Source organism: Rhizobium sp. R693 (assembly GCF_002211315.1).
In the GTDB taxonomy this organism is placed as follows: domain Bacteria; phylum Pseudomonadota; class Alphaproteobacteria; order Rhizobiales; family Rhizobiaceae; genus Rhizobium.
Genome location: NZ_LOKY01000034.1, coordinates 1 through 113,833, shown reverse-complemented (window position 1 = coordinate 113,833; position 113,833 = coordinate 1). Strand labels below are relative to the sequence as shown.

107 protein-coding genes, 1 pseudogene and 2 riboswitches are annotated in these 113,833 nt (G+C 59.9%); of the genes and pseudogenes, 57 read left to right on the top strand and 51 right to left on the bottom strand.

Annotation, left to right across the window (positions count from 1 at the left end; all coding sequences use genetic code 11):
• Positions 1 to 71 precede the first annotated feature (71 nt).
• The gene (locus ATY79_RS21250) at positions 72 to 2,384 is read right to left on the bottom strand and encodes an NADP-dependent malic enzyme (RefSeq protein WP_088694289.1); all 2,313 of its coding nucleotides are present in this window, start codon (positions 2,382 to 2,384) and stop codon (positions 72 to 74) included.
• 227 nt (positions 2,385 to 2,611) lie between these two features.
• Between ATY79_RS21250 and ATY79_RS21245 the strand changes: the two genes are divergently transcribed.
• The gene (locus tag ATY79_RS21245; RefSeq protein WP_088694288.1) at positions 2,612 to 3,436 is read left to right on the top strand and encodes a UDP-2,3-diacylglucosamine diphosphatase; all 825 of its coding nucleotides are present in this window, start codon (positions 2,612 to 2,614) and stop codon (positions 3,434 to 3,436) included.
• 161 nt (positions 3,437 to 3,597) lie between these two features.
• Positions 3,598 to 4,818, top strand: a complete 1,221-nt coding sequence (locus ATY79_RS21240) for an MFS transporter (protein WP_088704808.1) — start codon at positions 3,598 to 3,600, stop codon at positions 4,816 to 4,818.
• Here the strand turns inward: ATY79_RS21240 and dgcA are convergent.
• Complete coding sequence (dgcA, locus tag ATY79_RS21235) at positions 4,770 to 5,753, bottom strand: N-acetyl-D-Glu racemase DgcA (RefSeq protein ID WP_088694286.1); 984 nt, start codon at positions 5,751 to 5,753, stop codon at positions 4,770 to 4,772. The genes ATY79_RS21240 and dgcA overlap by 49 nt on opposite strands.
• Positions 5,754 to 5,852: 99 nt before the next feature.
• Between dgcA and ATY79_RS21230 the strand changes: the two genes are divergently transcribed.
• From ATY79_RS21230 to ATY79_RS21215, 4 genes are read left to right on the top strand one after another with little or no spacing between them, the layout of a single operon-like run.
• Positions 5,853 to 7,022, top strand: a complete 1,170-nt coding sequence (locus tag ATY79_RS21230; RefSeq protein WP_189637229.1) for an MlaE family lipid ABC transporter permease subunit — start codon at positions 5,853 to 5,855, stop codon at positions 7,020 to 7,022.
• Between the two features lie 9 nt (positions 7,023 to 7,031).
• Complete coding sequence (locus tag ATY79_RS21225) at positions 7,032 to 7,877, top strand: ABC transporter ATP-binding protein (RefSeq protein WP_088694284.1); 846 nt, start codon at positions 7,032 to 7,034, stop codon at positions 7,875 to 7,877.
• 9 nt (positions 7,878 to 7,886) lie between these two features.
• Complete coding sequence (locus tag ATY79_RS21220; RefSeq protein WP_088704807.1) at positions 7,887 to 9,257, top strand: MlaD family protein; 1,371 nt, start codon at positions 7,887 to 7,889, stop codon at positions 9,255 to 9,257.
• A 22-nt stretch (positions 9,258 to 9,279) separates the two neighbouring features.
• The gene (locus ATY79_RS21215; RefSeq protein WP_088704806.1) at positions 9,280 to 9,888 is read left to right on the top strand and encodes an ABC-type transport auxiliary lipoprotein family protein; all 609 of its coding nucleotides are present in this window, start codon (positions 9,280 to 9,282) and stop codon (positions 9,886 to 9,888) included.
• A 192-nt stretch (positions 9,889 to 10,080) separates the two neighbouring features.
• Here the strand turns inward: ATY79_RS21215 and ATY79_RS21210 are convergent, their stop codons facing one another.
• Positions 10,081 to 16,536, bottom strand: a complete 6,456-nt coding sequence (locus tag ATY79_RS21210; protein ID WP_088704805.1) for a hypothetical protein — start codon at positions 16,534 to 16,536, stop codon at positions 10,081 to 10,083.
• A 468-nt stretch (positions 16,537 to 17,004) separates the two neighbouring features.
• On the opposite strand from ATY79_RS21210, the gene ATY79_RS21205 reads away from it, so the two are divergent.
• Together ATY79_RS21205 and ATY79_RS21200 are read left to right on the top strand one after the other, a co-directional pair.
• Positions 17,005 to 17,373, top strand: a complete 369-nt coding sequence (locus ATY79_RS21205; RefSeq protein WP_088704804.1) for an Hpt domain-containing protein — start codon at positions 17,005 to 17,007, stop codon at positions 17,371 to 17,373.
• 205 nt (positions 17,374 to 17,578) lie between these two features.
• Complete coding sequence (locus tag ATY79_RS21200; RefSeq protein WP_024312780.1) at positions 17,579 to 17,899, top strand: 2Fe-2S iron-sulfur cluster-binding protein; 321 nt, start codon at positions 17,579 to 17,581, stop codon at positions 17,897 to 17,899.
• 292 nt (positions 17,900 to 18,191) lie between these two features.
• On the opposite strand, the gene ATY79_RS21195 is transcribed toward ATY79_RS21200, so the two are convergent.
• Complete coding sequence (locus ATY79_RS21195) at positions 18,192 to 18,818, bottom strand: DUF922 domain-containing protein (RefSeq protein WP_088694279.1); 627 nt, start codon at positions 18,816 to 18,818, stop codon at positions 18,192 to 18,194.
• A 99-nt stretch (positions 18,819 to 18,917) separates the two neighbouring features.
• Between ATY79_RS21195 and folP the strand changes: the two genes are divergently transcribed.
• Genes folP through folK form a run of 3 tightly spaced genes read left to right on the top strand, consistent with a single transcriptional unit; the run spans position 18,918 to position 20,660 of the window.
• Positions 18,918 to 19,784, top strand: a complete 867-nt coding sequence (folP, locus tag ATY79_RS21190; RefSeq protein ID WP_088694278.1) for a dihydropteroate synthase — start codon at positions 18,918 to 18,920, stop codon at positions 19,782 to 19,784.
• The gene (folB, locus tag ATY79_RS21185; protein WP_088694277.1) at positions 19,781 to 20,149 is read left to right on the top strand and encodes a dihydroneopterin aldolase; all 369 of its coding nucleotides are present in this window, start codon (positions 19,781 to 19,783) and stop codon (positions 20,147 to 20,149) included. The genes folP and folB overlap by 4 nt, the downstream gene beginning before the upstream one ends.
• On the top strand, positions 20,142 to 20,660 hold the full coding sequence (gene folK, locus ATY79_RS21180; RefSeq protein ID WP_088704803.1) for a 2-amino-4-hydroxy-6-hydroxymethyldihydropteridine diphosphokinase: 519 nt from the start codon (positions 20,142 to 20,144) through the stop codon (positions 20,658 to 20,660). The genes folB and folK overlap by 8 nt, the downstream gene beginning before the upstream one ends.
• Positions 20,661 to 20,707: 47 nt before the next feature.
• Here folK and ATY79_RS21175 read toward each other — a convergent pair whose 3' ends face one another.
• From ATY79_RS21175 to ATY79_RS21160, 4 genes are all read right to left on the bottom strand, one after another.
• A complete protein-coding gene (locus ATY79_RS21175; protein WP_088694275.1) occupies positions 20,708 to 21,259 on the bottom strand; it encodes a hypothetical protein in 552 nt (183 codons plus the stop codon).
• A gap of 211 nt (positions 21,260 to 21,470) precedes the next feature.
• Positions 21,471 to 22,550 (bottom strand): TIGR01620 family protein, encoded by a 1,080-nt coding sequence (locus ATY79_RS21170; RefSeq protein WP_088704802.1) that lies wholly within the window; start codon positions 22,548 to 22,550, stop codon positions 21,471 to 21,473.
• A complete protein-coding gene (locus ATY79_RS21165; RefSeq protein WP_088694467.1) occupies positions 22,547 to 24,022 on the bottom strand; it encodes a YcjX family protein in 1,476 nt (491 codons plus the stop codon). The genes ATY79_RS21170 and ATY79_RS21165 overlap by 4 nt, the downstream gene beginning before the upstream one ends.
• Positions 24,023 to 24,099: 77 nt before the next feature.
• Positions 24,100 to 24,597 (bottom strand): histidine phosphatase family protein, encoded by a 498-nt coding sequence (locus ATY79_RS21160; protein ID WP_088694273.1) that lies wholly within the window; start codon positions 24,595 to 24,597, stop codon positions 24,100 to 24,102.
• A gap of 273 nt (positions 24,598 to 24,870) precedes the next feature.
• On the opposite strand from ATY79_RS21160, the gene dksA reads away from it, so the two are divergent.
• Positions 24,871 to 25,290, top strand: a complete 420-nt coding sequence (gene dksA / locus ATY79_RS21155; RefSeq protein WP_007532954.1) for an RNA polymerase-binding protein DksA — start codon at positions 24,871 to 24,873, stop codon at positions 25,288 to 25,290.
• Between the two features lie 67 nt (positions 25,291 to 25,357).
• Here dksA and ATY79_RS21150 read toward each other — a convergent pair whose 3' ends face one another.
• On the bottom strand, positions 25,358 to 26,368 hold the full coding sequence (locus ATY79_RS21150) for a flagellar biosynthetic protein FliO (protein ID WP_088704801.1): 1,011 nt from the start codon (positions 26,366 to 26,368) through the stop codon (positions 25,358 to 25,360).
• Positions 26,369 to 26,653: 285 nt separating this feature from the next.
• On the opposite strand from ATY79_RS21150, the gene ATY79_RS21145 reads away from it, so the two are divergent.
• The gene (locus tag ATY79_RS21145) at positions 26,654 to 29,254 is read left to right on the top strand and encodes a PAS domain-containing sensor histidine kinase (protein ID WP_088704800.1); all 2,601 of its coding nucleotides are present in this window, start codon (positions 26,654 to 26,656) and stop codon (positions 29,252 to 29,254) included.
• A 29-nt stretch (positions 29,255 to 29,283) separates the two neighbouring features.
• Here ATY79_RS21145 and ATY79_RS21140 read toward each other — a convergent pair whose 3' ends face one another.
• Together ATY79_RS21140 and ATY79_RS21135 are read right to left on the bottom strand one after the other, a co-directional pair.
• A complete protein-coding gene (locus ATY79_RS21140; RefSeq protein WP_088694270.1) occupies positions 29,284 to 30,210 on the bottom strand; it encodes a pseudouridine-5'-phosphate glycosidase in 927 nt (308 codons plus the stop codon).
• A gap of 28 nt (positions 30,211 to 30,238) precedes the next feature.
• A complete protein-coding gene (locus ATY79_RS21135; protein WP_088694269.1) occupies positions 30,239 to 31,183 on the bottom strand; it encodes a carbohydrate kinase family protein in 945 nt (314 codons plus the stop codon).
• Positions 31,184 to 31,423: 240 nt separating this feature from the next.
• Between ATY79_RS21135 and recA the strand changes: the two genes are divergently transcribed.
• Both recA and alaS read left to right on the top strand, forming a co-directional pair.
• Positions 31,424 to 32,512, top strand: a complete 1,089-nt coding sequence (gene recA / locus ATY79_RS21130) for a recombinase RecA (RefSeq protein WP_088694268.1) — start codon at positions 31,424 to 31,426, stop codon at positions 32,510 to 32,512.
• Positions 32,513 to 32,664: 152 nt separating this feature from the next.
• Complete coding sequence (gene alaS / locus ATY79_RS21125) at positions 32,665 to 35,325, top strand: alanine--tRNA ligase (protein WP_088704799.1); 2,661 nt, start codon at positions 32,665 to 32,667, stop codon at positions 35,323 to 35,325.
• Positions 35,326 to 35,420: 95 nt separating this feature from the next.
• Here alaS and ATY79_RS21120 read toward each other — a convergent pair whose 3' ends face one another.
• Entirely contained in the window at positions 35,421 to 36,053 is a 633-nt protein-coding gene (locus tag ATY79_RS21120) for a LysE family translocator (RefSeq protein WP_088704798.1), read from the bottom strand.
• A gap of 126 nt (positions 36,054 to 36,179) precedes the next feature.
• On the opposite strand from ATY79_RS21120, the gene ATY79_RS21115 reads away from it, so the two are divergent.
• A complete protein-coding gene (locus ATY79_RS21115) occupies positions 36,180 to 37,031 on the top strand; it encodes an AraC family transcriptional regulator (protein ID WP_088704797.1) in 852 nt (283 codons plus the stop codon).
• A 10-nt stretch (positions 37,032 to 37,041) separates the two neighbouring features.
• Here the strand turns inward: ATY79_RS21115 and ATY79_RS21110 are convergent, their stop codons facing one another.
• The 3 genes from ATY79_RS21110 to ATY79_RS21100 all read right to left on the bottom strand — a co-directional run bounded on the left by ATY79_RS21110 (position 37,042) and on the right by ATY79_RS21100 (position 39,505).
• Entirely contained in the window at positions 37,042 to 37,662 is a 621-nt protein-coding gene (locus ATY79_RS21110; protein WP_088704796.1) for a glutathione S-transferase family protein, read from the bottom strand.
• A 106-nt stretch (positions 37,663 to 37,768) separates the two neighbouring features.
• Positions 37,769 to 38,215 (bottom strand): GNAT family N-acetyltransferase, encoded by a 447-nt coding sequence (locus ATY79_RS21105; RefSeq protein ID WP_088694263.1) that lies wholly within the window; start codon positions 38,213 to 38,215, stop codon positions 37,769 to 37,771.
• A gap of 78 nt (positions 38,216 to 38,293) precedes the next feature.
• Entirely contained in the window at positions 38,294 to 39,505 is a 1,212-nt protein-coding gene (locus ATY79_RS21100; protein WP_018854858.1) for an NADP-dependent isocitrate dehydrogenase, read from the bottom strand.
• A 187-nt stretch (positions 39,506 to 39,692) separates the two neighbouring features.
• On the opposite strand from ATY79_RS21100, the gene ATY79_RS21095 reads away from it, so the two are divergent.
• From ATY79_RS21095 to ATY79_RS21040, 11 genes are all read left to right on the top strand, one after another.
• Complete coding sequence (locus ATY79_RS21095; protein ID WP_088694466.1) at positions 39,693 to 40,223, top strand: hypothetical protein; 531 nt, start codon at positions 39,693 to 39,695, stop codon at positions 40,221 to 40,223.
• Between the two features lie 444 nt (positions 40,224 to 40,667).
• Positions 40,668 to 41,498: an RNA methyltransferase gene (locus tag ATY79_RS21085; protein WP_088694261.1), complete on the top strand. Its 831-nt coding sequence runs from the start codon at positions 40,668 to 40,670 to the stop codon at positions 41,496 to 41,498.
• The gene (murI, locus tag ATY79_RS21080; protein ID WP_088704794.1) at positions 41,479 to 42,279 is read left to right on the top strand and encodes a glutamate racemase; all 801 of its coding nucleotides are present in this window, start codon (positions 41,479 to 41,481) and stop codon (positions 42,277 to 42,279) included. Before ATY79_RS21085 ends, murI begins: the two co-directional genes overlap by 20 nt.
• 128 nt (positions 42,280 to 42,407) lie before the next feature.
• Positions 42,408 to 43,514 carry an MFS transporter gene (locus ATY79_RS21075; protein ID WP_245312421.1) on the top strand — a complete coding sequence of 369 codons (1,107 nt, stop codon included), beginning with the start codon at positions 42,408 to 42,410 and terminating at the stop codon, positions 43,512 to 43,514.
• 91 nt (positions 43,515 to 43,605) lie between these two features.
• The gene (locus tag ATY79_RS21070) at positions 43,606 to 45,120 is read left to right on the top strand and encodes an ATP-binding protein (RefSeq protein WP_088704792.1); all 1,515 of its coding nucleotides are present in this window, start codon (positions 43,606 to 43,608) and stop codon (positions 45,118 to 45,120) included.
• A gap of 165 nt (positions 45,121 to 45,285) precedes the next feature.
• Positions 45,286 to 46,743, top strand: coding sequence for an alkaline phosphatase (gene phoA / locus ATY79_RS21065; protein ID WP_088704941.1), 1,458 nt, complete (start codon positions 45,286 to 45,288; stop codon positions 46,741 to 46,743).
• Between the two features lie 256 nt (positions 46,744 to 46,999).
• Positions 47,000 to 47,617, top strand: a complete 618-nt coding sequence (gene rpsD, locus ATY79_RS21060) for a 30S ribosomal protein S4 (protein WP_088694258.1) — start codon at positions 47,000 to 47,002, stop codon at positions 47,615 to 47,617.
• 171 nt (positions 47,618 to 47,788) lie between these two features.
• On the top strand, positions 47,789 to 48,718 hold the full coding sequence (locus ATY79_RS21055) for a glutaminase (protein ID WP_088694257.1): 930 nt from the start codon (positions 47,789 to 47,791) through the stop codon (positions 48,716 to 48,718).
• A gap of 59 nt (positions 48,719 to 48,777) precedes the next feature.
• Entirely contained in the window at positions 48,778 to 49,662 is an 885-nt protein-coding gene (gene ttcA, locus ATY79_RS21050; protein WP_088704791.1) for a tRNA 2-thiocytidine(32) synthetase TtcA, read from the top strand.
• 29 nt (positions 49,663 to 49,691) lie between these two features.
• Entirely contained in the window at positions 49,692 to 50,516 is an 825-nt protein-coding gene (locus ATY79_RS21045; protein WP_088694255.1) for an inositol monophosphatase family protein, read from the top strand.
• A 164-nt stretch (positions 50,517 to 50,680) separates the two neighbouring features.
• Complete coding sequence (locus ATY79_RS21040; protein ID WP_088704790.1) at positions 50,681 to 51,277, top strand: LysE family translocator; 597 nt, start codon at positions 50,681 to 50,683, stop codon at positions 51,275 to 51,277.
• 74 nt (positions 51,278 to 51,351) lie between these two features.
• Here ATY79_RS21040 and ATY79_RS21035 read toward each other — a convergent pair whose 3' ends face one another.
• From ATY79_RS21035 to grxD, 3 genes are all read right to left on the bottom strand, one after another.
• Entirely contained in the window at positions 51,352 to 52,632 is a 1,281-nt protein-coding gene (locus ATY79_RS21035; protein WP_088704789.1) for a multidrug effflux MFS transporter, read from the bottom strand.
• Positions 52,633 to 52,667: 35 nt separating this feature from the next.
• Positions 52,668 to 53,873: a multidrug effflux MFS transporter gene (locus ATY79_RS21030; protein WP_088694252.1), complete on the bottom strand. Its 1,206-nt coding sequence runs from the start codon at positions 53,871 to 53,873 to the stop codon at positions 52,668 to 52,670.
• A 144-nt stretch (positions 53,874 to 54,017) separates the two neighbouring features.
• Positions 54,018 to 54,353: a Grx4 family monothiol glutaredoxin gene (gene grxD, locus ATY79_RS21025; RefSeq protein WP_007532908.1), complete on the bottom strand. Its 336-nt coding sequence runs from the start codon at positions 54,351 to 54,353 to the stop codon at positions 54,018 to 54,020.
• A 284-nt stretch (positions 54,354 to 54,637) separates the two neighbouring features.
• Between grxD and ATY79_RS21020 the strand changes: the two genes are divergently transcribed.
• A complete protein-coding gene (locus ATY79_RS21020; RefSeq protein WP_088694251.1) occupies positions 54,638 to 55,789 on the top strand; it encodes a hypothetical protein in 1,152 nt (383 codons plus the stop codon).
• A 20-nt stretch (positions 55,790 to 55,809) separates the two neighbouring features.
• Here ATY79_RS21020 and ATY79_RS21015 read toward each other — a convergent pair whose 3' ends face one another.
• The 4 genes from ATY79_RS21015 to ATY79_RS21000 all read right to left on the bottom strand — a co-directional run bounded on the left by ATY79_RS21015 (position 55,810) and on the right by ATY79_RS21000 (position 60,536).
• Complete coding sequence (locus ATY79_RS21015) at positions 55,810 to 56,043, bottom strand: BolA family transcriptional regulator (RefSeq protein ID WP_088694250.1); 234 nt, start codon at positions 56,041 to 56,043, stop codon at positions 55,810 to 55,812.
• Between the two features lie 19 nt (positions 56,044 to 56,062).
• Positions 56,063 to 58,297 carry a phosphoribosylformylglycinamidine synthase subunit PurL gene (gene purL, locus ATY79_RS21010; protein WP_088694249.1) on the bottom strand — a complete coding sequence of 745 codons (2,235 nt, stop codon included), beginning with the start codon at positions 58,295 to 58,297 and terminating at the stop codon, positions 56,063 to 56,065.
• Between the two features lie 124 nt (positions 58,298 to 58,421).
• On the bottom strand, positions 58,422 to 58,997 hold the full coding sequence (locus ATY79_RS21005; protein ID WP_088694248.1) for an acyloxyacyl hydrolase: 576 nt from the start codon (positions 58,995 to 58,997) through the stop codon (positions 58,422 to 58,424).
• Positions 58,998 to 59,114: 117 nt separating this feature from the next.
• Complete coding sequence (locus ATY79_RS21000; RefSeq protein ID WP_088694247.1) at positions 59,115 to 60,536, bottom strand: PLP-dependent aminotransferase family protein; 1,422 nt, start codon at positions 60,534 to 60,536, stop codon at positions 59,115 to 59,117.
• A 79-nt stretch (positions 60,537 to 60,615) separates the two neighbouring features.
• Between ATY79_RS21000 and ATY79_RS20995 the strand changes: the two genes are divergently transcribed.
• Complete coding sequence (locus ATY79_RS20995; RefSeq protein ID WP_088694246.1) at positions 60,616 to 60,882, top strand: DUF1127 domain-containing protein; 267 nt, start codon at positions 60,616 to 60,618, stop codon at positions 60,880 to 60,882.
• Here ATY79_RS20995 and ATY79_RS20990 read toward each other — a convergent pair whose 3' ends face one another.
• The 7 genes from ATY79_RS20990 to ATY79_RS20960 all read right to left on the bottom strand — a co-directional run bounded on the left by ATY79_RS20990 (position 60,883) and on the right by ATY79_RS20960 (position 66,825).
• Complete coding sequence (locus ATY79_RS20990) at positions 60,883 to 61,281, bottom strand: hypothetical protein (RefSeq protein ID WP_088694245.1); 399 nt, start codon at positions 61,279 to 61,281, stop codon at positions 60,883 to 60,885.
• Positions 61,282 to 61,328: 47 nt separating this feature from the next.
• On the bottom strand, positions 61,329 to 62,000 hold the full coding sequence (purQ, locus tag ATY79_RS20985; RefSeq protein ID WP_088694244.1) for a phosphoribosylformylglycinamidine synthase subunit PurQ: 672 nt from the start codon (positions 61,998 to 62,000) through the stop codon (positions 61,329 to 61,331).
• Between the two features lie 8 nt (positions 62,001 to 62,008).
• Positions 62,009 to 62,254, bottom strand: a complete 246-nt coding sequence (locus ATY79_RS20980) for a hypothetical protein (RefSeq protein WP_028744592.1) — start codon at positions 62,252 to 62,254, stop codon at positions 62,009 to 62,011.
• A gap of 21 nt (positions 62,255 to 62,275) precedes the next feature.
• Positions 62,276 to 62,518: a phosphoribosylformylglycinamidine synthase subunit PurS gene (gene purS, locus ATY79_RS20975; protein WP_007789552.1), complete on the bottom strand. Its 243-nt coding sequence runs from the start codon at positions 62,516 to 62,518 to the stop codon at positions 62,276 to 62,278.
• Positions 62,519 to 62,551: 33 nt separating this feature from the next.
• Entirely contained in the window at positions 62,552 to 63,316 is a 765-nt protein-coding gene (gene purC, locus ATY79_RS20970; protein WP_007532892.1) for a phosphoribosylaminoimidazolesuccinocarboxamide synthase, read from the bottom strand.
• Between the two features lie 231 nt (positions 63,317 to 63,547).
• Entirely contained in the window at positions 63,548 to 65,842 is a 2,295-nt protein-coding gene (locus ATY79_RS20965) for an EAL domain-containing protein (protein WP_088694243.1), read from the bottom strand.
• 425 nt (positions 65,843 to 66,267) lie between these two features.
• Positions 66,268 to 66,825 (bottom strand): alpha/beta hydrolase, encoded by a 558-nt coding sequence (locus ATY79_RS20960; RefSeq protein WP_088694463.1) that lies wholly within the window; start codon positions 66,823 to 66,825, stop codon positions 66,268 to 66,270.
• Positions 66,826 to 66,978: 153 nt separating this feature from the next.
• Here ATY79_RS20960 and ATY79_RS20955 point away from each other — a divergent pair, with 153 nt between their 5' ends.
• Positions 66,979 to 67,782, top strand: coding sequence for a DUF2189 domain-containing protein (locus tag ATY79_RS20955; RefSeq protein ID WP_088694242.1), 804 nt, complete (start codon positions 66,979 to 66,981; stop codon positions 67,780 to 67,782).
• 70 nt (positions 67,783 to 67,852) lie between these two features.
• Positions 67,853 to 68,350 carry a low affinity iron permease family protein gene (locus tag ATY79_RS20950; RefSeq protein ID WP_088694241.1) on the top strand — a complete coding sequence of 166 codons (498 nt, stop codon included), beginning with the start codon at positions 67,853 to 67,855 and terminating at the stop codon, positions 68,348 to 68,350.
• On the opposite strand, the gene purB is transcribed toward ATY79_RS20950, so the two are convergent.
• The 4 genes from purB to ATY79_RS20930 all read right to left on the bottom strand — a co-directional run bounded on the left by purB (position 68,347) and on the right by ATY79_RS20930 (position 72,027).
• A complete protein-coding gene (gene purB / locus ATY79_RS20945) occupies positions 68,347 to 69,654 on the bottom strand; it encodes an adenylosuccinate lyase (protein WP_088704788.1) in 1,308 nt (435 codons plus the stop codon). The genes ATY79_RS20950 and purB overlap by 4 nt on opposite strands.
• 63 nt (positions 69,655 to 69,717) lie before the next feature.
• Positions 69,718 to 70,209: a hypothetical protein gene (locus tag ATY79_RS20940; protein ID WP_088704787.1), complete on the bottom strand. Its 492-nt coding sequence runs from the start codon at positions 70,207 to 70,209 to the stop codon at positions 69,718 to 69,720.
• A gap of 16 nt (positions 70,210 to 70,225) precedes the next feature.
• Positions 70,226 to 70,906: a ribulose-phosphate 3-epimerase gene (gene rpe, locus ATY79_RS20935; RefSeq protein WP_088704786.1), complete on the bottom strand. Its 681-nt coding sequence runs from the start codon at positions 70,904 to 70,906 to the stop codon at positions 70,226 to 70,228.
• Between the two features lie 38 nt (positions 70,907 to 70,944).
• On the bottom strand, positions 70,945 to 72,027 hold the full coding sequence (locus ATY79_RS20930) for a branched-chain amino acid ABC transporter substrate-binding protein (protein WP_088704785.1): 1,083 nt from the start codon (positions 72,025 to 72,027) through the stop codon (positions 70,945 to 70,947).
• Positions 72,028 to 72,199: 172 nt separating this feature from the next.
• Here ATY79_RS20930 and ATY79_RS20925 point away from each other — a divergent pair, with 172 nt between their 5' ends.
• The 7 genes from ATY79_RS20925 to ATY79_RS20895 are packed head-to-tail and all read left to right on the top strand — an operon-like array spanning position 72,200 to position 77,895.
• The gene (locus tag ATY79_RS20925) at positions 72,200 to 72,694 is read left to right on the top strand and encodes a flavin reductase (RefSeq protein ID WP_088694462.1); all 495 of its coding nucleotides are present in this window, start codon (positions 72,200 to 72,202) and stop codon (positions 72,692 to 72,694) included.
• Positions 72,695 to 72,717: 23 nt separating this feature from the next.
• The gene (locus tag ATY79_RS20920; RefSeq protein ID WP_088704784.1) at positions 72,718 to 73,647 is read left to right on the top strand and encodes a MoxR family ATPase; all 930 of its coding nucleotides are present in this window, start codon (positions 72,718 to 72,720) and stop codon (positions 73,645 to 73,647) included.
• Between the two features lie 3 nt (positions 73,648 to 73,650).
• Complete coding sequence (locus ATY79_RS20915) at positions 73,651 to 74,913, top strand: VWA domain-containing protein (protein ID WP_088694235.1); 1,263 nt, start codon at positions 73,651 to 73,653, stop codon at positions 74,911 to 74,913.
• Positions 74,910 to 75,239: an XdhC family protein gene (locus ATY79_RS20910; RefSeq protein WP_088694234.1), complete on the top strand. Its 330-nt coding sequence runs from the start codon at positions 74,910 to 74,912 to the stop codon at positions 75,237 to 75,239. The genes ATY79_RS20915 and ATY79_RS20910 overlap by 4 nt, the downstream gene beginning before the upstream one ends.
• Entirely contained in the window at positions 75,239 to 75,943 is a 705-nt protein-coding gene (locus ATY79_RS20905) for an XdhC family protein (RefSeq protein WP_088694233.1), read from the top strand. Before ATY79_RS20910 ends, ATY79_RS20905 begins: the two co-directional genes overlap by 1 nt.
• A complete protein-coding gene (locus ATY79_RS20900; protein ID WP_088694232.1) occupies positions 75,940 to 77,574 on the top strand; it encodes a molybdopterin-binding/glycosyltransferase family 2 protein in 1,635 nt (544 codons plus the stop codon). Before ATY79_RS20905 ends, ATY79_RS20900 begins: the two co-directional genes overlap by 4 nt.
• Before the next feature lie 3 nt (positions 77,575 to 77,577).
• Positions 77,578 to 77,895: a TfoX/Sxy family protein gene (locus ATY79_RS20895; RefSeq protein ID WP_088704783.1), complete on the top strand. Its 318-nt coding sequence runs from the start codon at positions 77,578 to 77,580 to the stop codon at positions 77,893 to 77,895.
• 3 nt (positions 77,896 to 77,898) lie between these two features.
• Here ATY79_RS20895 and ATY79_RS20890 read toward each other — a convergent pair whose 3' ends face one another.
• From ATY79_RS20890 to ATY79_RS20870, 5 genes are all read right to left on the bottom strand, one after another.
• Positions 77,899 to 78,321 (bottom strand): NUDIX domain-containing protein, encoded by a 423-nt coding sequence (locus ATY79_RS20890; RefSeq protein WP_088704782.1) that lies wholly within the window; start codon positions 78,319 to 78,321, stop codon positions 77,899 to 77,901.
• A 6-nt stretch (positions 78,322 to 78,327) separates the two neighbouring features.
• Positions 78,328 to 79,815, bottom strand: a complete 1,488-nt coding sequence (locus ATY79_RS20885) for a DEAD/DEAH box helicase (protein WP_088694229.1) — start codon at positions 79,813 to 79,815, stop codon at positions 78,328 to 78,330.
• 157 nt (positions 79,816 to 79,972) lie between these two features.
• Complete coding sequence (locus ATY79_RS20880) at positions 79,973 to 81,238, bottom strand: M23 family metallopeptidase (RefSeq protein WP_088704781.1); 1,266 nt, start codon at positions 81,236 to 81,238, stop codon at positions 79,973 to 79,975.
• 97 nt (positions 81,239 to 81,335) lie between these two features.
• Positions 81,336 to 82,163 carry a ferritin-like domain-containing protein gene (locus ATY79_RS20875; RefSeq protein WP_088694227.1) on the bottom strand — a complete coding sequence of 276 codons (828 nt, stop codon included), beginning with the start codon at positions 82,161 to 82,163 and terminating at the stop codon, positions 81,336 to 81,338.
• A complete protein-coding gene (locus tag ATY79_RS20870) occupies positions 82,160 to 82,633 on the bottom strand; it encodes a peroxiredoxin (RefSeq protein ID WP_088694226.1) in 474 nt (157 codons plus the stop codon). The genes ATY79_RS20875 and ATY79_RS20870 overlap by 4 nt, the downstream gene beginning before the upstream one ends.
• 119 nt (positions 82,634 to 82,752) lie before the next feature.
• Here ATY79_RS20870 and ATY79_RS20865 point away from each other — a divergent pair, with 119 nt between their 5' ends.
• Complete coding sequence (locus ATY79_RS20865; RefSeq protein ID WP_088704780.1) at positions 82,753 to 86,142, top strand: DUF3971 domain-containing protein; 3,390 nt, start codon at positions 82,753 to 82,755, stop codon at positions 86,140 to 86,142.
• Between the two features lie 52 nt (positions 86,143 to 86,194).
• Here ATY79_RS20865 and tyrS read toward each other — a convergent pair whose 3' ends face one another.
• Positions 86,195 to 87,451 carry a tyrosine--tRNA ligase gene (gene tyrS / locus ATY79_RS20860; RefSeq protein ID WP_088694224.1) on the bottom strand — a complete coding sequence of 419 codons (1,257 nt, stop codon included), beginning with the start codon at positions 87,449 to 87,451 and terminating at the stop codon, positions 86,195 to 86,197.
• 116 nt (positions 87,452 to 87,567) lie between these two features.
• On the opposite strand from tyrS, the gene ATY79_RS20855 reads away from it, so the two are divergent.
• Complete coding sequence (locus ATY79_RS20855; RefSeq protein WP_088704779.1) at positions 87,568 to 88,686, top strand: anhydro-N-acetylmuramic acid kinase; 1,119 nt, start codon at positions 87,568 to 87,570, stop codon at positions 88,684 to 88,686.
• Positions 88,686 to 89,210 (top strand): GNAT family N-acetyltransferase, encoded by a 525-nt coding sequence (locus ATY79_RS20850; protein WP_088704778.1) that lies wholly within the window; start codon positions 88,686 to 88,688, stop codon positions 89,208 to 89,210. Before ATY79_RS20855 ends, ATY79_RS20850 begins: the two co-directional genes overlap by 1 nt.
• Here ATY79_RS20850 and ATY79_RS20845 read toward each other — a convergent pair.
• The gene (locus ATY79_RS20845) at positions 89,207 to 89,884 is read right to left on the bottom strand and encodes an alpha/beta hydrolase (RefSeq protein WP_007789602.1); all 678 of its coding nucleotides are present in this window, start codon (positions 89,882 to 89,884) and stop codon (positions 89,207 to 89,209) included. The two genes, ATY79_RS20850 and ATY79_RS20845, sit on opposite strands and share 4 nt — an antisense overlap.
• Before the next feature lie 204 nt (positions 89,885 to 90,088).
• Between ATY79_RS20845 and ATY79_RS20840 the strand changes: the two genes are divergently transcribed.
• The 9 genes from ATY79_RS20840 to ATY79_RS20800 all read left to right on the top strand — a co-directional run bounded on the left by ATY79_RS20840 (position 90,089) and on the right by ATY79_RS20800 (position 98,965).
• The gene (locus tag ATY79_RS20840) at positions 90,089 to 91,255 is read left to right on the top strand and encodes a cysteine desulfurase family protein (protein ID WP_088694221.1); all 1,167 of its coding nucleotides are present in this window, start codon (positions 90,089 to 90,091) and stop codon (positions 91,253 to 91,255) included.
• Positions 91,256 to 91,398: 143 nt separating this feature from the next.
• Positions 91,399 to 92,868 (top strand): Fe-S cluster assembly protein SufB, encoded by a 1,470-nt coding sequence (sufB, locus tag ATY79_RS20835; RefSeq protein WP_088694220.1) that lies wholly within the window; start codon positions 91,399 to 91,401, stop codon positions 92,866 to 92,868.
• A gap of 72 nt (positions 92,869 to 92,940) precedes the next feature.
• On the top strand, positions 92,941 to 93,696 hold the full coding sequence (sufC, locus tag ATY79_RS20830; protein WP_088694461.1) for a Fe-S cluster assembly ATPase SufC: 756 nt from the start codon (positions 92,941 to 92,943) through the stop codon (positions 93,694 to 93,696).
• A gap of 23 nt (positions 93,697 to 93,719) precedes the next feature.
• A complete protein-coding gene (gene sufD / locus ATY79_RS20825) occupies positions 93,720 to 94,994 on the top strand; it encodes a Fe-S cluster assembly protein SufD (RefSeq protein WP_088704777.1) in 1,275 nt (424 codons plus the stop codon).
• Between the two features lie 12 nt (positions 94,995 to 95,006).
• Entirely contained in the window at positions 95,007 to 96,248 is a 1,242-nt protein-coding gene (locus ATY79_RS20820; RefSeq protein ID WP_088694218.1) for a cysteine desulfurase, read from the top strand.
• Between the two features lie 11 nt (positions 96,249 to 96,259).
• A complete protein-coding gene (locus ATY79_RS20815) occupies positions 96,260 to 96,640 on the top strand; it encodes an SUF system Fe-S cluster assembly protein (protein ID WP_018854912.1) in 381 nt (126 codons plus the stop codon).
• 136 nt (positions 96,641 to 96,776) lie between these two features.
• Entirely contained in the window at positions 96,777 to 97,169 is a 393-nt protein-coding gene (gene sufA / locus ATY79_RS20810; RefSeq protein WP_088694217.1) for a Fe-S cluster assembly scaffold SufA, read from the top strand.
• Between the two features lie 139 nt (positions 97,170 to 97,308).
• Positions 97,309 to 97,926: a LysE family transporter gene (locus tag ATY79_RS20805; protein ID WP_088704776.1), complete on the top strand. Its 618-nt coding sequence runs from the start codon at positions 97,309 to 97,311 to the stop codon at positions 97,924 to 97,926.
• 79 nt (positions 97,927 to 98,005) lie between these two features.
• Positions 98,006 to 98,965, top strand: a complete 960-nt coding sequence (locus tag ATY79_RS20800; protein WP_088704775.1) for a UDP-glucuronic acid decarboxylase family protein — start codon at positions 98,006 to 98,008, stop codon at positions 98,963 to 98,965.
• Here the strand turns inward: ATY79_RS20800 and ATY79_RS20795 are convergent.
• The 6 genes from ATY79_RS20795 to ATY79_RS20770 all read right to left on the bottom strand — a co-directional run bounded on the left by ATY79_RS20795 (position 98,925) and on the right by ATY79_RS20770 (position 105,504).
• Positions 98,925 to 99,983, bottom strand: a complete 1,059-nt coding sequence (locus ATY79_RS20795; protein ID WP_245312420.1) for a glycosyl transferase family 90 — start codon at positions 99,981 to 99,983, stop codon at positions 98,925 to 98,927. The two genes, ATY79_RS20800 and ATY79_RS20795, sit on opposite strands and share 41 nt — an antisense overlap.
• 165 nt (positions 99,984 to 100,148) lie before the next feature.
• Positions 100,149 to 100,394 (bottom strand): DUF982 domain-containing protein, encoded by a 246-nt coding sequence (locus ATY79_RS20790; protein WP_189637235.1) that lies wholly within the window; start codon positions 100,392 to 100,394, stop codon positions 100,149 to 100,151.
• A gap of 95 nt (positions 100,395 to 100,489) precedes the next feature.
• Positions 100,490 to 103,354 carry an aminomethyl-transferring glycine dehydrogenase gene (gene gcvP / locus ATY79_RS20785; protein ID WP_088694213.1) on the bottom strand — a complete coding sequence of 955 codons (2,865 nt, stop codon included), beginning with the start codon at positions 103,352 to 103,354 and terminating at the stop codon, positions 100,490 to 100,492.
• Entirely contained in the window at positions 103,354 to 103,716 is a 363-nt protein-coding gene (gene gcvH / locus ATY79_RS20780) for a glycine cleavage system protein GcvH (protein ID WP_088694212.1), read from the bottom strand. Before gcvH ends, gcvP begins: the two co-directional genes overlap by 1 nt.
• Before the next feature lie 24 nt (positions 103,717 to 103,740).
• Positions 103,741 to 104,877 (bottom strand): glycine cleavage system aminomethyltransferase GcvT, encoded by a 1,137-nt coding sequence (gcvT, locus tag ATY79_RS20775; protein ID WP_088704940.1) that lies wholly within the window; start codon positions 104,875 to 104,877, stop codon positions 103,741 to 103,743.
• A gap of 74 nt (positions 104,878 to 104,951) precedes the next feature.
• Positions 104,952 to 105,032: riboswitch (glycine riboswitch) on the bottom strand.
• A 3-nt stretch (positions 105,033 to 105,035) separates the two neighbouring features.
• Positions 105,036 to 105,123: riboswitch (glycine riboswitch) on the bottom strand.
• Positions 105,124 to 105,234: 111 nt separating this feature from the next.
• Entirely contained in the window at positions 105,235 to 105,504 is a 270-nt protein-coding gene (locus ATY79_RS20770) for a hypothetical protein (protein WP_088694211.1), read from the bottom strand.
• Between the two features lie 119 nt (positions 105,505 to 105,623).
• Between ATY79_RS20770 and crcB the strand changes: the two genes are divergently transcribed.
• The 7 genes from crcB (at position 105,624) to ATY79_RS20735 (ending at position 111,136) form a co-directional block, all read left to right on the top strand.
• Complete coding sequence (gene crcB / locus ATY79_RS20765; RefSeq protein WP_088694210.1) at positions 105,624 to 106,001, top strand: fluoride efflux transporter CrcB; 378 nt, start codon at positions 105,624 to 105,626, stop codon at positions 105,999 to 106,001.
• Positions 106,002 to 106,091: 90 nt separating this feature from the next.
• Positions 106,092 to 107,087 carry an RluA family pseudouridine synthase gene (locus ATY79_RS20760; protein ID WP_088694209.1) on the top strand — a complete coding sequence of 332 codons (996 nt, stop codon included), beginning with the start codon at positions 106,092 to 106,094 and terminating at the stop codon, positions 107,085 to 107,087.
• A complete protein-coding gene (locus ATY79_RS20755; protein ID WP_088704773.1) occupies positions 107,084 to 107,737 on the top strand; it encodes an HAD-IA family hydrolase in 654 nt (217 codons plus the stop codon). Before ATY79_RS20760 ends, ATY79_RS20755 begins: the two co-directional genes overlap by 4 nt.
• Before the next feature lie 8 nt (positions 107,738 to 107,745).
• Complete coding sequence (locus ATY79_RS20750; RefSeq protein ID WP_088704772.1) at positions 107,746 to 108,531, top strand: ATP12 family chaperone protein; 786 nt, start codon at positions 107,746 to 107,748, stop codon at positions 108,529 to 108,531.
• Positions 108,532 to 108,602: 71 nt separating this feature from the next.
• The gene (locus tag ATY79_RS20745; protein WP_088694206.1) at positions 108,603 to 109,058 is read left to right on the top strand and encodes a hypothetical protein; all 456 of its coding nucleotides are present in this window, start codon (positions 108,603 to 108,605) and stop codon (positions 109,056 to 109,058) included.
• Between the two features lie 32 nt (positions 109,059 to 109,090).
• Positions 109,091 to 110,623 carry an acyl-CoA carboxylase subunit beta gene (locus ATY79_RS20740; protein WP_088704771.1) on the top strand — a complete coding sequence of 511 codons (1,533 nt, stop codon included), beginning with the start codon at positions 109,091 to 109,093 and terminating at the stop codon, positions 110,621 to 110,623.
• A gap of 126 nt (positions 110,624 to 110,749) precedes the next feature.
• Entirely contained in the window at positions 110,750 to 111,136 is a 387-nt protein-coding gene (locus ATY79_RS20735; protein WP_088694204.1) for a DoxX family protein, read from the top strand.
• Positions 111,137 to 111,179: 43 nt separating this feature from the next.
• On the opposite strand, the gene ATY79_RS20730 is transcribed toward ATY79_RS20735, so the two are convergent.
• The 5 genes and pseudogenes from ATY79_RS20730 to ATY79_RS30630 form a co-directional block, all read right to left on the bottom strand.
• Positions 111,180 to 111,494 carry a multidrug efflux SMR transporter gene (locus ATY79_RS20730; protein WP_088704939.1) on the bottom strand — a complete coding sequence of 105 codons (315 nt, stop codon included), beginning with the start codon at positions 111,492 to 111,494 and terminating at the stop codon, positions 111,180 to 111,182.
• Between the two features lie 127 nt (positions 111,495 to 111,621).
• Positions 111,622 to 112,455 carry an S-formylglutathione hydrolase gene (fghA, locus tag ATY79_RS20725; protein ID WP_088704770.1) on the bottom strand — a complete coding sequence of 278 codons (834 nt, stop codon included), beginning with the start codon at positions 112,453 to 112,455 and terminating at the stop codon, positions 111,622 to 111,624.
• Positions 112,452 to 112,919, bottom strand: coding sequence for a YaiI/YqxD family protein (locus ATY79_RS20720; protein ID WP_088694202.1), 468 nt, complete (start codon positions 112,917 to 112,919; stop codon positions 112,452 to 112,454). The genes fghA and ATY79_RS20720 overlap by 4 nt, the downstream gene beginning before the upstream one ends.
• 102 nt (positions 112,920 to 113,021) lie before the next feature.
• Complete coding sequence (gfa, locus tag ATY79_RS20715; protein WP_088704938.1) at positions 113,022 to 113,600, bottom strand: S-(hydroxymethyl)glutathione synthase; 579 nt, start codon at positions 113,598 to 113,600, stop codon at positions 113,022 to 113,024.
• Positions 113,601 to 113,704: 104 nt separating this feature from the next.
• Positions 113,705 to 113,833 (bottom strand): annotated as a pseudogene (locus ATY79_RS30630) (S-(hydroxymethyl)glutathione dehydrogenase); the annotation flags it as partial.

Genomic DNA, 113,833 nt, shown 5'->3' with positions numbered 1-113,833 from the left:
TTCATTGCTAGCCCGTTTGTCTTAACAAGCTGCGGTCGGAATCTTACCGCATTTTCTCGATCTGCCGCAAATCACGCTGGCTGTGAAGCCTCGACGACGGCGAGAGCTGCCATGTTGACGACGCCGCGCGAGGTCACCGAGGGCGCGAGGATGTGCGCCGGCAGCGCAGCGCCAAGCAGGATCGGCCCGACATGCAAGCCGTCAATCATCGACTTTACGACGCCCAGAGTGATGTTGGCCGCGTCGAGGTTCGGGAAGACCAGCAGGTTTGCTTCGTCGTGCAGGGTCGTGTCGGGCATGACGCGCTTGCGCAGGGCATCGGAGATCGCGCTTTCGCCATGCATTTCGCCGTCCACTTCGAGATCCGGCGCGGCTTCGCGCACGAGCTTCAGAGCGGCACGCATCTTCGTCGCGCTTTCGGACTCACGGGAACCGAAGTTCGAGTGGGACACAAGAGCAGCGCGCGGCGTAATGCCGAAGCGTCTGATTTCCTCGGCAGCGAGAACCGCGGACTCGGCAATCTCTTCCGCGCTCGGATTGAAGGTGACGTAGGTGTCCGTGAAGAAGGTGGCGCCGCGTTGTGAAATCAGCAGGCTGAGTGCCGAGAAGTCGCACACGTCCTGCCTCTTGCCGATGATCTGGCGGACGTCGCGCAGATGCTTCTCGTAACGGCCTTCCAGGCCACAGATAAGCGCATCGGCTTCGCCCCGCTTCAGCGCCAACGCGCCGATAACAGTCGTGTTGGTACGAACGATCGTGCGCGCGGCTTCCGGAATGACGCCCCGACGTCCAACCAGCGAGAAATAGAGATCGACATATTCGCGGAAGCGCGGATCGTCTTCCGGGTTGATGACGTCAAAATCGGCTAGCGGCCGGATGCGCAGACCGTAGCGCTTCAGACGTGTTTCGATGACTGATGGGCGGCCAATCAGGATTGGCTTGGCAATGCCTTCTTCGAGCAGCACCTGTGCGGCGCGCAAGACGCGTTCGTCTTCACCTTCGGAGAAGATCACCCGCTTGCGCTCGGCATTCTTCGCCGCAGCAAAGATCGGCTTCATGATGAAGCCCGAGCGGAAGACGAAACGGTTGAGCTGGTCGAGATAAGCGTCGAAATCGGTAATCGGACGCAGGGCGACGCCGCTTTCGGCCGCGGCTTTCGCTACGGCCGGGGCGATCCGCAGGATCAGGCGCGGGTCAAAGGGCGAGGGGATCAGGTAGTTCGGGCCGAAGACGGGCGTTTCGCCCGAATAGGCGCGGGCGGCGACGTCGGATGGTTCTTCGCGCGCCAGTGCCGCGATGGCGCGGACGGCAGCCATCTTCATTTCTTCGTTGATAGTGACCGCGCCGCAATCCAACGCGCCCCGGAAAATATAGGGGAAGCAGAGAACGTTGTTCACCTGGTTCGGGAAGTCGGAGCGACCGGTGCAGATCATCGCATCGGGACGGGCAGCGCGGGCGAGATCGGGCATGATTTCGGGCGTTGGGTTGGCGAGCGCCATGATCAGCGGGTTTTCGGCCATCTGCGCCAGCAGCTCCGGCTTCAGCACGCCCGCTGCGGAAAGGCCAAGGAAGACGTCGGCGCCGCCGATGTTTTCGGCAAGCGTGCGCGTGTCGCTCTTCTGGGCGTAGACGCTCTTCCACTCGTCCATCAGTTCGGTGCGGCCTTCGTAGACCAGACCTTCGATGTCATGAACCCAGATGTTTTCGCGTTTGGCGCCCAGCGTGACGAGGAGATTGAGGCAGGCGAGGGCGGCAGCACCTGCGCCGGAGGCAACGATCTTGACCTCGTCGATCTTCTTGCTCGCCAGTTCCAGGCCATTGAGGATCGCGGCAGCGACAATGATGGCGGTGCCGTGCTGGTCATCATGGAAGACCGGGATCTTCATGGTCTCGCGCAGGCGACGCTCGATTTCGAAACATTCCGGCGCCTTGATGTCCTCGAGATTGATGCCGCCGAAGGTCGGCTCGAGCGAAGCGACGGTCGAGACCATCTGCTCGACGCTCGATGCATCGACCTCGATATCGAAGACGTCGATGTTGGCGAACTTCTTGAACAGGACGGCTTTTCCCTCCATGACCGGCTTTGATGCCAGCGGGCCGATATTGCCGAGGCCGAGAACGGCCGTACCGTTAGAAATGACCGCTACGAGATTTGCACGCGAGGTATAATCGGCGGCCGTCTCGGGATGATCGCGGATCGCTAGACAGGGTGCTGCGACGCCGGGGGAATAGGCAAGAGCCAGGTCGCGCTGGTTGCCGAGCGGCTTGATCGCCTGGATCTCGAGCTTGCCCGGACGCGGATAGCGATGGAAGTAGAGCGCCTGCTCGTCCAGGCTTCCACCTGCCAGATTCTTTTCCGTCTTGGACTTTTCCTGATGATCCATCATCGCCTCCGGGCTGCCGCATGCTGTCTTTGAAATGCCTTCAATACATCAAACGGGATGGCGGAACAGTCGGAATTTCCGTTCGAAATACGAAAACAGCGCAAATCTGTCGCCGTTGCATCGAGGCGCGGTGGCAACCGGGAAAATCAGGCAGGGCACCAGCATGTCATCTTCCTGAAACACGACTCTGGTTTTGAGAGGCAGGTGAACGATGGGACACGAGCAGGATGCTTGTGAGGGACAACATGGATACGCGGCACTTCCGTACGCTTTTCATTTCCGATGTACATCTCGGCTCCAAGGCCGCGAAGGTGGACTTCCTGTTGGATTTTCTCAAGCATCACGAGGCGGACACCATTGTCCTCGTTGGCGACATCGTTGACGGCTGGCGGCTGAAGCGTAGCTGGTACTGGCCGCAGGATTGCAATGACGTCGTTCAGAAGCTGCTGCGCAAGGCGCGCAAGGGCACGCGGGTCATTTATATCCCCGGCAATCACGACGAATTCCTTCGCGACTTTCCAGGCACCCATTTCGGTGGCATCGAGGTTGCCGAGCGCATCATGCATGAAGCTGCCGACGGCAAGAAGTACCTCGTGCTGCACGGCGACGAGTTCGACGTCGTGGTGCGCAATGCCCGCCTGCTCGCCTATCTCGGTGACTGGGCATACGACATGGCGATCATGGTCAATATTGGGCTCGCGGCGATCCGCCGCCGGATGGGAATGCCTTACTGGTCATTTTCCGCATGGGCCAAGCTTCAGGTCAAGCATGCGGTCAACTTCATCGGCGAGTTCCAGCGCGTCGTCGCTGACGAAGCTCGGAAACATGGTGCGGACGGCGTGATTTGTGGCCACATTCACCATGCGGTGATGGAAGACATGGATGGGATCCGCTACATCAATACCGGGGACTGGGTCGAAAGCTGCACAGCGATCGCCGAGCATGAAGACGGCACCTTTGAATTGATCGAGTGGCGCACCATGAGCGATCTACAGTCGATTCCGATGGCGATCGGTCATCGCGAAAAGGACGTCGCGCAGCAGGCCGCCTAAAGCGGTCTTGCGAGCCCGTAATTCAATGAATCTATTTAGCCCGTTGTGTCTTTGCGATAGGCCCTATTTATTTTCTAAAACGTTTCAGTTGGGCAATTTCTTGCCATAGTCGCCCTTAGGTTGACGTGTTAGGCAACGTTCAGTTCCTACAGGTCTACCCCATGATTCCCGCGCAAAATCCTCCGGCGAGTGAGGGGGCACCACCGCGCTTCCGTGTGCTCAGTGCCTTGTCCTATTGTGCGCCTTTGCTCGTCAACGGCGTTGCCCTGCCGTTTTTCCCGATGTGGCTTGCGCTGCACGAGTTCAACGACCATGAGATCGGTGTCATTCTCGCCGTGCCGATGGTGGTGCGCGTGCTCGTCGCTCCCATCGTCGCGATGTATGCCGACCGGATGAAAGAGCGCGCCGATGTGCTGCTGTTTTCAGGCTGTCTATCGCTGCTGACGGCGATCGCGCTCTACTGGACGAATACATTCTGGCCAGTGCTGATCGTCTACACGATCCAGGGAGCGACCTTTGCCTGTTATGTCCCGGTCGTCGAGTCGATCGTGATTTCCGGTGTCAGGCGCTGGGGGCTGGATTACGGCTCGATGCGGGTGTGGGGTTCGGTCGCGTTTATCGTCTCCACCCTGATCGGCGGGCAGTTGATCGGGCACTGGGGCGGCGAGATGGTGCTGCCGGTCATGACCTTTGGTTTCGTGACAACCGTTGTGATGGCGATCTACTGTCCACGGATCGGCCCGACACGCAGGCGCGGAACGCCCGTCGATATTTCCGCGGCGACCGGCAGTTCGCTGCGTCAACCGCATCTGCTTGCATTGCTGATCGGCGTCGCAATCCAACAGTCGAGTCATGCTGTCTTGCAGGCGTTTGCGTCCCTCTACTGGCGGGATCTCGGCTTCTCAGGGACGCAGATCGCGATCCTTTGGAGTGCCGGCGTTGCAGCCGAGGTAACGGTGTTCTTTCTGTCCCGGCGGCTTAGCCGTCGTTTCAGTGCCTGGACGCTGATTCGGTTTGGTGCGGCGGTCAGCGTCTGTCGCTGGATCCTGTTCCCGATGCACTGGGGTTTCTGGGGCTTCTTTTTGCTCCAGTGCATGCATTCCTGCACCTACGCCTTCGTGCATACCGGCGTACAGAGAAGGATCGTCGCCTCCGTGCAGGAGACTCAGGAATCGTCTGCACAGGGCGCCTATTTCTTCTACAACGGCATGTTCATGGGGCTGATGACGATCGCCTCCGGCTACATCTATGCGTGGCTAGGGCTCGCAAGCTACTACGTCATGGCGCTGGTCGCCCTGACCGGACTGAGCCTGCTCATCGTGGCTTACTATCTTCAGCCCCAGAGCGTCGTTTCTGGCGGCCAGACGAGAGAGGCGGCGTAGCGCAGCCCTGGTTCGCGGTCGCGAGCCAGAAGCAGCGGTCCGTCCAGGTCGACGAATTCGGCATCCTGCGCCAACAACACGGCCGGCGCCATTGCCAGCGATGTGCCGACCATGCAGCCAACCATGATCTTGAAATCAAGGCGTTGCGCCTCTTTTTTCATGGCGAGCGCCTCGGTGAGACCGCCTGTCTTGTCGAGCTTGATGTTGATCGCATCGTAGCGGTCGCGAAGGCTTGCCAGGTCGCCGGTGTGGTGGACACTCTCATCCGCACAAACGAGCACGGGACGGTGGATCTCAGCCAGAAGCTCATCCTTGCCCGCCGGCAGCGGCTGCTCAACGACGGCGACACCCATCTCGGCAGCGATGCGCAGATGATGCTCCAGCGTCTCTTCAGGCCAACCCTCATTGGCATCGAGAATGATCGCGACATCAGGCGCTGCCTCGCGCACCGCGCGGATGCGGCTTTCATCGTCGCCCGTACCGACCTTGACCTTCAAAAGCGCCCGATCGGCGTTCGCGCGCGCCTGCGCTGCCATGACATCAGGCTCACCGAGAGAGATCGTGAAGGCCGTCGTCAAAGGTTTCGGCTTCATGAGACCCAGGTTTTTGATGACCGAATTGCCAGAGCTCTTGGCTTCGAGGTCCCAGAGGGCGCAGTCAACCGCATTGCGCGCCGCACCGGGTGGCATCGCTCGCTGTAGTTCCTTGCGCGTCAGGCCCGCCTCGATCAGCGGCCTTGCAGCTTCGACCTGGGCGGTGACGCTTTCCATGGTCTCGCCATAACGGCGATAGGGAACACCCTCGCCCCGGCCGACAATCCCGTGCTCGCGGATTGTGCAGAGGATCACGTCTGCTGACGTTTTGGCGCCGCGCGAGATCGTAAATGTGCCTGAGATGGGGAAGGATTCCGTCTGAATTTCAAGCGACCGTGGCATATTTGCAATCCTGCGCGCATGGAAATTTGGTGTGGCTTGGGTATATTGATCCGAAGCGGCGAACCGCTAGTTCGCGAGTCGGCAATGTCGCCGTAAGCCTTGAAAGACACAAGCGTTTTGAAGTCCGAAACCCGTAACGCCGCCTCACTGCATGTGGACGACCAGACCCATGGCGCGGGCCAGCTCGTTCATATCGAGGGGAACTGGCGAAGCGCGAACCTGCATCTCGTTTTGCGCGACTTCGAGAAGCTCACTGCGGGTCGAAGCGGCGAGGTGACCCTCGACCTGTCAGGCGTGACGGACATCGACACGGCGGGTGTCTGGCTGCTGTGCCGGCTGAAAAAGCAGGTGGAAGGCGCAGGTGGCACCGTGCGCTTCGAAGGCAGCAACGCGCATATCGACGAAATGATCGCGGAGTTTTCCGAGGAGCCGCCGCTGTCCGAGCAGGAACCGCAGCAAGGCGCAAGCTGGCTGGAGTGGATCTTCGCGCCGATCGGCAAGATCACGTTCGAGATATGGAACAACCTTGCAGCCGCGATGTATATTCTCGGCTCCGCCGTCCGCGGCGCACAGATGAAGTTCGGGCGCGGCAGTGGGGTCTCGCCGGCGTCGATCGTCAATCAGATCGACCATATGGGCGTACGCGCGGTGCCGATCATATTGCTGATGTCGTTCCTGATCGGCGCGATCATCGCGCAGCAGGGCGCCTTCCAGCTCCGCTATTTCGGCGCGGAAGTCTTCGTCGTCGACCTCGTCGGTATCCTGCAGCTTCGCGAAATCGGCGTGCTCCTGACGGCAATCATGATCGCTGGCCGTTCCGGTAGCGCCATCACCGCCGAAATCGGCTCCATGAAGATGCGCGAGGAGGTCGATGCGCTGAAGGTGATGGGGCTCAATCCCGTCGGCGTGCTGATCTTCCCGCGCCTGGTTGCCCTTACGGTGGCGCTGCCGCTGTTGACCGTCATTGCGAACTTTGCGTCGCTCGCCGGCGCAGCCGTGGTTGCCTGGGCCTACTCCGGCATTACCTTCGCCAACTTCATCGCCCGCCTGCATGAGGCGATCACCCTGTCGACGGTCCTGTCCGGGATGATCAAGGCGCCGTTCATGGCGCTGGTTATCGGTATCGTTGCGGCGGTCGAGGGCTTAAAGGTAGGCGGCAGCGCCGAGTCGCTTGGCCAGCATGTGACCGCGTCGGTGGTGAAGGCGATCTTCGTCGTTATCCTCATGGACGGGCTTTTTGCCATGTTCTATGCGGCCATCAATTTCTAAGGATCGTACGTGGACGGACAACAGACAGAGACCAGAAACAACGAGGGGCGGAAAGTCGTGCTGTCTGCGCGTGGCGTCACCGTCGGTTTCGGGTCGAAGGTCGTCCTCGACAATCTGAACCTCGATATCTATCGCGGTGAAATTCTCGGTTTTGTCGGCGCGTCGGGAACGGGCAAGTCTGTCTTGATGCGGACCGTGCTTCGGCTGCTGCCGCGGCGCTCGGGCACCATCAAGATTCTCGGTCAGGACTTCGATCAACTAGACGAACCGCAGCGCAATGCGCTCGACATGCGGCTCGGTGTGCTGTTTCAGCAGGGGGCACTTTTCTCCTCGCTGACCGTCAAGGAAAACATCCAGGTGCCGATGCGCGAGTATCTGGATCTGCCGCAGTCGTTGATGGACGAACTGGCTCAGCTCAAGATCCGGCTGGTTGGACTCGCGGCTGATGCTGCCGACAAATACCCTTCCGAGCTTTCGGGCGGTATGATCAAGCGTGCGGCGCTGGCACGCGCCCTGGCACTCGATCCCGAGCTGGTGTTCCTCGACGAACCGACGTCAGGCCTTGATCCAATCGGGGCAGCGGAGTTCGATGAGCTTATTGCAAGGCTCAGGGACACGCTTGGACTGACCGTCTACATGGTCACCCACGACCTCGACAGCCTCTTCTCCGTCTGCGACCGCATTGCCGTGCTTGGCAAGAAACGGGTATTGGTCGAGGGAACAATAGACGACATGCTGGCCTGCGATGATCCGTGGGTTCAGGCTTATTTCAAGGGCAAGAGGGCGCGCTCGATCGTGCCGCAAAACAGCCACGCCGGCGACGACAGCCTGGCGCAAGATAGCCGCGGGAAGTGAGCGGATACGATGGAAACAAAAGCGAACTACACGATTGTCGGCTTTTTCACGGTGCTTGTTATCGCGGCGGCGTTCGGCTTCGTCTACTGGATGGCTGAATACGGGCGCGGCGGGCCGATGGCTGAACTGATCGTCCGCATCCCGGGCTCCGCGAACGGTCTGAGCGTCGGTTCGCCGGTGCGCTTCAACGGCATTCAGGTCGGCTCGGTGAAGTCGCTGTCGATCGATGCAGACGATCCGAGCTTCTCGCTGGCGTTTACTGAGGTGCGCGTTGATGCGCCGATCTATCCCTCGACGAAAGCCATCCTTGAAATCCAGGGTCTGACGGGTGCCGCCTACATCGAGCTCTCCGGCGGTAAGATCGGCGAGAAGAACATCCTTCAGCAGTCGATTGACACAGGGAAGCGAGCGGTGATCGTCGCTGACCAGTCGAGCGTGACCAACCTTCTGGCGACGGCGGACAAGATTCTCGACCGCGCAAACGATGCCATCGGGCAGGTTCAGGGGTTTGTGAAGGACGCACGCGGACCACTGACGAAGACGTTGCAGAATGCAGAGACGTTCTCCGACGCGTTGGCCAAGAATTCCGGCAATATTGATTCATTCCTGCAAAGCGTCGGGCAACTGTCCGATACGGTTCGGAAAGTCTCGGGTCGTGTCGACTCGACGCTGGAGGCGGTCGAAGCGCTCGTGAAGGCCGTCGATGCGAAGAAGATCGATACTATTCTCAGCAATGCCGAGAAGGTCAGCCGCGACGTTGCCGATGCGTCGGGCGACTTCAAGGGTGCGATCCAGAAATTCCAGGAGACGGCAACGACCTACAACGATCTCGGCAAGAAGGCGCAGGCGACACTCGATCGGGTGGATACTCTGGTAGCGCAGATCGATCCGGCGAAAGTCAAGGGATCCGTGGACGACATCTCCCAGGCGACCAAGGATGCGCGCAGTGCAGTCGCGTCCATCAAGGATGTCGCAAACACCGTTTCGGCTCGGCAGAAGGATATCGATCAGACGATTCAGGACGTGTCGCAGATGGCGAACAAGCTGAATTCGGCGTCCACACGCGTCGACGGTATTCTGATCAAGCTCGATGCGCTGCTCGGAACGGACAATACGCAGTCGCTTTTTGCGCAGGCGCGTGACACGCTCACCTCGTTCAAAAAGGTGGCCGACAACCTCAATTCGCGGATCGGCCCGATTGCGGACAATCTGCAGAAGTTTTCCAGCGGTGGCCTGCGCGATATGCAGTCGCTTATCAACGACACGCGCTCCACCGTCCAGAACCTTAGCAATGCGATAAGTGATTTCGACCGCAACCCGCAGCGGCTCATCTTCGGCGGGGATACGGTAAAGCAATATGACGGCCGGACGCGGCGTTAACAGGGATATTAGGGGAGCGCATATGGCCGTATCGGATCTGTTGCAGCGTCGTTCGTGGCTATCCAGAACCGCGATCGCGTTGCCGCTATTGGCAGGCCTTGCCGGCTGCGGAACGGCTGCGAAGAACGACACCTATGATCTCTCGGGGTCGGCGACCGGAACTGGACCGGCGGCAAGAAGCCGGCAGATCCTGGTGCAACAACCGACCGCGTTGAAGGCAATCGACAGCGAACAGATTGTCGTTCGGGTGGCGCCTTCGCAAATACAGTACCTTTCCAGGGCGCAATGGGGTGACAAGCTGCCTCGCATGGTTCAGGTGAAGCTGGTCGAGGCCTACGAGAATTCCGGCAAGCTCGGCGGCGTCGGCGTCCCCGGCCAGGGGCTCGCGATCGATTATCAGCTCGTGACGGATATTCGCTCCTTCGAGATCGATACGACCGGTGGCAGCCGCGCGGTGGTTGAGATTTCAGCCAAGATCGTGAACGATCGCAGCGGTACTGTACGGGCTCAGAAAGTGTTCAGACAAGAGGTACCCGCCAGCGGGTCGAACGATGGTCTTGTGAAGGCGCTCGATCGTGCTTTCTCGGCCGCAGCTGCTCAGATCGTCGACTGGACGCTGCAGTCGATCTAACGTCCAACCGGGCAGGCGGTAAGTGCCGCGGGGCGCTTTGTGACCGGAACGGCCAGGGGTATGAGGCTATATGGGGTTCCATCTTGCTGTGCACGAGCTTCGCTCGCTTCATCCAGATCTCAGCCGGATAGCTGCCGCCCAAAATACAAAATGGCCGCCCTCGGGCGGCCATTTCTTTGTTTTCCGGACGTCTTACTTCAGCCGTCCCGCGGCATGAGCAAGCATCGTGTAGACCTTGCCCGTATCGGAGGTCAGGTAGGACTGCGTAATCGTCTTGTCGCGATCGCCGCGGGACACATCGGCCAGCAGCTTCTCGAAATCGGCGATGTAGCGATCGACTGCAGTGCGGAACTCCGGCTCGCGATCGTACTTGCGTTTGATTTCGTCGAACGTCTGCTGACCCTTCAGCGTGTAAAGGCGACGTGTGAAGACGTCGCGTTCGCCGCGCTGGTAGCGACGCCACAGGTCAACCGACGCATCGTGATCGATCGCGCGGGCGATATCCACTGAAAGCGAGTTCAGGGACTCGACGACATGGCGCGGGTTGCGGCTATCGGCGGTGCGAGCCGGTGCTGCTGCGGTAGCCTCGGCGCGCGGTGCCGGTTGCCGTGCCGGAGATTCCTCGGCGGTTTCCTCGCGCGATGCGCCACGCAGAAGATCGCTGATCCAGCCGCCGGTTGCCGGCGTTGCCGGAGCAGGCGCTGCAACGGGTGCTCGCTGTGGAGTCACAGTTGCTGGCGTCGGCGGTGTCAGCGAACCCCGCAGACCGAAGTTTTCGATCGGCGATGGCGTTACTGCAGGTGCGGGGGCTGGCGACGTGGCAGGTTGAAGAGCCTGCTGGGTAACGGCTGGCTGGGCAGGACGCGGCGCTGGCTGAGGCTGAGCAATGGCCCGCGGCGCCGGCTCGGAGATTTCCAACTGCTGCGTCGAACGGCCAACGATGTGCGAGATATCCTGCAGAGCCTTGATCTGCTCGGCGACCGCGCGACGCATGGCGGCGGCGCTTTCCTTAGCTTCCTCGGGGAGGTCGAATGCGCCGCGCTTCAGCTCGCTGCGGGTCATATCGAGTTCCTTGCGGATATCGCCGGCGGAGCGGCGGATCTCTTCCGTTGCACCTGAGAAGCGAGATACCGCCTCCTCGACTGCTTCACGCAGCGATTCGCGCATGGTCTGGGCAGCGCCGTCGGATGCGCGGCCTGCCTCGCCCAGCATACGCTCGACTTCCGACAGGGACGCTGTCAGGCCGCCGCGCAAGCGGTTCGAGAGCTCACCGGAACGACGCTCGGCGTTGCCGAATGCACCGTCGATTGTCGCGTTGGCTTCTTCTCCGGCCTTGACGAGCGCCGCGCGCATGGTCGCGGCTGCTTCCTCCGCACGCTTTTCGGTCTCGGAAAGAACGCGGCCGATGTCGGAGAACGAGGACTGCACGCTTTCGCGCAGAGTACCGCTAACTTGGTTCGAGCGCTGCTCGGCGCGGTCGAAGGCGGATTCGACCATACCGCCCAGGGAGCGCATGGTCTTCTCGATTTCCTCCGAGCGCTGGACAAGGCCAACCGAGAGGTTCTGCAGTGCAGTCTCGCGATCCTCGAGCGTCGAAACAAGATTCGATTGAGCGGCCGCGAGCAGGCCGGATGCCTGGCCGAGCACCTTGGAGTGCTCGTCGAACCGGCCAATGATGCCACCGACCTGAGCAAGAGTCTGACCCGAAATATCGGATAGGCGATCGACCTTGCCTTCGAGCAGGCGCGTTGAGGCCGAAACCATCTCTGCTGCCTTCGATGCCGATTCAGTGAAACGCGATGTCGTATCGCCAAGGCGACCGTCCACTGCTGCCAGGTTTTCGGCTGCGCTGCTCATCATTTGCCCCATGGCGGAGCTGTTGTCCGACAGGCGCTCGATGAGCTTGTTGACGTTGGCAAGAAGGCTGTTTTCCATTGCATCGACGGCCGAGGATGCACTCTCCGTGCGTGCGGCGATCGCATTGATCAGGGCCTCATTCTCGCTGCGCAGACGCTCGGTGCTGCGCTCGGTTGCCGCCGTGATACGCGCTGCGGCCTCCTTGCCTGCGTCGGCATAGCGATCGATCAGCGGGCGTGCTGTCTCGTCGAGAATGCGCGACAGCTCCGTATTGCGGCCGGCAAGCATCGAGTTGAGTTCGCGTGTGCGATCGTCGAGCGTCGAGCGGATGGCGTTGCCGCGTGCTTCAAGCGCTTTTTCAACGTCGGTGAGCGTCGAGTCTATTTCGCGCGTGCGGTCCTCGAGGCTTGACCGGATCGCATTGCCGCGAGCTTCCAGAGCACGTTCGACCTCGGCCATCGTCGAGGTGATTTCCTGGCTGGCGTCGGAAATCGTCATGCGGATGCCCGCGCCATGGCTTTCGAAGGTTGCCTGTGCGTCGCCGAGCGCGCGTGAGATGGCGCCCACCTGGCCGCTGACCAGGGTCTCGGCTTCCGCAACCTTGTTGATGATTGCATTACCTGCTTCCGAGAAGGTCTGAGCGACGGCTGCTGCCTGGCCGGCCAAACGGTTCTGCGCTTCGGACACGCGACCGACGATCCGTTCGGAACGCTCTTCGATCGTGCGGCTGAACTCGTTGCTCTTGGCTTCGAGGCTCTCCGCAAATTGCTGGCCGGTACGGCCGAGACTTTCGGCGGCGCGGGCTGCTTCTTCGTCAATGCCCTGGGTTGTCTCGGCGACGGCGCTACGCAGCGAAGCGGCGAGGCTGGCAGCTTTGCCTTCAATCGTGCGATTGACCGCGTCGAGGCCAACCGTCAGAGCGCGGTCCATCGTCGAGAGACGCTCCTCGATGCGAGCACTGCCGCGCTCCATCGCCTCGCCGATGCTTGCCGTGCGGGTGTCGATACCGGACGTCAGATTGGTCGTGCGGCTGTCGATCTCCGATGTGAGGTTGGCCGTGCGGCCATCGATCGTCGCGGCAAACTTAGCAGCGCTCTCATCAAGCGCTGCCGAAATGCGGCCGGTCGCTTCTTCGCCGATCGTTCCGAGACGCGAGATGCCGTCGGACAAGGTGTTTGAGAGGCGACCGCCAGCCGCGTCGACCTGCTCAGCCACGCCGCCAACGCCGTCGCGAATACGGTTTTCGAGGGCCGTAAGGCCAGCCTCGACGCGAGAACCGGTTTCGGCAAAGCGACCGGTCATGCCCTCGATCGACTGATCGAGCTGCGAGGAGAAGGTTTCTGCCGTGCGCGAGATCTCGCCTGCAGCCTCCTGGAAGCGACCGGCAATATGGCCGGTGCTGTCGCGCAGGCGATCTTCGAGAGCTCGGCCACTGTTGTCGATCGTCTGGCGAAGAGAAGCCTCGTGGTCTTCCAGCGACATTTCCAGCATGCCGACGCTGGTGGCGATCGATGCGCCAATGGTCGTCGCCTGGTCGGAAAGCGTGTCATTGAGGCGAGTGTGAGCATCGGTCAGCGCGAGATTGATCGCCTGTTCGCGATCGGTGAGCGTCGAGCGAATGCGTTCGTGAGCCGAATCCAGACCGCCCTCGATGCGCGTGGCTGCGTCGCCGTGTAACGTTTCCAGCCGCCGGTGCGCGTTGCTCAGGCTGTCTTCGATGCGGGCGGCAGCACCGCCGGTCAGCTGCTCGATGCGGTCTCCGCCGCTCGAAAGCGTGTTGGCGAGCGTCGATGCGTGATCGTTCAACGTGCGCTCGAGGCGTTCCTGGCTCTGGGTGTAGGCGCTGCGAATTGCGTCCGACTTGTCAACGAGGGCACCGGCAACGCGGGATTCAGCGCCGGCCACCGTGTCAAGCAATGCATTGGTACGCGCTTCCAGTGCGTCGTCGAAGCGGCCCTGGCTTTCGCTGAAGGAGATCGCGAGCGCCATGGCCTTCTCGTCGAGCGTATCCGAAAGACGATCCTGAACCGTGGCAATCGAATTCGCGATGGTATCGACGCGCCGGCCAAGCGCATCCTCGATGCGGCTATGACCTTCGTTCAGGGATACGGCGAGTGCCATGACGCGGTCGTCGAGCGCTTCGGTGATCCGGTCATGTCCGCCGGAAAGCGAGTTGCTGATCGTTTCCGCGTGATGGCCGAGCGTGTCTTCGAGACGGGTCTGGCTTTCGTTGAGGGAAATGGCAAGCGCCATTGCCCGATCGTCGAGAGCCTTTGTGAGCTTCTCGTGGCCGCCGACCAGTTGGTTCGCGATGGTCTCAGCGTGATGTCCGAGGGTGTCGGCAAGGCGCGTCTGGCTTTCATTGAGAGAGATGGCGAGCGCCATCGTCTTGTCGTCAAGCACTTCGCTGAGCTTTTCGTGGCTGCCGGCGAGCTGGTTTGCGACCGCGTCGACATGAAGGCCAAGTGTGTCGGCAAGGCGGGACTGCCCCTCGTTGAGGGAAATCGCGAGTGCCATCGCCTTGTCATCAAGAGTGTCGGCAAGCTTGTCGTGGCCGCTGGCGATCGAAGCGGCAATCGCTTCGGCACGCTTGGCGATCGTATCCTCGAAACGGTTCTGACTTTCATCCAGCGAAATGGCCAGCGTCATCGCCTTGTCGTCGAGGGTGTCGGCGAGGCGCTGATGGCTGCCGGAAACTGCGCTGATGATTGCCTCGGAGCGGCTTGCAAGCGTGCTCTCGAACCGGTCCTGGCTCTCCGCGAGGGCAGCCGTCAGCGCGCCGCCGCGATCGGTCATCACTCCGTCGATCCGCTCGTGCGCGAAATCGAGCGCCTGCGTAATATCTGCTGCGCGCCTGGAGATCATCGTGTTCAGTTCGTCGGCACGACCAAAGGCCGAGGTGATCTGATCGGTCCCAGCGGAGACGGCGGAGCTTAGATCGGAGGTCGTGGACAGCAGCGTGTCGCGGAATTCCGTCGCGCGCGCGGAGAGATTGTTGTGGAGTTCGGACGTGCCCGATGCGAGCGCCAGGGAGATCTCGGAGGTGGCGTGGCTGAGCGCAGACGTCATACCCGTCGTATGCGTATGGATGGCCTCGGTGACTTCCGAGACCTTGCCCGCCAGCGAGCTTTCCATGACTTCCTGGCTGGTGGCAAGGGCGGTGGCCAGCGTGAAGGACTGGTCGGTGAGCGACGCGCCAAGGCGCTCGATGCTCGAACTCAGGATACCGTTCAGCGCGTCTGAACCGCCGGTCATCGTGTCGTTGATGCGATTGAGGCTTTCCATCAGCTTCGTGTCGAGCGAGCCGGCGCGCTTGTCGAAGGCATTGGCGAATTCCGCGACACGCTCATCGAACGAGGTCGAGAGCTGCGCGACAGTTGCCTGGAGCCTTTCGTCAAAGAAGCCGGAGCGAAGATCGAGGTCCATAATAGTGTCGTCGACGCTCGATTGTAGGCTCTGACGGAAGCTCGAACCCTTCTCGTCCAGTGCGCTGTTGAGCTTGGAAAGGACGTCATCAAGCGTGGTGCTGATCGTGCGCTCGCCACCGGTCAGGCTCTCGTTGATCTCACGGGTGCGGGCAATCAGGATCTCGTTCAGCTGACGGGCGCGGTCGTTCAGCGCGGCATTGAGCTTCTCGGCGTTGCTGTCCATCGTGGACGCACGCGTCTCGAACTGCCGGAGGATCTGCTCTCCGTGTTCGCTGAGGCTCGACGTGAGGGAGTCCAGTCGGGTGTCGAATTCGTTTGTTAGCGCAAATCCAGACGAGGTCAGCGTTTGGAGCAGCGAATCCGTCTTTGCCGCCAGCAGCGTGCCGAGCGACTGGATCGCCGACTCGGATTTTTCAGTGATCGCCGCGGCGCGCGTGTCGATCATCGATGCGAAGGCTTCACCTGAAGTCGCTAGGCGTACGGCGATCTCTTCCGTGGCAAGCGACAGATCTTCCTTAAGCTGGTCGTGCACGCCGGCGATCGACGTGCGGATGCGCTCGGCGTGATTAACGATCGCTTCGCGCTCCGAGCCGAGCTCGTGCACGAGGCCGCGTACGCGCAATTCATTGTCGGCGTAGCTCCGCTCAAGCGCATTGACCTCGGAATGGACGAGGGTTTCAAGCTCCGAGGCGCGCGCAATAGTACGCTCGATGCCTTCATTCATGGCGGAGACTTCGCGGCGAACGGCCTGGCCGACGGTCATGATGCGTTCGGAAGCGACGGTTTCCGGCTCGGAGAGGCGAAGCGCGACTTCGGCCATGGAACGTGCTGCGTTGCGCATGTCCTGGGCGCGGGCCATCATGACGGCGAAGGCATAGAACAACAGTACCGGCACAATGATGCCGATGAAGCCGGCGATGACACCCGGAAGCGCCAAAAGATCGGCGAGGGAGCGGATCTGCCAGATCTGGGGCGAGTAGAGCAGGGCCATCAGGCCAAGTCCCGCGACAATCCAGAGAAGCGACACGAGCGTTGCGTTGCGCACTGCCGAGCGGCTGGTGCCGTTCTCCAGGGACTTCAGGAGCGAAGCCGGCGAGATGCGGTTGGCATCGTTGGCCGCGAAGGAGGGCGCGCGCGACGGCTGTTCGGGCTGGCGAGGCGTGTTAGCGGCACGGGCACGCTTGGCGTCTGTTTGGCTCTGCTGATTGCGGGCACTTGGTGTTTCGGACAATTTGGCCTCCGGGGCGTCGGTCTTGCCGTTGCGAGACAGCGTATCGTCTTCTCCGAAGTCGATCTGGAGCGCTTCGTCCAATGCCTTGAACGCCTTGTCCTCGATCGACTCGTTGTACTTGTTGTTCGCCATTTACGTTACGCCTCGTTACATCCCAGCCGGTTCAACAACGCATCCGGGCTTCCCGCCGAGCCCGAACAAAACCTTAGCCTCTGAGCCCGCCCGCCCACATTGCCGAGGACGGATAAGCATATCATTTCAGAGTGGATAGCTGCTTTTTCATACAGACGGTATCAAAACATTACCATTATCCACTTGGCGAGCAAAGGCAGGTGCCGGCAAGCTCGCCCAGTAGTATCGTAGTGACACATCCGCGACTGCTAGACAATTAACGCAACCGGTCAAATCCCCCGGTATTAAGGTCTTGTTAACATCATTTAAGAAATGTGCGTCTTTAAAAACCAAAGAGTTAACGCCGTTTATCGGGCGTTAACCATATCCCGAGAAATCCGCCCTGAATGTGCCGGAATTTAACGCGATTCCCATCCAGTACCCCGCACGATGATGAAACGGCGGGATAGACGACGGGAGAATTGGCACATGGCAGCAGTCAGTATTGCGTTCGCGGCGCCCGACAATTGCAAGGGGCCTCGCCCTTCGCACGAACGTCCGGTCGATCTGGTGCATCTGGCAAATCAGACAATGGGCGACAAGAGCCTGGAAATCGAAGTCCTGCAGATGTTTGCGCGGCAGGCGCGGGCTTGCCTGCAGGAGATGTCGTCCGGCGATGCCAAGATTATAGAAGCCGCGGCACACCGCCTCAAGGGCGCGGCTGGAGCCATTGGCGCGTTTCGTGTTCATGCGGCAGCCGAAGCGCTCGAGGGTAATTGCGGCGACGCTGCCAGCATGGCGGCGGTCGGCATTGCGGTAATCGAAGCCGAGAATTTTATTCTCAAGCTCTGCCGCTAATCGATGCAAAGTCAACATGGGTAAAAGACCCGCTGGCCCATTTCAGGGCAGCGGGTCTTTTTGTGACCTTCGGCATGGCGCATTTTGACAAGCGCGTCGCTTCTCAATTTGTGATGAAGAGCATCGAGCGGTCGATGTTGACTGCCTCGGCGATTTGTTGGAAGAAAAATCCAGACCCTCCCATTGACGACCACCGGAAATCATCATGCCCAAATTGACCATTGTCGCCTTCGACGGCACGCGCTTCGATCTTGATGTCGATCAGGGATCGACTGTTATGGAAAATGCCGTGCGCAATTCGGTGCCGGGCATCGAGGCGGAGTGCGGCGGCGCCTGCGCCTGCGCAACCTGTCATGTCTACGTCGACGACGAGTGGACGGAGCGCGTTGGTCCGCCCGAGGCCATGGAAGAAGATATGCTCGATTTCGCGTTTGACGTGCGCCCGACGTCGCGCCTTTCCTGTCAGATCAGGATGAAGGCAGCCCTGGATGGCCTCACCGTCCACGTGCCCGAGCGGCAGGCCTAATTTCACTGCACTCCCCAAAAAAAGCCTCGCTGGCCGTTAGACGAGCGAGGCGAGGTAGGCGCATTACCTACGGACGAGGGAGGATCATCCGCGGCTTCGCAACGCGCCAGGAGAACCCAGGAGCGAAAGTTCGAGCTTACCGACCTGAACTTTCGAATGTTTGAATATTACCGCGTTGTGGTTGATTTAGCTAGACCGAGAAATAACCACTAAAACACTGGGGCGACAGCGGTTTCACACAAGTTTTGTTGCGCGGCTAAACTTCTGTGATCGTTTTTGACCCAAGAATCGGCTATCTTGCGCCGCCGGATTTTTTTAGCCGGTGGTCGAGCAACCTCATCATCCGATTCTCGAAATTGGCAGCTTCGACTCGGTCGAATCGGGCCTGCAGCCGATCGTGTTCCTCGATGCCGCGCGTCGATACGTCGGTGACGAGTTCCTGCATCCGCTCGCAATTGGGTTGTGGCGGTAGAGCGAGAATCTGTCTTTCCATGACGCGCGCTTGGTTTCGGGCAATTTCGGCATGGCGTTCTTCGTGGCGCTTAATGTCGCTCGAGAGTGCATCCCAGACCATAGAGAGCTGTTTGCTGGCGCCTTTGCGGTTTGTCCAGCGCGGCAGGATAATCTGCGTATGGACCGTTACCTTGGCGTTGCCAACCTTGCACTTGCCGCCCGTCTGGACATAGGTGGCGTCGCCGCCAAAACGGATTTTGGTCGCGCCGGGATGGCGGGCTGACGACCCGCTTGCCGTCGGTCCGTTGGAGCTCAGCTGTTGATCGAGCTGATCCGCGGTTTTGCCCCCGATCGCGAAGTAGGAGTAGCTCTTGGTCGCAATGACGGCGGCAGAGGCCGGAGGACACGCTGGTACGACCATGGAAAACCCGAGCACGAAGGGCATATAACGCGGTACGGAAAGCATTCTGCAGATACTCATGTTGAAGTTTGGCGGAGCTTGGGGCATAGGCACGGCCAGCGCAATATGGTTGGCGCCTTTTTCGATCGATAGGATGAATTGCCGTTGGCACAGCTTGGGAGCAGTTTCTGGCGCGTCGGGCATGGCCGTGAGATAGAACTGGGCACACGCGCCGTTATTATGGCGATCGTCAACGCGACGCCGGATTCCTTCTCTGATGGCGGACGTTACGACACTGTCGATGCCGCTGTTGCGCACGCGCTTCAGGCCGCCGAGGAGGGGGCTCAGATCATCGATATCGGCGGCGAGTCGACACGTCCCGGCGCGGATATCGTCACTCCCCTGCAAGAGCAGGCACGAGTCCTGCCGGTGATCGAGGCGTTGCGCAGCAAGACCGATGCGTTGATCTCGATCGACACCTATCGGGCCGAGACCGCCCGGCTTGCGGTCAGCGCGGGAGCGCATGTTATCAATGACGTATTCGGATTGCAGAAGGAGCCGGAGATCGGAAAGATCGCTGCTGATACCGGCGCAGGACTGTGCCTGATGCACACGGGCCGCGAACGGGAGAAGCTTGCCGACGTGATCGCCGACCAGTTTCTCTTCCTGCAACGCTCGCTCGAAATCGCATCGGTCGCGGGGGTCGCAAGGGATCGCATCGTGTTGGATCCGGGCTTCGGCTTTGCGAAGGATACCGAAGAGAATATTGAGCTGATGGTGCGTTTCGGCGAACTTCACCGCCTTGGATTACCGCTGCTTGCCGGGACATCGCGCAAGCGTTTTGTCGGCGCCATCACGGGCAGGGAAGCGGCCGACCGGGACGCAGGAACGGCAGCGACGAGCGTGTTGCTGCGTCTTTCCGGAGCGGTCATTTTTCGTGTGCACGATGTCGCAATCAACAGGGATGCTTTGGCCATCGCTGATGCTATGCTCGCGGCGCGCTATAGTTTGGAGCAAGGACACTCGGCATGAGCACCACTTACACAATCACGCTTCAGAACTGTGCGTTCTTTGCCCGCCACGGCGTTCACGACGAGGAGGAGTTCCTCGGCCAGCGCTTCTTTGTGGATGCCGAGCTCGAAGTCATTGCCGGCGATGCTCTAGAGAGCGATTCCATCAACGATACGGTCAACTACGGTATCGCCTTCACGGTGATCGAGGAGATTGTCACAGGCAAGCGTCGCTACCTTATCGAGGCGCTTGCCCTTGATATAGCAAAAGGACTTTGCGCAAAGTTTCCGCAGGTCAAGCGTGCAAAGATTACTGTCCGCAAGCCGAACGCGCCGGTGCCGGGTGTTCTGGATTTCGTCCAGGTGAGCATCGAACACTTTGCCTGAGTCCGTTTTCAAGACCGCAACACTTGGCCTCGGCGGCAATCTCGGCGAGCCCGTCCATGCGATGGCGGTCGCACTAAGAGCGCTTGACCGACGGTCCGATTGCCGGGTGGTAGCGGTGTCGCGGCTCTATCGTACGCCGCCCTGGGGCAAAACCGACCAGTCCTATTTCTTCAACGCTTGCGCTGAAGTCCAGACAACGCTTGCTCCAGAGGCGCTTCTCGACGTCTGCCTCGATATCGAACGAGGGATGAAACGAGAGCGCATCGAGCGGTGGGGACCGCGAACACTCGATATCGATATCCTGACCTATGCCGATGTGGTGCAATCGGCGCCGCGTCTCGAACTCCCGCACCCGCGCATGACGGACCGTGGCTTCGTGTTGATGCCGCTTGCCGACTTTGCTCCGAAACTGCTCGTCAATGGGGCACCGGTTCGCGAATGGCTGACGAAGGCTGATGTGCAGGGGATCGAGGTTGCCGATGACCGCAGCACTTGGTGGCATACCGTCTGAAACAAAAAAGCGGCGGGAAATCCGCCGCTTTCAGGTACGCGTTGGAATTATTCGACGGAGCCGACGGCGATTTCGTCGAGTTGGCGCGTAAGCGTCAGGCCGATGACCGGGATCATCTGGCTTTCGACCTTAACGGAAACGGTAACGTTCATGGTCTTGTCGTCTTTGACGCGAGCAATCATAGCGCCGTTCAGCTTGGAGCGGTTGAGGCCGACGACCACCGTATCCTGCGTTACCGCACCCGAAACGACGTCGAGACCCTTGCCATCGGCACCATCAAGGAACTTGCCCTTATAGGAACTGCCGGACTGCGTGATGAGCGCCGTCATCGGCTGCTTGAAGACACCAACCCTGCAACTTCCGTCAAGCTTGATACCCGTGCCGCCCGCGCTGACCGGTTCCCCTACGAGATTGCAGGTGAATTTCGTGCCTTTGTACTTGCCGGCAACGATCTCGCCGGGACCTCGCCAGGTGCCGGCGACGGACTCGAAGAAGGCTTTGTCACGTGTTGCAGCTGTCGCGGACGGGGCCATGTCGGCGACTGGTGACAGCGCCACCGCAGCGAGCCCGAAAAGAAGAAGAAACTTGCGCGAATACATGGATTTTCCCTGGCGACACCATCGCTTAACTGGTGCCAAGTTTTGCCGAATAATGGTTAACAGTTGGTTTCCCGTCATCCGAAAACACTAACGAGCGGGGCGTTTTCGCAGTTGGCGGAATGTGAGAGTGTGGCGGTAGAGTATTGAATTCACGACAAGTATTTCCACGCCGTGTTTGAGACGCGGCGGGGCGCAACAAAACCGTCAATTCTCAGGAATTCTTGTCGCGCGACGTCATCGAGGGAGTCAAATCGCCGATGAAGTCGCCGATTCCCGGACGTTTCAGGGCATGGAAGGAAAGGGGACGGCAGAGATCCATGGCAGCGATTCCGATGCGGGCGGTCATCAGGCCGTTGATGACGCCCTCGCCAAGGCGCGCCGACAGTTTCGAGGCCAGTCCATGGCCGAGCACCTGCTGCACAAGGCTGTCGCCGACAGCGATTGAGCCGGTAACGGCGAGATGCGCCAGAACATCTCGCATGAGTCGGATCATGCCGAGTGTGCCAGGCCGACCGCCGTAGAGCTCCGCCATCGCGCGAACGAGTCGGGCAGCTTCATAAAGTACGTAGAGCAGATCGACGATGGCGCGTGGGCTGACAGCGGTGACGATGGAGACCCTTTTCGATGCATTGACGATCAGAGCTCGGGCTTGCCTGTCGAGCGGGGCCAGGAGTTCGCGTTCCGCGAGGGCAATGAGGTGTGGCGCGTCGATGATATCAGCTTCCGCCGCCTTGAGAGTGGCTCGGCCTTTTGCCGTCTCGGGCTTGTCGGACAGCAAGGTTTCCAGGCGCTTGACCAGTGCGCGCGCCTTCGCCGGCTTAGCCTCGACCATGGCGGTCTCCGCTTCCGCCTTGATCCCCTGCACAGCCGTCAATCGCATCATTCCGGCTGTTTCGCGAACAACGATGGCAATCACAGCCAGAACGCCGATCGCCAGCGCCGCGAGCGCCGCATAGCCCAGCCAATCGGCGCGGCTGAAAAGATTGCGGATAAGACTGTCGGTCCAAAGGCCGAAGGCAAGCGAGAAGAGAATGCCGAATGCGGCCGCTGCGATTTTCGCAAACGACGTGCCGCGCTTGCGGGGAACGGCGACCGGCACGGGAGGGACATCCTTTTCAGGATTGAGGAATGGATCGTCCTCGTCGGCGGTCAGCACGACCTCGTCGGTGAAGCTGCCTGGCTTTCGCTGGCGGTGTTTGGTCTCGATTGTCGGTCGGACCGCTGGGTCCTCTTCATAAGAAAACGCGGCCGGCGCGCGGTGGACCGGCTGTTCGGATGGTGGCTTGATCATGCGAGGCGATCTCCGAACAGAAACTGCATGGCGCGGTCGAGGCGAATATGTGGGACCGAAAGCTTTATGCCGCCGCCCGTTTCTTCGAGGTGCGGTGGACGAAAGCGCACGACATTTATATCGGGCAGCGAGGTGTCGGGCTCTCCAGATTCGATTCGCTCGAACAGGTTCTCCGGGTCCGCAGGAAGGTCTCCCGGAAATATCGCCGTCTTCCTATGGCCATCGAAACGTTCACCACCAATGGTTTCTCCCTCCATCGGTGTCCCGACGATGACCGGGAGGTCATGACCGTTGCGTTTCACTGTCGCTTCGCGGGTGGCGCGGACAGAGGCAAGTGCCATGACGTCGATTCCTGCCCCCGCCATTCCAATGCGCTCAGCTGCGCGCTCAACCAGGCGGCGGGTGAGGGCGTCGAGCCGGTCGTGGCTTTCATGATGCAGGTGGTCGGCCTTGGTCGCGGCAACCAGGACGCGGTCGATGCGGCGGCCAAGCAATGAAGACAGCCAGGAATTCGTGCCTGGTCGGAAGCATGCAAGAACGTCCGTCAGGGCGCGTTCGAGGTCCTGTACCGCCTCGGGGCCACGGTTGATGGCTTGCAGCGCATCGACCAGCACGATCTGCCTGTCGAGACGGGCAAAGTGCTCGCGAAAGAAAGGCTTCACGACGACCGATTTATAGGCCTCGTAGCGTCGTTCCATCATCGCCCACAGCGATCCCTTTTGTGCTTTGCCCTCGGGCGGAAGCGCGAGCGGCGCAAAGGTCAGGGCGGGAGAGCCATCGAGGTCGCCAGGCAATAGAAAGCGGCCGGGTGGGAGCGTGGAAAGCGAGCGTTCGTCTGCTTTGCAGGCTTTGAGGTAATCGGCAAAGGAAGTTGCAAGGTCGCGGGCCCGCATTTCGTCGGCGGGAGCACTGATGTCCGCGGTGTGGGCGAGTGTCAGCCAAGCGTGCGAAAGGTCTGCGCGAACGCCCGTTTTGGCCAAAGCAATCGTTTCCTCGCAGAACGCGCGATAGTTCTTTGCGAGCAGCGGCAGGTCGAGCAGCCATTCACCAGGATAATCGACGATATCGATCGACAACCGACCGGGCGAGAAGAGACGATTCCAGCCGCTGGCACTTTGATATTCGAGTGTGATGCGCAATTCCGAGATGGCGCGTGTGGAATCCGGCCAGACGCGGTCCTTCACGAGGGAGCGGATGTGATCTTCATACTGGAAGCGCGGCACTGCATCATCCGGCTGCTGCTCAAGCCGGACCGCCGAGACACGACCGGACTGCACTGGCTCGAAGAGCGGCAGCCGGCCGCCGTGCAGCAGGTTGTGGACGAGGGAGGAAATGAAGACGGTCTTGCCAGAGCGCGATAGGCCGGTGACGCCAAGGCGCACAGTTGGATTGATCAGGCCAGATGCCCGGTCCGCGAAATTGTCGAGGGCGATGCGCGCGTCATCTGTGAAGGAGGTCAGGCTGGGCGGCAAGGCGGAATCCCGGTTGTATCGTGACAAGCCATATAGGAACCCCGGATCGACGCGAAAAGACGTTCCGCGAAAAGAGCTTAGTCGATCACGAAATCGACGAGACGCCAGCCTGCCGACACACCGTCATAGTCCAGAACCACAAGACCGGCCGTCGGAAAGCCGGTCGGCAATGCCTGACAGAGTGCCTCGTGGCCGATCAACGCTTCCAGCGTTTGCTCCATCGTCGGGTTGTGGCCCACCAGCATGACTGAGTCGATCGCCTGCTGGGCATCGATGATCTCGAGATAGATGTCCTGTGAGGCATTATAAAGCTCGTCGACGAAACGAAGGTCGAGTGTGGAACCCATGGCCCGATGTACGGCATCGGCCGTGTCCCGGCAACGCGCCGCTGTCGAACTCAGTACGAGATCCGGCCGATACCCCTTGTCCGCGGCCCTGTCGGCGACGAGTTCGGCCTCGGCATAGCCTTTGTCGCTGAGCGGGCGGTCGAAATCACGTTGTCCAGGTGCGGCCCAAGCGGCTTCGGCGTGCCGCAGCAGATAAATCCGGGAAGGCGGAGGCGTGATTGCGGCCATAGGAAAATCCACGTCGAAGGGACTTTTTCAGTAGCGGGTGAGCGGCCCGTGCGTCAACCGCGGCCGCAGGTGTCGCGCCTAAATCCGGCTTGGGAAAGTATGGGGTTACCGGGAGAGGAATATGCATCCGGCGGAATAAGGGTGAGAAAATAGCCTGTTAGCTTAAAAATATGACAGATTTAAAAAACTGTTTACCTAGCGTATTTGGCTTGAATCAACCGTAGTGCTCGCGATATACACCCGCCAGATGAGATGTTCTTCAGGAGAATCGCGTTGAGTGAGAAGATCGATCTTAGCAACTACGTACCCTCGGAAGAGGAAGAGTTCATGAATGGCAATCAGCGGGCTTACTTTAGAGCCAAGCTCGTCGCCTGGAAGAACGACATTCTCAGAGAGGCGCGCGAAACCCTCGACCACTTGGCCGAGGAAAGCGCAAACCACCCGGACCTTGCCGATAGGGCATCGTCCGAAACCGACCGGGCTATCGAACTGCGTGCCCGCGACCGCCAGAGAAAGCTGATTTCCAAGATCGACGCAGCACTGCAACGTATCGAAGACGGCACCTACGGCTATTGCGAGGAGACCGGCGAACCAATCGGTCTCAAGCGGCTTGACGCTCGACCGATCGCGACGCTCTCCATCGAGGCTCAAGAGCGGCACGAGCGCCGGGAAAAGGTTTACCGGGACGAATAGTCCCGACATAAAAGATAAAAGGGCACCGCGGAAACACGGTGCCCTTTTGTTTTTGGGATCGACCCGCCTACTTGTCGCGGTTGACGCTCATCTCGCCGAAGATGCGTGCGACCTCGTTTTGAAGCGCGGCATCAGCACCTGTGAGCGGCGCCATGTCAGGATCACGGCGCGGCAGGTTACCGGGCGCCGGAGCGGGTCTTGCAGCGGGCACCTGTGGCGTCGGCACGATGCGCTCGGCGGCAAGTGTACTTGTCATTTCTTCCTCGAGGATGCGCTGGAAGTCGCTGGGCTGTGCAGCCGGCGCTAGCGTGCCAACCTCGACGAATGCCGATGAGGGCTGCACGGGCGCGGGCGCGTTCCGGACCGACGGAGGGGTGACATGCGGCTCGATGCGCTGTTGCGAAAGCACACGCTCGCGGGCCGAATCGAGAATGTCTGCGGCAGCGGAGGCCTCGATCGGGGCCGGCGCCGGGCGCGGTTCCGGGCGTGGCTCGAATGATGGTGCCGGACGCGGGGCACGCTCACGTTCGCCGATGACGGGCGGAGGCGAGGGCGGCGTGGCGACGATAACCGGTTCCGGGCGGGCTTCGATCGGCGCGCGGTCGGGCACGTAAGCTTCAGCTGGCGTATGGCTGCGGATCGGTAGCGCATCCTGGGGTTCCGCCTGCGTGATGCGAACAGGCGCCGGCTGCTCGGGCGGGGCCTCGAGCTGTGGTGACATCACGGGGGTAGCAACCGGCGCGGGCGCAGCGGCCGATTGAGCTGTCTCGAGCGATACGGGCTTGTCGGCGGCCTCGCCAATCTTGCTCTCGATGACGATATCGGTCGGTCCGCCGATCATAATCAGATGTTCGACATCGTCGCGGCGGACGAGGACGAGGCGTCTGCGCGCATCGACGGCCGCCGCATCGAGGACCTGCAGCCGTGGCTGACGGTTGCGGCCACCCCGCACGAAGGGCGAAGGCGCCCGGTTTCGCATGAACCAGAGCACGACAATCAGCAGCAATAGAGCTATGCCGACGCCGCCGGCGGCGAGAAGGAAGCGGCTCCCATAGGCTCCCATGAGATTATCGAACATCTTGGCTTACTCCCTTCGCGGTTTTGAACCACATGGCGACTTTACCACTTCGTAGACAAGTCCCGATGGCCTTGTCCAGTCACGCCAACCCGAAGTGGAATTCGAACATGCTTTCTTAACAACGCATTTTAATGGCGAAATTGGCGCTGTTCGTTGTGAATTCAATCAGTCTTCACAGAGACCAGTGTTTTTGCGGGGACCGCAAATTGATAAGAAGGAAATGACGCCTGATTCCTGCTTTCTCCCCATTACGAGTGAAGCCCGGCAGGCCATGCGAGGGAATAGATGACGAGACCGCGTCAGGCCGACGATTATAGCGAACCGCTCTTGGACCGCGGGGGCCGCACGGGAACGGCCTTGCGGATCATCCTGCTTGCGCTTGTGCTGATCGGTGCAGCCGCTGCATTCGTTGTTTTCAAAAGTTCTCTCGACAACGAAATGGTGCTTGGCGTTCTTGGCGTGCTTGCCATGGTCGGGATTTTCTTCCTCGTGTCGTCGGTGATCGGCTTTATCGAGGTCATGCCGCAGCGGCAGTCCGATAGCCTCGCGCGGGCATTTCTGAACAGCCACCCCGATGGGTCGCTAATTACCGATGACAAAGGGCGCATCGTCTATGCGAACGCGGCCTATGGCGAGTTGACAGGCGCCCGCAAATCGACAGAAGTTCAGACGCTCGAAGCGCTGCTGTCGCGTCATCGGGAATCGAACGAGGCGCTTTATCGTCTTTCCAACGGGCTTCGCGAAGGGCGGGAGGGCAGTGAGGAGTTCCGCCTGTTGCGGTCGCTGGGCCCCTCGACGAACGGTGCAGGAGCGCATTGGTACCGCCTCAAAGCGCGGACTCTGCAGAGCGAGGAGATCGGGCGCAAGCCACTCCACATCTGGCAGATCAGCGACATCACATCCGAGCGTGACGATCAGGAGCGGTTCTTCAAGGAACTGCAAAATGCGATCGACTATCTTGACCACGCGCCAGCCGGGTTCTTTTCGGCCGGTCGCAAAGGGGAGATATTCTACCTCAATGCAACGCTGGCGGAATGGCTTGGCATCGATCTCACCAAATTCGTTCCAGGCTCCGTAACGATCGGCGATTTCGTCGCAGGCGAGGGACTTGCGCTCATCCAATCGGTGCAGGCTGATCCGGGCCTGAAAAAGACGGTAACGCTCGATCTCGACCTGAAGAAGATGAACGGCCAGAGTCTGCCGGCCCAGATCGTCCACAGCGTGACGTCGATGCGCGATGGTGCTCCGGGAGAAAGCCGGTCGATTGTTCTGACGCGGCAGAAAAGCGGCGAGAACGATCAGTCGGGGACGGCGGCCGCGATGCGGTTTACTCGTTTCTTCAACAACACGCCGATGGCAATTGCCTCGGTCGATGGCGAAGGCCGTATCCTGCGAACCAATGCCCCGTTCCTGAAACTGTTTTCCGGGATTGTCTCCCGGAATGACGTCGAGAACGGCGCCTTACTCGAAATCATTGTCCAGGACAGCGATAAGTCGAAACTGCAGCAGGCGCTTGCGGCGGCGAAGGATCGGCAGGGCGATATCCCGCCGATCGACTCTCGTACGCCAACGGATGAAGCCCGCCATTTCCGCTTCTACGTCAACGCGGTGATCGATCAGAGCGACGAGGCGCCGGAAGAGGCCGCGATCGTCTATGCCGTCGAGGTGACCGAGCAGAAGGCGCTTGAGGCGCAGATGGCGCAGACGCAGAAGATGAACGCGGTCGGCACGCTGGCCGGTGGCATTGCGCACGACTTCAACAACGTTCTGACGGCCATCCTGCTCTCCTCCGATCATCTGCTGCTACAGGCGCGACCCGCCGACCCGGGCTTTGCCGACCTGATGGAAATCAAGCGCAACGCCAATCGTGCCGCCGTGCTTGTTCGGCAACTACTGGCCTTCTCGCGCAAGCAGACAATGCGACCGACGGTGCTCAATCTGACTGACGTGGTCGGCGACCTCAGGATGCTGGTCGACCGCCTGCTTTCCGGTACCAATGTGAAGCTTGATGTCGAGTACGGCCGCGATCTCTGGCCTGTGAAGACCGACCTGTCACAGTTCGAACAGGTGCTGATCAACCTTTGCGTCAACGCCCGAGATGCCATGCCGCAGGGCGGCAAGCTCACGCTTCGTACGAAGAATGTGACGGCGGAAGAGGTCGCGGCATTCAACTATTCCTACATGCCGCATGAAGACATGGTTCTCGTCGAGGTTTCGGACAACGGGACCGGCATTGCGCCCGAGATCATGGACAAGATCTTCGAGCCCTTCTTCACGACAAAAGAGGTGGGCAAGGGAACGGGCCTTGGTCTCGCGATGGTCTACGGCATCGTCAAGCAATCAGGTGGCTACATTCAGCCGGAGTCGGAAGTTGGCAAAGGCACGACATTCCGCGTCTTCCTGCCGCGCCACATTGTCGAGCCAGCGGTTGCCGCCGAAGGTGATGCCGTCACGCCTGTTATCGGCGCGCTTGCGGAACAGGCGCCGGCACCGGTCGAGCAACCCGAGGACCTAACGGGTTCAGCGGTTATTCTCCTGGTGGAGGATGAGGAAGCAGTGCGTCGTGGGGGCAAGCGCATGCTCGAGACACGCGGCTATACGGTTTACGAGGCCGGGTCTGGCGTCGAGGCGCTCGATATCATGGAGGAGCTCGAAGGCAAGGTCGACATTGTCGTTTCAGATGTCGTGATGCCGGAGATGGATGGTCCGTCGCTGCTGCGCGAGTTGCGCAAGAACTATCCGAACCTGAAGTTCATCTTCGTTTCGGGATATGCCGAAGACGCGTTTGCCCGCAACCTGCCGCCGGATTCCAAGTTTGGCTTCCTGCCGAAACCGTTCTCCCTGAAGCAGCTTGCCGTTGTCGTCAAAGAGACGCTGGACAGTTAAGGGGCGCCGCAGCGCCCCTTTCTAAACGATCAGCCAGCCAGCGCGACGGCAATTTCTGCCGCCAGTCGCGCGTTGTTTTCTACGAGCGCAATGTTGGTCTTCAAGCTCTGGCCGTCGGTCAGGTCAAAGATCGTGCTGAGCAGGTAAGGCGTCACTTCCTTGCCGCTGATTTCATCGCGCTCTGCGCTATCGAGCGCGCGCTCGATGTAGATCTCCATTTCCTCCCGGGGGATCTCGTCCGCCTCCGGCACGGGGTTGGCTATCAGCATGCCGCCGTCAATGCCGAGCTGCTCGCGCACCGTCTGGAAGTTGGCGATGGCGGCCGGGCTGTTCAGCGTCAGTGGACTGCGCAATCCCGAGGCACGGGACCAGAAGGCGGGGAATTCCTCGCTTTCATAGGTGACGACAGGAACGCCCGCGGTTTCCAGCACCTCCAGGGTTTTCGGAATGTCGAGGATAGCCTTGGCGCCGGCGCAGACGACGATGACGCCGGTGCGGCCGAGTTCCTCGAGGTCAGCGGAAATATCGAAGCTTTCCTCAGCGCCGCGGTGAACACCGCCGATGCCTCCGGTGGCGAAGACCTTGATGCCGGCACGCTCGGCGGCGATCATGGTCGCTGCTACGGTCGTTGCACCGTGACGGCGCTCGGCGATCGCGAAGGCGAGATCGGCGCGAGAAACCTTGAGGACGTCCTTGGCCTGCGCCAGTTGCTCCAGCTGATCGGATTCGAGGCCGATATGCAGCGTTCCGTGAATGACCGCGATAGTGGCTGGCACGGCACCCTGCTCACGAATGAGCGCCTCGACGCTGCGGGCCATCTCGATGTTGCCGGGGTAGGGCATGCCATGCGTGATGATGGTCGATTCAAGTGCCACGATCGGCGCGCCGCGCTGCTTGGCGCTTGCGACTTCTTTGGAATAGGCGATCGGCAGGAGGGGGGAGAACGGTTTCGTCATTGTCTCTTCCATTTCATCGGTACGGCCTTCAATGCAAAATTCTCGCCGGTGGAACAAGGGAAAGTGTCTCCCTGATCAGATCCGGGGAAAGGTTTTCATTGACCGCATGCGGCGATTGTACGGTCAGCGCTGCTGCTGCGGCGCCTTCGCGAACGGCATCGACCAAGGAAATCCCGCGCATCAATCCTGAGATTACGCCGGCTGCAAGCGAGTCTCCCGCGCCGGTGACATCCGCGACGCCTTCCAGATTTGCGGGCTGCAGGGCTATCGCGTGGCGATCCGCAAAGGCGATCAGCTCGCGTTGTCCGCGCGTGACGACGCCGCCGCGCAAACCGATGTCACCCAGCAGTGACGGCCAGTGTGCTGGATCGTTGGGGCGCTCGCCGGTCAATGCGGCAGCCTCAGCCTCGTTGAGGAAAAGGTAGTCGATCCCTTCGATGCACGGCTTGAGCTTGACGGCCTTCGCCGGCGAGATTGCGATTGCGCCCACCGGCTTGCCAAGCACCTTCGCACGCTCGACGATCGATGCCAGCGTCTCTGCTGGCAGGTTGGCGTCGATGAGGATGAAATCGGTCGCGGCAAAGGCATCGCGGACGGCACGGATCGAGAGGCGCCTCGGCACGAACATGCGGTAGAGATCCATGTCGGCAAGCGCAATCACCAGGTTTCCGTCGTTCTCGATGATTGCGGTATAGCTCGGCGTCTTGCGATCGAGGAAAACAAAGGGGCGATCATCAACGCCGGCGAAGTCGGCAGCCTCACTGACCATCTCGCCGATCGGATCACCGCCGCGGGGCGAAATCATCGTCACGTCGAAGCCCAACCGGGCAAGATTGCGAGCGGCATTGAAGCCGCCGCCGCCCGGCTCCTCGAACCATGTACCTGGATTGCTGGCGCCAGCCACGGTGTCTCCTGAAATGCGTCCGCGCCTGTCGATATGGGCTCCGCCAAGGACAAGAATCTTCCGCTTCATTTCATCATCCCGCGTGGCCGAAAGATACGAATCGTCCTGCCGCCACTGGTCGACTGGCGAGCAGATCCCTATCTCTAAGCTGTTGCTTTCCATTACTAAAACAAATGTAGAACACGGGCAGTTTTACCTTTTTGTTTCAATTATTTGAGCGCCGCTTGCGCAATGAGAACAAATGCGGTACAAAATCGGCATCAGCGGCGACATTGCTTGAGCGGCTTCAATAACCTAAAGGTGGATCGAATGTCACAGAATACATTGCGGCTTGTAGAGGACAAATCGGTGGACAAAAGCAAGGCACTTGAAGCGGCACTCTCACAGATCGAGCGGTCGTTCGGCAAGGGCTCAATCATGAAGCTCGGCTCGAACGAGAACGTTGTCGAGATCGAAACGGTGTCGACGGGTTCCCTCGGGCTGGATATAGCGCTCGGAATCGGCGGTCTTCCGAAAGGACGTATCATAGAGATTTACGGACCTGAAAGCTCGGGTAAGACGACGCTCGCGCTACAGACCATTGCCGAATCGCAGAAGAAGGGCGGCATCTGCGCTTTCGTTGACGCGGAACATGCGCTCGATCCGGTCTATGCCCGCAAACTTGGTGTCGATCTGCAGAATCTGCTGATTTCACAGCCGGATACGGGCGAGCAGGCGCTTGAGATCACCGACACGCTGGTCCGTTCCGGTGCGGTCGACGTTCTCGTTGTCGACTCCGTCGCCGCGTTGACGCCGCGTGCCGAAATCGAAGGCGAGATGGGCGATAATCTGCCGGGTCTTCAGGCGCGTCTGATGAGCCAGGCACTGCGCAAGCTGACGGCTTCCATCTCGAAGTCGAACACCATGGTCATCTTCATCAACCAGATCCGCATGAAGATCGGTGTCATGTTCGGTTCGCCGGAAACGACGACCGGCGGTAACGCGCTGAAGTTCTATGCGTCCGTTCGCCTTGACATTCGACGCATCGGTGCGGTCAAGGAGCGCGAAGAGGTGATTGGCAACCAGACCCGCGTCAAGGTCGTCAAGAACAAGATGGCGCCTCCCTTCAAGCAGGTCGAATTCGACATCATGTATGGTGAGGGCGTTTCGAAGACCGGCGAACTGGTCGACCTAGGCGTCAAGGCTGGTATTGTCGAGAAGTCGGGCGCCTGGTTCTCTTATAACAGCCAGCGCCTCGGCCAGGGCCGCGAGAATGCGAAGCTCTTCCTGCGCGACAATCCGGATCTCCTGCGTGAGATTGAGACGGCGCTTCGTCAGAATGCCGGTCTGATTGCGGACCGCTTCCTGCAGAACGGCGGCCCTGATGCGAATGACGGGGACGAGGCCGTCGACGGCTAATCGTATCGGTTTCCAACAGTTCAAAACCGGCCGTATTCTTTGATCAGAATGCGGCCGGTTTTGTTTGTCTGCTGGACAGTGGTTAAGGCGAACGATAAAAGCCACTGGATTTAAGTTTTGACCTGCCTTCCGGCAGCATTGAAGGGCATAGCATGAGCGGTGTGAATGATATCCGGTCGACCTTCCTCGACTATTTCAAGAAGAACGGCCACGAAATCGTTTCGTCGAGCCCGCTGGTGCCGCGCAACGATCCGACCCTGATGTTCACCAATGCCGGCATGGTCCAGTTCAAGAATGTTTTCACCGGCCTGGAGCAGCGTCCATACAAGACGGCCTCGACGGCGCAGAAGTGCGTCCGCGCCGGCGGCAAGCATAACGACCTTGATAACGTCGGCTACACTGCGCGCCATCACACCTTCTTCGAGATGCTCGGCAACTTCTCCTTCGGCGACTACTTCAAGGAGCGGGCAATCGAGCTTGCCTGGAACCTGATCACCAAGGAATTCGCGCTCGACGCCAAGCGGCTGCTGGTCACCGTCTATCACACGGATGACGAGGCCTTTAATCTCTGGAAGAAGATCGCAGGTTTGCCGGACGAGAAGATTATCCGCATTCCGACCAGCGACAATTTCTGGGCGATGGGCGATACCGGCCCGTGCGGCCCGTGTTCGGAAATCTTCTATGACCACGGCGATCACATCTGGGGCGGCCCTCCCGGCTCACCTGAAGAAGATGGCGACCGCTTCATCGAGATCTGGAACCTCGTCTTCATGCAGTACGAGCAGGTCACCAAGGAAGAGCGAATCGACCTCCCGCGTCCGTCGATCGACACCGGCATGGGACTGGAGCGCGTCGCTGCTGTTCTGCAGGGCAAGCACGACAACTATGACATCGACCTCTTCCGCGCCCTGATCGAGGCTTCGGAGGAAGTGACGGGTGTGAAGGCAGAGGGCGAGCGTCGCGCCAGCCACCGCGTTATTGCCGACCACCTGCGCTCATCGGCGTTCCTGATTGCCGATGGGGTGTTGCCCTCGAATGAAGGCCGCGGTTACGTGCTTCGCCGGATCATGCGCCGCGCGATGCGGCATGCAGAGTTGCTCGGTGCCAAGGAGCCGCTGATCTGGAAGCTGTTGCCGACGCTTGTCCAGGAAATGGGACGGGCATATCCGGAGCTGGTCCGCGCGGAATCGCTGATCTCCGAGACGCTGAAGCTTGAAGAGACCCGATTCCGTAAGACGTTGGAGCGCGGTCTTTCGCTTCTCTCCGATGCCACGACGGCGCTCGGCAAGGGTGACATGCTCGATGGCGAAACCGCCTTCAAACTCTATGATACCTATGGCTTCCCGCTCGACCTGACGCAGGATGCGCTTCGCGCCCGCGAAATCGGCGTAGACATATCCGGCTTCACCGACGCCATGCAGCGGCAGAAGGCCGAGGCGCGCTCGCACTGGGCCGGTTCCGGCGACAAGGCTACCGAGACGATTTGGTTCGAACTCAAGGAGAAGCACGGCGCGACGGAGTTCCTCGGCTACGACACCGAGACCGCAGAAGGCGTTGTTCAGGCCATTGTGAAGGACGGCACGTCGGTTGATTCCGCGTCGGCCGGCGACAAGGTTCAGATCGTCGTCAACCAGACGCCGTTCTACGGTGAGTCCGGCGGCCAGATGGGAGATACGGGTGTCATTACCTCCGATACCGCCAAGATCGAGATCACGGACACACAGAAGAAGGGCGAGGGCCTCTTTGTCCATATCGGCACTGTCGTCGAAGGTAATGTGAACGCGGGTGATGCGGTCGCGTTGACGGTCGACCATGCGCGCCGCTCGCGCTTGCGCGCAAACCATTCCGCCACGCACCTGCTGCACGAGGCGCTGCGCGAAGTGTTGGGCACGCATGTGGCACAGAAGGGCTCGCTCGTCGCCCCGGAGCGACTGCGCTTCGACGTTTCGCATCCAAAGCCGATGACTGCTGACGAACTGAAGGTCGTCGAGGACATGGCGAACGAGATCGTGTTGCAGAATTCGCCGGTCACGACCCGCCTGATGAGCGTCGATGACGCGATTGCCGAAGGCGCGATGGCTCTGTTCGGCGAAAAATACGGCGACGAGGTTCGCGTTGTGGCCATGGGCCAGGGCGTGCGCGGCGCGAAGGCCGGAAAGCCCTATTCGATCGAACTTTGCGGCGGCACGCATGTCGGCGCGACCGGTCAGATCGGGCTGATCCGTATTCTCGGCGAAAGCGCGGTTGGTGCCGGCGTGCGCCGTATCGAGGCGGTCACAGGCGAATCCGCGCGTGAATACCTGGCGGAACAGGACGAGCGCGTCAAATCGCTCGCGACGTCGTTGAAGGTGCAGCCGGCAGATGTTCTCGCTCGCGTTGAGGCGCTGATGGATGAACGCCGCAAGCTTGAGCGCGAGTTGGCCGATGCCAAGCGCAAACTTGCAATGGGCGGCGGGCAGGGCGGCTCCGCGGATTCGGTTCGCGATGTTGCCGGCGTCAAGTTCCTTGGCAAGGCAATCTCTGGTGTGGATCCCAAGGATCTCAAGGGCCTGGCCGATGACGGTAAGGCAAGCCTCGGTTCCGGCGTTGTCGCGCTGATCGGCGTTGCCGAGGACGGCAAGGCGAGTGCTGTCGTTGCTGTCACCGAAGATCTCGTCGGACGCTTCAGCGCCGTCGATCTGGTGCGCATCGCGTCTGCTGCGCTCGGTGGCAAGGGTGGGGGCGGCCGTCCTGATATGGCGCAGGCCGGCGGTCCGGATGGATCGAAGGCGGATGAGGCGATCGAGGTGGTTGCTGCGGCGCTGGCTGGTTGAGGCGCAATAACTGGTAATAGTCTGAAATCTGAGCCGGCTGCGAAATGACGTATTTCGCAGCCGGTTTGTATTTGTGCGCGTGCTACTGACTGGTTTCAGCTTCTCGTTTGCACAGCGAGACGGCACGCAAGGCCAGTGAACACGCTTGCCAGCAAATATTGCGGCAGCTTGGGGAAACGGGTCGCTGTGCTCAGACGTGTGCGTATCTTGCTTCCCAGAATGATGACGGCGCCGTTCACGATGAAGCCGATGCCATTCAAAACACTCGCTAGCACAAGCATCTGTACGACCATGGAGCCGCCGCCGGGGCGGACGAACTGCGGAAACAACGCCACGACGAAGAGCGCCATCTTGGGGTTCAGGAGATTCGTCGCTAGTCCTGCAAGGAATATCCGCTTTCCCGCGAGCCTCGTGAGCGTCGAGGCTGGAGCAAAAGCTGTCCGCTCCGACCGAATCGTCTTGTATGCGAGATAGAGAAGATAAGAGCACCCCGCCAAGCGAACGACATCGTAGGCGACCGGCACGGTCAGAAAGAGCTGGGAAAGCCCGAGAGCTGCGGCGAGGGCATGGCAATAGGTGCCGAGCGCGATGCCCGCATAAGTCAGAAATCCGGCTGCGCGTCCCTGGCTTATGCTGCGGGAGGCGATCAGCAGCATGTCTGGGCCGGGTGTTGCGGTCAGCACCAGGGCGGCGACGGCAAAGAGTATGATTGTTGAAAAGTCCGGCATTTTGAAATCCTCTTGGGTTCGAGCCGGAATTCCGATCTATCAGGATTCGCTGGCGGCGCAAGTCCGCAGGATTTGTCAAATCGCGGTATGCTTTTCTGCCGCGATCGACTTGCATGAGGTTCTGACATGAATGGCGAAACGGCATGGGCGCTCTACGAAAACCGTCTCAGACGGGTATCGGCCTATATCCATGATCATCTCGACGAGGAGCTCGACATGGACAACCTTGCCGGCATCGCCTGCATGTCGAGCTACCACTGGCACAGGATCTATCGCGCGGTTCATGGCGAGACACTCGCGGCGACCGTCAAGCGATTAAGGCTGCATCGTGCCGCCGGCGACATCGTTGCCACGGATCTTTCTGTCCGGGAGATAGCAAGGCGATCAGGCTATCCCAACCTCCAGTCCTTCAACCGCATCTTCAAATCGGTCTATGGCATGCCGCCAGCACAGTACCGGAAGGAGGGAAGCCACAAAGCCTTCGAACCCTCACCTTACGGAAAGACCGCAACCATGTTTGACATTACCCTACGGAAGATCGAGCCAATTCAATTGCTTGGCGTGCCGCATATCGGCTCGTACATGCAGATCGGCAAGGCATTCGAGACCTTGTTCAGCACGCTTTTTGCTCGTGGACTTGCCAAGCCCACGATGCGCATGATCGGTGTCTATCTCGATGATCCCGACATTGTGCCTGCCGAAAAGCTCCGCTCGGTCGCATGCGTGACCGTCGAAGGCGAGGTTGCGGTGGTGGCGCCGTTCGAAACTCGTACACTCGACGGAGGGGAATACGCCGTGCTGCGTCACAAGGGACCTTACGCCGACATGTACAAGGCCTACCATTGGCTCTATGCGGATTGGTTGCCCGCTTCGGGCAGGAAACTTCGCGACAGCGTTATGTTTGAGGAATATCTCAACAACCCACGTGATGTACCGCCGACCGAACTCCTGACTGACATTCACATGCCGCTGGTCTAGCATCCGGTTGCTATTGTGCGGCCTTCATGGCCTCGTCATCGATTGCGACGGCGCGCTTGTAAGCCGGGCGATCGGTGACGCGGCCGAGATAGTCTGCGAAGGCCTGGCGCTTCTCGAGGGTGCCGAAGCCCATGCCCCAGCCGATATGCGAGCCGACGTAGACGTCGGCTGCCGTGAAGCGGTCACCGGTGACATAGGGCGATGCGCTGACGGCGCGCTCCAACGTGTTCATCACATCCGCGTAGCTGCCATATCCGGCCATGCGTGCCTTGTCGGGTGGCGTTTCGAAGCCCAAGGCCTTGTTGGTCACTGCCGCTTCGAGAGGGCCTGCGGTGAAGAACATCCAGCGATAATAGCTGCCGCGCTCGTCCGGTTTTGGAGCAAGGCCGGCCTCCTGAAAGGTATCGGCCAGGTAGGCGCAGATGGCGGCGCATTCCGTCACCACCGTCTTGCCGTGGCGGATCGCAGGAACTTTGCCCATCGGGTTGACGGCGAGGTATTCCGGCGACTTGATAGTTCCACCGAAGGTCATGATCTCTGTTTTGTACGGTACGCCTGTCTCTTCCAGCATCCAGCGGGCGATACGACCGCGCGACATAGGGTTCGTATAAAATACCAGTTCGTCTCTCATGTACTCCTCCTCGCTTCCTTCGGTGTTCCTCCATCTGAACGCAGCGGATCAAGGCTCGCCATGAGGGAAATAGGACAGAACCGTCGTGCGCAAAGTGGATAACTATCTAAAGCGCCTTGCGATATTGGATGAAGCCGGATCGCTCAGCGATCCTGTCGTAGAGTCTTCGCGCGGTGGCGTTTGTTTCGTGCGTCATCCAGTAAAGCCGACCAGCTCCGTTCTCGCGAGCGAGATCAGCGACGGCGTCAATGAGGGCAGCGCCAGCACCGACACCGCGCTGGGTGTCATCGACATAGAGGTCCTGGAGATAGCAGGTCCATTTCGGCAGCCAGGTCGAACGGTGGAAAATCGCGTGGACGATACCAACGAGGCGGCCGCTATCGTCGAAGGCGCCAAGCGCGTGCATGTCCTCGGTCGGATCGTGAAAGCGCGCCCAGGTCAGCTCCGTTGTCTCCGGCGGGATGACGACCTCATAGAAGCGTTGATAGCCGGCCCAAAGCGGCTCCCAGGCGCCTCGGTCGGATGGCTGCAGCGGACGGATCGTAGTGGTCATCCTTTTGTTCCCCTTACTTGTCGCTGAAACGAAAACGGCGGGGAAATCCCCGCCGTCCATTCCGATATTGGTTCTGGCTTATGCCATGGCCTTCTGCAGGTTCTGGTCGATCTTGTCGAGGAAGGCGGTGGTGGAGAGCCAAGGCTGATCGGGGCCGATGAGCAACGCCAGATCCTTGGTCATGAAGCCGGCCTCGACGGTGTCGACGCAGACCTTTTCGAGCGTGGCGGCGAACTTTGCGAGTTCGGCGTTGTCATCGAGCTTGGCGCGGTGCGCGAGGCCACGGGTCCAGGCGAAGATCGATGCGATCGAGTTCGTCGAGGTCTCCTGGCCCTTCTGGTGCTGGCGGTAATGGCGGGTAACCGTGCCGTGTGCAGCTTCGGCTTCAACAGTCTTGCCATCCGGAGTCAAGAGAACCGAAGTCATCAGACCGAGCGAGCCGAAGCCCTGGGCAACCGTGTCCGACTGGACGTCGCCGTCATAGTTCTTGCAGGCCCAGACGTAGCCGCCGGACCACTTCAGCGCCGAAGCAACCATGTCATCGATCAGGCGGTGCTCGTAGGTGATGCCGATTTCCTTGAACTGATCTTTGAACTCGGTCTCGTAGACTTCTTCGAAGATGTCCTTGAAACGGCCGTCATAGGCCTTGAGGATGGTGTTCTTGGTCGACAGGTAGACCGGCCACTTGCGCATCAGGCCATACATCATCGAGGCGCGGGCGAATTCGCGGATCGACTCGTCGAGGTTGTACATCGCCATTGCCACGCCGGCGCCCGGTGCGTCGAAGACTTCTTTTTCGATGACCTGGCCGTCTTCGCCGACGAACTTGATCGTCAGCTTGCCCTTGCCCGGGAATTTGAAGTCGGTCGCGCGGTACTGGTCGCCGAAGGCATGACGGCCGACAACGATCGGCTGTGTCCAGCCCGGAACGAGACGCGGGACGTTCTTGCAGATGATCGGCTCGCGGAAGATAACGCCGCCAAGGATGTTGCGGATCGTGCCGTTCGGGCTCTTCCACATCTGCTTGAGGTTGAATTCCTTGACGCGTGCCTCATCAGGCGTGATCGTTGCGCACTTGATGCCGACGCCATGCTTCTTGATGGCGTTGGCGGCGTCGATCGTCACCTGATCGTTGGTGGCGTCGCGGTTTTCAACGGAAAGGTCGAAATAATCGATCTCAAGGTCGAGATACGGATGGATCAGCTTATCCTTGATGAGCTGCCAAATGATGCGAGTCATTTCATCGCCGTCGAGATCGGCGACGGGATTGGCGACCTTGATCTTCTTCATGTATCTGCCTCGTTAAGCTTGGAAGGGACTTGCGTCCCGGGTGGGTGATGTCAAATCCCGAGCGCTATAGCATTGTGGGCCGGGAGTGCAAAGCCGGAAGCAGGAAGGGGATCGTGTTTTTGCGGCCATTGCCAAGCGGAGGAAAATGGCTAGTCTCCGGCGCAAAACCATTGCCTGGATATTCGTCATGAAGAAGATTTCCCTTGTCCTTGCGATCCTGCTCGGTTCGACGTGCCCGATGCTCGCCGCCGACGTTACAGCGCCTGTAAAAGAGGTTATGGATGCGACGATCAAGAACTGGTCGGGAGCAGACAGCGATTGGATCGACATCTTCGATCCGAGCAAGCTTTCACGGTTATACAGCAAGGATTTCGTGACTAAGTACCAGGCCGCCATCCAGAATCCTGCTGCCGACGAGGATGGTGTTTCCCCCTTCGACTACGACGTCATCGTCAATGGCGAAGATGCTTGCCCTCTCGAGGATTTGACGTACACGCCGAAGTCCGTCGCTGACGGCGCGACGGAAGTGGTCGTCACGTTCAAGAAGGCGACGTGCATGGATGACGGGTCGGACAAGCAGGCCGTGACCACCGTGCGGTTCGAGGTGCTCGATGAGGGCGGCAAGCCTGTCATCGATGATATCGTCACCGAGGGCGACCCAGGCCAGCCACCGAATTCGCTCAAGAACACGATGGTGCAGATCGCCAAAGGCCAATAATGGCTCGGACGACTGTGGGCCGTACTGTTCCGAGGTGGGCTGCGCGCTAGGCTTTGCATTGTAATCTGTGGTTACGCGGAGGGACAGCGAAGCTTCGATGGCTGGCGAAAATCCCCCTTGATCACCGGCATCGAGGTCGCGAATGAGGCGAGGGCAACTTTCCACGGCCTGTTGTCACCGGGCGGGGACAGGTCCGGCAGATCATGGCCAAGGATTTCGATGGGCTTACGAGTTCCAACCGGTGCGCTTCCCACCAGTGGAAGCGTTTCCTCGTTGACCGCAAGAGCAAAGGTTCGTCCCGACAGCACTTGCCGCTATCACATGCCGGCCCGCGCCTCGGCGCAGAGATGGTCGGCTCGACGCTGGACAGGCTCTCCGAATGCTTGACCCTTGCCGTTTCGGCGCGGCTTGGCTATTCCGGCCGTAACAAAAGGATCCAGCGTCATGGCAGGCACGAACAGCGAGCGGCAACTTCTCACGGAAGGCCCGGTTGTCATTCTCGTCGAACCCCAGATGGGGGAGAATATCGGCATGGTCGCGCGCGCCATGGCGAACTTCGGCCTGGTGGACTTGAGGCTGGTCAATCCGCGTGATGGTTGGCCGAACGAAAAGGCACAGGCTGCCGCCTCGAAGGCGGATCATGTGATCGAAGGCACGAAGGTCTTCGAGACGCTGGAACAGGCGATCGCCGACCTGAACTTTGTCTATGCGACGACGGCGCGCGAGCGGGACGGCTTCAAGCCGGTACGATCGCCGGTGGTGGCAGCGGAAACGCTGCGGGCGAAGTTCCGCGCAGGTGAGGGCACCGGCATCCTGTTCGGCCGCGAGCGCTGGGGGCTGACCAACGAAGAAGTCGCGCTGGCCGATGAGATCGTGACTTTCCCGGTCAACCCCGCCTTCGCCTCGCTCAACATTGCCCAAGCGGTGCTTCTGATGTCCTATGAATGGATGAAATCGGGGATGGCGGACGTCGGCAGCGTTCCCTTCCAGGCAATGTCGCAAACGCAATCCACGAAAGAACAGCTCTTCGGTCTCTACGACCAGTTGGAAGAAGCGCTGGAAGCGCGCAATTATTTCCATCCACCCGCGAAAAAGCCCAAAATGGTGGACAACCTGCGCGCAGTCCTTTCTCGCCGCGCCTTCACGGAGCAAGAAATCAGCGTGTTGCGCGGCGTTATCTCCTCCCTCGACCGCTTCTCGCGGAAATATCCGCGCGGGAGCCGGCCGCCCGTCGACGTCAAGGAACAATCGGAAGATGACAGCAGCGCTGAATGAGCTGAAACCGGTTCTGGTCTTCGATTCCGGCATCGGAGGGCTGACCGTCTTGCGCGAAGCGCGCGTGCTGATGCCGGAGCGTGGCTTCATCTACATCGCAGACGACGCCGGCTTTCCCTATGGCGGCTGGGAAGAGCAGGCGCTGAAGGAACGGATCATCGGCCTTTTCGCCAAGCTGCTTGCGGAGCATGATCCCGAGGTCTGCATCATCGCATGCAATACGGCCTTTACGCTTGTCGGCGCCGACTTGCGTGCGGCGTTTCCGCGGATGACCTTCGTCGGCACGGTACCGGCGATCAAGCCGGCCGCTGAGCGGACGCGCTCAGGGCTCGTCTCGGTTCTGGCGACGCCTGGCACGGTGAAGCGCGCCTATACGCGCGACCTGATTCAATCCTTCGCGCAGCAGTGCCATGTGCGCCTGGTCGGCTCGGAAAATCTGGCGCGAATAGCAGAGGCTTATATTCGCGGCGATGCTGTATCCGATGAGGCCGTGCTTTCCGAGATCGACCAGTGCTTCGTGGAGAAGGATGGTTCCAAGACCGATATCGTGGTTCTTGCCTGTACGCATTATCCCTTCATGGCCAATGTTTTCCGTCGGCTAGCACCCTGGCCGGTCGATTGGCTCGATCCGGCGGAGGCAATCGCGCGGCGTGCCCGCAGCCTCGTGCCGCAGGTCGTCGATGGCGTGCACCCTGATAGTTTCGACTTCGCGGTCTTCACCTCTGGCAATCCCGATTTTGCGACGCGGCGGCTGATGCAGGGATTTGGTCTCAAGGCTTGAATCAGGCGCTCGCGCCAAGCCCGTCTTCATCTCGATACAATAGGGGCTATTGCAAAGCCAGGCGACTGCGCAGACTGTGGGATGTGATTCGTCCCGCCAGGCTTCGCATGTCCTTCCAAAAACTTGTCATGGCTATCTTTTTTCTGCAGCCGATTGCGTTCGGCAGCTGGTTGCCGCGCATTCCCGAAATCCAGGCTCGTCTTGAGCTTGGTCCGGCCGATCTTGCCTTGGCGCTGCTCGGCATGCCGGTCGGTATTCTGTCGACGCTGCCTGTCGCCGGACGAGTGGTATCGCGCATTGGCGGCAAAACCACCGTCATCGCGGGATTCTTCGTCTTCTCGGTGATTGTCTGCCTTCCCGCCTTCTCGCGCACGCCGCTGGAACTCTTCATCGCGCTTGCGCTGCTTGGCGTTGCTATGTCGACGCTGGAGCTGGGGCTGAATGTTGAAGCAGATCGTGCTGAAAAGGATACCGGCTCGATTATCATGAACCGCTGCCACGGCTTCTGGAGCCTGGGCATCATGGCCGGCAGCCTGCTTGGTTCGGGAATGGTGGCAATTGCCGCGCCCGCCGAATGGGCGATCATGGCTGCTGCCTTCGTCGTTTTGCCGTTTGCCATTGTAGCAAGCCTCGGCCTGCCGCCCGATCGCGAGGCTGGTGCGGCTCCGCCGCATATGCCGTTCAAGCTGCCAAGCAGCGCTCTGCTCGGTATCTGCGCCTTCGTCTTCGGAATTACGATGACAGAAGGAGCGATCGCCGACTGGTCCGCCGTCTATCTCAAGGGTGTTTTCCAGACCGACGGCATGATGACCGGTATCGGATATACGATTTTCGCGATGATGGTCGCAGCGGGCCGCTTCAGCGGCGATCATCTGAAACAGCGTTTTGGGGCAATCGCGCTGGCTCGTGGCTGCGGCGCTGCTGCTCTCGTCGGCATGCTTATCGTCGTTTTTGCCTGGCACAGCCTTTTGACGCTGGCGGGTTTTGCCTTGGTCGGGATCGGTGTATCGGTCGGCTTTCCGCTGGCGGTGACCACCGCAGCAAGCCTGAGGGATCGACCGGCGGCCGCCAATGTCGCCATCCTGTCCTTCATGGCGCTTACCGGCTTTCTGATCGGTCCGCCTCTGATCGGCTTCATCGCGGAGATGTCCGGGTTGCGCGTCGGGTTGGCGGTGTTGCTGGTTCCACTCGCGGTCAGCCTGGTCTGCACCAGGATGCTGAAAGCCAGGTTCTGACGTTTTCTCCTGTGGGTTCGTGCCGCCGTGTTGCCAAAGACACGGCCAAACCTGCTAGGACGCCGTGTCGAATTGAAAGAGGAATGTGACATTGCAGGTTGGTATCGATATGGGAACGGCGTCGGGAGGCAATCCGGCCACGCTCGATATCGAGGAGCTTCTGGCTACCCGTCTTCTGGTGCAGGGCAATTCGGGCTCCGGCAAGTCGCATCTTCTCCGCCGTTTGTTAGAGCAATCCGCCCAGTGGGTGCAGCAGGTCATCATCGATCCTGAAGGCGATTTCGTCACTCTGTCGGACAAGTTCGGCCACGTCGTCGTCGATGGCGAGCGCACGGAAGCCGAATTGGCCGGCATCGCCACTCGTATCCGCCAGCATCGCGTCTCCTGCGTTCTGACCCTCGAGGGTCTTGATATCGAGCAGCAGATGCGTGCGGCGGCAGCTTTCCTTAACGGCATGTTCGATGCCGACCGTGAATTCTGGTATCCCGTTCTCGTCGTGGTCGACGAGGCGCAGATGTTTGCGCCTTCAGTCGGCGGCGATGTTTCGGAAGATGCCCGCAAGATGTCGCTTGGCGCCATGACGAACCTCATGTGCCGCGGCCGCAAGCGTGGTCTTGCCGGCGTGATCGCGACGCAGCGTCTCGCAAAGCTTGCGAAGAACGTGGCCGCGGAAGCCTCAAACTTCCTGATGGGCCGCACCTTCCTCGATATCGACATGGCGCGTGCGGCTGATCTCCTCGGGATGGATCGGCGTCAGGCGGAAATGTTCCGCGATCTGAAGCGTGGCAATTTCGTTGCGCTCGGGCCAGCCTTGTCGCGCCGCCCACTACCGATCCAGATCGGCAATGTCGAGACCTCGGCTCGCTCGTCGAGCCCGAAGCTCATGCCGCTGCCGGATGCACCTGACGACGTCGAGGATCTGATCTTTACCCCGGATCCAGAGGAGTTTCAGAGGCCGATCGTCCGCCGTGCGCCGCCGGCGCCACGGCCGACCACGGATATTCTTGCCGAACTGTCGCGATCGGCTCCCATTGCCTCGGCTCCTGTCTCGGAAGCGCGTGCACCTCAACCCGAACTATCGGCCGAGGAGCGCGAAGAGAGGCTGACAGCAGTGTTGCACGAGATACTGGACGATCCGGGCTCGGGATTTCGAACGGATCCCGTCCTTTATCAGGAGTTCCTCGTGCGACTTCGTATGCGCCGGGTTCCCGGTCCTCCGATGTCGCTGCCCGAGTTTCGACGTCGCGTGGCGATTTCGCGCTCCGGCGTGGATGCGGCAACGGCGGGAACAGAAGCTTGGGCGACGGCGCTGTCACTGTCCACAGGCGTCACGGACGACCTACAGGGCGTTTTCCTGATGCTGGCAAAGGCTGCTGTGTGTGGCGAGACGTGCCCCTCGGATGCACGGATTGCGCGGGCCTATGGCACCCATTCGGCCCGGCGTGCGAGACGTCTGCTTGGCTATTTCGAGGAGCAGGGCACCGTCGTCGTGCATACGGATTTCTCGGGCAAGCGCATCGTCGCGTTCCCCGATATGAACTGCCAGACGGCCCCGGGCGATGCCAATGCGCCCGATGCGGGTGATGTCCGCTCTGCAGCGGAATGACGGCCGGATTGCAGCAAGGATAGCGCGGGAACTATCGGGCTGCTCTATACTCGACCTCTAATATCACACGAAGAAGTTGCTTTTGTCACATGGGCTTCATTCAGGTGGTGGATAAGGCGCGCGACCCGTGTGGTCGATGCGGATTATCAGAAGGAGATCTCGGTCATGAGAAACAACGTTCGTCACCAGCTGTTGCGCCTTGTCGCCGGCGGCCTGCTTGCAACCGTTGCCATTCAACCCGGCTATGCCGATGATGCGGCGAACAAACTTCTGGAGCGCGCGGCGAGTGCCGATCTGAGCGCTCCTGGTGGCGCACGCCGCCTCTCCGGCGATATCACCGAGGCTTACCGCGCTGCGCTCATCGATACTCGCCCGAAGAATGTCATCCTCCTAATCGGCGACGGCATGGGCGACTCCGAAATCACCATCGCGCGCAACTATGCGGTTGGTGCGGGCCAGTATTTCAAGGGTATCGATGCGCTGCCGGTCACCGGCCAGTACACGCACTATTCGCTCGACAAGAAGACCGGCAAGCCGACCTACGTGACCGACTCCGCTGCCTCGGGCACCGCCTGGGCGACCGGCGTGAAGTCCTATAACGGCGCGATCGGCGTCGACATTCATGAGAAGGCCCACGAAACACTGCTTGAGAAGGCAAAGGCTGCCGGCATCGGCACGGGCAACGTCTCGACCGCCGAACTCCAGGACGCAACGCCTGCCGTCCAGGCCGCACACGTGACCCAGCGTAAGTGCTACGACCCGGCTTCCACGACCGAGAAGTGCCCGACGAATGCGCTTGAAAACGGCGGTAAGGGATCGATCAGCGAGCAGCTGCTGAATGCACGTGCTGACGTGACACTTGGCGGTGGCGCCAAGAGCTTTGGCGAGACCGCCAAGGCCGGCGAGTGGAAAGACAAGACGCTTCGCCAGCAGGCCGAGGAGCGCGGCTACAAGATCGTTTCGAACCTCGATGAGCTTCGGGCCATCAAGCAGGCAAACGACAGCGCGCCAGTGCTCGGTCTGTTTGCCGAGGGCAACATGCCGGTTCGCTGGGAAGGCCCGAAGGCCAGCCACTACGGCAATATCGAGAAGGAGCCGGTCGTCTGCCAGCCGAACGAGAAGCGCACGGCCGCAACCCCGACGCTGGCCCAGATGACGGCGAAGGCGATCGAACTGCTTCGGACGAATGAGAAGGGCTTCTTCCTGCAGGTCGAGGGCGCGTCGATCGACAAGCAGGACCATGCCGCCAACCCGTGCGGTCAGATCGGTGAGACGGTTGATCTCGACGAAGCCGTTCAGGAAGCGCTGAAATTTGCGCGGGAAGCTGGCGACACGCTCGTTATCGTCACCGCTGACCATGCCCATGCAAGTCAGATCATCGAGGCTGATACCAAGGCTCCCGGCCTGACGGAAGCGCTGATGACGAAGGATGGGGCTGTTATGGCCGTGAGCTACGGTAACTCCGAAGACGAGAATGACCAGGGCCACACGGGCTCGCAGCTGCGCATCGCGGCCTACGGGCCGCGTGCAGCAAATGTTGCCGGTCTGACGGACCAGACGGATCTGTTCTATACGATCCGTGACGCGCTCGGCCTGAAGACCGAGACGGCGAGCGCCAAGTAAGCTGCAACGGCTACGCCACCAGGGGCATTGATGGGCAAGGACGTGGAATTGTGATTGACATTCCAGCGACTTCGCCCTAAAGACCGCGCCAGCACCGGGCAGAGATGTCCGGTGTTTCATTTGACATGTCCCGTGGATTTGTCCTGTTCGCGTAATGGGATGATCCTGTCGGATCCTCGAGAGAAGATCAAAGGAGGGCGTGTTTCCTTCACGCGGTTTGGTAACAAGCCGTTCTAACTTTCTGAAAGGAAATACGATGAGCAAGCGCGAATCGTCCAAGTACAAGATTGACCGCCGTATGGGCGAAAACATCTGGGGCCGTCCGAAGTCCCCGGTGAACCGCCGCGAATACGGCCCGGGCCAGCATGGTCAGCGCCGCAAGGGCAAGCTCTCTGACTTCGGTGTGCAGCTGCGCGCCAAGCAGAAGCTGAAGGGTTACTACGGTGACCTGCGCGAAAAGCAGTTCCGTGCAATCTTCGCTGAAGCCGCGCGCCGCAAGGGTGACACCTCCGAAAACCTGATCGGTCTTCTGGAGTCCCGTCTGGACGCGATCGTTTATCGCGCCAAGTTCGTTCCGACCGTTTTCGCTGCCCGCCAGTTCGTGAACCACGGCCACGTGACCGTGAACGGCGTCCGCGTCAACATCGGTTCCTACCGTTGCAAGGCTGGCGACGTCATCGAAGTTCGTCAGAAGTCGAAGCAGCTCGTTTCCGTTCTGGAATCGGTTAGCCTGGCTGAACGTGACGTCCCGGACTACATCGAAGTCGACCATAACAAGATGGTTGCTACCTTCGCACGCGTTCCGGCGCTCGGCGACGTACCGTATCCGGTCGTCATGGAGCCGCATCTGGTGGTCGAATTCTATTCGCGTTAACGCATAGCCCCGACAATCGAATTTCGATTGTCGGAAAGGCTTATGCGTCTCTCTAAGGGACTACTGCGTCCTTTACGCGTCTTCGACGCGCGGCGCAGTAGGACGCGAGGCGTTTTCGCATACGGAAAAGCCGCCTCTTGGGGCGGCTTTTTTGTTATCTGGGGAGATAGGATGGTGGACTTGCAGGCAGTTCTCGACAGCATCCACAAGGAGCTGGCGCCCCGTATCGGCGAGGGCAAGGTTGCGGACTATATTCCGGAACTCGCCAAGGTCGACCCGAACCAGTTCGGTTTGAGCGTCGTGACCGTAGACGGCAAGGTCTACAACGTCGGCCATGCCGACGTGCCGTTCTCCATCCAGAGCATCTCGAAGGTTTTCATGCTGACGCTTGCGCTCGGCAAGATCGGCGAGGGCTTGTGGAAGCGCGTCGGCCGTGAACCATCCGGCTCTTCGTTCAACTCGATCGTCCAGCTCGAGCATGAGCAGGGTATTCCGCGCAATCCCTTCATCAATGCTGGCGCAATCGCGGTGACAGATGTCGTCATGGCCGGCCATGCGCCGCGCGAGGCGATCGGCGAGTTGCTGCGCTTCGTGCGCTATCTCGCGGATGACGAGTCGGTCACCATCGATGATCGCGTTGCAAAGTCCGAGACGCAGACGGGCTACCGCAACTTTGCGCTCGCCAATTTCATGCGCTCCTATCGCAACCTAGATCACCCCGTCGATCACGTGCTTGGCGTCTATTTCCACCAATGCGCCTTGTCGATGACCTGCGAGCAGCTTGCGAAGGCCGGGCTGTTTCTCGCGGCGCGCGGCAGTAATCCGATGACCGGTCACTCGGTAGTGTCGCCGAAGCGGGCACGGCGTATCAATGCGTTAATGCTGACCTGCGGCCACTATGACGGCTCGGGCGACTTCGCCTATCACGTAGGCCTTCCCGGCAAGAGCGGTGTCGGTGGCGGCATCTTTGCCGTGGCGCCCGGCATCGCCTCCATCGCCGTCTGGTCGCCGGGGCTCAACAAGGTCGGCAACTCGCAACTCGGCGCCGTCGCACTCGAAATGCTGGCGGCTCGCACCGGCTGGTCGGTTTTCGGCGATTGATGCTGTGTTGTCGTGACGCTTTCTGCTAAGGCGGAGGCAGACTCTGATTGGACGAGAGAATGAACATCGCAGCCAACATTGCCGATGAGCTGGAAACGCCGACCGCGGACGGCGCGATCGCGCACGCGCTCTTTGCAGAGGCTCCGAACTCGGTGTCGTTCAACAAGCTGCGCAAGCGGCTGCTGCGCAACGTCAGGCAGGCATTCGACGATTTTGCGATGCTGAAGGGCCAGAAGCGGTGGCTGATCGGTCTCTCTGGCGGCAAGGACTCTTACGGGTTGCTCGCCCTTCTGCTCGACCTGCAGTGGCGTGGTCTTCTGCCGGTGGAATTGATCGCCTGCAATCTCGACCAGGGGCAACCGAACTTCCCCAAGCATATCCTGCCTGACTACCTGACCAAGATCGGCGTCAAGCACCGCATCGAGTATCGCGATACCTATTCGATCGTGAAGGAGAAGGTTCCGGACGGAGCGACCTATTGCTCGCTCTGTTCGCGCCTGCGCCGCGGCAACCTCTACCGGATTGCCAAGGAGGAAGGCTGCGACGCATTGGTGCTCGGCCATCATCGCGAGGATATCCTCGAGACCTTCTTCATGAACTTCTTCCACGGTGGGCGGCTCGCGTCGATGCCTGCCAAGCTGCTCAATGACGAGGGCAACCTGATGGTTTTGCGGCCACTCGCCTACTGCGCCGAAGACGACATGGCGAAGTTTGCGGCTGCCATGCAATTCCCAATTATTCCGTGCGATCTCTGCGGCTCTCAGGATGGGCTGCAGCGCAATGCGATGAAGGACATGCTCGCAGATATCGAGCGGCGCATGCCAGGCCGCAAGGACACGATGCTCAGGGCGCTCGCGCATGTGAACCCGTCGCATCTTCTTGATCCCAAGCTTTTCGATTTCGCTGGCCTGATGGCCGGAGAGACCGCACCGAAGAGTGAATAATCGGCACTCACGCCAAAGAAGGAAAGTCCATGAGTTCCACGATAGATGTAGCGACGCTTGCCGATCTCCTGAGGCGGGCGGCGAAGGCAGAGATATTGCCGCGTTTCCGTCGGCTTGGGAGCGATGACGTGCGCGCCAAGAGCGAGGCAACCGATCTGGTCACGGAGGCCGACCTTCAGGCGGAGCGGATGATCAAGGCGGAAGCCGCCGCGCTTTGGCCAGATGCCGTGTTCATCGGCGAGGAGTCGGTCGCTGCCGATCCAGCGCTACTTGCCAAGCTCGAAGGAGCGGATCTTGCGATTGTCGTGGACCCCGTCGACGGGACCTTCAATTTCGCATCGGGCATTCCAGCCTTCGGCGTCATGGCATCCGTGGTATCCAAGGGCGAAACCGTTGCCGGTATCATCTACGACCCGATGGGCGACGATTGGGTGATCGGAGAGAAGGGCAGCGGCGCGTGGCTTCGACGTCCTGATGGGGAGGCACAACGGCTCTCCGTTGCAGTACCTGTCGCACTGGAAGAGATGGTCGGCATGGCATCGACCGGCTTCCTTCCGAAGCCCCAGCGCCGTGAGATCCTGGCCAACCTGGCCAAGGTCCGGTTTCTTGCCAACTACCGCTGCGCGGCCCACGAATACCGCGCCTTTGCCGGCGGTCATGTGCACTATCTCATGTATAACAAGCTCATGCCCTGGGATCATCTTGCAGGCACGCTTCTGAGTATCGAGGCCGGCGGTCATGCGACCCGCTTTGACGGCTCACCTTATCTGCCGCACCACACGACCGGTGGTCTGCTGATCGCGCCTGACAAGGAGAGTTGGGACATTCTGCGGCGTGAAGTCCTCACGATCTAACACGAAGTCGGTGCGCCTCACGCGGATCGCTGGCGAGGACGTGGCGTTTTAGGGGACGCAGATTTGCGTTCCAACGCGACTCCGACGTTTGCACAGACGTACAATACGATCAGGCACGCCGGCTGTAGAGCTTCTCCCGTCTTTAGAAATCCCGGGAGGGAATGATGGATACCGCTCAGGCGCTGGCTTTCCTGCTGTTTGCGTTTATCGCGGCGGTTACACCGGGACCCAGCAACGCGATGATCCTGTCCACCGGTGCGGCTGTCGGTGCCTTGAGAGGCATCGGCTGTCCGCTCGGCGCGTCGCTGGGCATGGGCGTGATGATCGTTCTAAGCGCCTTCGGCCTTGGAGAAATTGTCGCCGCAGCGCCAGCTGTTGTGACAGCGATGAAGATGGCCGGATCTCTGTTTTTGCTGTGGCTGGCCTGGAAGATTGCCAGTGCCGGCACGTTCGAATCGAACGGCCAGACGCGGGCGGTGGGATTTCGGCAGGCTTTTCTATTCCAGTGGTTGAACCCAAAAGGTTGGCTGGTCGCCCTTAGTGCCGGCGGCACCTATCTCGTGTCGCCGGAGTACGCTCAAACCAGCGGTGCGCTATGGATGGGGACGCTGTTTGCTGCCGCGGCATTTCCAGCCGGGCTGCTGTGGCTTGTCTTGGGTGCACTCGTAGCCCAGATTCTCCGGACGCAACGCTCGGCGAGGTTCTTCAATATCGCCATGGCGTCGGCGCTGGCTCTATCGGTTGTTCTGGTGTGGCGGTAGCTGTTTGAAAGCTTCGCCCGCAACGATCTGATGCGAGCGATATGGAACGCCATGCGTGCAGTTTTGTCAGACGGTTAGAAGTGCCCGGCACCGGCGTCGAGCTGCGGACTGTCGCCCGGATGCGTGAAGAGCTTGCCGCCTTCCGCCCAGAGCGTTGCCGCGATGCTGATCGCACCGAACACGGCAAAACCACCAAAGAGCGGCTGGACAGTGCCGTTGAAGAGCTGGCCAACGGAGCCGCCAAGGATCGCGCCGAAGGTCGTCGACACGAAGCCGGTGATGGCGGTCGCTGTGCCGGCGAGATTGCCCATCGGTTCCAGGCTGATTGCCGTAAAGTTCGTGGCAATGACCGCAAACATCATCAGTAGGATCGTGAATAGCGCATAGGCGAAGGCGAAATCGGGGCGGCCGCCGAGTGCCTTGACGTAGCCGATTGCCGAGACGATCGTGAACAGGATCATCGCGACGTGCGAGATGCGGCGCATGCCGAATTTACGCACGAAGAAGCCGTTGGCGAAATTTGCCACCGCGATTCCGCCCGCCGTCGCGGCAAAGGCGATCGGCAGCCAGTCGCCGAGGCCGTAGACTTCGCCGAAGACCTGCTGGACCGAGATGACATAGGCACTGATGACGCCCGTGAACATCGTGAGCCCAATCATGTAGCCGCAGGTGACTTTATTCGTCAGAACGGTCCTGAAGCCGTCGACGACCGAGCCCACCGATAGCGGGATCCGTTCTTCTCTCGGAAGCGATTCCTTGAGGCGCACCAGTGCCCAGATAAACAGGATGGCGCCGACGACGCCGAGCAGGATGAAGATCCAGTGCCAGTTGGCGTAAGTGATGATCAACTGACCGACAGACGGTGCCACGATCGGAACGATCATGAAGACGATCATCACGTAGGACATGACACGCGCCATCTCGCGGCCGCCGAAGCAGTCGCGAACGATCGCCATGGTGGTGATGCGAACGGCTGCGCCGCCAAGGCCTTGGACGAAGCGCATGACCAGCAGCATCTCGAAGCTGCCGGTGGCGGCCGCGGCGAACATGGCGAGCACATAAACCGCCAGGCCGCCAAGCAGGATATTCCGGCGGCCGAACGTATCTGAGAGGCTGCCGAAGATGATCTGCGATACGCCGAAGCCGAGGAAGAAGACGCCGATCACGAGCTGCGCGTCGTTGGCGTTTGTGACGCCGAACGAATGGCCGATCGCGGGCAGGGAAGGCAACATGCTATCGATCGCCATGGCGATGCTGGCGGTCATGATAGCGATGGTGATGACAAATTCGACGAAGCCCATGCCTATTCGGCTGGAGCCCTGATTTTCGACGTGTTGTTTATGTGGCGGCGTCATACTGGAAATCCTGAAATACGAGGCGGGCGACTCGATCAGACCGCGGGGTTATGCGGTTGGAAGAGGCGTCCTTTCTCTGCGATCAAAACGAAGATCAGACCGATGATCGAGACGGTGAAATAGCCTGCGACCATTGGTAATGCGGTGCCGTTGAAGGCCTGACCGATGCCGGCGCCGATCAGCGCGCCGCCCACCGTGCTCATGAATCCGAGGACGGAGGAAGCCGTTCCCGCAACATGGCCTAGCGGTTCCATGGCAAGCGAATTGAAGTTCGAGCCGATCCAACCGAACTGGAACATCGCCAGACCGAAGAAGCCGATGAAAAGCGGGAAGGGCATCGGCTGTGGTCCCAGGACGAGGGCGACCAGCCAGATGGTGTTGACCGTGATGAAGCCCGCCAAGGCACCATGCGACAGCCGCCGCATGCCGAACTTGCCGACAAGCCGCGAGTTGAGGAATGACGACAGCGACATGAAGACGGCAACACCCGCGAAAGCGAAGGGGAAGTAGACCCCCAGACCGTAGATGCCGACATAGATCTGCTGCGCGGAATTGATGAAGCCGAACAGCGAGCCGAAGATGAAGGTGCTGGCAATCGTATAGCAGAGCGCGATCCGGTTGGTGAGGACCAGCTTGAAGCCGCCGATGATGGAGCGAGCGGTAAATGGGCGAACGTTGGACGGATGCAGAGTTTCGGGAAGGCGAAGATAGGCCCATGCCGAAATGAGAGCAGCCATAAGCGCGATGAATACGAAGATCAGGTGCCAGCTGCCGAAGAACATGATGATCTGGCCACTGCCCGGCGCGATAACAGGGACGATCATGAAGACCATCATGATCAGCGACATGACTTCTGCCATCTGGCGACCGCCGTAGATGTCGCGAACGATGGAGATTGTGATAACACGCGTTGCCGCCGAACCAATGCCCTGAATGAAACGAAGCAGGAGAAGGCCCTCAAAGGATGGCACCAGTGCGATCCCGAGCGCGGAACAGATATAGATGGCGAGGCCGATCAGCAGCGGCAGCCGGCGCCCGAAGCGGTCGGAGAGAGGGCCGTAGAAGAGCTGCGCCGCGCCGAAACCAAGCAGATAGGCAGAGACCACAAACTGACGATGGTTCTCACTTTCCACACCAAGGCTGGCGCCGATCTGCTGAAGCGCCGGGAGCATGATGTCGATCGCAAGCGAATTGACTGCCATCAGGAAGGCAGCGAGCGCAATGAATTCCCCTTTGCCCATGGGCAATCGGCCCGCGTGCACGGCTTGTGATGAATCTGTCACAATGAAATTCCCATAAACGGGCCAAGGCGCTGTTCAGCACAGCGCCTCGGACTCAAAATGCAAGATTTGGAAACCGGGCGGGATGCCCGGTGACCGAACAGGTCAGGCGGCGCCGCGAACGGTCACGCCGTGTTCCTGCAGGTGCTGCTGCAACTCACCGGCCTGGAACATTTCCCGGACGATGTCGCAACCGCCGATGAACTCGCCCTTCACGTAGAGCTGCGGGATCGTCGGCCAGTTGGAGTAATCCTTGATGCCCTGGCGGATTTCGGAGTCAGCGAGCACGTTGATGCCCTTGTAGTCGACGCCGATGTAATCGAGAATCTGCACGACCTGACCGGAGAATCCACACTGCGGAAACTGCGGCGTGCCCTTCATGAAGAGGACGACGTCGTTGCTCTTGATTTCGTTGTCGATGAATTCGTTGATACCGCTCATAGGGACCTAATCCTTTCCACAGGCGAGTTAAAGGCCCGCCGTTTCAATCGTTAAGCTTAGATAGCATGTGATTGACGGAATTCCAGCAGGCTCAGGCAAAAAAAGAGCGCCCTACCGGTTTGCTGAGTGCGGATTGTTGCGCTTGCGTTACTTCAACGCCTGAACCGCTGCTTCAGCAGGTTGGCCATGACCGTTTGCCGTGTCGATGCTCCGGATTTCGCCACAATTCTCGCCGATTGCGGCGCTGCAATTATCTGCCGCGCCCGCGGCCACGAAAGAAAATAATGACATTGATTTCGAAAAGGGTCGTTCTCCATTTTCCGGGGTTCGAGCCACTTGACGGGCTTGCTCACAGAGCGCGCTACGAACGTTCAGCAAAGCAAAGTGCAGCGGTCTGGGATTACTCGGTGCTGACGAGTGAATCAGAATACGGAGCGGATTCAACGCGCTTCGAAGTGAAGGCGACTGCGGATGGCTGGGAAACCAACAGCCAGATTCATGTGTTCGACCACAATGCGCTGGTCGAGAAGCTGAGAGTTGGCGGCCGTGCGACACAGATCGTCAGAGGCTTTGAGAGTGCCTTTCGGGTGGTCGCCTATGGTGGAATGGCCGGCTATTTCCGGCATGCTTGGCGGTTCGGGTTGTTCTTCATCTTTCCGTTTCTGATGATGGTTCTCGGCTTCGCGCTCAGTGCAACGATCGCCGTCATACCGATCGGAATGGAGTTGCCCGCACTTCATCTCCTGTGGAGCGTGGCCCTAGCGTTGTGTTTCTTCGTCTTTGCGTTTCTGCCCTTCGCCGAGCGTTTCTACACACTGCATCTCTTCGCGGACTGGCGTATGGCGATTGCTCTTGCCCGTATGAGCGACTCGGAGTTCAACCAGTGGCTCGATCGCTGTGCCGCAGCCGCACGGGCAGCGTTGTCAGACGCCGCGGACGAGTATGTGATCTCATCGCACAGCATGGGCTCCAGCGTAGCGGCTCATGTCATCGGCATGGTGCTTGAGCGCGATCCTAACATCCTGTCTGGCAAGAGGGTGATCTTTGCGACCCTCGGTTCGGCGATCCTGCAATGTGCTTTGCTGCGTCCCGCGGAATTGCTGCGATCACGGGTGGGCCTGATTGCGCGATGCGCGAGTGTCAGCTGGCTCGATGTCCAGTGTCTGACCGATGCCATCCACTTCTACAAAGTGCCGGTGGTAGCCGTTTGCGGACAGCGCGATGCCCGCCCTGCGAAAATGATCTTCATTCGCGTGAAGCAGATGCTGACCGTTGAACATTATAGGAAGATCAAGAAGGATTTTCTGCGCGTGCATCGGCAGTACGTCCTGGGGCCGGATTTGCAAGCATCCTTCGACTTCACGCTGCTAACCGCCGGTCCGCGCTCCGGCATGGTCTTTGCCGAAGGCGGCTATAGCAAAATGCCCGGCTTGTAACCGGGCATTTGCGTTCGACATTACTCAGGTGCCGAGGTCTGCAGCGCCAGGGCATGCAATATGCCGCCCATGTTCCCCTTGAGGGCCTCGTAGACCATCTGATGCTGCTGCACGCGGCTCTTGCCGCGAAAGGCTTCCGCTACCACCTCCGCCGCATAATGATCGCCGTCGCCAGCGAGATCGCGGATGGTCACCTTGGCGCCGGGGATGCCGGCCTTGATCATGTCTTCGATATCACCGGGGTTCATAGGCATGATCGTTACTCCTTGCGTATTATTCCGTGGCAGCCAGTGTGCCATGGCCTTCCATGTAATTAGGGAACCATGATTCATGGGCGTCGCGCAATTGCTGAATTGGCAGCGACATCAGATCGTCAATTACAAGCCTTTCACCTTCGACCGTGCCGAGACGGCGGAAGGGGACGCCTGCACCTTCGGCGTTAGCACAGACGAAATTGGCAACATCCGCTGGCACCGTCAGCACGTAACGGGCCTGATCTTCGCCGAACAGCAACGCGTGTGGAGCGCCCCGGCATTCGCTGAGGCCGATCTTCAGGCCCTTGCCTGAGGCCATTGCCATCTCGGCGAGAGCGAGGACGAGGCCGCCGGAAGAGATATCGTGGCAGCTCGTTGCCTGGCCGTTGCGAATAACCGAGCGCACGAAGTCGCCGTTGCGGCGCTCCGCAAAGAGGTCGACCTCGGGAGCAGGGCCCTCGGTGCTGCCGATGACATCGCGCAGGTAGGCCGACGAGCCGAGATGGCTGCCGTCTCTGCCGATCATGATCACCTTATCGCCATTCGATGCGCTGCCGATGCGTGCCATCCTCTTCCAGTCGGGCAGAAGGCCGACGCCGGCAATCGTCGGCGTCGGCAGGATCGCAACGCCATTGGTTTCATTGTAGAGTGAGACGTTGCCCGACACGATAGGGAAGTCAAGGACACGGCAGGCTTCGCCGATACCCTTCACGGCCAGGACGAACTGGCCCATGATCTCCGGCTTTTCAGGATTGCCGAAGTTGAGGTTGTCAGTCGCCGCCAGCGGCTCTGCACCGGTTGCCGTGATGTTGCGCCAGCATTCTGCGACCGCCTGCTTGCCGCCCTCGAACGGATCGGCCTCGACATAGCGAGGCGTCACGTCGGACGAAAAAGCGAGAGCCTTGGCCGGGTGGTTCTCGACGCGAACGACGCCCGCATCACCGCCGGGAAGCTGGAGCGAGTTGCCCTGGATCAGGGTGTCGTACTGTTCGTAGACCCACCGGCGGCTGGATTGATTGGGAGAACCGACGAGATCCAAGAGCGCCTGACCATAGTCTGCCGGAGCGGAGACGAGGTTCGCAGGCAGCGGCGCGCGCTTGTCCGACTCGCGCCACGGACGATCATATTCCGGCGCCTGGTCGCCGAGATCCTTGATCGGCAGGTTGGCGACTTCTTCTCCCTGATGGACAACGCGGAAGCGCAGGTCGTCGGTGGTCTTGCCGACGATTGCAAAATCGAGGCCCCACTTAACGAAGATCGCCTTTGCCACGGCTTCCTTTTCAGGCTCCAGAACCATGAGCATACGCTCCTGGCTTTCGGACAGCATCATTTCGTAGGCGGTCATCTGCTCTTCGCGTACCGGCACGGTATCGAGGTCGAGCAGAATGCCGAGATCGCCCTTGGCGCCCATTTCGACGGCCGAGCAGGTGAGGCCCGCAGCGCCCATATCCTGGATCGCGATGACCGCACCGGTCTGCATCAGCTCGAGGCAGGCTTCCAGCAGGCACTTTTCGGTGAAGGGGTCGCCGACCTGTACAGTCGGGCGCTTCTCTTCGATCGATTCATCGAATTCCGCAGAGGCCATGGTCGCACCACCGACGCCGTCGCGGCCGGTCTTCGCGCCGAGATAGACGACCGGCAAGCCGACGCCCTTGGCTTCCGAAAGGAAGATCGCATTCGACTTCGCCAGTCCAGCCGCGAAGGCGTTGACCAAGATATTGCCGTTGTAGCGCGCGTCGAATTCGACTTCGCCACCGACCGTCGGTACGCCGAAGGAGTTTCCGTAGCCGCCGACGCCCGAGACAACACCGGACACGAGGTGACGGGTCTTCGGATGATCCGGCTCGCCAAAACGCAGCGCGTTCATCGCTGCGATCGGGCGGGCGCCCATGGTGAAGACGTCACGCAGAATGCCGCCTACGCCGGTAGCCGCGCCCTGATACGGCTCGATGTAGGAAGGGTGATTGTGGCTCTCCATCTTGAAGACGACGCAGTCGCCGTCGTCGATATCGACGACACCGGCATTTTCGCCGGGCCCCTGGATGACGCGCGGGCCTTTGGTCGGCAACGTGCGCAACCACTTCTTGGAGGATTTGTAGGAGCAGTGCTCGTTCCACATGGCCGAGAAGATGCCGAGCTCCGTGAAGGTCGGTTCGCGGCCGATCAGGTCCAATATCCGCTGATACTCGTCTGGCTTCAGGCCATGGGCGGCGATGAGTTCGGGGGTGATCGGGCGGGTATTGGAAATGGTCATGAGCTCTCGGAAGTCCCTGCCGTTGCGCGATTGCGGTGTCTTTAGCCTAAGTGAATGAAACGCGCGACAGGAAAATGCCCGCTGTTAACAGACAGCAGACATTGAAATGCACCTGATCGAAAGGTCAGAACTTGTAACCAACCTGGATGCCGGCACGGGTCATGCCGTTGTTCGGCCCGTCGCAGAGATTGGCGTTGGACGAATGGGCGACTTGCGCGACCACGTTCCAGTGCTGATCGAACCGATAACCGGCGCCTAGATACTCGTGGAAGAGGAACCGACAGCCGAGGTTCGGGCCATCGGTATTGCCTTCGAGTTCCCCATCGTGCCAGACGCCACCAAAACCGGCTTCGGCAAAAAACTTCTCATTGAAGTTCGCCGTCCAGGAGAGACCCGCAAAGACTTGAGTGGCTTCCCCGGACGTGCCGATGGAGGTGCCGAGGTTGATGCGAGGGCGCGCAAGCTGTTGCTTCCAGCCGGTGGCAGCATCCTGGCCGAACGGATCAAAGAACACCGTTACCTCGGGAAAGATGCCGTCCTCGCGCTCGACGCCACCTTGTACCGAAGCGGACCCGCCGAAACGCAGTTCGTCAAAGATTTGTTGGCCAGCATGAGCCGGAGTGACCGAGATATTGGTAGCGATCGCCGCCAGGAGCGCTATTGAAGAACGCGGTACAATTGTCCGAAATTCGATCGCCATCCAGATTACCTCGTCCGACTCACGCCAGATTCGCTATCCGAATTTCGTAGCATCGATCAGGGTTAGGTAAAGTAGCTTCTGCTTGCTGTCGCTGCTTTATGGCTGATCGCCGCAGTTTTAGATCTCGCCGTCATAGCCCGCGCCGCCGCTTTCTAGCAGGCGTCGCAATGTCATAAGTCCCGCAACCAAATCTTCGCGGTTGCGGGGGGAGGAGAAGCCTATCCGCACACGATGATAGACCTTCTCGGCGCGCGCTGCCTTGAACTCATCCTCGTCATCAATCAGCACGCCGTCTCTGTAGGCGGCGTTCTTGAACGTTCCGGAGAGCCAGGGATCAGGCAGCTTGAGCCACAGGAAGGGCACATGCGGATGCGATACGAAGTCGTATCCTTGCAACTGTTCCCGAGCGAGCCGCTCGCGGAAAGCCAGTTCCGCGGTGCTTGCCTTGCGGATCTCGTGTGCCTGGCCGCTTTCAACGAGACGCGCGCAAGCCTCAGCCAGAATGAATGGCAGCCCGCCGGTGATCATCTTGTGCGTCACCTTGACTCGCTGCGCAAAATGCGGCGGGCAGGCGACCCAGCCGCCGCGCACTCCGGCAGCTACCGATTTCGAAAGACCGCTAATCAGGAAAGTGCGATCCGGGGCAAGCGATGCAAGCAGCGGGTTCTCGTCGCCGGTCATACCGCCATAGAGATCGTCTTCAATCAACCAGACCCCGTGACGGCGTGCAATTTCGGCAATTCGCGAGCGACGTTCGTGGGGCATGGTTGCCAGCGTCGGATTGTGCGCGGTTGGCATCAGGAACGCGAGCTTGGGATGCTGCTGAAGGCAGAGGCGCTCAAAGTCATCGGGAACCACACCATTCTCGTCGGACTCGACTGTGATGGTGCGCCGACCAAGAATGCGAGCGCTGCGGCTAACTTGCGTGTAGCTCAGGTCTTCGAATACGATCTTGTCACCAGGCGATGACACGGCCGAGATGACGGCGACAGCTGCTGCATGCGCCCCGAGGGTAGGGACGATGTTTTCCGTCTCTGGCATCCAATCGTTCCTGGCGAGCCAAAGCCGACCTGCTTCGTACCAATTCTTTGGAAAGACGCGGGAATAGGATGAGATCTCGGAAAGCTGTTCCTCACCGATCGCGGCGAGCACGCTGCCAATGATCTTACCTTGGCCGAGATCCGGCGCGGCCGTGGTGTCGAAGCGTATCTTGCCGGCTGGCGCATCGATCGCGCGCGTGCCCCCGAGCGCGATGGTCAGTGGATCCGGCTGATTGCCGGGGGCGGCGGTCCCGGCGCGATCGAGCACATAGGTCCCACGGCCGACCTCTCCCGCCACCAAGCCACGCTCGTGCACGAGTGCATATGCCCGGCCAATTGTCCCGATTGTCACGCCAATATCGTAGGCGAGGTTTCGCTGCGGCGGCAATTTGCTGCCAGCAGGCAATGTGCCGCTGGCAATGGCGGTTTCAATGCTGTCGGCAATCCGAAGGTAGACCGGACCGGAACCACGCGTAACGTCTGGGAGCCAAGTTGTCATGATGACAATTCTCTATATTGTCACCCATTGCTCGTCAAGTTTATCTGAGTGACAGATACAATTCTGCTCGGAGAATGACATGTCTGCCGTTCAAGAGAACGAGCCCCTGGTTGCACCTTTGTCTTCTCAGGTGCAATCGATGCAATACCGTGTTTCGCAACGCGCGGGCCATGCACCGCACACTTGGATCGTGTGGCAGTCCGTATGGAGACGGCTATCGTCGTGGCATCAAAAGCGGGAGAGCCGCAAGGCGCTGCTGGATCTGACGGATGACGAACTGTTGGACATCGGCGTTACGCGCGCGGATGCACGCAAGGAAGCCAGCAAGTCGTTCTTTTGGGATTGATCAGCCGCAAGCCTTGCCGCCAGAGGCCCAGCGGGTAACATCCTTGACGATCCGCGGTCCCGTGGCGCCTTCCATCATCGGACCAAAGGCATCAAGCTTGGATGGGTTGCCTTCCGCCTGAACGACAAGCAATGGGCGGCTTTCGGGGCTTCCCTTGTGCACGACGAGAATGCGAGGACGACCGGAGAAGGAGTTCAGCTCCGGCGCCAGCCTGTAGGCGGCAAAGGCCGCGTCGCCCGATTTGAACCAGCAGGCGTTCGCCCCAAGAGCAACGCGTTCCATGGTGGAAAGCGCGCTCCGATCAGGACCCTTCGCCGGCGTGTTCGATTGGCAGGACGCGACCAGCGCCGCCGTTGCGGCAATCGCGAAAATACGTGTCGTCGAAAGGCGAGGGCGCATCAACTTGCTCCAATGGACCGGATGGATGGCCTCTTACGTGCCGAAAGTTAAGCAGCAATTACCTCGAGGGCGGAAGCGAACAGACCACGGCCGTCGGAACCGCCGTGCGCTGCTTCGATGAGGTTTTCTGGATGCGGCATCATGCCGAGGACGTTGCCCTTGTCGTTCATGACGCCGGCAATATCGTTGATCGAGCCGTTCGGGTTGGTGCCCTCCGCATAACGGAAAACGACCTGGCCGTTGCCTTCGATCTTCGCCAGGGTCTCGGCGTCAGCGAAGTAGTTGCCGTCGTGATGGGCGACTGGGCTACGAATGATCTGACCCTTGGAATAAGCGCGGGTGAAATCGGTGTCGGCATTGACGACTTCGAGCTTGACCTCGCGGCAGACGAACTTAAGGGAGGCATTGCGCATCAACGCACCAGGTAGCAGACCTGCCTCAACAAGGATCTGGAAGCCGTTGCAAACACCGAGAACCTTGACGCCCTTGCTCGCCTTTTCGATGATCGCCTGCATAACCGGCATGCGCGCGGCGATGGCACCGCATCGGAGGTAGTCGCCGTAGGAAAAGCCGCCAGGGATAACGATGAGGTCGACGTCCGGAATATCCGTTTCCGTTTGCCAGATTGTCACCGGTGCGCGACCGGAGATTTTCGTCAGTGCAGCGATCATGTCGCGATCGCGATTGAGACCCGGAAGTTGAACGACGGCTGATTTCATGAGTGCGACTAAAACCTTGTTTGTGCTTCTGCAAGTTCTCTGAGTACGAGACGCTTTTCAATACGCTCCAGCCGACCTTCGTGCCGGCCAAGGACACCATAAATACTGTGTATTTCCTGCTGCATCGACGTCATCGTGTCGCGCATGCAATGCATTTCGCTCCTGATATCGTCAAGAGAGGCATCCAATGTGTCGATGTGCTCGTGCATTTTCGTCAACAACTCAAGCATGAGCTCTTGCGTCAATTCAGCCATCGAGTGCGCTCCACGACAAGATTAGTCGACGGAAATATTATAGTTCTCGATCACCGTATTTGCGAGGAGTTTCTCGCACATTGCCTTAAGGTCGCTCTCCGCTTTAGCCTTGTCGGCCCCTTCGAGTTCGACATCGAAAACCTTGCCCTGACGGACATGGCCGACACCATCGAATCCGAGCGCGCCGAGGGCGCCCTCGATGGCTTTGCCCTGCGGATCGAGAACGCCGTTCTTCAGCGTGACGGTTACACGAGCCTTGATCACTTTATCTTCCCTGTCTTGCTTGGCCTGAAAGTCTTACTTCACGAGTACCGGACCGGTGCCGCGCACGGGTTCGTTCTCGTTGATGATGCCGAGGCGGCGTGCAACTTCCGAATAGGCTTCCAGAAGTCCACCCATGTCGCGGCGGAAGCGGTCCTTGTCCATCTTCTCGCGGGTATCGATATCCCACAGACGGCAGGAGTCCGGCGAAATCTCATCGGCCAGGATGATGCGCATCATGTCGCCTTCATACAGGCGACCGCATTCGATCTTGAAATCGACAAGCTGAATGCCGACGCCGAGGAAAAGGCCGGTCATGAAGTCGTTGACGCGAATGGCGAGCGCCATGATGTCATCGAGCTCGGCGGGGTTTGCCCAGCCGAATGCCGTGATGTGCTCTTCCGAGACCATCGGATCGTCGAGCGCGTCGGACTTGTAATAGAACTCGATGATGGAGCGCGGCAGGACCACGCCTTCCTCGATGCCGAGGCGCTTGGACAGCGAGCCGGCGGCAACGTTGCGTACAACGATCTCGAGTGGGATCATTTCCACTTCGCGGATCAACTGCTCGCGCATGTTGAGGCGGCGAATAAAATGTGTCGGAATGCCGATCTTGTTCAGATGGCTGAAGATATATTCCGAAATGCGGTTGTTCAGAACGCCCTTGCCATCGATGACTTCGTGCTTTTTCTTGTTGAAGGCGGTGGCATCGTCTTTGAAGAACTGGATCAGCGTGCCCGGTTCCGGGCCCTCATACAGAATCTTTGCCTTGCCCTCGTAAATACGGCGGCGACGGTTCATTGCAATTGTTCTCTATCGTTGGCGCTCTTGGGATAGCGCGAGTGGATCGATCTCGTGGCGTCCCCTTAAAGGAAAAGCGAGGGTTTCACAATCCGCCTGTCACTCCTTCCCCGGAATCCGGGACTGCCGGAGTGCCGCTAAGAGAATCGAAGACTTTCTGTAAAGCAGTTTACAGGTTTTTTGCGATCAACGGAATGTGATGCGTCCCTGTCGAGCCAATCATGCAGGCCTTTATCTTTGGCCGGAACCGCTGACCGACTTACGAAGGTCCTGTTGCAAGCCACGGGCAGGGCCCTCTACGCCCCGCCAGGACGCGGCCCGGACGAAAGGCGCTATCTGCAGGGCGGGCAGCGGACGGGCTAGCGCATAACCCTGAAGCATATCGCAACCGAGATCGTAGAGAATGCGGACGTGGTCCATCGTCTCAACCCCTTCTGCTGTGACGAGGATATTCAGCGAACGGCCGATATCGATGATCGAGCGGACCAGTTTCCGCTGTTCCGCCGAATGTGGCAGCATGCGGATCAGTTCGCGGTCGATCTTCAAGGTTTTCGGGCTCAGCTTCAAAAGGCTGACAATGGACGCGTGGCCCGTACCGAAGTCATCGATCTCTATATCGATGCCGAGGCGGCGCAGGTGCCGGAGATTGGCGATCACGGCATCATCGCAATCGTCCAGCGAGATCGATTCAAGCAGTTCGAATGAAATCGTACGTGGCTCGATCTTCAAGCCGCGAAGCTTTTTCACCAGGTTCGGATCTCCCAGGCGACGCGACGACACGTTGACCGCGATCTTCGGGATGCGGAGCCCCTCATCCTCCCATCGCTTTCGGTCGGCCAGTGCTTGCTCGAGAATCAGACCGTCGATCGTCGAGACAACATCGAGATCCTCGGCAATCGCCAGGAAGCGATCGGGCGCAAGCAAACCGTGTTCCCGGTGCTGCCAGCGAGCCAGAGTCTCGACGCCTGCAACCTCGAGCGTTCGTGCATGGAACTGCAACTGGTAGAACGGAACAAACTCTCCCCGTTCCAGACCCAGCAGGATTTCGTCCGCCAGCCGCTTGCTGGCGATAATGCGGCGTCGCTCGTCGGTCGAGAAGAATTCGTGGCGATTGCGTCCGCCGCTTTTTGCGCGGTAGAGCGCTATATCTGCGTTGAGCAGAAGTTGCTTGGCATCTAGTGCCGGGCCACTATCCGTCGCAATGCCGATGCTTGCGCCGAAACGGCAATCGTGACCCTCGTAGCGGATAGGCTTGCAGAGCTCGCGGATGATGCGCTCGGCCAGATTGGAGATCTTTTTCGGGGTGACGTCGAGCGTACAAAGGACGACGAACTCGTCGCCACCAATACGAGCGACGAAATCGGTCGAACGGACATTCCTCTTCAAGACCTGCGCAGCATGCTTCAACATCGCGTCGCCGGCACGGTGGCCAAGCGTATCGTTGATCTGCTTGAACCGATCGAGATCGATATGGAGGATCGCGAGCGTCAGGCCGGTCTGGCGACATGCCGCGGAACGCTCGTCCAGCATACGATCCAGGTAACGGCGATTGGGCAAGCCGGTGAGATAGTCATGGAGCGCCAGATGCTCGATGCTTTCCTTGGCACCTTCGAGTTCCTTGTTTCGGGCTTCCGCGAGATCCTTGGCGCGCTGCAGCTCACTATTGAGCCGCACTTCGGCGGTGACATCCCAATTCGCACCAATCAGCTTGCGGCGCCCGTCGCTATCATGGAAGAAGGCCGCCTTTGCGCGAATGACGCGCTCCATACCGTCCTGCCTGATGATGCGGAATTCGTGCTGAAAATCGGCATTGTTGACGATGCTGTCATTGATGGTCGCCAGTACACGGTTCCTGTCGTCCGGATGCAACGAAGCTTCCCAGGCGCTTCCGGTGCTGGCCGGTGATGTGTCAGTAATGCCGTATATTGCCAGGAGTCGGTCGTCCCAATCGACCGTGCCCAGCTCGATGTCAGCCTCGAAGACGCCGATATTAGAAATATCAAGGGCGAGATCGAGGCGTCGCGACACGTGTGCAAGCCGCTCCTGAGCCTCCTTGCGCTCGGTGATGTCGGTATCGGTGCCGACTAGCCGGGCAGGCGCGCCGTCTTCCTCCCATTCGACGCAAGCGCCGCGGCACTCGATCCAGATCCAATGTCCGCCCCTGTGGCGCTCGCGATACTCGAAAATCTGATAGTCCGGGTCGCCGGCGTTCTGCCGAGCGACGGCCTTTATGACGAAGTCCCGATCATCGGGGTGGATGAGTTCGATCCACGTGTCGTAATCGCCGTCGGCATCCTCGTCGGGCCCCATGCCACGCATCATCTTCCAAGTATCGGAATAGTAGCGCTTGCCGAGACGAAGATTGTGGTCCCAGACACCGATTCCCGATCCGACAAGAGCGTAGTTCCAGCGACTCTCGCGCTCCAAGAGTTCGGCACCATTCGGTGGTGTCGTGTCGCCGTGAAACGCTGCGGCTTCGACTTTGGTCTTCGATTTGACCCGTGTATCGGGAATCGTGTGCTTCAATCTGTATACTCGCTCTTTTAGCGTGTATATATTTTGCATTCATTGAATTAAACAGCCATTAATGTCATAAAAATAATAAGCATTTAAAAACAAATAGATATGCGCTGTCGATCTATGCTGGCCGCTCTATATGCGTGTAACTTTTCCGTAACGCGCCTACACTTGGCCGGCGGCAGCCGACGTCGGACTGATTGGGGAGGGACTAACATGTCTCCAGAATGGCCAATGTTTATACTGCAATGCATTGTTCTTGTGGGCTTGGCGGGCGTCCTCTTCATTCGCGGTGAGGGTGACTGAACTGACTGTTGGAGCGGCACAAACTGTCAGCGGGTTCGCGGAAGTGCTCGCGTGAAGCCTTGAAATAGCCGGATCGCCGCAGCCTTGAAATTATGCGGCTATAAGTAAGGCGAGGGTCAAACGCGCCTCTAAGACGGCTTCAAGCGGCTTAGGAACTGCGCAAACACCATTGTTCCTTCCGGCCACGGGCCATGGCCGGACTCGCTGTTGATATGCCCGGACTCACCGGCGTCGATGAAGAGCGATCCCCAACTGGCAGCGATGTCGTCGGCTTGCTCATAGCTGCCGAAAGGATCGTTGCGGCTCGCGATCGTGATCGTCGGGAAAGGCAATGGATCTCGCGGATATGGGCCGAATGTCATCAGGTGCTTCGGCCGTATTGCCGGATTGGCAACATCGGGCGGCGCAACGAAGAATGCCCCCGCCACCTTGTTGCGGAAATGGGGAATGGCGTGGATGGCCGAGGGAATGCCAAGTGAATGCGCGACCAACACGACAGGTCGAGTTGCTGCGTTCACCTCCTCGGCGATGCGCCTCACCCAATCGTCGCGGACTGGCTTCGACCATTCGGCCTGCTCGACGCGACGCGCGGTGCTGAGCTTGGCTTCCCAGCGGCTTTGCCAGTGGTCGGGACCGGAATTGGTATAACCGGGGATGATGAGGATTTCGGCATCTGAAGCTTTCATGATGCCGCGGATGTGAGAAAGCTTGGCGGTGATGTCAAGGGAGGGTGGGACAAGGCCGGCGAAATTTGTTATGTTTTCGGCAGTGCCGGTTGCGTATCGGCGATGTCGCCGATCCCTTCGCTGCCGGCTATCTTGGCTGAGGAGGAGAAAGCCATGACGGCATTCCATGTTATGTCGGGTGCAAGCGATGTCTATACACGCCCGGTCGTCAACAAGATCAGCGTTGCGGATGTCATAGACGCGCTTCGGCGCGGGCTCGACGATTTTCGGGAAAAGCCATCCCACTATGTATTTTTGTGCATGATGTATCCGATCGCCGGCATTTTTCTTGCGCTCGCAACATCAAGTGCCAACCTTCTGCCGATGATTTTCCCGCTGATATCAGGCTTCGCGCTGATCGGCCCCATTGCCGCGATCGGGCTCTACGAAATCAGCAGCAGGCGTGAAGCCGGCATGGACACCTCGTGGAGGCATGCGCTTGAGGTGACGAGATCACCGGCCTTCCCATCGATCATTGCCGGCGGATTGCTGCTGTTTGGCTTCTTCATCGTCTGGCTCGTCGCAGCGCAGACGCTCTACTCCAATGTTTTCGGCGAGGTTTTCCCGCGCTCGATCTCCTTATTCTTCTCGGAGATCTTCGGCACGCCTGAGGGCTTGCAGCTGATCATATGGGGACATCTGCTCGGTCTCGGCTTCGCCGTTATCGTTCTGGCCACGACCGTCGTCACCTTCCCATTGCTGCTAGATCGGGACGTCGGTCTCGTCTGTGCCATGGAAACTTCGGTCAGGGCGACTGTCGCCAACCCGGTCCCCGTCTTCTTCTGGGGTTTGGTCATCGCCGTTTCCCTCATCGTCGGTACGATCCCGTTGTTTGTCGGGCTCGCCCTGGTGATGCCGGTGCTCGGCCACGCCAGCTGGCACCTCTACAGGAAGCTCGTCGCCCCGCCGGTCGTTTGACCGTCACAGAACTGGAACAGGACCACCTCCCTTGGAGTTTCGCTGAGGCGAATACCGAGGGAGGTTACGTATGGCTACGCCGCAACATCTGTTTACCCGCTTCGCCAGCAGGACGTCTGAATGGGCAGGGAGGCCGGTGACGTTTGTGCTTGCCGTCGTGCTTGTCGCTGTCTGGGCAGGGACAGGCCCACTCTTCGACTTCTCGGAGACTTGGCAGCTGGTTATCAACACAGGAACGACGATCATCACGTTCCTGATGGTGTTCGTGTTGCAGAACGCACAGACGAGGGACGCTCGCGCTGTTCAAGCAAAGCTCAATGAAATTATTCTGACGAGCCACGCTGAAAACAGGTTCATTGGAATCGAGCACCTCGATGACGAAGATCTTGAGCACTTGGATCGCCTTGTCGCCAAGGCCGCGAAGGGGGTGCGCGAAGAGCGAACGAAAGGCGTGCCGGAAGCCGCCAATGCAGGGGATGAGGTCAACGAAAAGAGGGCATCTGCAAAGCCCCGGAAGCCGAAACGGAAAACGGCGCCTCGAAGGCGCCGTCCCGGTAATCCAACTTAGGCAGCGCCGAAGACGCGCCGGAAGATCGTGTCAACGTGTTTGGTATGATATCCGAGGTCGAACTTTTCACGAATTTCTTCTTCAGACAGCGCGGCACGGACCTCTGCATCGGCCAGTAGTTCCTCGAGGAAGTCCTTGCCCTGTTCCCAAACCTTCATCGCGTGGCGCTGGACGAGCCGGTAGGCGTCCTCACGCGAAACACCAGCCTGCGTCAGCGCCAGAAGTACGCGCTGCGAATGCACGAGACCACGGAACTTGTCGAGATTCTTGATCATGTTGTCGGGATAGACCACGAGCTTCTCGATGACACCGGCCAAACGGTTGAGGGCGAAATCAAGCGTGATTGTCGTGTCCGGCCCGATGGCGCGCTCGACGCTGGAATGGCTGATGTCGCGCTCATGCCAGAGGGCGACGTTCTCCATGGCCGGAACGACCGACATGCGAACCAGGCGTGCCAGGCCAGTGAGATTCTCGGTCAGAACCGGATTGCGCTTATGCGGCATGGCCGAAGACCCCTTCTGGCCCGGCGAGAAGTATTCCTCGGCTTCCAGCACTTCCGTGCGCTGCATGTGGCGGATCTCGATCGCAACGTTTTCGATGGAGGAGGCTATGACGCCGAGCGTGGCAAAGAACATCGCATGGCGGTCGCGCGGAATGACCTGCGTCGAAACGGGCTCGGGTATCAGGCCGAGCTTGGCGCAGACGTGTTCCTCCACACGTGGATCGATATTGGCAAAGGTCCCGACGGCACCCGAAACCGCACCGGTTGCGATTTCAGCACGCGCGGCCAGGAGGCGCGCGCGGTTGCGGCTCATCTCAGCGTAGAAGCGCGCCAGCGTCAGTCCCATCGTCGTCGGCTCGGCGTGGATGCCATGGCTGCGACCGATGCGGACGGTGTCCTTGTGTTCGAAGGCGCGCGCCTTGAGTGCTGCAAGCAGGCGATCCATATCGGCGAGCAGAATGTCTGCTGCCCGGACAAGCTGGATGTTCAGCGTGGTGTCGAGAACATCCGACGAAGTCATACCCTGGTGGACAAAGCGGGCATCCGGTCCGACGATTTCCGAAAGGTGCGTCAGGAAGGCGATGACATCGTGCTTGGTAACGGCTTCGATTTCATCAATGCGCGCAACGTCGAACGTGGCGGCGCCACCTCGTTCCCAGATCGTCTTTGCAGCGGATTTCGGGATAACGCCCAGTTCGGCGAGCGCATCGCAGGCGTGAGCCTCGATCTCGAACCAGATGCGGAACTTGGTTTCGGGCGACCAGATGGCGACCATCTCTGGCCGGGAATAGCGCGGGATCATGGCTTCCTGCTTTCGTTCATAAAAGGAATGCTGGCGCCCCTGTAGCAAAGACAGGCGGCAATCTCAACGCATGCGTTTGGCAAGCGCAATACTGGTGCCGAAAAGGCAAAGGAGACCGACCGGAAGAAAAAGGCGAATTCCCAGCACGGCAAACTGATAGACCGCGCTGGCTCCGGTGAAGACGAATTGGAAAACCCATGTCAGGGATCCAAAAGACGCGTGCCACGCGGAGTAGAAGACCCGGTAGTCCATGGCAAAGAGAAAGGCCGTCATCAGGATGGTGCCGGCGGCAAGTGTCAGGAAAAACGCTGCAAACCGCGTTTCCAGCGACCGTCGATGCGCAAGGAAGCGAGCCAAAGGCAGCATGAACGGCCATGCCAGCAGGCCGCCTGCGAAATAGAGTATCGCGAGGTCGCGTACATGCGTCGTCTCCATCCCATTTCGGAGATAAAGCGCGGCCATCGCAGACGCCAGCATTTGCATGCCCCAGAGAATGGCGCCTGCGAAGAGATCGGAAAAGGGCGGGCGAGCCGCCTTGAGCCGCTCTGAGATCAAGGACGGCTCACTTTCGTCACGGCTTGGTCTTGCCTTCGGCGGCACTGCGCAGCGCACTGATCGCTGCCTTGTAGGTCTCGACCGAACCGCCCTTGAAGATCGCCGAACCGGCGACCAGAACGTTGCCTCCAGCCTTGCCGATAATCGGCGCGGTTTCGACCGTCACGCCGCCATCAACCTCAAGATCGATTGGCCTATCACCGATCAGTGACCGGGCGGCGGCAATCTTGTCCGCCATTGCGGGGATGAATTTCTGCCCGCCGAAGCCAGGGTTGACGGACATGATGAGGATCAGGTCGACGTCGTCGAGCACGTTCTCGATTGCCGAAAGCGGCGTGGCTGGATTGATCGTTACGCCAACCTTCTTGCCCAGGCCGCGCACCGTCTGAAGCGAGCGGTGGAGATGTGGCCCGGCTTCAGCATGAACGGTGATGCGATCGCAACCCGCCTTGGCGAAGGCCTCCAGGTAAGGGTCAACAGGGGCAATCATAAGATGGCAATCGAAAATCGCATTCGTGTAGGAACGCAACGACCTGATCGCATCTGGACCGAAGGAAATGTTGGGTACGAAATGACCGTCCATAACGTCGAGGTGGATCCAATCGGCTCCGGCTGCCGTCACGTCGCGGACTTCCTGGCCAAGTTTAGCAAAATCGGCAGCAAGGACGGACGGCGCGATGCGAATGGGCGTAGTCATTGAAGTCTCTCCGTAAAACTCGTGCCGTGTGACAGGTCCTATTCGATCGGCGCACTCGGCGGGACGAACGAACCGGCGTGCCACTGCAGCATGCGGTAGGGGTTATCGGCCAATTCGTGGCCGGCATTGAAGGCAACTTTTCCGATGACCGTCTCGAAGGACGTGCCGCCAATGTGCTGCGCGATGGGGCGGTCGTCCGCGCTGGCGTCCTGAGCGGCTTTCGCCGCAATCTCCACTGCTGTATAGGCAGGCAGCACATAGCCCTCGGGCTCGACGCCGCTCGCGCGAAACGCATCGACGACCGGCTTGGCTTCCGGTCGCGCGGCATAGTCGGGCAGAACTACGGCGAGAACGCCATCCGCGAGCGCAAGGGGCTGGTCGGCGGCGCGCATGGCGTCGCCACCAAGAATATCGAGGTGGATCTTTTCCGCCAGGGCATCACGCGCAATGACAGCAACGTCGCCGCGATCTCCGCCGACAAACACCTTTGTTGCCCCAGCTTTCTTCAGTCGCCTCACCAGCGCAACCTGTTGCTCCTGGCCAGGTCGATAGGTGTCGGTGAAGACGGGCTTAAGGCCTTTTTCCTCGAGGGCGTTGCGGATCGCTTCCGTAAGTTCCCGACCATGGATGGTGCCATCCTCGATCAGGGCGAGCGGCGAGGCCGCCCATTCGCGTAAGATCACCTCGGTGATCTTCTCCGCTTCGGCGCCATCGGCTGGCGCCAGCCGGTAGAGCGGCCAGCCATTTTTTAGAGCGTCTTCCATGAGGATGCGCGAGCGTACGGAGACGGTGATCGCCGGAATATCTGCTTCCTTCAGCTTCGGCAACGCCCCCTCGAGCGTCTCGCTGCAGAGAAAACCGATGGCGACCTGGACCTTGGCATTGATCAGCGCATCGGCGATGGCCGCACCGCTGTTTTCCTCGCAGGTCTCTCCGACCGTGACGATCGTGTTGCCGTCCTGCCGGATCTTGGCAGTGGCACCGGCGATAATCTGCGCTCCGATCGGCGCGAGGTTGCCACTCTGTGGCGCTACGACACCAATCGTAAGACCGGCGGCATGGCATTCTGCGGCCGCAAGGAGCAGCATCGGCAGAAGTGCTAGGCCACGCAAAGTATTCATAAAAGCCGCAGGTCCCTGTCGTTTGTCCTGCTCTTTTATCCGTCCGGCATCCATCGTCAAAGAAAAACGCACAATCGGGAAGCTTTTCGCCTGGCTTTTTGTAGAAAAGGTAACCGATCACCTTCATATTACAGGAAACAGCAAGCTGGCGAACGCCGGATGGAGAATGCATTTGTTGAATAAGCAACCGATCGATCCGCGCCTCTATCGGGATGCGATGAGCCGCTTTGGAGGCCACGTGCAGCTCGTGACGACCGCAATCGGCGAGGAGCGCCGGGGGGTTACCATCACCGCCGCTTGCTCGGTAACGGACAGCCCTGCGACCGTTCTGGTGTGCCTGAACAACAGCAATCCGAAGAACGACATCTTCTTCCGGAGCGGTATCTTCGCATTGAATACGCTTGCGGCGCACCATCAAGCGCTTGCCGATGCGTTTTCCGGCCGTACTCAGATCACAAATGACGAGCGTTTCGCGACCGGCGTCTTTGACAAGCTGGTGACCGGCGCGCCCATTCTTCACGACGCCCTTGCCTCCTTCGATTGCCGCGTCAGCGAAATCAAGGAAATGTCGACGCACCATATCATTTTTGGGGAGGTCGTGGCGGTCCGGTACAACGAGGCGAAGCCGGCGCTTGTCTATATGAACCGGGACTATCACACGCTATAACTTCCTGAAAAAAGGGAGGAAACATGCGGGATCAAGCGCATCCACCGCTGCCATCGTCGATCGACGAGACGATCGCGATGCTGGGCGATCAGGACTATTTGGCGGGGCGGGCGCTTGGAACGGTGCTTTTCCTGGCCGTAAAGATGAAGCGGCCTCTCTTTCTTGAAGGGGAGGCGGGCGTCGGGAAGACGGAGATTGCCAAAGTTCTGTCGAAGGCTTTGGGGCGACCGCTGATCCGCCTGCAATGCTACGAAGGGCTAGATATCTCATCGGCTGTCTACGAATGGAACTATCCAGCACAGATGCTGGAAATCCGGTTGGCCGAAGCGTCCGGCCTGACGGACCGGGACAGAATAGAATCCGACATCTTCTCCGAGAGATACCTGATCCGCCGGCCCGTGCTGCAGGCTTTATCCAGTGCCGATGGTCGGGCACCTGTGTTCCTTATCGATGAGCTCGATCGTACCGATGAGGCGTTCGAGGCCTTTCTGTTGGAGGTTCTTTCCGACTTTCAGGTGACGATCCCCGAGCTTGGCACCATCCGCGCCGCCGAACCGCCGATCGTGATCATCACCACGAACCGGACGCGCGAGGTCCACGACGCTCTAAAGAGGCGTTGCCTCTACCATTGGGTCGATTATCCCGATGCGCAGCAGGAGCTGGAGATCATTCGCCGAAAGGTGCCGGGTTGCAATGCCGCGTTGTCCGCGCAGATCGTTGCCTATGTGCAGAAGCTTCGGACATTGGATCTTTTCAAAAACCCCGGCGTTGCCGAGACGATTGACTGGGCGACGGCGCTAACGGAACTCGACCGCCTGGCGCTCGATCCGGAAACGATCTCCGATACGATCGGAACGCTGCTCAAATACCAGGACGATATCGCGCGCATTCAAGGCAGCGACGGCGCGAAAGTCTTGGACGACATAAAGAACGAACTGCAGGCGGCAGGATAACGGATGGATCCGACAAGCGGACAGGATGGGATCGTCGTTCCGCCCCCTCCGGTCGGCGACGGTCGATTTGCCGACAACATCGTCTTCTTTGCCAGAGCATTGCGGAAGGCCGGCATGAAGATCGGGCCGGCGGCGATCGTTGATGCCATCGAAGCGGTAGAGGCAATCGGCATGGGGTCGCGCGAGGAATTTCACGCAGCACTCTCGTCCGTCTTCGTTAAGCGGCGCGAAGACAAACCGGTCTTCGACGAGGCGTTTCGCCTTTTCTGGCGCTCACGCGATCTTGTCGAGAAGATGATTGCGATGATGTCACCACGGGCGCCAGACACTCGCGCGAAGGAGAAAGCAAAGCCCGGCGAAACCCGCGCCGCCGACGCCTTGCTCGGCGAACGTCGAGACAACAAGCCGCCACGCGACGAGCCCGACATCGAGATCGACGCGCGCTTCACCATGTCGGGCAACGAGGTTTTCCGGCGGATGGACTTTGCGCAAATGTCAGCGACGGAGATTGCCGCCGCCAAGAAAGCGCTCACGAAGCTGCAACTGCCACTGGATAAGGTGCCCACTCGGCGCTTTCGGCCATCGCATGTCCACACGCGTGTCGATCCGCGTGCGACCATGCGGGCGGCACTGCGCAGCGGGGCAGGGCTCATTCTTCCGCGATATCGTGAGATCCGCGAGGTCCAGCCGCCCTTGGTGGTTCTTGCCGACATCTCCGGCTCCATGAGCCAGTACACGCGCATCTTTCTCCACTTTCTCCATGTGCTGACGGAGAAGCGCCGGCGGGTTCATACCTTCCTATTCGGGACACGCCTCACGAATGTCACCCGCCAGATGCGACACAAGGATCCCGATCAAGCGATGGATGAATGCGCGGCGGCCGTAAAGGATTGGTCCGGAGGAACTCGGATCGGGGAAACACTAAAGGAGTTCAATCGGCTGTGGGCTCGGCGGGTACTCGGGCAAGGCCCGATCGTGCTGCTTATCACCGATGGGCTGGAGCGCGAGGGAACGGATCTGCTCGCGGCCGAGATGGACAGGCTGCATCGCTCCTGCCGGCGTCTCATCTGGCTCAATCCACTGCTGCGCTTCGATGGCTTCGAGCCGCGGGCGCGTGGCGTGCGGGCGATGCTTCCGCATGTTGACGAATTCCGACCGGTTCACAATCTATCATCCTTGAGCGATCTCGCGGAGGCACTCGGCGCGACCAGATCGACCACGTACGATCCGCGCCGGTATCTTGAAACCTTGAAAGGCATCGCATGACAGGGACATCCTTTGACCTTGATCCACTGATGATGGCGGAAGCCTGGCGAAAGGGCGGGCGGGACGTTGCTATTGCCACGGTGATCGAAACGTGGGGATCGGCGCCACGTCCGGCGGGGAGCCATCTGGTGATCGACCGGGATGGGAATTTTGAGGGATCTGTATCGGGCGGTTGCGTCGAGGGTTCCGTTATTGCCGAGGCTTTGGACGTGATCGCCGACGGCAAAGCAAAGATGCTCGAATTTGGCGTGGCCGATGAAACCGCATGGCGGGTCGGCCTTTCCTGTGGTGGCCGCATTCGCGTTTATGTTGAAAGGCTCGATTGATGGACGCCGCAAATCTTGCGCGGCTCAATGACGCTCGCCGGGCTCGCCGGGCTGCCATACTGCTGACCGATCTCGAGAGCGGTAGCGACAGCGTCGTCATCGAGGGAGATTCCGTAGAGCCTTCGCTACAGGATGCCGTCGAGGCTGCCTTGCGCTCCGGCAAATCGACGGCAATCGACATCGAGGGACATCGCTATTTTCTGAACGTGCATTTGCCGCCGGCCCATATCGTGATCATCGGCGCCGTTCACATCAGTCAGGTCCTCGCGCAGATGGCATCTCTCGCCGGCTTCGATGTGCGGATCATCGATCCGCGAACGGCTTTCGCCACGCCAGAACGGTTCCTCGGCATCGACCTGACTGCGGATTGGCCGGTTGATGTCCTCAAGGATCGTCCGCTGGACGCCTATACCGCGCTCGTCGCAGTGACGCATGACCCGAAGATCGACGATTTCCCGATTGCCGAGGCATTGCGGATCGGCTGTTTCTACGTCGGTGCCCTCGGGAGCCGCAAGACGCATGCGGCGCGACTGGAACGGCTGCGCGCCGATCGCGTGGACGAGGCGGCACTTGGCAGGATCAGCGCGCCGATCGGGCTGCATATCGGCGCGGCGAGCCCCGCCGAAATCGCGGTCGCCATTCTCGCCGAGATCGTCCAGACGCTGCGGACACGGGCCATATCGCCGATTGGTGACAAGAAATGAAATTCGGTTCGTTTTCCCTCGATGTCGCCGACGGCGTGATTCTCGCGCATGCGGTCAAACTTGCAGGCGGCAGCTTGCCAAAAGGTCACAGGATCGACGCCAGTGATATCGTGAGGCTGCGCGGCGAAGGCATAGAGCATGTGATCGCGGCGCGCATGGAGTCGGGCGACATCGGCGAGGACGAGGCGGCGAAACGACTTGCGCAGGCCGTCGCGCCCGACCACCTGCGCTTCTCGGAGGCCTCCACCGGGCGGGTGAACGTGTATTCGACCGTTGACGGTCTGTTTGTCGCAAGTCGCGGCACCGTTGACCGGCTGAACAGGATCGACCCCGCCATAACGCTTGCCTGCTTGAACGACCATGTGCCCGTTCGGAAGGGCGATATGGTTGCAACATTCAAGATCATTCCGCTCGCCGTTTCTGGCGCAAAACTCGACATTGCGTGCGAGGTTCTGCGGGTCACATCCGCGTTCGAGGTGAAGCCCTTTGCCAGCCGATCGGTCTCTCTGATCGCAACTGAGCTGCCATCGCTGAAGCCAGCGGTGATGGATAAGACCGCCCGCGTGCTTTCCCGCCGGCTGATTGCATCAGGCAGTCATCTCGTGAGGGAAACCCGGGTTGCTCATCGGGCGGAGCCGGTTGCAAAGGCACTGCGAGAGGTTGCGAGCGCGCCCGACGAGGCGCCAAAACTGCTCATCCTTTTCGGCGCGTCCGCCGTCATCGACGACGAGGATGTGATCCCCGAGGCGATCCGACAGGCAGGCGGCGAAGTGGTGCAGGTCGGCATGCCTGTGGATCCGGGTAACCTCCTCGTTCTCGGACACATCGGCGACATTCCCGTGATTGGGGCGCCGGGATGCGCGCGCAGCCCGAAAGAGAATGGCTTCGACTGGGTACTCGATCGGGTCCTAGCCGGTGAACAGCCAAGCGCAATCGACATCAGCGGGATGGGCGTGGGAGGTCTTCTGATGGAAATTCAGACGCGGCCAAGCATTCGTGAAGCGGAGGCGCGCTTTGTCCCCGCCGGCAATGTTGCGACCGTCCTTCTCGCCGCAGGCAAGGCCAGCCGGATGGGCGAGGGCGGTCCACACAAGCTGCTCGCAGAGTTTGACGGTGTGCCGCTTATTCGGCGATCGGTGATGACCGCGATCGGCAGTCGGTCGTCGTCGGTCATCGTCGTGACCGGGCATCGCAAGAACGACATCGAAGCAGCACTGTCCGGGCTGAAAGCGACGACAATTCACAATCCGGACTATGCCTCTGGCATGGCCTCGTCGCTCGCCACTGGATTTTCCGTTGAGCAGGCGCAGGAGGCGGATGGAATCCTGGTGATGTTGGCCGATATGCCGGGCGTTTCCAGTGGCGATCTCGATGCACTGATCGCAGCGTTCGGGCAATCGAGCGGCCAGTCGATCATCCGTGCCGTGTCCCGCGGCAAGCGGGGCAATCCCGTAATCATCCCGAAGTCGCTATTCGATGAGGTCGTGAGGCTGGAAGGTGACGTTGGGGCGCGGCATATCATCGAAACCTCAGGCGTGCCTGTGGTAGACATCGACATCGGCGATGCGGCACATCTGGATGTGGACACGCCGGAGGCCGTCGTCGCGGCGGGTGGTATTTTGAAGGGTTGAGGGATGGATGCGGCAGCGATCGAAGAAATGTTTCAGGGGCTTGGGCCCGTCATTATCAAACGGATGTTCGGCGGCAAGGGAATCTACCATATGGGGCGGATCGTTGCGGTCGAGGTGCGCGGTGAGATGTTGCTGAAAGCCGATGAGCAGAGCGCGCCCGAATTTGCCGCGGCGGGGGCGACGCAATGGGCGTATGAAGGCAAGAAGGGAAACCCGGTGAAGATGCCATATTGGTCGATCCCGGACGATGCCTATGATGACCCCGACGTTATGGCGCGGTGGGTACGGCTTGCCTATGAGGCAGCGCTCCGGGCGGAATGAAGCCTAGAGAAGTTCGTCGGCTTTCAGCCTGGCCATCGCGGCCGCCGCGAATGCGGAGAGAGGCTGCGGGAGGTCGGAACGGCTGAACCAACCGAAGTCAGAGAGCTTTTCCGGCTCAGTGAGCTTCGGTTCGCCGTCGAATTCTGACGCAAGATAGAGCAGGGAGACCCAGTGCTGTTCATCCGCCTTGCTAATGACTTCCGCGGGACCGAGGAGATTGACGCGGCCAATCGATAGGCCGGTCTCTTCTTCCGCTTCACGACGCGCCGCCTGCTCGGCCGGCTCCATGTGATCGACCTTGCCGCCCACGATGCTCCAGTGGCCGGCCTCGGGCGCGCGGATACGCTTATAAAGCAGGATCTTGCGGTCACGCAAAATCACCAGGCCAACACCAACGCCCGGAAAATCGATACCCGGCGCGCCCATGGCTCGTTAGATCTTGGCGTTGGCTGTGATCAACATGAAGGCGGGAATTTCATCGCCGAAGCCGACCGGCGTCGGGCCGTCGTCGTGGTCCCGGTAGCGGCGGCGATCGCGATTGTCATCATTTGCCGGATAGGGACGAGCGGCGCGCGTGTTGTGCTGCGGCTTCTGTTGTTCTGCTTTGCGCTCTTGCTTCACGCTCTCGACCTTTGCTGGTGCTGCTGTTTCCATCGTCTCGACGTCATTATCTGCGACGGCGATATCAGATTTATGACCTCCACGGCCCTTGCCGCGGCCGCGGTCCTTGTCTCGACCCTTGCGACGCGAGCGATCGTCGTCACGGCTAGGTTCGGCAGGGGGCAAGGCGGAAAGGTCGCCGTTCAACCACTCGACCTTCTCGCCGATCAGCTTTTCGATTGCGTCGGCGTGCTTCTGGTCGTGGCGGGTGACGATAGTGAATGCAGCGCCGGAACGGCCTGCGCGGCCGGTACGGCCGATGCGATGAACATAATCCTCGGAATGGATTGGAACATCGAAGTTGAAAACGTGGCTGACGTCGGGAATGTCAAGACCGCGAGCGGCGACATCGGAAGCCACGAGAAGCTGGAGGTTGCCGTCCTTGAAGTTCTGCAGCATGGTCATGCGCGAACGCTGATCCATGTCACCGTGCAGAGCGCCGGCGGAAAAGCCATGGCGGTCCAGAGAACGGAAGAGATCGGATACGTCCTTCTTGCGGTTGCAGAAGATGATCGCGTTCTTCAAATCGGTCTGCGCCTTGATAAGGTCACGCAGAACGGCACGCTTCTCGTAGTCCTTGCCATGCGAGGCAACGAAGCGCTGCGTTACGGTCTTCGCCGTCGATGCCGGCTTAGCGACTTCGACACGTTCCGGATTCTGCAGGAAGCGATCGGCGAGCTTCTGGATCTCAGGCGGCATAGTCGCCGAGAAAAAGAGCGTCTGACGGGTAAACGGAATAAGCTTTGCGATCCGTTCGATATCCGGGATGAAACCCATGTCGAGCATGCGGTCGGCTTCGTCGATGACGAAGATTTCGACAGCGCTCATCAGGAGCTTGCCGCGCTCGAAGTGGTCGAGTAGGCGGCCAGGTGTGCAGATCAATACGTCGGCGCCGCGCTCAAGCTTGCGATCCTGATCTTCAAAGGAAACGCCGCCAATCAGCAGTGCGACATTCAACCGGTGATTCTTGCCGTACTTTTCAAAGTTCTCCGCGACCTGCGCAGCCAACTCGCGGGTCGGTTCAAGAATGAGGGTGCGTGGCATACGGGCGCGGGCGCGCCCCTTCTCCAGCAGCGAAAGCATCGGCAGAACGAAGGACGCGGTCTTGCCGGTTCCCGTCTGCGCAATCCCGCAAATGTCGCGACGTTCAAGCGCAAAAGGAATCGCGCCAGCCTGGATTGGAGTTGGCGTCGTGTAGCCCGCGTCTGTCACAGCGGAAAGCACTTTTTGGCTCAAGCCAAGATCAGCAAATGTCGTCAAAGGGAAAACTGTTTCCGTTCCGGTTCGGCCGTACTCTGATTGAGTCGGCGTGATTGCGTGCCGCAATGCAGCGCGACATAAGCCGAAACTGTCCTTAAGTCAAGGAATACAGGCCTTGCAGCCAGTGCAGAGGTAAAGACGTGGTTAGCGCGCGTATTTACTGTATGTAACTCGCAAGCTTCAAGCCCGCATTCATGAAGTAAATGGGGTCGACGGCACGACCATCTTGGCGGACCTCGTAGTGGAGATGCGTACCGGTGGACCGGCCGGTGCTGCCCGCAAGACCAACCACATCATTGCGGTCAACCTTGTCGCCAAGTTTCACCAGAATTTCCGACATATGGCCGTAGCGCGTGGAAATGCCGTTGCCATGATCCACTTCGACCATGTTGCCGTAGCCGCCGGTCCAGCCGGCCGCGATCACCTTGCCGGGTGCTGTCGGGCGAACCTTCTCGCCGGGCGCAAAGCGAAAGTCGATACCAGAGTGCAGCGCCAGGCGCCCGAGGAATGGATCGCGCCTGTTCCCGAACGAGCTGGTGATCTCCTTGCCGACAGCCGGGTTCTGGAACGGCAGCGATTCCGCTGTGCTCCGTACGGTCTCCAGTCGGGTCAAGGCATCGTCGAGCTGCGAGATCGAGGTATCGAAATCATCCGCGCTTTCGGGCTCGATGTAAGGGCCGCCGACTGCGCTGTCCTCCTGCTTCATGAGCTCGACCGGTACAGGAATTCGGAACCGCGTCAGGACCTTCGATATGGCATTGGCCGCGCCACCGGCATCGCTCGTCAGTTGTGCGATGCGGCTGCGTTGCGTCTGCTCGACGTCCTTGAGAGACAGCGTCACCTTGGAGAAAACACGGTCCGCGCGATCGCCAACAGTCTCCTTTGCCGGCACGTCGGCCAACGTAGCGTTATCAGGCGTCGCTTCAGCCGGCCCGTCGGCGCCGGAAAGCGAGGCATGCTTGTCATTTGCTTCGGGTGCATAGGATTGGAGCGGTGTGGTCGCTTTGCCGCCGAGACCGGAATTTTCGGCGCGGTCGAGCAGGGAGCCCAGCTTGCCATGGCGCGAGTTGAGCGCCAGTTGCTGCTCCATGAGTTTGTCGACCTTGTCTTCGACAACTTGCTGATCGAGCAATTGACGCGAGGTGACGCGGTCCACCTGGGCACGCAGAGCGGCGATTCGGTCTTCATAGTCATGCTGCATGCGTGCCTGCCTGGCCATCGTGGCGCCGATCAGATCGTCGCGCAGCACGAGATAGGAAGTCGCCAGGAGATAGCCGATTGCAAAGACTCCGACGAAACAGAAGGCGACTGCCGCCATCCATGGCCGGATCGTCAGGTGGCGAACCCGATCGCCGCTCGCCAGGATCAGTATATGCTCTTGTTTTTTCTGACCGAATACGCGGCTGTGGTGTGCATGCGTCACGGAGACTCTCCCAATTGACGGCCAATGCCTCAATTGCCTTAATTACGCACGATTATGGTTAATATTTAATTAGGTCAGCATGCCTGCCGCTATGAGATCAGGCGTTACTGGTCGATGTCAGCGACCGGTAGAAGGACGGCGTCAGGCCCGCTTCGGCCCGTGCGATGTCGTTGAAGGGAGGCTTCAACGGACCACGAAAATTGGCACGCACCAGTTCGTGGAATGCCCGTGCGGGATCACGCCTTTCGCGCGCACAGAGGAAGCGGAACCATTTGGCGCCGATCGCAACGTGACCTTTCTCGTCGTTGTAAATGACATCGAGCACGGCCGCGCTCTCCAGATCGCCGGTTTCGCGCATCTTGGCCTGTAGCGATGGCGTGACGTCGAGCCCACGCGCCTCGAGGATGAGTGGGACGACGGCAAGGCGGGCCGTCAGGTCATTCCTCGTCGAGTGTGCCGCCTGCCACAAGCCGTCGTGGGCGGGCAGGTCACCATAGTCCGCGTCGAGGTCATTCAGGCGGGCGCGCACCATACGGAAATGCTTCGCTTCCTCGAAGGCAACCTGCATCCATCCATCGAAGAAGGAATTAGGGACAGGTTCGGTGGCGAATCGCGCAACGATATCAAGCGCCAGGTCGACTGCGTTCAGCTCGATGTGCGCGATCGCATGCAGCAGTGCGATGCGTCCCTTGACGGTATGCAGGGAGCGTTTTTCGACCTGCGTCGGTGGTATCAGGTCTGGCTTGTCCGGACGGCCTGGCCTCTCGGGCAGCGGCGCGTCGAGCGGCGAACGCAGTGATAGCGTACGACCGAACCAACGTGTGGCGGTTTCCTGGGCAAGCGTGGTCTTCTCATCGAGATCTGTCGCGCGGATCGCAGCGATCGCTCCACCACGCAAGGATGTGATGTTGGACCGAGGCGTCATCGAGACAAGTTCTGCAGTGCGGCTAGCACGATTTCAGCGTGGCCGGGCACCTTCACCTTCTGCCAGATCGTTCCGATTGTCCCGTCCTCGCGCACGAGAAAAGTCGTGCGCTCCACGCCCATGAAATTGCGGCCATACATGCTCTTCTGCTTCCACACGCCGTAGGCCGCGAGCGTCGTCTTCTCTTCATCTGACGCCAAGACGACCGAAAGGTTGTGCTTCTTGATGAAGCGATCATGGCATTTCACGGAATCAGGAGACATACCGATGACGGCGGCACCAGCCTTCTCGAACTCATCGGCCAGCGCCGTGAAAGCAAGTGATTCCGCCGTGCAGCCCGATGTGTCATCCTTGGGATAGAAGAAAATTACCAATGGTTTGCCGCGGAAATCACCAAGCGAGACGCGGCCTCCACCGTCACGCGGAAGATCGAAGTCGGGCGCCGCGGTGCCGATGCTGATATCCGCCATGGAGAGACCTTTCTTTTGCCGAGTTTATGGATAACAGGTGATTTGCCAGATATATACTGAACGAATAATCGTCCAGCCAGTCTGGTCCAGACCACAAATTGAGGCGTTAGGCGAGGCGCATGTCGGCGATCCGCGGCGAGAAAATTACATTCCGCAAGAAAGATATCGTCGCACTGCATGAGCTTCCCTCGGCGCAGGCCGAAGATCCCATCATCGTCAGCTGCCCGCCAACGCGTTCGCGGATGCGCAGAACTGCCGGTGCTACGGGCGGCTGCGTTGCCGTCATTCTGTTCGTGCTCGCAGCAATTGTCTTCACAGTGGAAAGCGGCATGTTTGACGCGCCGCTGTCGCGGCAGGCGCAGGCTGCGCTCAACTCAGCCATCGGGCCGCGCTATCGGGCCGAGGTCGGTTCTACGGTCATCCGCTTCACATCGAATATGCGTCTTGCCCTCGAGGCGCGCGACGTCAACATGATCGATGAAGAGAGCGGCCAGCACCTTTCGACGACGCATGCTATGCGCATAGCGCTCGATCCGCTGCAACTCTTTCGCGGTCGCATAGCGATTGCGCAGATCGAGGCGGAAGATATCGCGCTCGATACAGCCCTGCTGCCGTCAGGGAAACCGCTCAAGCTTGATGATGTCAGGATCGACGAAATCCCGGCTGCGATGGGCGCTGCATTTGCCCAGCTCGACATGATCGACAGCTTCGTGGAGCGTGGGGGAACGCGGTCGGTGAAGCTCTCGGGCATCGACATCAAGCTGGCCGATACGGCAAACGGTCCGCTTTCCATCGTCGTTGACAGTCTGGCCTTCTCGAGGACACGCCAGGGCGCGCTGGCGCTGGATGGCGAGGTCGCGATTAATGGTAAGCCGGCAACATTCGGCGTCGTCACGGAAAGTGCCGAAGGACGCACTTCGAAGTTGACAGGGCAGGTGGTCGGCGTCGACCTGGGGCCGTTCACACTCAAGCGGAACGTCCAGGGTCAAATCCGGCAAGGCATCGACGGCTTTGGTGACTTGGCGATCTCTGCGGTTCGTACGGGCGACCAAGCGTCACCTGCGCTCGGTGCCTCAATCGAGCTGAAGCCGGGGCACTTTTATATGGATGGCGACGAGCAGGAGTTGAGCGGCGGTCGCATCAACCTTGCTTATGATTTTTCCAAGCAAACGCTCGAGATCGCGAAATCCCGCGTTCAGTTCGGCGCAACCTCCGTACCGGTTACCGGTGCGCTTATCGATCTGGACAAGATCGATGCCTCAGCCGGAAAGGGCTTCGGAATCGACCTGCTTGTCAGCGGCGGTACGGCAGCGCCAGTTGCGTCAGGCGAGCAACCGCTCGCTTTCGATATCCAGGCAACCGGCCGATACCTCGTTGCCGGTCGTGAGTTGCAATTCGAGAATATGCGGGTTTCGAGCCCGGCTGGCGGCCTCTTCGGCTCACTGCATGTCCGCTTCGGCGATGTTTCACCCGAGATCAGCTTTGCCGGTCAGTCGGAGCAGCTGCAAACGACGGCAGTCAAGCAGCTGTGGCCGTTCTGGATGGCGTCGAAGGGCCGCGAGTGGGTTCAACACAACCTCTTCGGGGGGACAGTTACCGACGCATCGATCTCTGTCTTCATTCCGTTTGGACGCCTGGACGAAGCCGTTGGCAAGGGTCTGAAACTCGATGCGAACCAGATCCGCATTGCGTTCGACATCGCCGATACACGGATGAACGTGGCCGGCGATATCCCGCCGATCCGCGATACGGATGCCCACTTTGATCTGAGTGGTCCGCGCGCGACAATTTCGATCAAGGGAGGAACGGCGTTCTTTCCCTCGGGACGATCGGTGACCGTCGGCGAGGGGACCTTTGTCCTGCCGTCGACTTACGAGAAGCCGCTCATGGCCGAACTCGATCTTCCCATCTCCGGCGCGGCGGACGCGGTCGGCGAATTGCTGACCTATAAGCCCATCCAAGTATTACAGCGCGCGGGCTTTGTGCCCGAAGATTTCAAAGGCAAGGTGTCGGCAAAAGTGCAGGCCCGGCTCGGGCTGATCTCGTCGCAGAATCCCCCGCCGGCCGAATGGAAAGCGGTGCTACAGCTACAGGATCTCGATGTCGCCAAGCCGATGTCCGGCCGTAAGATCACTGATCTCGACGGGGTGCTGAACGCGGATCCTAAGCAGGTAACCCTCGACGGAAAGGGCCTGATCGACGGCATTCCTGCCGGTATCGAGCTTGTCGAGCCAACGGATAAATCTTCCGACGTTCAACCGCAGCAGACCATCACCGCTACCCTCAACAACGACCAGCGGGAAAAGGTGTTGCCCGGTCTCAACGATATCATCGATGGGAGCATAGACGTCGAGCTCAACCGTATCGATAAGGACCGGCAGGCGGTCACCGTCGACCTTGGAAGGGCCCGGCTGTCTCTCCCATGGATCGGCTGGTCAAAAGGTAGCGGCATCGGCGCGACCGCCACGTTCGAATCCTCAGGCCCAGCCGACAACACGGAGTTGAAGAATTTCGTCCTCAAGGGGGATGGATTCGGAGCAAACGGCTCGCTTGTCATCGGCAAGGGCAGCCTTGTGAAGGCGGATTTCGACAGTGTCAAACTGTCTTCGCTGGACGACTTTGCCGTGTCGGTGAAGCGCGGCAAAGGAGGGCTTGATCTCTCTGTGTCAGGCAATAGCGCCGATGCTCGCCCGATCATCGCCAGACTGAAGTCTGGCGGCGGAGGCGACAATCCCGATCGCAATGGCAGCGTATCCGTCCGAGCCAAGCTCGGTCGCATCGTCGGTTTCAATGACGAGAAGATGCGAAATGTCGACATGCTTTACGTGTCTGCGGACGGCAGGCTGCAGTCGCTGAATTTTACCGGCGTCACCGACAGCGGCGAGGCGTTCGTAGCCCAGACGAAGAGCAATGGCGTCATTAATGTCACCAGCGGCGACGCGGGCTCCGTCTCGCGCTTTGCCGATCTCTATCGGCACATGATGAGCGGCCTGCTCAACCTACAGATTCGCCTCGGGGCGGGTGACAATTGGGATGGCTCGATCGACATCAGGCGCTTCTCTCTCGTCAACGAGCAGCGTCTGCACTCGATCGTTTCGACGCCGGTCGGTCAGGAGCAACGAAGCCTGAATTCTGCGGTCAAGCGGAACATCGACACCTCGGCACAACGCTTCCAGCGCGGCTTTGCGCGGATCGTTTCGAGGAACGGCGTGATCAGCATCGAGAACGGCGTCGTGCGTGGCGATCAGGTCGGCGCGGTGTTCCAAGGCATGCTGCGCGACCAACGCGGCAATATGGACATGACGGGCACCTTCATGCCTGCCTACGGCCTGAATCGGCTCTTTGCCGAATTGCCTCTGATCGGCATCATCCTCGGCAATGGCACGGACCGCGGCCTGATCGGCATCACGTTCAAGCTGACAGGAAAATTGGAATCGCCCGACATGATCATCAATCCGTTGTCGATCATCGCGCCCGGTGTCTTCCGGAACATTTTCGAGTTTCAATAGGCACAAGAAAGCCGGCGCGAGGCCGGCTTTCTGCTTGAGATCTCGACCGCGCTTAGGCAGCGCGACGGATCAGGATGTGCTTCTTCTTGCCGAGCGAGAGCTTGATGACGCCATCGGCAGTGATCTCCCCGCTGCCAACGATCTTGCGCTCGTCGCTGACAGCCTGGTCGTTGATGCGCACGGCACCGCCCTGAACGTGACGGCGTGCCTCGCCGTTCGAGGCTGCCAGGCCGGCGCGGACGATCAGCGACAGAAGGCCAATGCCGCCGTCAAGCTCGGCAGCCGGGACGTCGACCGACGGAAGGTTCTCGGCAAGACCGCCTTCCTCAAAGGTCTTGCGGGCGGTTTCGGCTGCCTGTTCGGCGGCCGCGCGGCCATGCAGGATCGCCGTGACCTCCGTCGCCAGTATCTTCTTGACTTCATTGATCTCGGAACCGGCAAGCGCCGAGAGGCGTGCAACTTCGTCCATCGGCAGCGTTGTGTAGAGCTTCAAGAAGCGCGAGACGTCGGCGTCTTCCGTATTGCGCCAGTACTGCCAGAAGTCGTAGGCAGACAGCATATCCGAGTTGAGCCAGACAGCGCCGGTCGCAGACTTGCCCATCTTGGCACCAGAAGCGGTCGTCAGCAGCGGCGAGGTCAGCGCGTAGAGCTGTTTCGTCCCCATACGGTGACCGAGGTCGATGCCGTTGACGATATTGCCCCACTGGTCCGAACCACCCATCTGCAGACGGCAATCATAGCGCTTGGCAAGCTCGACGAAGTCGTAGGCCTGCAGGATCATGTAGTTGAATTCGAGGAACGACAGCGACTGCTCGCGGTCAAGCCGCGTTTTGACGCTGTCGAAGGACAACATCCGGTTGACTGAGAAATGCCGGCCGACGTCCCGCAAAAACTCCAGGTAGTTGATCGAACGGAGCCACTCGGCGTTGTTGATCATCAACGCATCCTTAGGGCCTTCGCCGTAGGTCAGGTAATTGGAGAAGACCCGCTTGATCGAAGCAATGTTGCTCTCGATGGTGTCAATCGTCATCAACTGGCGTGCTTCGTCCTTGAACGAAGGGTCACCGACCATGCCGGTGCCGCCACCCATCAGCGATATGGCGCGATGGCCGGTCGCCTGCATCCAATGTAGCATCATGATCTGGATCAGCGAACCCGCATGCAGGCTCGGCGCAGTCGGGTCGAAGCCGATATAGGCCGTTACCGTTTCCTTGGCGAAGAGTTCGTCGAGGCCGGATTCATCAGAGATCTGATGAATGAAGCCGCGCTCTTTCAGCGTGCGGAGGAAATCGGATTTGAACTCGGACATGACCTTTTGCTCTCAGGTGCGGATTTTCGGATTGTCTATTGTTGAAGTGACGCGGCGCGTTTAGCACTGTTTTGCCGAACAGTCACCATTTTGCAGAAATCTTCCAGCGAGGGGCAATGGAGAAGATCAGGACCGCGATCGGCTTGATGAGCGGAACATCGATGGATGGCATCGATGTGGCGCTGCTGCGTACCGACGGCCGCGCCGTCGTCGAGCGCGGGCCCTTTCTCGGAGTTCCCTATGAGCCAACCTTCCGCGATCGATTGAAGCTCGCGCTGGAACAGGCAAAGGCCATTACGCAACGTGCGCAACGGCCGGACGATCTGGCGTCGATCGAGCGCGAACTGACGTTACGTCATGCAATTGCCGTTAGGGAATTTCTCGCCGCGAACGCGATCGACGCGGCCACGATAGACGTCATCGGCTTTCATGGGCAGACAGTGCTGCACCGGCCGGATGAGGCACTGACCGTCCAGATCGGCGATGGGGCGCTCCTGGCTCAGGAGACAGGGATACCGGTCGCGTACGACCTCCGCGCCAACGACATGGTTCACGGCGGCCAGGGCGCACCGCTGGTACCTATCTATCATGCAGCGCTCGCCGCCAACGTGCCTGATGCGACCTTGCCAGTCTGTTTCGTCAATATCGGTGGGATCTCCAACCTGACCTATATCGGCGCAGACGGCGTGCTCGTCGGCTATGATAGCGGGCCAGGCAATACACTGATCGACCAGTGGGTCGAGACCCATGCGGGTGTACCGTTCGATCAGGGGGGCATGATCGCCTCGGAGGGGCGGATCATCGCGGAACTGGCAGATCGCTACTTGAACAGCCCGTTCTTTACCGGGGAGAAGCGGCGATCGCTCGACCGCAACGACTTTCCGCCGCCATCGGGTGCAGACGCAGAGCTTGCCGATGGCGCTCGCACGCTCGCCCATGTCGCGGCCGCCTCGATCATCAAGTCCGCCGGTCACTTGCCGGTGACGCCGACCCTTTATGTCGTCTGCGGTGGTGGTCGGCTCAATCGCGTGCTGATGCAGGATTTGAAAGATATCGCCCATCGCCAGGGCGCCGAGGTGATAACCGCAGAACTGGCGGGATTCAATGGCGATTCAATGGAGGCTGAAGCCTGGGCCTACCTCGCGGTGAGGTCGTTGGACGGCTTGCCATTGACGTTTCCCGGCACGACCGGTGTGCGCGCTCCGGTCAGCGGCGGTGTCGTGGTGAAGCCGTGATGCGACAGGTGATTCTGGAGACGCGGCGCCTGGTCGCAGTTATGTGGGAACCCGACGACGCTGGCTTGATCCAGGAGCTTCACTCGACGATCGAGACGACGCGATATCTCTCTGGTGCGGCGCCATGGTCGCGAGAGAAGGCTGAGGAGCGGCTGCGCAACTGGTTTGGCGAGCAGGCGCGGGACGGAACAACGAAATACAAAATCCTCAGTCGTGAGGATGGTCGCTTCATCGGCCGCGCGGGTTTCTCACTGTTCGGCGGTGACCGGCAGGATTTCGAGCTCGGTTACTCACTTCGGCACCGCGAATGGGGCCAGGGCTATGCTACGGAGATTGTGAACGGGCTGGCGGACTGGTTTTTCGGACGGAACTTCGCGCCGCAGTTCATCGCTTTCACGCATCCGGACAATACCGCATCACAGCATGTCCTAACGAAAATCGGCATGCGAAGCCGCATGCCGATCACCATTGACGGATTGTCCTACCCGACGTTCGAACTGACCGCCGGGATGCGGTCGGCCTAGCGGATGCGCTTGGCGGCCGGCTCCGGCACCAGTTCGCCATTCAGGCGGCGATCGAGGTAATCCTCGCATTCGCTCATCAAGGTCTCGACCTGGCCGTTAAAGAAGTGGTTGGCGCCCGGCACCGTGCGGTGCGTGATCAGGATACCCTTCTGCGTCTTCAGCTTCTCGACGAGGCCGTTGACGTCCTTCTCGGGCGCGACCTTGTCGGCTTCGCCGTTGATGATCAGGCCGGAAGACGGGCAGGGCGCGAGGAAGGAGAAGTCATAGGTGTTCGGCTGCGGCGCGATCGACATGAAACCTTCGATCTCCGGGCGGCGCATCAGGAGCTGCATGCCGATCCACGAGCCGAAGGAATAGCCGGCAACCCAGCAAGTCTTCGAATCAGGATGCAGGCTCTGAACCCAGTCGAGCGCGGACGCTGCGTCCGAAAGCTCGCCCGCGCCGTGATCGAACTCACCCTGGCTGCGACCGATTCCCCGGAAGTTGAAGCGCAATGTCGTGAACCCGCGCTTCTGGAACATGTAGAAGAGCTGGTAGACGATCTGGTTGTTCATCGTGCCGCCGAACTGGGGGTGCGGGTGCAGAATGAGGGCAATCGGCGCGCTCTTTTCCTTGGAGGGCTGGTAGCGGCCTTCAAGGCGGCCTGCGGGGCCGTTGAAAATGACTTCGGGCATCGGTACTCCGGCGTTTTATTTCTTCGCGTTCGCGCTGCGCAGACTTGACGAATGTTGTCAGCTTTTCTAAAACGCAGTTTAGAACAATTCGAAACTTGCATGGCGCTCCACGCATTGTGGATGTGTCATAAGGCAAGCGCGGCCGAAATTTCAAGGAAAATGAGCCGAGCCGCCTAGCAAGGATTTAGCGCAGGACGAAAGATCATGGCGCCGCCACGCCTTTATCTCGATTGGAACGCGACTTCGCCGCTGCATCCGCATGCGCGCCACGCGGTTCTGCGCGCGATGGACCTGTTCGGCAACCCGAACTCGGTGCATGGCGAAGGCCGCGCTGTGCGAGCTGCAATCGAGCAGGCACGTCGGCAGGTGGCGGCGCTTGCGGGTGCTGATCCCGCGCATGTGATCTTTACCAGTGGCGCCACGGAAGCAGCCAACACGGTGCTGACGCCAGATTTCAAGATGGGTCGGACGCCGCTTACAGTCAGCCGGCTTTACTATTCGGCGGTCGAGCATCCCGCGGTGCGCGAAGGAGGCCGGTTCCCGAAGGAACAGACGACAGAGATTCCGGTTACCGAGGCTGGCGTTGTCGATCTTGATGCGCTTGGCACCCTGCTTGCGGCTCACGACAAGTCGACCGGATTGCCGATGATCGCGGTCATGCTTGTTAACAACGAGACCGGCATTGTTCAGCCAATGGCCGAAGTCGCGAAGATCGTACAGGCCTATGGCGGTCTGCTCGTTGTCGATGCCGTGCAGGCGGCAGGGCGCTTGAAATTGGATATCAACGCACTCGGCGCCGATTTCATGATCGTGTCAGCGCACAAGATCGGCGGTCCGAAAGGTGCGGGTGCGCTTGTCACGCGCGGCGAAGTGTTGATGCCACGGCCGCTGATCCATGGCGGTGGGCAGGAGAAAGGTCACCGTTCGGGGACAGAGAATTCGCTTGCGGTGATCGGTTTCGGTGCTGCGGCCGAGGCTGCTGTCGCGGAACTTGAGACGCGCACCGAGGCCATTTCGGCGCTGCGCGATCGACTGGAAACCGGAATGCGCGGCGCGGCGCCCGACGTCGTCATCTACGGCTCCGAGGGCCAACGCGTTTCGAACACGACTTTCTTCACGCTTCCGGGGCTGAAGGCCGAAACTGGCCAGATCGCCTTCGATCTCGAAGGTGTCGCGCTCTCTGCAGGGTCTGCGTGCTCGTCCGGCAAGGTCGGCGAGAGCCATGTTCTCGTTGCCATGGGGCGTGATCCCAAGCTCGGTGCTTTGCGCATTTCGTTGGGCTTTGCCACGACCGAAGAAGAGATCGACAAGGCGATTTCCGTCTTTGCGAAAATATCCGCTCGGCGCAAGCCGGCCGGGGAGGCGGCGTGACCGCTTCATAAATTTGCGGAAACGCAATTTTCCGCTTGCCATTCGGGCTGAAAAGTCCCTTTTGGCCACCTACATACGGGGCAAACGATACCGCCCGAACGACAAGCTGCCGGACCTTTTCTCCGGCGAGATTGGAGAATGACATGCCCGCCGTCCAGGAAACGGTTGATCGCGTCCGCCAGATTGACGTTGATCAGTACAAATACGGTTTCGAGACCATCATCGAAATGGACAAGGCGCCCAAGGGCCTGTCCGAAGACATCATCCGTTTCATCTCCGCCAAGAAGCAGGAGCCGGAATGGATGCTCGAATGGCGGCTTGAGGCCTACAAGCGCTGGCTGACACTCGAAGAACCGACCTGGGCGCGCGTCGATTATCCGAAGATCGATTTCAACGACATCTACTACTACGCCGCGCCGAAAAGCACGCCTGGTCCGAAGTCGCTTGATGAGGTCGATCCGGAGATCCTCAAGGTCTACGAAAAGCTTGGCATTCCGCTAAAGGAGCAGGAAATCCTGGCGGGTGTCGAGAAGCCGAAGATCGCGGTCGATGCCGTTTTTGACTCCGTCTCCGTCGTTACGACCTTCAAGGAAGAGCTGAAGAAAGCCGGCGTGATCTTCATGTCGATCTCGGAAGCCATCCGCGAGCACCCGGAACTGGTGCGGAAGTACCTCGGTTCCGTCGTTCCCACGTCCGACAACTATTATGCGACCCTCAACTCCGCCGTCTTCACCGATGGCTCGTTTGTGTTCGTCCCGAAGGGCGTTCGTTGCCCGATGGAGCTGTCCACCTACTTCCGCATCAACGAAAAAAACACCGGCCAGTTCGAGCGCACGCTGATCATCGCTGAGGAAGGTGCATACGTGTCTTACCTCGAAGGTTGCACCGCGCCGCAGCGCGACGAAAATCAGTTGCATGCCGCCGTCGTTGAGCTCGTTGCGCTCGATGATGCGGAGATCAAGTACTCGACGGTTCAGAACTGGTATCCGGGCGATGCCCAGGGCAAGGGTGGTATCTACAACTTCGTCACCAAGCGCGGCGATTGCCGTGGCGACCGCTCGAAGATCTCCTGGACGCAGGTCGAAACCGGCTCCGCGATCACCTGGAAGTATCCGTCCTGCATCCTGCGCGGCGACGATAGCCGCGGCGAGTTCTATTCGATCGCCGTCTCGAACGGTCATCAGCAGGTCGATAGCGGTACCAAGATGATCCATCTCGGCAAGAACACCTCGAGCCGCATCATCTCCAAGGGTATTGCGGCCGGCGTTTCGCAGAACACCTATCGCGGCCAGGTATCGGCGCACAGGAAGGCGAGCAACGCGCGCAACTTCACGCAGTGCGATTCGCTGCTGATCGGCGACAAGTGCGGCGCCCATACAGTTCCGTATATCGAGGCAAAGAACTCCACGGCGCAGTTCGAACACGAGGCAACCACCTCGAAGATCTCGGAAGACCAGCTCTTCTACTGCCTGCAGCGCGGCATTCCGGAGGAAGCGGCGATCGCCCTGATCGTCAACGGCTTCGTCAAGGAAGTCCTGCAGGAGCTGCCGATGGAATTCGCCGTCGAGGCGCAGAAGCTTATCAGCATCTCGCTCGAAGGCAGCGTCGGCTGACGCAACATGACATGAATGCGCGAGGGCGCGTGGATCGCGCCTTTCTCCGATTGCTTTTTATGGGACAAAACCATGCTTGAAATTAAGAACCTGCACGCCCGCATCGCCGAAGACGGCACCGAGATCATCCGCGGCCTGAACCTCACCGTGAAGGCTGGCGAAGTCGCCGCCATCATGGGCCCGAACGGCTCCGGCAAGTCGACGCTCTCCTACGTCCTGTCGGGCCGCGAAGACTATGAAGTCACCGAAGGTGACATCCTTTACAACGGCGAGAGCATCCTGGAACTCGACGCCGCCGAGCGCGCTGCCAAGGGCATCTTCCTGGCTTTCCAGTATCCGGTCGAAATTCCGGGCGTTGCCACGATGCAGTTCCTGAAGGTTGCGATGAACGAGCAGCGCAAGGCGCGGGGCGAAGAGGAGCTGAAGACGCCTGACTTCATGCGCCTCGTCAAGGACGCAGCCGGCAAGCTCCAGATCAATACCGAAATGCTGAAGCGCCCGCTGAATGTCGGCTTCTCCGGCGGTGAGAAAAAGCGCGCCGAAATCCTGCAGATGGCACTGCTGCAGCCGCAGCTTTGCGTACTCGACGAAACCGACTCCGGTCTCGACATCGATGCTCTCAAGATCGTTGCCGATGGCGTCAACGCGCTGCGTTCGCCGGATCGCGCTGTCGTCGTCATCACGCACTACCAGCGCCTGCTCGACTACATCGTTCCGGATACCGTTCACGTTCTCTACAAGGGGCAGGTGATCAAGTCGGGCGACAAGACGCTAGCGCACGAGTTGGAAGCCAATGGCTACGCCGACATCATCGGGGCGGCAGCCTGATCGAGGCGGAAAGGACGAGTCTCATGAACATGCAGACGACGAGCCGCCAGACCGCCGCGGAAGCGGCGCTCATCGAGGCTTTCAACAACCAGATCGGCGAACTGCCGGGCGACGGTTCGGTCATCGCCATCCGGGACAGGCTGCTTGACGACCTGAAGAAGGCGGGTTTGCCGACGCGCCGCATCGAGGCCTGGCACTATACCGATCTCAAGACCCTGCTGCGCGCCATTCCGGACCAGGCTGGCGACGCCGGCTCCGAAGCACGCGACCCGCTGGTCGAAGAGTCCTCGGTTCTGTCGGTTATTCAGGGCGTTCCCGATCTCAGGGCTTCGGTCGATGGCCTCGATATCTCCGACTACGCGGCTCTGCTCTCGAACGGCACAGCTGCCACCAGCCTCGGCGCACTCGGCAACGACGACGCAATCGGCCGCATCAATGGCAGCTTCGTTCGCGATGGCTATGTCATTGACGTAGCGCCCGAAACCGATCTTGAGGCGCCGCTTGAGATCCAGTTCGTTCACGCTGGCGGCCAGACGCATACTCGCCTGCCCGTCAACTTCGGCGCCAACGTCAAGGCAACTGTCATCGAACGTCACCTCGGAGTGACGTCGGATGCGGCTTTTGTGTCGCATGTCAGCGACATCACGGTCGGAGAGGGCACGGAGCTTACCTGGATCATCATCCAGCAGCAGGGTGCAGACGATACGCACCTCGGCCAGATCCGCGTTGATCTTGGCGCCGATGCCAAGCTGAAGCTTTTCGTCATCAATGCTGGCGGCAAGCTGGTTCGCCAGGAACTGCACATCAAGGTGACGGGCGAGGGCGCCGATCTGACGCTGCGTGGCATCAATCTGCTTGGTGCTGAGACGCATACCGACGTGACGATGATGCTCGGCCATAACGTCCCGCATACCGGTTCCACCGAAGTGATCCGCAACGTCGTCTTCGACCGCGCGAAGGGGGTCTTCCAGGGCATGATCCGCGTTGCGCCTGACGCGCAGAAGACCGACGCGAAGATGGCGTGCAACACTCTGCTGATGTCTGACGACGCCGAATTTTCGGTAAAGCCGGAACTTGAGATCTTCGCTGACGACGTTCAGTGCGGTCACGGCGCCACCGTTGCGGACATCGACGACAATCATCTGTACTACATGATGGCGCGCGGCATTCCCCGGGCGAAGGCACGCGCTATGCTCGTCAACGCCTTCGTTGCCGAGATCGTCGAAGAACTTGAAGACGAAGCCCTGGTCGAATCGCTGGAAGGCGTCATCTCGGCCTGGCTCGAGAAGCACGCCTGATCGGATAGCGTCATGGACAAGATAGTTCCGGCCACAGCATACGACGTCGAAGCCATTCGCAAGGATTTCCCGATCCTTGCGCGGGAAGTCTATGGCAAGCCGCTGGTCTATCTCGACAACGGCGCCTCCGCTCAGAAGCCGCAGGCGGTGATTGATGCGATTTCGTACGCCTATTCGAACGAGTATGCGAACGTTCACCGTGGTCTGCATTTCCTCTCGAATGCAGCAACCGATGCCTATGAGGGCGCGCGCGAGAAGGTCAGGCGCTTCCTGAATGCGCCTGATGTCAACGACATCATCTTCACGAAGTCCTCGACCGAAGCGATCAACACCGTCGCCTACGGCTGGGGCATGCCAAAGCTCGGCGAGGGCGATGAGATCGTCATCTCGATAATGGAGCATCACTCCAACATCGTGCCGTGGCATTTCATCCGCGAGAGGCAGGGCGCCAAGCTGGTCTGGGTACCCGTCGACGACGAGGGCGCTTTCCACATCGAGGATTTCGAGAAGAGCCTGACGGAACGGACGAAGCTCGTCGCCATCACGCATATGTCGAATGCGCTTGGCACAGTGGTTCCGGTCAAGGAAATCTGCCGTATCGCGCATGAGCGCGGCATTCCTGTACTGGTCGATGGTTCGCAGGGCGCCGTCCACATGCCTGTTGACGTGCAGGACATCGATTGCGACTGGTACGTGATGACCGGCCACAAGCTCTATGGGCCGTCGGGCATCGGCGTGCTCTATGGCAAAAAGGAGCGGCTCCGCGAGATGCGGCCCTTCCAGGGCGGCGGTGAGATGATCTTCGAGGTGACGGAGGATGCCGTGACCTACAACGATCCGCCGCATCGCTTTGAAGCCGGGACGCCACCGATCGTCCAAGCGATCGGGCTCGGCTATGCGCTCGATTACATGGAGAAGGTTGGCCGCGAGGCGATCGCCCGCCATGAGGCAGATCTCGCTGCCTATGCCGCAGAGCGATTGCAAGCGGTCAATTCGTTGCGAGTGTTCGGCACGGCGCCGGGCAAGGGCGGTATCTTCTCCTTCGAGTTGGCCGGTCTGCACGCGCATGACGTGTCGATGGTGATCGACCGTCAGGGCGTTGCGGTTCGCGCAGGCACCCATTGCGCCATGCCCCTCTTGAAACGCTTCGGTGTCACCTCCACGTGCCGCGCGTCCTTCGGGATGTATAATACACGGGCCGAGGTCGATGCCTTGGCCGATGCGCTGGAATATGCGCGCAAGTTCTTTGCCTAAGGAGTGTCCATATGAGCCTGGACGAAAGCGAACAGAAGATCGACGTGCGCGAAGGCATCGTGCATTCCAGCATTCCGGCCGATGAACTGGCGCGTCTCAGCGACGATGTGATCTCGGCGCTCAAGACAGTCTATGATCCTGAAATTCCGGCCGACATCTTCGAGCTCGGGCTGGTCTACAAGATCGATATTGAAGACGACCGCATGGTGAAGATCATGATGACGCTGACGGCGCCGGGCTGCCCGGTCGCCGGCGAGATGCCGGGCTGGGTCGAGAATGCCGTCGGCGCGGTCGAGGGCGTGTCCGGCGTCGAGGTGGAAATGACCTTCGATCCGCCGTGGACGCCGGACCGCATGTCGGAAGAGGCGCAGGTCGCCGTCGGTTGGTATTGAGCATGATCCGAAGAGTCGCAGACTTTTCGGATCAGATCATGCGGTCCGGTTGGTATTGATCGGTTAAGCTGCTGGCACTACATTTGAATCGTGAAACGCCGGACCTTTAATCCGTGCGCGGAAGGAGAAGAGGCCGATGGGCTTTGCAATCATGAGCATGACGGAAGCCGCCGCGAACCGCGTGAAGGCTATCGTCGAAAACTCTGGGCCGGAGGCCAAGGGCATTCGCGTCGGGATCAAGAAGGGTGGCTGCGCGGGGATGGAGTATACCATCGACCTCGTGACCGATCCGAATGCTAAGGACGATCTGATCGAGCGCGATGGCGCCAAGGTCTGGGTCGAACCATCAGCCGTGCTCTACCTCCTCGGCACGGAAATGGGCTTCGAGAGCACGACGTTGCGGTCCGGTTTTACCTTTACCAATCCGAACCAGACGTCTGCCTGCGGCTGTGGCGAATCCGTCGAGCTGAAGCCGGCGGATCTCGCGGCGCTCGCCGCTCAGGGCAACGCTGTCGTTCCCGCGCACTGATTGTCACAATCGTCGAATTATCGATGAGGCTGCCGGTTTCGGTGGCCTTTTTTATTCTACCTCATCGCGATGGCGCTCTAAGGGCTCTCTTTCGAAAAGTCCGCAGGATTGTCTCCTACGGAAAGGAACCGACTGAACAATGCTACTGCTGTTTGCGAAGGGCGCTCTGCTGGGTGTCATCATCACCGCGCCACTGGGGCCGATTGGAATGCTCTGTATCAAACGTACCCTGGAGCGCGGCTTTTCCGCCGGTTTTTCCTGTGGCCTCGGAACTGCGCTCGGTGATGCCAGTTATGCGCTGGTAGCTGTAACCGGCATCGCGGTCTTCGAGCAGACCATGTCGGCAGCAACGCTGCCTCTGGCGATTGGTGGAGGCATATTGCTCCTCGCGCTGGGCTATCGTGGGCTCACGCACGATCCGGTCCGGGCGGCAAATGTGAGGGCGGCGGGTCTGATGGGCACAACGCTTGCAACGTTCTTGCTGACGGTCTCTAATCCCGCCACCATTCTCTCCTTCGGCGCGCTGTTTGCCGGTTTCGGGTTGACAGAGGAGACACGACGATTCAGCTCGGCTGTCATCGTCGGTGGTGTTTTCAGCGGGTCGCTGGCCTGGTGGTTCTTTTTGAGCGGTACGGTTAGCTTTGCCAGGGACAAATTGCCAAGGGATTTCACAGCAAAGGTCGTGCGGGGAACAAGCTACCTGCTGATACTCTTCGGCCTCGCTGCGCTCGCCTCTGCGGCCTACTCGCTTCTCTAGCGTGCGGCCTTGTCTCCTCCCTTGAAGGCAGATCCAATTCGCGATAGGCGTGCAACGTCACAAACAAGCGCAAGCCATTATGAGTCAACGCATCCTTGTTACCGGCGGCGCCGGCTTCGTGGGCACACATCTTTGCGAAAAGTTGCTCCAGAGAGGGCATCAGGTTGTCTGCATGGACAATTTCGCGACCGGTTCCATGCACAATATCGCGGAATTGCTCAATAACCCCGCCTTCAGACTGCTGACCCACGACGTGAACGAGGCCGTGAGCCTCGAGGTTGACCAAATCTACAACCTGGCGTGCCCAGCCTCACCGGTCCATTATCAGGCCGACCCGATCGTGACGCTGAAGACGAGCGTCGTCGGAGCGCTCAATGTGCTCGAGCTGGCTCGACTCAGGAATATCCCAGTGCTGCAGGCGTCGACATCGGAGGTTTACGGCGATCCGCATGTCCATCCGCAATCGGAAACCTACTGGGGCAACGTCAATCCGATTGGCCCGCGAGCCTGCTACGACGAGGGAAAGCGGAGCGCCGAGACATTATTTTTCGACTATTGCCGCCAGTTCGGCCTGCCGATCAAGGTCGTACGCATTTTCAATACCTATGGTCCCCACATGCATCCCGCCGATGGGAGAGTTGTCGCAAATTTCATCATTCAGGCATTGTCGGGCGACGACATCACCATCTATGGCGACGGAACACAGACGCGGTCATTTTGCTACGTGGATGATCTGGTGGCGGGTCTGATGGCCATGATGAGCAGTCTTCCGGACATTACCGGCCCCATCAATCTTGGAAATCCCGAAGAGCTCACGATCCGCCAGTTGGCGGACCTTGTCCTCGAATTGACCGACTCCAATTCGAGGATCGTCCATCGTCCGCTTCCCGCTGACGATCCGCGTCAGCGGTTGCCGGATGTCGACAAGGCGAGGCGGCTTTTGAACTGGACGCCAAGTGTCCCGCTCCGCGAAGGCCTGATGCGCACGATTGCCCACTTCAAATCCGTTCGTACGATGCCGGTACTGGCGGTCGTTTAGGCGGATTATCTCCATCCCAGTGTTCTTCAATAAGGTCGGCAGCGCGCCGAGCCTGGGTTGCGAAAGTGAGCGTACGCGCCAGCGCCTGACCGCGCTCCGCGATGGCCTCGGCCTCCATTTGGTTGCTGCGTACCCAGTCGATCTTCTCGCGGAAGTCCGACATATCGGCAGCCACCGGCACATAGTGTTCGAATGGCCTGAGTTCGTCATAGTACCACTGGCGAAAGCCGAATTGTGACTCGACCTTGAGAACGCAGCATCCATAGAGCATGCGAACCAGGAGGTTCGACCATGTGTTGGTGAACCCGTCGATATCGATCGCGAACTTGCGCCCAAGCCAGCTCTGTGCCGGAATTGGCTGACCCAGGAACTTTTGCCTGTGCACCAGTGTCTCATACTCGTCCGCACTCGGATGGAGATCGACGAATCGGACGTCTAATCCCGCCATGTCCCTAAGCTGCATGACCATGCGAATCCTCTGCAGGACGGTGGGATTGTTGATGTCTTCCCGGGCAAAGCTCGCCCAGCCACATCCATTCATGCCCCCACGCCAGACGATGTCGTTCGAGCGGTCCTCCCAGCGCGGCGCGGTCCTCCCGCGTTCCATTTCGGCAGCAAAGCCGTCATGCTGAAATAAATGCGGATCTGGCAAGCCCACATGATGAGGAAATCGCACCGACGCAGCAAACCGTGCGTTGGAGACCGCCTGGCCATCAGTGGCATTGACGGTGATCTGCCTCACCTCTGGCGGGCACAGGCTAAGCCAATAGGCAAAGCTGCAAACCTTGTACTGCATGTGTCCCGAAAACCACCGTGTCGCGGCGCTTTCGAGAACAAGCGTGAACTGTTGCCCATGCCGCTCGATCCGAACATCTCGGGGCGGATTGCCAGCATCGGCATAGCCAATGCGAACCCTTGGCGGTCGGGCGCCGACCCGTTCGAACTCACGCCTGAAATAGGTGCCAACTCGTCGCGTGCTGTAGAGGCGAAGCGGATTGAGAGCGGTAGAGTAGGTCATCATGCTCCTAAGCTGAGGCGACGATCTTCACGCGATTGCTGACACTGTCACGCGCCAATCAATAAGACGGGTCGAGGTCAAAAAACAGATCACGCGCGCGCTCGCCACGGGGCATGGCGAACGAATCCTCAGGCTGGGGGAGGCTGCGCTGGTGCGGCGACTTAGTCAGCTCTTGATGTCGATGCCTGCTTCGACGGCCGCTTCGATGAAGGCACGTCGCGCATCCTCGTTGGTGCGCTTGCCCTTGATGACGTTGGCGCAGACCAGGAGTGCCTTGTCGAGTGCCGCACCGTCTTCGGTCGGCCAGTCCTCGATCATCGCCCAGGAGGCTGCCTGCGTGGTTGCGATGGTCACGTATTTTCCGGGCTCTTCAAGAGCGAGCAGAACCGGCTTCGGCCACGGAGCCTGCATCACAGAATCGCTGTCGTCCTTTGGCATCCGCGCCTACCTCATTTCCGGTGTATGTGGGAAACGGCCCTCCCTGAAAAGGGAAGGCCGTTCGGATGTTACTCCGCAGCTTCGGCGTAACTCTCAACCGGCGGGCAGGTGCACACCAGGTTGCGGTCGCCGAAGACGTTGTCGACGCGGTTGACCGGCGACCAGTACTTGTCGACGCGGAAGGCGCCGGGCGGGAAGCAGGCCTGTTCGCGGGAATAGGGACGATCCCATTCGCCGACGAGGTCTTCGACCGTGTGCGGGGCGTTCTTCAGCGGATTGTTCGCCTTGTCGGAACGGCCTTCCTCAATGTCGCGCGCTTCCTGGCGGATCGCCAGCATCGCCTCGCAGAAGCGGTCGAGCTCGGCCTTGGTTTCCGATTCCGTCGGCTCGATCATCAGCGTGCCTGCGACAGGCCAGCTCATGGTCGGCGCGTGGAAGCCGCAGTCGATCAGACGCTTGGCGACGTCGTCGACGGTGACGCCCGCGCTGTCGACCAGCGGGCGAGTGTCGATGATACATTCGTGCGCCACGCGGCCGGCCTCGGACTTGTAGAGCACGTCATAGGCGCCCTTCAGGCGGGCGGCGATGTAGTTGGCGTTAAGGATCGCAACCTTCGTCGCTTGCGTCAGGCCTTCGCCGCCCATCATCAGGCAGTAGCTCCAGGAGATAGGCAGGATAGAAGCCGAGCCGAAAGCGGCCGCCGAAACGGCGCCAGAACGGCCGTCGGTTTCCGGGTGGCCGGGGAGGTATGGCGCCAGATGCGACTTGACGCCGATCGGGCCCATACCGGGACCGCCGCCGCCGTGCGGGATGCAGAAGGTCTTGTGCAGGTTGAGGTGGGAGACGTCGGAGCCGATGTCACCGGGGCGAGACAAGCCGACCATGGCGTTCATGTTGGCACCGTCGAGATAGACCTGGCCGCCCTTGCTGTGCACGAGGTCGCAGATTTCCTTGACGGTTTCCTCGAAGACGCCGTGCGTCGAGGGGTAGGTGATCATGCAGCAGGAGAGGCTTTCCGCATACTGCTCCGCCTTGGCGCGGAAATCATCCATGTCGATATCGCCGTTTTCGCAAACCTTGACCACGACGACCTTCATGCCGGCCATCTGTGCTGAGGCAGGGTTGGTGCCGTGCGCGGAAGTCGGGATGAGGCAGACATCGCGGTGACCGTTGCCATTGGCGATATGATAGTCGCGGATCGTCAGCAGGCCGGCATATTCGCCCTGCGCACCGGAATTCGGCTGCATGGAGAAGGCATCATAGCCAGTTACGGCGCAGAGCTTCTCTGTCAGGTCATCGATCATCTCGCGATAGCCGAGCGCCTGGTCGGCTGGAACGTATGGATGAATATCCGAGAACTCAGGCCATGTGATCGGCAGCATTTCCGCTGTCGCGTTCAGCTTCATCGTGCAGGAGCCGAGTGGGATCATCGCGCGGTCAAGCGCCAGATCGCGGTCGGACAGCCGGCGGATGTAGCGGGTCATCTCGCTTTCGGCGCGGTTCATGTGGAAGATTGGATGCGTCAGGTACTCGCTGGTACGGGCGAGGCCCTTCGGCAGACGATAGCTCGGCTCGAACTCGGCGACGGCGAAGTTGCCGCCGAAGGCGCGCCAGACGGCTTCCAGTGTCGCCGGGCGCGTACGCTCGTCGAGGCTCATGCCGATCTTAGTGGCGCCGACCTTGCGCAGGTTGACGCCCTCGGCGACTGCCGCGCGCAGGATAACGCCCTGCATGTGGCCGACATCGACGGTAATGGTGTCGAAGAAGGTTTCGGGCTCGATGGTATAGCCGAGCTTTTCCAGGCCCTTGGCCATCAGCACGGCCTTCTGGTGAACCTGCTGTGCGATCGCCTTGATGCCCTTCGGGCCATGGAAGACGGCGTACATCGAAGCCATGACGGCAAGCAGCACCTGCGCGGTGCAGATGTTCGACGTCGCCTTTTCGCGGCGGATATGCTGTTCGCGGGTCTGCAGCGACAGGCGATAGGCGCGGTTGCCGCGGGCATCGACGGAAACGCCGACGAGACGGCCGGGCATGGAGCGCTTATGCGCGTCCTTGACGGACATGTAGGCCGCATGCGGGCCGCCGTAGCCGACGGGAACGCCGAAGCGCTGCGACGAGCCGATGGCAATGTCGGCGCCCATCTCGCCGGGCGACTTCAGCAGCGTCAGAGCCAGAATGTCAGCAGCGACGATGGCGATGGCGCCGGTCTGGTGCAGGCGTGAAATCAGGCCGGTGAAATCATGCACATGGCCGTGCGTGCCCGGATACTGGAAGATCGCGCCAAAGACATCGACCGGATCGAGATCGGTGAAGGGGTTGCCGACGATGACACTCCAGCCGAGCGGTTCCGCGCGGGTCTTGATCAACTCGATCGTCTGTGGATGGCAGGCAGCATCAACGAAGAAGGCCTTCGACTTCGACTTCGAGACGCGCTCGGCCATGGCCATGCCTTCGGCAGCGGCAGTCGCTTCGTCGAGCAGCGAGGCGTTGGCGACGTCGAGACCGGTCAGGTCGCAGATCATCGTCTGGTAGTTCAGGAGCGCCTCGAGGCGACCCTGGCTGATTTCGGGCTGGTAGGGCGTGTAGGCCGTGTACCAGGCCGGGTTTTCCAGGATCGTGCGCTGGATAACAGGCGGCGTAATCGTGCCGTAGTAGCCCTGACCGATCAGCGAGACGAGAACCTTGTTCTTGTTGGCGGTCTCACGCAGCTTGTCGAGCGCCTCGCGCTCCGTCATCGGCGCGCCCCAGACGAGCGGTGCCTTCTGGCGGATGGAGGGCGGGACGGTCGCGTCGATCAGGTTGTCGAGGCTGCCGTAGCCGATCACCTTCAGCATATCCGTCATTTCGGCCGGCGACGGGCCGATGTGGCGACGGTTGGCGAAGTCGTAGGGCTGGTAGTCGGTAAACTGGAATTCGGTCGGCGTCGTCATTACGCAGTGAGCTCCTTGTAGGCCGCCTCGTCGAGCAGGCCATCGACGTCAGCGGCATTTGCAAGCTTCAGCTTGAAGAACCAGCCGGCGCCCTGAGGATCGGAATTGACCAACGATGGATCGGCGACGATAGCGGGGTTCACTTCGGTGATTTCGCCGTCCAGCGGACAATAGACGTCGGAAGCGGCCTTCACGGATTCGACGGTCGCGGCATTGCCATTCTTGGAGAAGGTGGCTCCGACTTCCGGCAATTCGACGAAGACGAGGTCGCCGAGCTGTTCAACGGCGTAGGTGGTAATCCCGACCGTCGCAACGCCGCCTTCAATCTTCAGCCACTCGTGTTCTTCGGTAAACTTCAGCATGATTGTTCTCTCCGGAAAAATGTTTCAGCGTTTGTAGGTTGGCGTAATAAAGGGGAGGGTACTGACGGTGACGGGCAGGAACTTACCGCGCACTTCAGCGTAGATCTGTGTGCCAACGGCTGCCTGGGCGACCGTGACATAGCCCATTGCGACGGGGTGTTCGACGGATGGGCCGAAGCCGCCCGAAGTCACTTCGCCGATCTCGGTCTTGCCCTCGGAATCCGCAAAAAGCTTGGAATGGCCGCGAACCGGGGCCTTGCCTTCGGGCTTCAAGCCGACGCGGCGGCGGGCTGCACCCCTTTCAAGTTCGGTTAGGATGCGGTCTGCGCCGGGGAAACCGCCGGCACGGGCGCCGCCGCTCTTGCGGGCCTTCTGCATGCCCCATTCGAGCGCTGCTTCCACAGGAGTCGTGGTGGTGTCGATGTCGTTGCCGTAGAGGCAAAGGCCGGCTTCGAGGCGCAGGCTGTCACGCGCGCCAAGGCCAATCGGCTCGACATCCGGATGCTCAAGCAACCGCCTAGCGACATCCTCGGCTTTGTCCGCCGGAATCGAGATTTCGAAACCGTCCTCGCCGCTGTAGCCGGAGCGCGAGACAAGACAGGAAACGTCGTGCAGTCGGCAATGGCGAACGTCCATGAACTTCATCGCGGCGACATCGGCCCAGAGTTCGGCAAGCACTTCAACGGCGCGCGGTCCCTGCAGCGCAATGAGTGCGCGGTCGAGCAGCGTGATATCGCAGGTATCACCAAGATGCTTTTGAAGGTGAGCAAGGTCGGCCTCCTTGCAGGCGGCGTTGACGACAACGAACAGGTGATCGTCGAGATGGGTGATCATCAGGTCATCAAGGATGCCGCCATTCTCGTCGGTGAAGAAACCGTAGCGTTGGCGACCTTCCGCGAGGCCGAGAATATCCACCGGAACGAGGCTTTCGAGCGCAAGGGCCGCGTCTTCGTACTTGCCCGACTTCGCCTTGATGACGACTTGGCCCATATGGGACACGTCGAATAGACCGGCAGACGTACGGGTCTGGATGTGCTCCTTCATCACACCGGCCGGATATTGCACGGGCATGTCATAGCCTGCAAAGGGAACCATGCGGGCGCCAAGCGACAGATGCAGCGCGTGAAGCGAAGTTTTCTTGAGGGCAGCAGTATCGTCCAACGACGCCTCCGGGGTTTGCGCCTGGATTTCCATGCGCGGGCTCAAATCTTCAGGCGCAGTTGCGCCTTGCATTTCGAGCCCCCTCTGTCCCTTCGCCTGAGATTGTTATCCCTTCGGCGAGCGTTTCGAGAACGCTTCTCTCCAGAGTTCCGTCTGCCCCTTGCTGGTCCTTTGGCCTGAGAGTTTCCGGGGCGGTTGCTCCTTCGGCACTGATCGCAGATGACCAGCTTCTCCCAACAAGGTCGAGGGCAATTATCTGGCCATGGCTATACTTGGCAAGGGGGAATGTCGCCGCCAAACAAATTTTTGTCGCGCTTTTAAGGATCGGCGGCTACGGAGATGGGAGGCGGGCGATGCTCAGCTGTCGCTGTAGAGCTCCAAAGCCTGTTTTAATCCAGCCTGCGGCTGCTTTTGCCCCATTGTCATGAGATCCAACGCCACTTCGGTCGATTGAATGATGTTGGACGGTTCCTCGACATCTTGGCCGCTGGCCGCCCTGGTCTGGCGGTCGGCAGCGCGGCGAGCTTCCTTGGCTGCCGTGCTTGCAGACACGCGCTGCGGAATCCGGAGCGTTTCAAACGCCGCGGCTGCGGTGCTCGCGGCTATGGTGCCTACCAAGACTGTCATACGCCAACACTAAGGCGCCCCACGTTCTTAACTGGCTAAATTAACCGCTGGCATTTTATGCATCTTGATCTTCTCCGGAGATAATCGGAATTTCCGGCACGGAAAAACAGAGACGACTCATGATTCAGGCCATACTTGTCGCCGTCGGCGGCGCGATCGGTTCCGTCCTTAGATACTACGTCGGCCGTTGGGCTCTCAGGCTCGCAGGCCCGGCCTTTCCGTGGGGAACCTTGACCGTCAATGTTGTCGGCTGCTTCGTCATTGGCGTATTCGCGGAAATGATCATCAGACGCTTCGACGCATCGCCGGAATTGCGCTTGCTGCTGATCACCGGCTTCCTCGGCGGTCTGACGACCTTCTCCTCATTCTCGCTCGATACAATTACGCTCTTTGAGCGTGGCGCGGCGCTATCCGGCGCCCTCTACATCGTCGCGAGCGTCGGCCTGTCGATGGCCGGTGTGATCGGGGGACTGGCACTTATGCGCGCGATCTTGTGAGATTACGGTTTCCGTTTTCAGCGAAAATGCTCTAAAGCCAGCCGCAAAGTCCGCGCGGCGCGCGGAAGACCATTTTCCGAAAGATGACGTATGGCGGGTATCGAACACATAAAGGTGGAGCCGGATGAGGCGGGCATGCGGCTCGATCGCTGGTTCAAGGTGCACTTCCCGGGTCTCGGTTTCGGCCCACTTCAGAAGCTTCTCCGATCCGGGCAGGTCCGCGTTGACGGCGGGCGTGTGAAGAGTGACACCCGGGTGCAGCCTGGACAGATGGTGCGCGTACCGCCGCTTGATGTTGACGCTAAAGCGAAGACCGGACCCATCGCTGGCCGCGATCTGAAGCACTCCGGCGATTTCGAACTGTTGTCGCGGATGGTGCTGCACGAAGACGACAAGGTCATCATCCTCAACAAGCCCGCGGGCCTTGCGGTGCAGGGCGGCTCGGGCGTGACGCGTCACATCGACAAGATGCTTGAAGCCTGGACCAGTCCGAAGGGCGAGAAGCCACGTCTGGTGCACCGTCTGGACCGAGACACATCGGGTGTGCTCGTCGTGGCACGGACCCGCGGCGCTGCACAAAAACTCACAGCCGCCTTTCGTGAGCGCGATACCAAGAAGACCTACTGGTCGCTGGTTAAGGGCGTCCCGCGCAAGCACGAGGACAAGATCTCCACCTGGCTTGTCAAGGAAGCAACGCCGGACGGCGACCGCATGCGGATCGCCAAGCACGGGGAGGAGGGTGCCGACCACGCCGTTTCGTACTACCGTGTCATTGAGACGGCGGCGCAGCGCCTCGCCTGGCTCGAAATGGAGCCCTATACCGGCCGTACGCATCAGCTTCGCGTCCATGCCCTTCATATTGGTCACCCGATCATTGGCGACCCCAAGTATTTCGACGATGATCCTAACTGGGATTTTCCCGGCGGCGTTCAAAAGCGACTGCACCTGCACGCACGCCATATCGATATCCCGCATCCATCCGGCGGACGGCTGCGCATAACGGCACCGCTGCCTCCGCATATGGTCCAGACCTGGAACCTGTTGGGATTTGATGAAAACTCCGCCGACGGAGCCGACCACGAATGAAACTGGCACTTTTCGATTGCGACGGAACGCTGGTGGACAGCGCCGCGCTGATCCACGAGGTGATGGCGAGGACGTTCGCGCATTTCGGCTATGACAGACCCGATGTCTCGCTGACGAAGTCGATCATCGGACTGACGCTGGATATCGCGATTACGCGGATGCGCGGAAAGCCACATGTCGACGATGAAGCGATCGCGATGACGGCCCACTACAGGGCGATCTATACCGGTGTCCGCGACGAACCTGAAATGGACGTGCCGCTCTTTAACGGCATCAAGCCGCTGGTCGATGAATTGGCGCGAAACGATGACATTCTGGTCGGCGCGGTAACCGGCAAATCGCGTCGCGGTCTTATCCATGTTCTCGAAAAACATGGTCTTGCACCACATTTTGTCGTTTCACGCACCGCAGACGACTGCCCATCGAAGCCGCATCCAGCTATGGTAATGGAGTGCTGCAGCGAGACCGGCATGAAGCCCGCCGATGCCATTGTCATCGGCGATGCCGTCTACGATATGCAGATGGCGAAAGCCGCCGGCGCGAAAGCCGTGGGTGTGAGTTGGGGCTATGCCAGCGTGGACGACCTGGTGACTGCGGGTGCCGATAGCATTGTTCGCCACCCGAGCGATATTCTGAAGCACTTTTCCTGAGGTGACGCATGCGTGATCTGTTGAACGACCTAACAGAAGGATTGAGTCATCCGGATCCAATCCGTCGCGCCCAGATCCAGATGAAGAAGCCTTTGCCGAAACGCTTCTACAAGACGGTCACCATCAGGGAGCTCGACGAGGGTTTTTCTATCGAACTGGACGGCAAGGCAATCCGAACGCCGGCCCGCAACCTGCTTGTTGTCGCGACGAAAGCCGTTGCGGAACTTCTCATGCGGGAGTGGGAGGCGCAGGCCGAACTCATCGACCCCGCGACAATGCCGGCGACACGGCTCGTCAATACGGCGATCGATGGTGTTGCAACCGACACGCAGGCAGTCTTTGAAGACATTCTACGTTTCTCCTCGAGCGATCTTCTCTGCTATCGCGCCGATGCACCGCAGGAGCTCGTCGAGCGTCAGAGGGAACTTTGGGATCCGGTGCTCGACTGGGCCGCCAATTCGCTCGGCGCGCGCTTCATTCTGATCGAAGGCGTGATGCATCACGATCAGCCACCGGAAGCCATTGCGGCATTTTCGGCGGCATTGAGGCCGCACGACAACGCTACGGTCCTCGCCGCCCTGCATACCATCACGACATTGACAGGCTCGGCGCTGCTGGCGCTTGCCTTTGCCGAACGCGTGCTATCGGCCAAGGAAGTTTGGTCGCTCGCCCATCTCGACGAAGACTGGACGATCGAGCATTGGGGAAGCGATGAAGAAGCGGAGGAGCGCCGAGAAAAGCGTTTCGAAGATTTCAAGGCCGCTACTGACGTTTTTTTGGCCCTGAAGGCCTGAAACATATTGCGTTGATGCCGGTTATCGCGAAAATCTGCGACTCTGTTGGGGGCGGATGCGGATTTTCTTGAATGAACTGGCTCAAGTCGTGCATTTTTCCGGTTGTTTTTACCTGCATCGTCTTGGCGTCATGCTCGCTCTACACGAAGGAGCAACCGGCTCCTGTCTATGACGTGCGAAGCGCCGTTGTTGTCAGCCCGCAGAAGATACCGCCGGCAATCCTTGCCGGTGTTGGCGATCGGGTAAATTCCGCGATCAACGCCACGGTGCGGACTGACGTTTACCCACGCGTCGTGCTGACGATACGGATCCTTTCCGTCGAAAAGGGCCAGGGTATCGAAAAGAGCCGGAATGTCGCGAAGGTCAGCATCGATGCCGCTTCGGTCGAAGACGGATCGGTCATTGCCGTTAGCTCGTTCGAGGTCACAAGCTTCTCCAACAGTCCCACGGCTGCCGACGAAATCCTTGCCGAAGACATCGCCGCCCGCATTCGTTCCGCTTTCTCGCTAAGCGCCGGACGCGCTTGAACCGGCCGCGATATCCGCGGCGAGGAGTATCTATGAAGGAAATTCTTGAAGAACTCGAACGTCGCCGGGGAATTGCAAGGCTCGGTGGCGGCAAGGCGCGTATCGACGCGCAGCACCAGCGCGGCAAGCTGACGGCACGTGAGCGCATCGATCTTTTCCTGGACGAGGACTCCTTCGAGGAGTTCGACATGTTCGTCGAACATCGATCGAGCGACTTCGGCATGGACAAGACGCGGATTGCCGGCGACGGCGTGGTCACCGGCTGGGGAACCGTGAATGGACGAACGGTCTTCGTCTTCGCCAAGGACTTCACGGTGTTCGGCGGTTCGCTCTCTGAGGCACATGCCGAGAAGATCATGAAGGTGCAGGATATGGCGCTCAAGAACAGGGCGCCGATCATCGGCATTTATGATGCGGGCGGCGCCCGTATCCAGGAAGGCGTTGCCGCGCTTGGTGGCTACGCCGAGGTGTTTCAGCGCAATGTGCTCGCCTCCGGCGTCATTCCACAGATCTCCGTCATCATGGGACCGTGCGCTGGCGGCGACGTCTATTCACCGGCAATGACTGATTTCATCTTCATGGTCCGCGACACGTCCTACATGTTCGTGACCGGCCCGGATGTGGTGAAGACAGTCACCAACGAGACGGTCACCGCCGAAGAACTCGGCGGCGCCTCGGTGCATACGACCAAATCCTCGATTGCCGACGGCGCCTACGACAATGATGTCGAGGCGTTGCTGCAGGTTCGCAGACTGATTGACCTCCTGCCGCAGTCGAACACTTCGCCAGTTCCGGAAATCGAATGTTACCAGTCGGTGACAGATATCGATGCATCGCTAGATACGCTGGTGCCTGCAAATGCGAATAAGCCATACGACATCAAGGAATTGATCCTTAAGACAGTGGATGAGGGGGATTTCTTCGAGATCCAGGCGAGCTTCGCCAAGAACATCGTCTGCGGCTTCGGTCGAATCGAGGGCTCGACCGTCGGTTTCGTGGCAAACCAGCCAATGGTGCTCGCCGGCGTACTCGATAGCGATGCGTCGCGAAAGGCGGCACGGTTCGTCCGCTTCTGCGACTGCTTCAGCATTCCGATCGTTACGTTCGTGGACGTGCCCGGCTTCCTGCCGGGAACCGCCCAGGAGTATGGCGGACTGATCAAGCACGGTGCGAAGCTGTTATTTGCCTACGCCGAGGCGACGGTGCCGAAGCTCACCGTGATTACGCGCAAGGCATTCGGCGGCGCATATGACGTCATGGCGTCCAAGCATCTGAGGGGCGATTTGAATTATGCCTGGCCGACGGCCCAGATCGCGGTCATGGGCGCCAAGGGTGCAGTCGAGATCATCTTCCGGAAGGACGTTGCCGCTCCCGAAAAGATCGCTGCGCACACAAAGATGTATGAGGACCGGTTCCTTTCACCATTCGTGGCCGCCGAGCGAGGCTACGTGGATGAAGTGATCATGCCGCACTCTACGCGCAGGCGGCTGGCACGCGGCCTCAAGATGCTTCGCAACAAAGACCTGAGCAATCCCTGGAAGAAGCACGACAATATTCCGCTTTGAGGAGATTAGTTTGGGGAAAGCTGAGGAAAATCAAGAAGAAGTGATCGCCCGTCAGCGATCCGTGTCTTCTTTCCTTTTGGCGAAGCAGCTAACGCTCCGCTGTCTTTACTCAAAAGGAGAGTTTACATGGAACGACTGAGCGCATATCAGCCCTACGCGCTTGCCGCCCTGCGGGTCATTGCAGCGCTGCTGTTTATCGAACACGGGACGATGAAGCTTTTCGCGTTCCCGGCCGCGCAGATGGAGGGGCCCTTGCCGCCCTTGCTGCTGGTCGCCGCTTTGCTCGAAGTGGTCGGTGGCCTTCTCGTGCTGATCGGCCTGTTTACACGACCAGTCGCCTTCATCCTCTCGGGCCAGATGGCCGTCGCCTACTTCATGGCGCACGGATCAAAGGCATTTTGGCCGGCACTGAACGGTGGCGAAGCGGCAATTCTGTTCAGCTTCATTTTCCTGTTCATCTTCTTCGCCGGACCTGGCGCACTGTCGATCGACCAGCGCAAGGCGACCGCCTAATAGACACAGTGCCGTGGTCGGCTTTGCCGGCCACGGCTGCGGCTCACGCAGTAGCCTTCAAGCCGGCGATCCCGGCGACAATCATTGAAATGCAGAGCAGACGTGGGGCAGTGGCGGCGTCACCGAGCAGCCAGATGCCGAGCAACACGGTGCCAACACTGCCGATACCGGTCCAAACCGCGTAGGCCGTCCCGATCGGCAGCGTCTTGACGGCGATGCCCAGCAGCAGAACGCTGATGACCATGGAAACGGCGGTCAAAGCCGTTGGTATCGCGCGCGTAAAGCCATCGGTGTATTTCAAACCGATCGCCCAGCCGCATTCGAAAAGTCCGGCACGAACAAGCAGGAGCCATGTCATCGAAATCTCCATCCTGAGAGCGAGAACGTTCCAACGCACCAGGCGCAAATCAGATGCCCAGGACTTCGAAACGGTTCAACTCAGGTAGGAAACGTCATAGCGCAGCTACCACCCGTTTCTTGCGGCCTTAAACAAGTCGCTCGGCGTGCCACCTCAGGTGATCATCCATGAAGGTTGAGATGAAGTAGTAGGAATGGTCATAACGCTCATGTATGCGCAGCGTGACCTTGATATCAGTATCTTTCACAGCGTCTTCGAACAGCCAGGGACGCAGCCCGTTCTCCAGGAAACCATCGGCCTTCCCCTGGTCGATCAGGAACTCAGGAAAACGTGCGCCGTCACTTACCAAGGCACAGGCATCGTATTTGCGCCACGCAGCGCGGTCGGGGCCCAAGTACTTCTCAAACGCCGGTGCCGACCAGTCCGCGGTGGAGGGCTCCACGATCGGCGCAAAGGCCGAGCAGCTCCTGAAACGGTCCGGGTTCCTGAGCGCGGTGGTCATGGCGCCATGACCACCCATCGAGTGACCAAAGATGCCCTGGCGAGTCATATCCATGCGGAAATGTTGGCTGACATAGGCCGGAAGCTCTTCGGTGATGTAGGTGTACATCTGGTAATTTTCCGACCAAGGCTCTTCGGTCGCATCAAGATAGAAGCCGGCGCCCTTGCCCATCTGCCAGTTGGTGAGTTCATCCGGTACGTCATTACCGCGCGGGCTTGTGTCCGGGCAGACGATAATCAGGCCGAGCTCGGCAGCCATACGCCGATACTCTCCCTTTTCCATGACGTTCGCATGCGTGCAGGTTAAGCCTGAGAGATACCAGACAACCGGGCAGGGCTCCTTGATTGCTTTTGGCGGAACGAAAACAGCAAAAGTCATATCGCACTTGCAGGCGTCGGATTCGTGCGTGAAAACGCCCTGCATGCCGCCGAAGGCGGTTGTCTGTGAAATGATGTTCATTCTCTTTCGTCCATTCTTGGAGTAAGCGCCTTGGCCCGGCGGCACAGGCGATCGAAGGTTTCGAGAAAGCGGGAGCGATCCTTCGGGCCGAAGGCTGCATTGTAGCCCTTGCTTTCGCCGGTCTGTCTCAGGTGAGCGCCGAGATCGCGCATCGCGCTCGCCATGCCGATATTGGTATCATCGAAGACCCGACCAGTCGGACCGCTGACAAGTGCACCCGTCGCCACGCAACGGACCGCGAGGGGGACATCGGCGGTGACGACCACGTCACCGACACTGGCATGCTCGGCAATCCAGTTATCGGCAGCATCGAACGAGGCCGAGACGATGACATTGTACACCATCGGATCGCGGGAAGGACGCAAGCCCGAATTCGCCACGAAAGTCACTTCCATGCCGTGGCGCTCGGCGACCTTGAGGATTTCCGGCTTCACGGGGCAGGCGTCTGCATCGACATAAATCATGAATTTCAATCTGCTTTGATGGAAACGCTACGCGGCCCTGAGGGCGCGTAGCGGCGGTTCGTTCGGGTCTCATAGTCCGACGGCTGTAATGCGTTCAAGATGTCAGGCCTCTTTCAGCGTGCCTGCCTTCTTCGCCACCCAGGTTGCGATGACATCCATCAGCGTCGGGTTCAGGCAATCATAGGGCGTGAGACCAAGTTCGTTCAGGCGACCGCGGACGCCTTCCATCGCCGAAGGCGGGGTGCCCGATTCGATGATCGACGACACGAAGGCCGCAAATGTTGGTTCCGGCCACCCACCTTCCTGAAAGCGCTCCGGATGGATGAAGTCGAGCCCTTTGAATGCATGTTCGCGCTCCACCGGCCCGTACATGTGAACGCCGCAGGCCTTGCAGGCGTGGCGCCGGATCAGTGCATCCGGATCGACGACCTGGAGCTTGTCGCCATTCTCCAGCACCGCGACGTTTTCGTGCGGGGTCACGGCGACGATTGAAAAAGCCGCTCCGTTTGGCTTCCAGCATTTCGTGCAGCCGCAGGCGTGATTGTGAGCGATGGCGCCCTTGATCGCGACTTTCACCGGACGGTCAGCGCAGGCACAGACGAGCGTGCCGCCGTTGAAACTGGTTTGGCCTTTCTTCACCCCGCCGTCGAGGGCGGGGTGTATCGATACTTGACTTGGCATGTTCAGCTCCTCCTCCTCAGCTGCCCACGGCTCCCAAATCAGGATCAATTTGCGAAAAAGCCGCAGGCCATTTCAAAGTCGCGCCGCATTCCGTCGTCTTTTCCTCAATACAGTACCACGCTTCTGATGCTTTCGCCGGAATGCATGAGTTCGAAGCCCTTGTTGATGTCTTCGAGGGCCAGGGTGTGGGTGATCATCGGATCGATCTCGATCTTGCCCTGCATGTACCAGTC

Bases quoted from the DNA above. Each gene is read 5' to 3' on its own strand.
- ATY79_RS21250 (WP_088694289.1), bottom strand. From the start codon at position 2,384: ATGGATCATCAGGAAAAGTCCAAGACGGAAAAGAATCTGGCAGGTGGA.
- ATY79_RS21245 (WP_088694288.1), top strand. From the start codon at position 2,612: ATGCTTGTGAGGGACAACATGGATACGCGGCACTTCCGTACGCTTTTC.
- ATY79_RS21240 (WP_088704808.1), top strand. From the start codon at position 3,598: ATGATTCCCGCGCAAAATCCTCCGGCGAGTGAGGGGGCACCACCGCGC.
- dgcA (WP_088694286.1), bottom strand. From the start codon at position 5,753: ATGCCACGGTCGCTTGAAATTCAGACGGAATCCTTCCCCATCTCAGGC.
- ATY79_RS21220 (WP_088704807.1), top strand. From the start codon at position 7,887: ATGGAAACAAAAGCGAACTACACGATTGTCGGCTTTTTCACGGTGCTT.
- ATY79_RS21215 (WP_088704806.1), top strand. From the start codon at position 9,280: ATGGCCGTATCGGATCTGTTGCAGCGTCGTTCGTGGCTATCCAGAACC.
- ATY79_RS21210 (WP_088704805.1), bottom strand. From the start codon at position 16,536: ATGGCGAACAACAAGTACAACGAGTCGATCGAGGACAAGGCGTTCAAG.
- ATY79_RS21205 (WP_088704804.1), top strand. From the start codon at position 17,005: ATGGCAGCAGTCAGTATTGCGTTCGCGGCGCCCGACAATTGCAAGGGG.
- ATY79_RS21200 (WP_024312780.1), top strand. From the start codon at position 17,579: ATGCCCAAATTGACCATTGTCGCCTTCGACGGCACGCGCTTCGATCTT.
- ATY79_RS21195 (WP_088694279.1), bottom strand. From the start codon at position 18,818: ATGCTTTCCGTACCGCGTTATATGCCCTTCGTGCTCGGGTTTTCCATG.
- folB (WP_088694277.1), top strand. From the start codon at position 19,781: ATGAGCACCACTTACACAATCACGCTTCAGAACTGTGCGTTCTTTGCC.
- ATY79_RS21175 (WP_088694275.1), bottom strand. From the start codon at position 21,259: ATGTATTCGCGCAAGTTTCTTCTTCTTTTCGGGCTCGCTGCGGTGGCG.
- ATY79_RS21170 (WP_088704802.1), bottom strand. From the start codon at position 22,550: ATGATCAAGCCACCATCCGAACAGCCGGTCCACCGCGCGCCGGCCGCG.
- ATY79_RS21160 (WP_088694273.1), bottom strand. From the start codon at position 24,597: ATGGCCGCAATCACGCCTCCGCCTTCCCGGATTTATCTGCTGCGGCAC.
- ATY79_RS21150 (WP_088704801.1), bottom strand. From the start codon at position 26,368: ATGTTCGATAATCTCATGGGAGCCTATGGGAGCCGCTTCCTTCTCGCC.
- ATY79_RS21145 (WP_088704800.1), top strand. From the start codon at position 26,654: ATGACGAGACCGCGTCAGGCCGACGATTATAGCGAACCGCTCTTGGAC.
- ATY79_RS21140 (WP_088694270.1), bottom strand. From the start codon at position 30,210: ATGACGAAACCGTTCTCCCCCCTCCTGCCGATCGCCTATTCCAAAGAA.
- ATY79_RS21135 (WP_088694269.1), bottom strand. From the start codon at position 31,183: ATGAAGCGGAAGATTCTTGTCCTTGGCGGAGCCCATATCGACAGGCGC.
- recA (WP_088694268.1), top strand. From the start codon at position 31,424: ATGTCACAGAATACATTGCGGCTTGTAGAGGACAAATCGGTGGACAAA.
- alaS (WP_088704799.1), top strand. From the start codon at position 32,665: ATGAGCGGTGTGAATGATATCCGGTCGACCTTCCTCGACTATTTCAAG.
- ATY79_RS21120 (WP_088704798.1), bottom strand. From the start codon at position 36,053: ATGCCGGACTTTTCAACAATCATACTCTTTGCCGTCGCCGCCCTGGTG.
- ATY79_RS21115 (WP_088704797.1), top strand. From the start codon at position 36,180: ATGAATGGCGAAACGGCATGGGCGCTCTACGAAAACCGTCTCAGACGG.
- ATY79_RS21110 (WP_088704796.1), bottom strand. From the start codon at position 37,662: ATGAGAGACGAACTGGTATTTTATACGAACCCTATGTCGCGCGGTCGT.
- ATY79_RS21105 (WP_088694263.1), bottom strand. From the start codon at position 38,215: ATGACCACTACGATCCGTCCGCTGCAGCCATCCGACCGAGGCGCCTGG.
- ATY79_RS21100 (WP_018854858.1), bottom strand. From the start codon at position 39,505: ATGAAGAAGATCAAGGTCGCCAATCCCGTCGCCGATCTCGACGGCGAT.
- ATY79_RS21095 (WP_088694466.1), top strand. From the start codon at position 39,693: ATGAAGAAGATTTCCCTTGTCCTTGCGATCCTGCTCGGTTCGACGTGC.
- ATY79_RS21085 (WP_088694261.1), top strand. From the start codon at position 40,668: ATGGCAGGCACGAACAGCGAGCGGCAACTTCTCACGGAAGGCCCGGTT.
- murI (WP_088704794.1), top strand. From the start codon at position 41,479: ATGACAGCAGCGCTGAATGAGCTGAAACCGGTTCTGGTCTTCGATTCC.
- ATY79_RS21075 (WP_245312421.1), top strand. From the start codon at position 42,408: ATGGCTATCTTTTTTCTGCAGCCGATTGCGTTCGGCAGCTGGTTGCCG.
- phoA (WP_088704941.1), top strand. From the start codon at position 45,286: ATGAGAAACAACGTTCGTCACCAGCTGTTGCGCCTTGTCGCCGGCGGC.
- rpsD (WP_088694258.1), top strand. From the start codon at position 47,000: ATGAGCAAGCGCGAATCGTCCAAGTACAAGATTGACCGCCGTATGGGC.
- ATY79_RS21055 (WP_088694257.1), top strand. From the start codon at position 47,789: ATGGTGGACTTGCAGGCAGTTCTCGACAGCATCCACAAGGAGCTGGCG.
- ttcA (WP_088704791.1), top strand. From the start codon at position 48,778: ATGAACATCGCAGCCAACATTGCCGATGAGCTGGAAACGCCGACCGCG.
- ATY79_RS21045 (WP_088694255.1), top strand. From the start codon at position 49,692: ATGAGTTCCACGATAGATGTAGCGACGCTTGCCGATCTCCTGAGGCGG.
- ATY79_RS21040 (WP_088704790.1), top strand. From the start codon at position 50,681: ATGGATACCGCTCAGGCGCTGGCTTTCCTGCTGTTTGCGTTTATCGCG.
- ATY79_RS21035 (WP_088704789.1), bottom strand. From the start codon at position 52,632: ATGACGCCGCCACATAAACAACACGTCGAAAATCAGGGCTCCAGCCGA.
- ATY79_RS21030 (WP_088694252.1), bottom strand. From the start codon at position 53,873: ATGGGCAAAGGGGAATTCATTGCGCTCGCTGCCTTCCTGATGGCAGTC.
- grxD (WP_007532908.1), bottom strand. From the start codon at position 54,353: ATGAGCGGTATCAACGAATTCATCGACAACGAAATCAAGAGCAACGAC.
- ATY79_RS21020 (WP_088694251.1), top strand. From the start codon at position 54,638: ATGACATTGATTTCGAAAAGGGTCGTTCTCCATTTTCCGGGGTTCGAG.
- ATY79_RS21015 (WP_088694250.1), bottom strand. From the start codon at position 56,043: ATGCCTATGAACCCCGGTGATATCGAAGACATGATCAAGGCCGGCATC.
- purL (WP_088694249.1), bottom strand. From the start codon at position 58,297: ATGACCATTTCCAATACCCGCCCGATCACCCCCGAACTCATCGCCGCC.
- ATY79_RS21005 (WP_088694248.1), bottom strand. From the start codon at position 58,997: ATGGCGATCGAATTTCGGACAATTGTACCGCGTTCTTCAATAGCGCTC.
- ATY79_RS21000 (WP_088694247.1), bottom strand. From the start codon at position 60,536: ATGACAACTTGGCTCCCAGACGTTACGCGTGGTTCCGGTCCGGTCTAC.
- ATY79_RS20995 (WP_088694246.1), top strand. From the start codon at position 60,616: ATGTCTGCCGTTCAAGAGAACGAGCCCCTGGTTGCACCTTTGTCTTCT.
- ATY79_RS20990 (WP_088694245.1), bottom strand. From the start codon at position 61,281: ATGCGCCCTCGCCTTTCGACGACACGTATTTTCGCGATTGCCGCAACG.
- purQ (WP_088694244.1), bottom strand. From the start codon at position 62,000: ATGAAATCAGCCGTCGTTCAACTTCCGGGTCTCAATCGCGATCGCGAC.
- ATY79_RS20980 (WP_028744592.1), bottom strand. From the start codon at position 62,254: ATGGCTGAATTGACGCAAGAGCTCATGCTTGAGTTGTTGACGAAAATG.
- purC (WP_007532892.1), bottom strand. From the start codon at position 63,316: ATGAACCGTCGCCGCCGTATTTACGAGGGCAAGGCAAAGATTCTGTAT.
- ATY79_RS20960 (WP_088694463.1), bottom strand. From the start codon at position 66,825: ATGAAAGCTTCAGATGCCGAAATCCTCATCATCCCCGGTTATACCAAT.
- ATY79_RS20955 (WP_088694242.1), top strand. From the start codon at position 66,979: ATGACGGCATTCCATGTTATGTCGGGTGCAAGCGATGTCTATACACGC.
- ATY79_RS20950 (WP_088694241.1), top strand. From the start codon at position 67,853: ATGGCTACGCCGCAACATCTGTTTACCCGCTTCGCCAGCAGGACGTCT.
- purB (WP_088704788.1), bottom strand. From the start codon at position 69,654: ATGATCCCGCGCTATTCCCGGCCAGAGATGGTCGCCATCTGGTCGCCC.
- rpe (WP_088704786.1), bottom strand. From the start codon at position 70,906: ATGACTACGCCCATTCGCATCGCGCCGTCCGTCCTTGCTGCCGATTTT.
- ATY79_RS20930 (WP_088704785.1), bottom strand. From the start codon at position 72,027: ATGAATACTTTGCGTGGCCTAGCACTTCTGCCGATGCTGCTCCTTGCG.
- ATY79_RS20920 (WP_088704784.1), top strand. From the start codon at position 72,718: ATGCGGGATCAAGCGCATCCACCGCTGCCATCGTCGATCGACGAGACG.
- ATY79_RS20915 (WP_088694235.1), top strand. From the start codon at position 73,651: ATGGATCCGACAAGCGGACAGGATGGGATCGTCGTTCCGCCCCCTCCG.
- ATY79_RS20910 (WP_088694234.1), top strand. From the start codon at position 74,910: ATGACAGGGACATCCTTTGACCTTGATCCACTGATGATGGCGGAAGCC.
- ATY79_RS20905 (WP_088694233.1), top strand. From the start codon at position 75,239: ATGGACGCCGCAAATCTTGCGCGGCTCAATGACGCTCGCCGGGCTCGC.
- ATY79_RS20900 (WP_088694232.1), top strand. From the start codon at position 75,940: ATGAAATTCGGTTCGTTTTCCCTCGATGTCGCCGACGGCGTGATTCTC.
- ATY79_RS20895 (WP_088704783.1), top strand. From the start codon at position 77,578: ATGGATGCGGCAGCGATCGAAGAAATGTTTCAGGGGCTTGGGCCCGTC.
- ATY79_RS20890 (WP_088704782.1), bottom strand. From the start codon at position 78,321: ATGGGCGCGCCGGGTATCGATTTTCCGGGCGTTGGTGTTGGCCTGGTG.
- ATY79_RS20875 (WP_088694227.1), bottom strand. From the start codon at position 82,163: ATGACGCCTCGGTCCAACATCACATCCTTGCGTGGTGGAGCGATCGCT.
- ATY79_RS20870 (WP_088694226.1), bottom strand. From the start codon at position 82,633: ATGGCGGATATCAGCATCGGCACCGCGGCGCCCGACTTCGATCTTCCG.
- ATY79_RS20865 (WP_088704780.1), top strand. From the start codon at position 82,753: ATGTCGGCGATCCGCGGCGAGAAAATTACATTCCGCAAGAAAGATATC.
- tyrS (WP_088694224.1), bottom strand. From the start codon at position 87,451: ATGTCCGAGTTCAAATCCGATTTCCTCCGCACGCTGAAAGAGCGCGGC.
- ATY79_RS20855 (WP_088704779.1), top strand. From the start codon at position 87,568: ATGGAGAAGATCAGGACCGCGATCGGCTTGATGAGCGGAACATCGATG.
- ATY79_RS20850 (WP_088704778.1), top strand. From the start codon at position 88,686: ATGCGACAGGTGATTCTGGAGACGCGGCGCCTGGTCGCAGTTATGTGG.
- ATY79_RS20845 (WP_007789602.1), bottom strand. From the start codon at position 89,884: ATGCCCGAAGTCATTTTCAACGGCCCCGCAGGCCGCCTTGAAGGCCGC.
- ATY79_RS20840 (WP_088694221.1), top strand. From the start codon at position 90,089: ATGGCGCCGCCACGCCTTTATCTCGATTGGAACGCGACTTCGCCGCTG.
- sufB (WP_088694220.1), top strand. From the start codon at position 91,399: ATGCCCGCCGTCCAGGAAACGGTTGATCGCGTCCGCCAGATTGACGTT.
- sufC (WP_088694461.1), top strand. From the start codon at position 92,941: ATGCTTGAAATTAAGAACCTGCACGCCCGCATCGCCGAAGACGGCACC.
- sufD (WP_088704777.1), top strand. From the start codon at position 93,720: ATGAACATGCAGACGACGAGCCGCCAGACCGCCGCGGAAGCGGCGCTC.
- ATY79_RS20820 (WP_088694218.1), top strand. From the start codon at position 95,007: ATGGACAAGATAGTTCCGGCCACAGCATACGACGTCGAAGCCATTCGC.
- ATY79_RS20815 (WP_018854912.1), top strand. From the start codon at position 96,260: ATGAGCCTGGACGAAAGCGAACAGAAGATCGACGTGCGCGAAGGCATC.
- sufA (WP_088694217.1), top strand. From the start codon at position 96,777: ATGGGCTTTGCAATCATGAGCATGACGGAAGCCGCCGCGAACCGCGTG.
- ATY79_RS20805 (WP_088704776.1), top strand. From the start codon at position 97,309: ATGCTACTGCTGTTTGCGAAGGGCGCTCTGCTGGGTGTCATCATCACC.
- ATY79_RS20800 (WP_088704775.1), top strand. From the start codon at position 98,006: ATGAGTCAACGCATCCTTGTTACCGGCGGCGCCGGCTTCGTGGGCACA.
- ATY79_RS20795 (WP_245312420.1), bottom strand. From the start codon at position 99,983: ATGACCTACTCTACCGCTCTCAATCCGCTTCGCCTCTACAGCACGCGA.
- ATY79_RS20790 (WP_189637235.1), bottom strand. From the start codon at position 100,394: ATGCAGGCTCCGTGGCCGAAGCCGGTTCTGCTCGCTCTTGAAGAGCCC.
- gcvP (WP_088694213.1), bottom strand. From the start codon at position 103,354: ATGACGACGCCGACCGAATTCCAGTTTACCGACTACCAGCCCTACGAC.
- gcvH (WP_088694212.1), bottom strand. From the start codon at position 103,716: ATGCTGAAGTTTACCGAAGAACACGAGTGGCTGAAGATTGAAGGCGGC.
- ATY79_RS20770 (WP_088694211.1), bottom strand. From the start codon at position 105,504: ATGACAGTCTTGGTAGGCACCATAGCCGCGAGCACCGCAGCCGCGGCG.
- crcB (WP_088694210.1), top strand. From the start codon at position 105,624: ATGATTCAGGCCATACTTGTCGCCGTCGGCGGCGCGATCGGTTCCGTC.
- ATY79_RS20760 (WP_088694209.1), top strand. From the start codon at position 106,092: ATGGCGGGTATCGAACACATAAAGGTGGAGCCGGATGAGGCGGGCATG.
- ATY79_RS20755 (WP_088704773.1), top strand. From the start codon at position 107,084: ATGAAACTGGCACTTTTCGATTGCGACGGAACGCTGGTGGACAGCGCC.
- ATY79_RS20750 (WP_088704772.1), top strand. From the start codon at position 107,746: ATGCGTGATCTGTTGAACGACCTAACAGAAGGATTGAGTCATCCGGAT.
- ATY79_RS20745 (WP_088694206.1), top strand. From the start codon at position 108,603: ATGAACTGGCTCAAGTCGTGCATTTTTCCGGTTGTTTTTACCTGCATC.
- ATY79_RS20740 (WP_088704771.1), top strand. From the start codon at position 109,091: ATGAAGGAAATTCTTGAAGAACTCGAACGTCGCCGGGGAATTGCAAGG.
- ATY79_RS20735 (WP_088694204.1), top strand. From the start codon at position 110,750: ATGGAACGACTGAGCGCATATCAGCCCTACGCGCTTGCCGCCCTGCGG.
- ATY79_RS20730 (WP_088704939.1), bottom strand. From the start codon at position 111,494: ATGACATGGCTCCTGCTTGTTCGTGCCGGACTTTTCGAATGCGGCTGG.
- fghA (WP_088704770.1), bottom strand. From the start codon at position 112,455: ATGAACATCATTTCACAGACAACCGCCTTCGGCGGCATGCAGGGCGTT.
- ATY79_RS20720 (WP_088694202.1), bottom strand. From the start codon at position 112,919: ATGATTTATGTCGATGCAGACGCCTGCCCCGTGAAGCCGGAAATCCTC.
- gfa (WP_088704938.1), bottom strand. From the start codon at position 113,600: ATGCCAAGTCAAGTATCGATACACCCCGCCCTCGACGGCGGGGTGAAG.